Origin of the sequence: Orenia metallireducens, assembly GCF_003001995.1 — a bacterium.
Taxonomy (GTDB): Bacteria; Bacillota; Halanaerobiia; order Halobacteroidales; family Halobacteroidaceae; genus Orenia; species Orenia metallireducens_B.
Window position 1 is genome coordinate 115,343 of sequence record NZ_PVNB01000004.1, and the last position, 98,560, is coordinate 213,902.

Here is a 98,560-nt window from a genome sequence, read left to right on the forward strand (position 1 = left end):
TAATCATAAACTTATAATAAATTTAAAGTTGAAAATGAATTGTTGATTCAAATATGTTATAATGAAAAGAAGTTATTTAAGGAATATTTTGTGATTGAACTTTATAATGCTGTAGTTGGTATATCTTATTAACTAGTGATTAAGTGGGTAACATCAATATAGAGGTGTTAGCTATAAAGCTAGAATAATTGAGGAAATGGTGGGATAATATGAAGCCGATTCCAATTGATAAATTAGAAGAAGGAATGAAACTAGCAAAAACAATATATAATGAATCAGGACAATTATTACTTGGTGCAGGCATGGCTTTAAAGTCTAATTATATTGAGAGATTAAAGAAGATGAATATACCTGAAATTTATATCATGGATGATAATTTTCCAGATATAAAGGCTCCAGAGCCTATCTCTGATAAGACAAGATTAGAAGCGATCAAAGTAGTAAAAAATACTATGGAGTCTATTAAGTTAGGCTCAGAAATTGATCTTGCTAAGGTCAATCAAGCAGTAGATAGTATTTTAGATGAGATTCTTCTACAAAATCATGTAGTTATACACTTAAATGATATTAGAACTTATGATAGTTATACTTTCCAGCACTCTGTAGGTGTAACAATACTATCAATCTTAATGTCATTGCATTTTAACTATACTAGAGAAGAGGTTAAGAAGATAGCAATAGGAGCCTTTTTACATGATGTAGGTAAAACTAAAGTAGATAAAGATATAATTATGAAACCAGGTAAGTTAACAGAAGAAGAATATGAAGAGGTTAAACAACATTCAACCTATGGCTATCATATTATTAGAGAAGTAGCAGGAATAAGTATCCTCTCCGCTCACATTGCTTATCAGCATCATGAATATATCGATGGCTCTGGTTACCCAAGAGGGCTTAAAGGTGAAGAGATTAGCAACTGGGCTCAGATAGTTACAGTAGCTGATATTTATGATGCTTTAACTAGTGATAGAGTTTATAAACGTAAACTAATGCCCCACGAGGCTTTAAAGATTATTAATGAATTAAAAGGTATCAAATTAAGCCCTGAATGTGTAGATGCTTTACTTAAGCATGTAGCTGTCTTTCCAGTAGGAGCTATGGTAGAGCTGGATAATAATCAAGTTGGTATAGTAGTAGATGTTAATAAAGAGGATTTATCTCGACCTATTGTCAGAATCATTGAAGATGAGCATGGTAATAAGATACAAGATATCAAAGAGATAGATTTGATACATAATGATAACTTTAAGATAAATAGGGTAATCTATAACTAAGGAGGGCTAATAGTGAAAACAAAAAATATAATAATCATGCCATTGCTGATATTCTGCTTTTTAGCTAGCTTTAATAGCAGTACTGTAAATGCTATGTCACAAGCTGAGGTAGATAAAGGAGATTCTTCTTTAGCCTATGGAATGCAGGTCTTAGATGGAGAGATTAGAGCTTTAAACTTAGAAACAGAGTTTGGAATCTCTACAAACTTTGGTATTGAGGGAATATATACTTATATTGGTGATGATGATGATGAAAATGAAAATGATATACTAGATGTTAATACTAAATTTAACCTTATAGACAATTCTGATTATGATGTAAGTGCTGTTTTAGGCTACCATACTGATTTTGAAGATGGTTATCCTAGAATTGGTATCTTATATTCTAAAAGTGAGAATAAACTTTTAGATTTGAATTTGGGAATAGATGTTTTATTAAAAAAGGACAAGAGTTATTTGGGCTATATGTTAGGCTTTGATTATAGGCTAACTGATAATATTTACTTAGAGGTTGGACACAGAAAATTTTCAGGACAAGAAGATACTGAAGGTTTAAATATTGGAACTAGATATTATTTTTAAGGAAGAGGGGTTTAGCTTAAATGGATTTAAGTAATGTAGCAGTATTTATGGATAGAGATGGAACAGTAAGTAAAGAGATTGGTTATGTAAATCATCCTCATAGATATGAATTACTTCCAAGAACTGGTTTAGCAATTAAGAAATTAAATCAGTCTGGAATTAAAGCAATCTTGGCAACAAATCAAGCAGGTGTTGCTAGAGGCTATTTCAAAGAAGAGATGATTGGACAAGTTCATAATAAATTAGAAGATTTATTGGAAGCAGAAGGTGCTTATTTAGATGCAATCTATTATTGCCACCATCATCCTCGGGTAGGAGAAGGTAAGTTTAAAAAAGAATGTAACTGTCGCAAACCAGAGCCTGGAATGTTATTGCAGGGAAAAGAAGAGTTTGGCATTGATTTAGAGAGATCTTACATGATTGGTGATAAGATCAGTGATGTTGAGGTGGCTCATCGAGTAGGAGCTAAAGGTATTTTAGTTTTGACTGGTTATGGAATTGGAGATTATCAGAATGCACAGGATGATTGGAAGGTAGAGCCTGATTATGTAGCTGAAGACTTATTTGATGCTGTTGAGTGGATACTAATGGATCTTGAAGCGAGGGAAGATTAATGGCTAAATTAACTGATTATTTACCTTCCTTTGAAGAACAGAATATTTTGGTATTAGGAGACATGATTGCTGATGAATTTATTATTGGGCAACCAGAGCGTTTGTCTCGTGAAGCTCCTGTTCTGATATTAAGGCATACTGGTCACAAAATATTACCTGGTGGAGGTACTAATGCTGCCAATAATGTGGCTGCTTTAGATGGACAAGTCTATTTAGCAGGGGTAATTGGCGATGATATAGTAGGGGAAAAGTTGGTCAATAATTTAAAAGCAGATGGAATGATAACTGATGGTCTGATTGTTGATAATTCTAGACCAACCTCGGTTAAGACTCGAATCTTAGCTGGTGGAGGTCAGACTGTAAAACAACAGATGGTAAGAGTAGACAAGCTAGAGACCCATGATATCTCTAAAGAGATTGAAGATAAATTGATTAGTTATGTAGAAGAGGTTATCACTGAGATTGATGCGCTAATCTTATCAGATTATGGTAATGGTGTTTTTACTGATAGGATCAAAGCAGAGGTAGTTGCTATTGCTAATAAGCATAATAAAATTATAGCTGTTGACTCTAGGTATGAATTGATGAGTTTTAAAGGAATTACCATTGCTACACCAAACAAAGAGGAGACAGAAAAGGCAGTAGGCTTTAAATTGAAATCAGCTAATGATATTGAAAAGGCTGGCTGGAAGTTAAAGAAAGCTTTAGGATCTAAAGCAATGCTGGTAACTTTAGGTGGAGAAGGGATGCAAGTCTTTACTGATAATGGAACAACCCATATTCCAGCTTCAAACTATACCGAAGTTTTTGATGTTACTGGTGCTGGTGATACAGTAATAGCTACTCTAACCTTAGCTTTAGCAAGTGGTGCAGGAATGGTAGAAGCTATGAAGATATCAAATTATGCTGCTGGAATTGTAGTCAAGAAATCTGGTGTTGCTACCACCAATCGGGAAGAATTAGCTGAGATTATCGGTGATGCCCAATGAAGATTACAGAGAAGATCTATCCACGAGATGAATTAAAGAATATTTTAGAAGAGAAGAGGGTAGAAGGAAAGAATATTGTCTTTACTAATGGTTGTTTTGATATCCTTCATGTAGGACATACCCGTTATTTAGCAGAAGCTAAAGCTAGAGGAAATTTATTAGTAGTTGCTCTAAATAGTGATTCATCAGTTCGACTGTTAAAGGGGGAGAAAAGACCGATTATTCCTGAAATGGAGAGAGCAGAAATGTTAGCAAATCTTGCAATAGTTGATTATGTAACTATCTTTTCAGAAAAGACGGCTAATCAGACGATCTCTATCTTAAAGCCTGATATTTATATTAAAGGTGGGGATTATCAGATAGAAGAGTTGCCAGAAGCTAAAGTAGTAGCAAGCTATGGAGGGAAGATCGAATTGGTATCGGAGATAAAAGGTGCATCTACAACCAATATTATAGAAGAGATATTAAAAAGGTACTAAGGGAGATTTAATCTCTCTTTTTTTCTTTTTTGGATTAATTACGCATATAATGGAAGTATAGATCATATGATTGTTAATTAAATATCAACCAGCTATCTTCATTTGCAAAAAATAATGAAAATCATTATCAATTAAAGTAAAATAAACCTTGTTAACCTCAGTGATTACTTAACTTAGCTCAGTTTGTTAAAGCAATATCAATTTTGACATTATATTGAGGGACACGGTATAATTAAATTCGTAAGTTAGAAATGTGATATAATTCACATTTCTGGTTTTGATTATTATTATCATTAAGTTTTAAAATGATTATAACTCATATGAGTTATAATTACTGTAATATATATCACATTATTAAGTTGTAAATTATACTAAAGGAGGTAGCGAAATACAATGGGTCAATGCCAATGTGGAAATTCTGCAGAGAGTAAAGAGAAGTATTTAGCTCCATTAAAAACTATCTTAGAAGGATATGAAGGAAAGCAAAAGGATTTAATTCCTGTATTACAAAAAGCTCAAGATGAGTATGGTTACTTACCAGAAGAGGTTATTAAGGAGATTGCTAATGCATTAAATCTTTCCTTAAGTCAAGTTTATGGTGTAGTAACTTTCTATTCGCAATTCCATCTAGAGCCACGCGGAGAGAATATTATCCGTGTATGTCTGGGAACTGCTTGCCATGTACGTGGTGGTGGTCAAGTATTAAACAAGATAAAAGAGGAATTGGGTGTAGATGATGGAGAGACTACTGAAGATCTTAAATTCACTTTAGAATCAGTAGCTTGTATTGGTGCTTGTGGTTTAGCTCCAGTTATTATGATTAATGATGATACTCATGGTCGTTTAACACCTGATAAGATTCCAGCTATTTTAGATAAATATAAAGCTTAAGACTATGAGAGAGTTGTCTTTGCATATTTTGGATATCATCCAAAATTCTATTAGAGCAGAAGCAAAGTTGGTTCAGCTATTAATCAATGAAGATGTCAAAAATGATAGATTATTAATTGAGATTACTGATGATGGCTGTGGGATGAGTCAAGAGTTACAAAAGAGAGTCTTAAATCCCTTTGTAACTTCTCGGACCACAAGAAAGGTTGGATTGGGTTTATCCTTATTCCAACAAGCTGCTAGGCAGTGTGAAGGTGATTTGAAGCTTGAGTCAACCTTAAAAGAAGGGACGGTAATTACTGTTGATTTTAAATATAGTCATATTGATAGAGCTCCTTTGGGTGATATCGTAGGTACTATAATTACTATTTTATCGGTGAATCCAGACCTTGATCTACTGTATAGGCATCTAATTAATGATAATGAGTTTATTTTTGATACAAGGATAATTAAAGATGAACTTGAAGATGTTCAGATTAATCTTCCTGAAATATTGTCTTGGCTAGAAGGTTACCTAACTGAAGGTTTAGAAGACTTGCGGAGGTGAATAATTGATGAAATCATTAGAAGAATTAAGAAAGTTAAGAGAGAAGGCTCAAAAGGATATACAGGCTAGAAAGACTAGTAATAAGCCAAAAGTAATTATAGGTATGGGTACTTGTGGAATTGCTGCAGGTGCAAGAGAGATTTTAAAGGCTGTTATGGCAGAGATAAACAAGCGTAATTTAGATGTAATTGTAACACAAACTGGCTGTATTGGAATGTGTGAAAAGGAACCATTATTAGATGTTCAAATGCCAGGTAAAGATAGAATAACTTATGGCAATTTAACTACAGATGATGTAAGTAAAATTGTTGTTGAGCATATAGTTAACGGTAAGGTTGTAGAGGATTTAGCTGTTGCTAAATTAGAAGACTAATCAATTCCAAGTTATCAAGGAGGTAAAAGGATAATGGAACAATCAATTTATAGATCGCATATTCTGGTCTGTGGAGGAACAGGTTGTGTTTCTTCTGGTTGTAAACAGGCTCAAGATGCTTTAAAAGATGAGTTAGCTAAACATGATTTGACTAGTGAAATTAAAATAGTAGAGACTGGTTGTCATGGTTTCTGTGAAAAGGGACCTATTATGATTATGTATCCTGAAGGAGTATTCTATTGTGAACTGACTCCAGAGGATATGCCTGAATTGGTAGAGGAGCATATCTTAAAGGGAAGAACTGTAGAGCGATTATTATATACTGAACCAAATAGTAAAAAGAGTATTCCTTCTTATGAGGAAATTGATTTTTATAAAAAACAACAGAGATTAGTTTTAGGAAATTGTGGTCATATGGATCCAGAAAGTATTGAAGAATATATTGCTACTGGTGGATATGAAGCTATCGGTAAAGCTTTAACTGAAATGACTCCAGAAGGGGTTATCGAAGAGGTTAAAGACGCAGGTTTAAGAGGTCGTGGTGGTGGAGGATTCCCTACAGGACTAAAATGGCAATTTGCTGCTGGAGCTAAAAGTGACAAGAAATATGTTATCTGTAATGCCGATGAGGGTGACCCAGGTGCATTTATGGATAGAAGTTTATTAGAGGGAGATCCTCATAGAATTATTGAAGGTATGATGATTGGTGCTTATGCTACTGGTGCTGACGAAGGATATGTTTATGTGCGTGCAGAGTATCCATTGGCTATTGAACGTTTACAAAAAGCTCTTGATGATGCTAGAGAGTACGGATTATTAGGAGAAAATATCTTTGGTACAGACTTTAATTTTGATTTACACATTAAAGCAGGTGCAGGTGCTTTCGTATGTGGTGAAGAGACTGCATTAATGAATTCAATTGAAGGTAAGCGTGGTATGCCTCGTCCAAGACCACCATTCCCAGCGGAACAAGGTTTATGGGGTAAACCATCTAACATCAATAATGTAGAGAGTTATGCAAATGTGCCAAACATTATTAGAGATGGTGCAGAGGCTTATAAAGCAATTGGTACTGAAGGAAGTAAAGGTACTAAGGTATTTGCTTTAACTGGTAAGATTAATAACACTGGTCTTGCTGAAGTGCCAATGGGTATTACTATGAAAGAGATTATCTATGATATTGGTGGAGGAATCTCTGATGGTAACAAATTCAAGGCTGTTCAAATCGGTGGACCTTCTGGTGGATGTTTGCCAGAGGAATTATTAGATTTACCAGTTGATTATGACTCATTAATTGAAGTTGGAGCAATGATGGGATCTGGTGGACTAGTAGTAATGGATGATAGTACTTGTATGGTTGATGTGGCTAGATTCTTCCTAAACTTTACTCAAAGTGAGTCTTGTGGTAAGTGTACTCCATGTCGTGAAGGTACAAAACGTATGTTAGAAATTCTTAATAGAATTACTTCTGGTGAAGGTAAAGATGGAGATATTGAAATGTTAGAAAGATTAGCAGAGAATATCAAATCTACTTCTTTATGTGGACTAGGTCAAACTGCTCCTAATCCAGTATTAAGTACGTTGAAATATTTCCGTCATGAGTATGAAGCTCACATTTATGATGAAATTTGTCCTGCTGGAGCTTGTGAGGATATGCTAAAGGGCTATGTAATAGATGAAGATGCTTGTATTGGGTGTACAGCTTGTGCTAGAGTCTGTCCAGTTGATGCAATTGAAGGTAATGTTAAAGAAGCTCATGTAATCGATTTAGATAAATGTATCTCTTGTGGAGCTTGTGTAAGCAAGTGTAAGTTTGATGCAATTTCTCAAGCATAATTGAATAAGAAATCAAGAAATTAAGAAGGAGTGACTAAAGAATGGATACCATTACTTTGACAATAGATGGTCAGCAAGTCGAAGTTCAACAAGGAGCTACTTTGCTAGAAGCTGCTCGTGAGTTAGGAATCGAAATTCCAACTCTTTGTTACCATCCTGATTTATCTTTACATGGTTCTTGTCGTGTTTGTGTTGTAGAAGATGTAAAGAGTGGAAGGCTATTAGCATCTTGTGTAGCTCCAGTTAATAACGGAATGGAGATCAGTACTAATAGTTCTAAAGCAAGAGTTGCGAGAAAAACAAATGTAGAGCTATTATTGGCTAACCACCCTAACGATTGTTTAGGATGTGACAGAAACGGAAGCTGTGAATTACAAGATATTACTCATGATTTAGGAATTACTAGAGTTGACTTTGAAGGTGAAAAGAGAGACTTACCTGTAGATGCTAGTGGACCATCTTTAAAGCGTGAACCAAATAAATGTATTCTTTGTGGGCGTTGTGTAAGAGTATGTGAAGAGGTACAAGGAGTATCTGCTTTAGAATTTACAGAGCGTGGCTTTAATTCTATTGTAAGTACAGGATTTGATTTACCACAAAGTGAAGTAAACTGTGCTAACTGTGGACAATGTGCTACTGTTTGTCCTACTGCTGCAATTACTGAAATCAGTGAAGTTGATAAGGTATGGGCTGCTTTAGAAGATGATACTAAGCATGTTGTAGTACAAACTGCTCCATCTATCCAATCTAGTCTTGGTGAAGAGTTTGGTATGGAGCCTGGTACAGTAGTAACTGGTCAGATGGCTGCAGCTTTAAGAAGGTTAGGTTTTGATAAAGTATTTACTACAGATTTTGCAGCTGATTTAACAATTATGGAAGAAGGAAATGAGTTTATTCAGAGGTTTAAAGGTGAGAAGAATTTACCGCATATTACTTCTTGTTGTCCTGGTTGGGTTAAGTTCTGTGAGCATAACTACCCAGATTTAATCAGTCATTTATCAAGTGCTAAGTCTCCAATGTCTATGTTCTCTGCTATTTCTAAAAGTTATTATGCAGAAGAATCTGAAATTGATGCTAAAGATATCTATACAGTTGCAATCATGCCTTGTACAGCTAAGAAGTTTGAAAAAGATCGTGAGGAGTTAGTTGGAGATACAGATGCTGTATTGACTACTCGTGAATTAGCTCGCATGATTAAAGAGATGGGTATTAAATTTGAGACTTTAGCAGATGAAAAGTATGATGAAATGTTAGGTGCTCATACTGGTGCAGGTACTATCTTTGGAACTACTGGTGGAGTAACTGAAGCAGCATTAAGAACTGTTAAAGAAGAGTTAGATGGAGAACCTTTAGGAAGACTTGGTTTAGGATTTGAAGGAATTCAAGAAGCTTCATTAGAGGTTGCTGGTCAAACAGTTAATGTAGCTATCGCTAATGGTTTAGCTAATGCATCTAAATTATTAGATGAAGTACGTGCAGGAAATAGTAAGTATCACTTTATTGAAGTTATGGCTTGCCCTAATGGATGTGTTGGAGGTGGAGGTCAACCTCTTCCAACAAGTAAAGAGATTAAACAAAAACGTGCTTTAGGATTAAGAAGTATTGATGAATCTGATAGTATCAGAAAGTCTCATGAAAATCCAATGATTAAAAAACTATATGATGATTATTTAGGAGAGCCTTTAGGTGGACACTCCCATCATCTACTTCATACAAAATATCAGAAGAGAGATAGGAATTAATATTAATTCTTATCTTAGGCAGATAGGTCAGTCTATCTGCCTTTTTTTAATCTTAGTATGGGTGAATAGTATTGTGCTTTTACTCGCATTTACACTGATATCCTAGTATTTATGGAGGAAGATAGTTATGGAAAATAATAATTTCAATTTAATGGAGTATGGCGTACTTGTACTTATGGTGGTAATTCTGGTCTTTGTTATTTACCTTGCTAGTGGTGGTAACCTCAATACCTTATTATCAAAGCTAGTCTAAGTTTAAGTATGAGCATAAGTCTGAGTCTGTTATATACTTAATCTTAAACTTAGTCTTAATCTCATATCATCCAACTACACTTTGACTAGCTAACTATAATATGGTATAATTATTTGTGTTTATTATGGACCAACGTTAAAACATCCAAATAAGGTGGGGATAGGATGAGTAAAGCCTGTAATAAATATAATCAGATGTCTGAGCATGAACTAATTATTTTAGCACAGAATGGAGACAAGCTTGCTGAAAAGTATCTAATCAATAATAATATTGATATTGTTTATGCTAAGTCAAAATTATTTTATATTAAAGGGCTAGATAATGATGATGTTATTCAAGAAGGATTGGTAGGATTATATAAAGCAATCAGAGATTATAAGGTAAAAAGAGAAGCATCTTTTCGTGGTTTTGCTCACTTATGTGTTAATCGACAGCTTATTTCAGCGATTAAAACAGCTAATCGTCAGAAGCATATGCCGCTTAATAATTCCACCTCTATTGATAAGAAAATAAGTTATTCTAAGGATGATGGAGGAAGAGGACGGACTCTATTAGATATCTTACCAGACCATCATAATGACCCAGAGAAAAATTATGTAAATCGGGAATTAGTCAAAGAAGTAAGCTATCAACTAAAGCAGATGTTAACCCAATTAGAATGGGATGTATTTAATAAATACATAGAAGGCAAATCCTATAAGGAGATATCTGATGAAATTGATGGTAGTGTCAAGACGGTAGACAATGCATTGCAGCGTGCCCGACGTAAGATTGATGAGTTGAAAGAAAAATTAAAGAGTGAGTTATATGATACGTACTAATTCTAACTTATAAAAGTTACCTAATAGGTAGCTTTTATTTTTTTGCAAATATAAAAATATGATAGTCATTCTCCTTAAACTTTCCTATATTCAGCCAAATTTATATCCATTTGGATTGATCTCTTGACTAAATTATTATCATTAAAAACTAATTATCGATCTCCTTAATGGCTATAATAGTTACCCCTTGATTTCAAATAAATAGTATATAAAATTCCAATTAGGTTATTATAATAAATTGTCGACTAAGATATAACCATAATTTGACAGAGAAAACAAACGAGGATATAATGACCTATATGTAAATATATGGAAAAGAGGTGGAGCATGGCTGGTAAAGGAGCGATAATTTATTTATTGGCTGATAATAGAAAGTATATAATAGGGCTCTCTCAATATCCAGAAGTAGATATTAAGTTCTATTTAGATAGAGGTGTTATATCTACAGATAATAGTAGAGTCTTTTACCTAAATAAACCTTTAAATTTGGGATTAGCTGATTATATCTTCCAAGAGATTAGTAATCCCAATGAACGGAAGGGAGAAGCACTAGATAATGACCTTATTCTAACAAGATTCCTATTATTTTTTTGGGAGTTTGATACTTTAGGAAAGATTATTGAAGAGAAACTAATCAAGTTAAAGAAGATATTTCATAACTTAGATATAAAGAATAAATTGGATGGAAAGGAGATGAAGCTAAGTCAAATTCGTAAAATCTTCCTCCCTAAAGAGACAGAATGGAAGCAAGTATATCAATTTATTCAAGGTAGAAGGCTCTATTATAGTGAAATTAGACAAGTAATGCGCCAAAATAGGTTAACTATTAATGATTTAGATAAAGTATTGGAATACCTTAGATTATTAGGTAAATTAGAAGTAAAACCCTCGCTTAAGTATATTGATGATAAGTTAATCTGCCAACGCTGTGGAAATAGAGAAAATTTAGTAGAGATAGAATGTAACTATTGTCAAGAGCATGATTATTATTGCCAAGAATGTATTCTAATGGGGGAATCTCGATTATGTAGAGCTTTGTATTTGATTCCTGCTGTTAACTCTTCTCAAAATTTTAATATCGTTGAACCTAGCTATCGCTTTAATTTGACCAATTTACAACAGGATGTTTCTGATAGATTGATAGATTTCTTATATGAGGATTATTGCCAAGCATTGGTTTGGGCAGTCTGTGGAGCAGGAAAGACTGAAGTTAGCTTCGAAGTGATTGCTGATATACTCAGTCGAGGTGGGAAGGTCCTCTTTGCTATTCCTAGAAAGGATGTTGTCATAGAGCTAGCTGAACGTTTAAGAGAAGCCTTTCCAGAGATTGAAGTGAAAGCGCTTTATGGTGGTAGTGAATTTAAGTATCGATCTGCTAGCTTGATAGTAGCTACTACCCACCAGGTTTTGAGGTATTATCAGGCTTTTGATTTGATTATCTTAGATGAAATGGATGCTTTCCCTTATAAAGGCAGTGATACTCTTAAAAGGGCTTTAGATGAAGCTAAAAAATCAAAAGGAAAGCTCGTCTATATGACAGCTACTCCTAGTGAAGATGAGCTTAGAGAGTTAGAAGTTAATAATACTAAGTTGATTAAATTATCAGCTAGATATCATGGTCATCCTCTGCCAGAACCAGAGTTTATTCAAGCCAAAATAGAGTACAACAAAGAATCTAAAGAGCTAAAGTTGCCCCAGATAGTAATTGAGAAACTTAAACTATCAGTAGAACAAGAGTTGTATCAGGTTTTTATCTTTCTTCCTAGTAGGGAGTTGGTAGAGATCGTTACTCAAGAGTTATCAAAGCATTTTCCTGATATTAATGGTCAAAGTTGGGTGCAGGGAAGCCATTCTCAAGATAGACAACGAGAAGAAAAAAGAGAAGCCTTTCTAGCCGGGGATTACCCGATTTTGGTCTCAACTACTATTATGGAGAGAGGGGTAACAGTTGAGAAGGCAAATGTAATGGTACTTTTTGCTGACTGGGAATATGTCTTCAGTGAAGAGACCTTAATTCAGATGGCTGGTCGTTCTGGGAGATCATTAAAGTATCCCCAAGGTAAAGTCTGGTTTGTGGGAGAGAGTATTAGTAATCAGATGGAAAAGGCGAGAGAGAAGATACAGCTATTAAATGAAGAGTCAGCAGAGAAAGGATACCTTAAGAGCAGTGAACAGTTGATATTTTAATGTTGTAATATAGAGATAGTGCGACGCTTTGTGTCGAGTGTGAGTGTGGGTAAACCACCCTCTCCTAAATCCTCTCCCTGATAAGGAGAGGACTTTAACTTCTTTTTATTCCTCCCTTTTTAAGGGGGAGGTTAGGTGGGGGATATTACTAAAGTACCCCAATACCCCCCATAAACTATCACTTGAAAAATCAATCAATATATTTGTAAAAAGAAGGTGAAAACTATCTTTGCTAAATTATATCAAGGATTAATAGATTTAATCTTCCCTGAACTACCACACTGCCCTGTCTGTGGCAGAGAGTTTAGCCATGGTGAAATTAATCTTTGCGAAAAGTGTATTACTAAGATAGAATTTATTAAAGAGGATTATTGTTTAAAGTGTGGAAAGTTGATCTTGTCAAGTCAAGATTTATGCTATGATTGTCAGCATGCTAATCATTATTTTGATCAGTCTAGGTCAGTAGGACTTTATGATAGTGGTTTAAAAGAGTATATTAAGCTATTTAAATACAGCAAGTATAGAACTTTAGCAGGACCTCTAGGGGATTTAATGAGTAACTATACCAATAGGTTCTATAATATAAAAGATTTTGATATTATAACCTATGTACCAGTTCATCCAAACCGCTTAGCTGAAAGAGGTTTTAATCAAGCTTTTCTATTAGCCAAAAGAATAGGTGAGAATCTAAAGATTGGTGTAGAGTGTTTATTTATAAGAGGTGAAGATACTGTTAAGCAGAGTAAGTTATCGAGAAAGGAAAGATTAAAGAACTTAAAGAATAAGTTTATAATTAAAGAGGATGTAAATATTGGTGGCAAAAGGATATTGTTAGTTGATGATATCTACACAACTGGAGCAACAGTTGATGAGTTAGCTCGTATTTTGTTAGATAATGGAGCTGATTCTATCAAGATAATTACTTTAGTTTCAGGCAGAGATTTGAGTTTAAAAAGGGATTTTAACTCCTAAGGCGAAATTTAATAACTAGGTTGCCTTAGATTGGTTTAAGGGAGTGGGAGTATGGAATTAAAAAATTGTAAAAATTGTGGTAAAGTTTTTATTAAAAAGAATAGTGGATTATGTGATAAATGCCATCAAGAACAAGAACAGAAATATATTAGAGTTAAGGATTATCTTTGGGATAATTCTAAAGCAACAATAGATGAGATACATCAAGCAACTGGAATCTCTAAAAATATAATTAGAAAGTTTGTTAGGGAAGGTCGTTTTAGAAGTTTGTAATTATTATAAATTTATTATGAAAGTAAATCTCATAAGAGGATTTTGACGAAATTTAAAGAAGTTATAGATATATATAAAGAATTTCGTTCAAGGAGGTCAGATTATGGGAATAAAAAAGTGTAAGCGGTGTAAAAAGATCTTTGCTCCCGTGGCTGGTGCAAAGATATGTCCTAAATGTCTACAAGAAGAAGAAGATCAATTTGTAATTGTAAAAGATTATTTATGGGATTATCCTGGCTCTACTATAGCTCAACTCCATGAGGAGACAGGGGTAGATGAGAAGATAATCAGGAAATTTGCAAAAGAGGGAAGATTTTTACAAATAAATGGTGTTGAAATAACTATAGATTGTGAACGTTGTGGAGCACCTATCAAGAGTGGGCGTTTTTGCCAATCATGTAGTGATAAATTGAGATCTGGAATAGAGAAGGTTAAAAATGCTGATAAGGCTCAAGCTTCAAGAGATAGGGATAATGATAAAATGTTCTTAGGAGATAGAATCAAAAAAAGAAGATAGGCTGAATTTAGAGGGTTAAGGTAGAAAAACTGACCTATAGTCGGTTAATTTACCTTAACCCTTTTTTATTATCAAAAAGAAGGGTTAATTTTATAGTTTGATTTAGCGATAACTAAAGTAAATAAGTACTAATTGTGTAAAGTTTAAGTTTAAGTCTAAATTTAATCTTAATATTACAGTAGTTTTAAGTTTAGGGTTAAGTTTAAAATTCTGATTGGTATCTCAGTTTATAGGAAAGTAGGTGATTGAATGAAGATTAATCAAAATAGGATATCTCAAATTATGAAAAATTACAATAATAATCAAGTTAAAAATGAAAAGAAAACAGACAAGACCCGAAAAAGAGATCAAATTTCTTTATCAAAAGAGGCTTTAGAATTACAGAATTTTAAAGGAAAATTGCAAGCTACCTCTAAGGAGAGAGAGGAAAGAATTACTAGGCTAAAAAGGGATGTTAAACAAGGAGATTATAATGTCTCTGGCGAAGATATAGCTAAGAAGATGTTGGACCAAGTTATCAATAAGTTTGTTTAGAAAGGGTGTTCTTTATGAAGGATATCAATGTTGAAAAACTAATAGACATTTTAGATAAAGAGTATCAGCTATATCAGAAGATGTATGAATTGAGTAAAAAAAAACAAAAGGTTATTATAAATGAAGAGATAGAAAGTTTAGAAAAGATTGTTGGCCATGAAAATAAGATTTTAGAAGGGATTATTAAATTAGAGAAAGTTCGTCAAAACTTGGTTGGGGATAGAAACATTTCTGATTTAATTGAATCTATAAATGGAAAGTATAATCATAAATTAAAAGAATTACAAAGTAAGATTAGTGACTTAGTTGAAGAACTAAGAATTATCAATCAGCTTAATGGGAGTTTAATTAATAATTCATTACAGCTGACCAATATGACTCTTAATCTTTTAACCAATAATACCCGACAAGGTAATTATGGTAAAAAAGGCAATTCTTATGACCGACAAAAACAACGATCTTTTATCAATCATAAAGCGTAGGAAAGTAATTTAGTGTTAAGTGCGAGTGTAGGTGGGACTCGCTTCCACACATAACACACACTCACACACAAGGGAGGTATAAAAATGGGTTCAACCTTTAGTGGAATAGAGATAGGAAAACGAGCGGTCCAAGTACAGAAAAAGTCTTTAGAAGTAGTTGGTCATAATATTGCTAATGCTAATACTGAGGGGTATAGTCGCCAAGAGGTCATACTTTCTGCGACTTCCCCTCTTAATGTTGATGGGGTTGGTGCTGGACAAGTTGGTACTGGAGTTAAAATTTCTAAGATTCAAAGAATGAGAGATGATTTTACTGATATGAGATTGAGAGAAGAGTCAACTACTCAAGGGATGTGGGAGGTGACTAGGGATTCATTAAGTGAGTTAGAGTTAATCTTTAATGAACCTTCTGAAGATGGGCTACGTAATATGTTAGATGGTTATTGGAATTCTTTGCAGGATTTAAATAATAATCCTGAAAGTGAGGCCGTTAGAGCAACAGTTAGACAAAGAGCTTTGGCTGTAACTGATACCTTTAATCACCTTCACAGCCAGCTAAGTGAATATCAAAACTCTCTTAATAGTAGAGTAGAGATTAAAGTAAATGATATTAATTCTTATGCCACTCAAATTGCTGATTTAAATACACAGATAGTTGAAGCTAGAGCTGTTGGACAAGAGGCTAATGATTTAGAGGATAAAAGGAATCTATTATTACAGAAATTATCTAAAATTACTAATATAAGAGCAAAAGAGGATGAGATAGGAGCAGTCAGAGTCAGTATTAGTAGTCAACAATTGGTTGCAGGAAGCCGAGTTACTGAGTTAGAAACTGTAGAAGATAGCAGTAATAATGACTTTTTGAAGGTGCAATGGGAGAATGGGAATAATGCTATCTTTAGTGGTGGAGAGATAAAAGGTTTATTAGATGCTCGTGATGATTCTGAGTCAGGAATCCCTCATTATATTGATGAATTAAATCAAGTAGCAGTTAATTTTATGGATGAATTTAATCAGCAACATCGTGAAGGCTATGGTTTAAGTGATGTTGAGATGAATACTATGGTATCTAGTTCTCAAGGTAATCCTGCTAATCCTTTAGAGAATGGTAGTGGCTCCTTTGAGGTTATTTTAAATGGAAATACAATTGGTCCAATTGATGTCGCTAGTGGTGCTAGTCTTAATGATATTGCAGCTAGTATAGATTCCCAGACAGGCTTGAATGCAGCGGTAGTTTCGAAGTCCAGTTCTATTAACTATAAAAAAGCAGTAATATCTAAATCTAATGCTGTTGATGATAAAACTGCTTCCTTAGGCTCTGAAGGTGATTTTGATATCACAATTGGTGATAATACGGAGACTATTAGTGTTCTTGCTACTGATAGTCTTGAAGATATTAGAGATAAGATAAATGCTTCTGACATTTCTGCTGATATAACAGCAAGTATAAATGCAGATAATATGTTAGTTATGACTCCTAGTGATATTACTAATAAAGCAGATATCACTTATAATAATGGTGATGATATTGTTCAAGCTCTTGGAATTGCCGATAGTGAATCAGAGGTTATAGGATATGAAGGAAAATTCGATATTTCAATTGGTGGTGATGAAGATACTATTAGTGTTCTTGCTACTGATAGTCTTGAAGATATTAGAGATAAGATAAACTCTTCATTACTTTCAGGGGATGTAACAGCAAGCATTAATGATAATAATATGCTTGTTATAACTCCTAGTGATGTTAATAATAGAGCAGAGATTAGTCATAATAGTGGCGATAATATTCTACAAGGGTTAGGAATAGAGAATAATATCTTAGAAATTAAAGGTACTAATGCTGATGATAAGATAGACTTAGTTAATACTAGTGATGATGGAGAAAGAGATATAGTTAATTTATTAGGTATGAAAGGAATTGGTGTAGGGCGTGACTTCTTTACAGGGACTAGTGCTAAGGATATCACAATTAGTACAGCTATTAAAAATGACTTGAGAAATATTGCTGCTGCCTCTAAGACCTATGATCGTGATAATGACAGTAAAAATGATTATCCTAGAAATAGTGATGTTGCTTTAAAGCTAGCTAAGATAGGTAGTACAGATTTATTACCAGAAAAGAATTCTACCTCTACTTTTTCAGAGTATTATAGCTCTGTTATAGCCAAATTAGGAGTAGATAGTCAGCGAGCAGAGAGAATGGTTCAAAATCAGGAGACATTAACTAAGCAGATGAATGAAGATCAAGCTTCATACTCAGGGGTTTCCTTAGATGAAGAGATGGGTAAAATGATACAGTATCAACATGCCTATAATGCAGCTGCTAAGATTGTATCTACTATGGATGAACTTTTAGAAACTTTAGTTAATGGATTAAAAAGATAGTTAGGATATACAGTTAGTAGTTAGAATTAAAATAAGGAGGCTAAAAATGAGAGTAACCAATGGAATGATGGTCAGTAACTTAATGAATAATTTACAAAATAATATGGAACGTTTGGACGAACATAATCGCCAATTATCAACAGGAAAGAAGTTTGATGTGCCTTCTGATGATCCTACTGGAGCGGTTAGGAGTATGAGCTTAAACACTACTATTTCTAATAATGAACAGTATGTAAAGAATTCTGACGAAGGGCTATTATGGTTGCAAACAACTGATGAAGCATTAAGTCAAGCAAGTAAGGTTCTTGAACGTACTAGAGAATTAGTTGTTTATGGTGCTAATGATACATTAAGTGCAATTGATAGGAAGGGTATTAAGGATGAAATCGTTGAATTGAAGGAAAACTTAACTGAGATAGCTAATTCTAATATAAATGGACGTTATTTATTTTCTGGGAATAAAACTTTAAATGAACCTTATCCTACATCAGATAGTGATTATAAAGGAGATTATGGAGAAATCTCGCTAGAGGTTTCATATGGTACAGAGTTGACTATTAATCAAAATGGATCTTTTTTTAAAGATTTATTAGATGAACTTTCTAATATAGCAGATAACTTAGATAATAATCCAAGTAAGTTATCTGATGAAAATCTAGAGAATTTAGACATTAGTACAGATAAAATGTTATCTATCAGAGCAGAAAATGGTGCTAAACAAAAGAGATTAGAACTTACTAAAGATAGATTAGAAAAAGATTATATTAAATTTAAAAATTTGTTATCTAAAAATGAAGATGTAGATATAGCAGAAACAATAATGAATTTAAAGATGAGTGAGAATGTTTACCGAGCTGCTTTATCATCTGGTTCAAGAATAATTCAACCTAGTTTAGTTGATTTTGTCAAATAATATAATTTAGAATATCTTAAATTAACTTAGGAGGTGGAATGATGGTTAATATGAGTAAGAGATTAGAAATAGCTCAGACTTGGGCCAAGATAGGATTGAAGCAGACCCCTCCTAAATTAAGGGTTAATCAAAGGCCTAACACCTTTAAATTAGAACAAATTGATGGGAAATTAACAATTGAAGATAAAGCTGCTGAAATTAAGATTGATATGAGTAAAGTAAGAGCACAATTAGATTGTAAAAACAACAAGATTTATAGTAAAGATATAGCTAGAAAGGGCTATCAGGAATCACTTAAAGGGATAGCTGAGTATGCAGCAGAAGGTGATGCCCTTGCTGCTATAGAAAGAAAAGGGAATCCATTAATAGCACAAGCAAGAAAGAGGTCTTTTGATAAGGACAGGGATATAGGGCTTAAATGGAAGGTAGGACCTGAATTCAAGGTTACTCCCAATAAGTTAGATATTACTTTTAAGAATGATGATATAGATGGAATAGCTATTAATACTGAGCCTGGTAATGTAGGAGTAGACCTTGATTGGGGTAAGATTGATATTTATCAAAAACAATTACCTAAGCTAGAGATTAGAGCAGTAGATACTAAGGTATAATAAAGTAGTGATAAAAGATCTAACCATTACTTAATACCTGACATCGATATTAAATATGGAGGTTGAATATAATGGAATTAGAGACAACCCGTTTTGGTAAAATAGAAATAAAAGAAGATGAAATGATTCTTTTTAACCAAGGGTTATATGGTTTTAAAAATGAAAAAAAGTTTGTCATATTAAAAGAAGAAGAAAGCGACTTTTTTTGGCTACAGTCTTCAACTAATTCTGATTTAGCTTTTATTGTAACAGAGCCTTGGAATTATATTAAGTATTATGAATTTGATTTAAATGATGAATTGCAAAAAGAGTTGAATATCAGTTCAAAAGAAGATGTAATGGTAATAAATATAATAACTGTTCCAGAAAACCCAAAAGAGATGACAATTAACCTTAAAGCTCCAATAGTAATTAATTATAAGGAGAGATTAGCTAAACAGATTATTTTAGATGATGAGAGATATCAGATAAAGCATCGGCTATTTTATGATGAGAATAATAAGCAAGTGGCAGATAATGCTTAGAGAATAGTTGTTAAAGAATTAAGAATTATACCTATAATTGTACTTAGTTAAATTGATAAAGTCTATTAGTTAATCAGTATTATTTAGACTATATATTACTTAGAATTGGATACTCAATAAGTTTAATGTCGATTATCATAGAGGAGGTTTTATCTAGATGCTGGTATTAACACGAAAGATAAATGAAAGCATTATAATAGGTGATGATATAGAACTAACTATAGTAGAGATATCTGGTGGGCAAGTGAGGGTAGGAATTAATGCTCCTCGCCAAATTGAGATACATCGCAAAGAAATTTATGAACAGATAGAAGTAGCCAATAAAGAAGCAGCGACGCCGAATATTACTAAACTCAGTGATTTATTTAAGGTTTTGGCTGATGAATAATCTGATTAATTTCTATAAAATGATATATAAGGTTGAAATCAAGACTAATTAGAGGGATAGGCAGAGAAAAAAGAAGCCATTTCATCTTAATTGCTTTAAATCACCTGAAATATAGCTGAATTATAATTAAGATATTTGAAGTCAACACGATAATAGTAATAGGTAAAGAAAAAATATAAATTTTATAAAGTAGATAAAGGATTAAAATTATAGCTAGTAACAATTGGTACTCTGAAGCTAATTCAGGGTAACAGTGGTTACTAACTATCATCAGCTATAACTAGGACGGCCGACTAGATAGAATTGATAAGTACAGTAGCCAATCCTTTCTTCTGGCACGGAGGCTAGAGGAATTAAAAACAAAACTCAAGGAGGATGATATTAATGAGAATTAATACTAATGTTTCTGCGTTAAACTCTTATAATCAATTAAAAAGCACACAAAATGCAATGACTAAATCTTTAGAAAGATTATCTTCAGGTAGTAGAATTAATAGAGCAGCTGATGATGCTGCTGGATTAGCAATCAGTGAGAAGATGAAGGGACAAATCAATGGTTTAGCTCAAGCACAAAGAAATTCACAAGATGGGATTTCACTGATCCAGACTGCTGAGGGTGCATTGAATGAAACTCACTCTATGCTACAGAGAATGCGTGAACTTTCTGTTCAGGCTGCCAATGATTCTAATACTAATGAGGATAGAAATCAACTTCAAAGTGAAGTTAATGAATTAGTTGCTCAGATTAATGATATCTCAAGTCAAACTCAGTTCAACACTAAGACTTTATTAAGCGGTGCAGCCACTGGATTAACATTCCAGGTTGGTGCTAATAAGACTGATACAATGAGCTTAAGTATTGGTAATATGAGTGCTAATAGCTTAGGAGTAAGTGGATTAAGTATTGCTGCTCAGACTTCTGCTAATAATGCTATTACTACAATTGATGCTGCTATTAAAAAGGTTTCTGAAGAGAGATCTAAACTTGGTGCTAAGCAGAATCGCCTAGAGCACACTATCAATAACTTAAGTACAACTGAAGAGAACTTAACTGCTGCTAACTCTCGAATCAGAGACGTTGACATGGCTAAAGAGATGATGAATATGAGTAAAACAAGAATCTTGTCTCAAGCTGGTACAGCGATGTTAGCACAAGCTAATCAAAAACCACAGGGGGTTCTTCAACTTCTTGGATAATTTACAATAATCAATGAACAATTTACAATTAAATAATTATAAATTGTTCATTAAGGCCGGCCGGTTATTCCGGCTGGTCTTTTTTATTAGTGTGGGTGTCAGTGGTTAGTGTAGTTAACTATAGTGAAGTAATTAATTATTAATTCAATTGCACTCACAACTAATACTCATAACTTAATGGAGGTGTTAATTATGGCAGGAATTAGTTTAGATGGTTTAGTCAGTGGAATGGATACCCAATCTGTTATTGACAAGCTAATGTATGTTGAACAAAGGCCTTTGATACAGATGCAAGATAAGAAAGAGGATTTAAGAGTTGCTAAGGATGCTTGGAGGGATGTTAATTCAAGGTTAGACAGTTTGAGTAATAAAATTACCGATTTGAAGTTTTCTTCAACTTTTAATTCTAATAAGACAACTAGTAGTGATGAGGAGATTGCCACAGCTACAGCAAATACAAGTGCCTCAGCAGGAAGTTATGCTCTTAATATAAGTAATTTAGCCAAGGCTAATAGGGTAGCTTCAAGACAAGATAGTGCTTTTACAACTGCTGCTGCTGAAACCTTTACGATTGATATAAAGGATGGAACGGGAACTTCTATGGTCAGTAATACTGCTACTATAAGTGTTGGGGCAGGGGCTTCATTGAGTGAGATCAGTGAGGCTATCAATAACACCACTGTTGACCATGATGGAGATAGCTCTACAGAAGAGATTAATATAGCTAAGGCATCAGTAGTGGATGGTAGATTGGTAATTGAGAGTTATCATACAGGAAGTGACTATGAACTAGCCCTTACAGATGATACAGGACTCTTAGCAGATTTAGGCTTTAATCTAGATGCTGATGGAAAAGTAACTGGACCTGCTGATGGAGCCATTGATTCAGCTAGTGAATCAGGGGTGTTACAAGCAGGAGAAAATGCTGAGTTTACTATTGATGGGTTGGGTGTTAGTCGTTCTACTAATGAAGATATTGATGATGTTGTAGATAATGTTAAATTTGATTTAAAAGCTATAGGTGAAGCCACTATTGATGTTGGTCCTGATGTAGAAAAGACAGTTACTGCTGTTCAAGATTTTATTGATCAATATAATAGTGTACAAGGTTTTATTAGTGATAAAATGGATTATGATTCTGATAGTGGTGAATCAGGAGCACTACAAGGGGATTCTACTCTGATGAGACTATCTTCTAGATTGCGTCAGGGTGTAACAGATAGAGTTAATGAAACAGATAAGTATAATCAATTGGCAATGGTGGGAATCGAAATAGATAAAGATGGGAAAATGAGCTTAGATGAGGATGAATTCAAAGCAGCTTTAGATGAAGACCCTGCTGCTGTAGAGAAGTTATTTAATGCAGATAGTGAGGATAGTGATAGTTTTGATGGTGTAGCTACTAGATTAGATAATTATCTTGATATGCTACTTAAGACTAATACTGGAGTGATACCGAAAAGAATAGACTCTTATGAAAGTATGATGAAGGATGTTGATGACAATATGGACTCTTTAGAAAGAAGGCTAGAGATGAAAAGAGAGAGTCTAAAAGAGCAGTTTACTGCTATGGAGAAGGGCCTTTCTGAAATAAACAGTCAGTCTAGTTGGTTACAAAGCCAATTGGGGAGTCTAGGAAGTATATAAGTATTTTATTATAATTTCTGATATTTAACCAACAAATAATAAAAACTTTTATTATTTGTTGGTTAAATTTAAATTAATTAAATTACTAGTTCTTTATGGAGGTATCTATCTTGGTATATAATCCAGAGTTAAATAAGTTACTTAAAAGTCTTATTGGCTATTATCATGAAGAGAAGAGCTTGTACAAACTGATGTTAAAGATAAGCAAAGATTTAGGATTAACCATAGAAAATAATAATATCGAAAAAATGAATAAGTTATTAACTGAAAGAGGAAAGCTAATAAATAAGATTGATAAGCTAAAAGACAGAATAACTAATACTAGTCAACAGATTGGAGATATATTAAATTTAGAAGATAATCAGAACTTTATTTCTAATTTATTAAATTTAGATTTTCCTTATAGAGCTCAACTTAAAGAAGATATAAGGGATATCTATCAAATAACTCAAGAGATAAATAATTTAGATATTGGAAATAAAAAAAAATTAAGAACTAAAAAAGATCAAGTTAAATCTGAATTATTTAAAATCAAACGTGGTAATATTTTAAATAGATCATACCACTCTAGAGTGGATTCTTATGAAGGCAGATTTATTGATAAGAAGAAATGATATAATTTGTATATCACAGGAGGGTAATAAATGAATAAAAATGCATATAATCAATATAAACAAGTCCAAGCTCAGACAGCAAATCCAGGTAAATTATTAATTATGCTTTATCAAGGATGTATTAAATTCTTAAATTTAGCTAAAAAGGGTATAGAGGATAAAGATATAGAGGTAACCAATAAATATTTGCAGAAGTCTCAAGATATTATAACTGAGTTAAAGGTAACTCTAGATTTTGAAAAAGGTGGAGAGATAGCAGATGATTTAGACAAGTTATATGATTTCATGAATCGCCAATTAATTGCTGCTAATATACAGAAGAATCCTGAGTTAATTGATCAGGTTATTGATTTAATGAAAGATCTCCTTGAGACTTGGCAGGAAGTAGTTAAAAAGAATAATTAGATTATAATTAGTAATTGAAATATAACAGGTAGTTGTACTTTCATGAGGGGGCAATTAATATGAAACTAAGCATAGGAATGATGGTAAAGAATGAAGCTAAGCATTTAAGAGAATGCTTGGAAAGCTTAGAACCTGTAAGAGATGCTATTGATGCTGAATTGGTTATTATAGATACGGGTTCTGATGATGGTACAGTAGAAATTGCTAAAGAATTTACCAATAAAGTTTATTTCCACAAGTGGAATGATAATTTTTCTGAGATGAGAAATAAGGTAATAGAATATTGTAAAGGTGAATGGCTTTTTGTAATTGATGGCGATGAAGTTATAGAAGATTCCTATAATCTTATTAGATTTTTATTAGCAGAGGAGCAAAAGAGTTATAATACTGGATTAGTTACTCAAGAAAGCTTTACATCTGATGATAAAATTCATTCTTCTTCTTTGTTACAACCTAGGTTATTTAGAAATGATGGTGAATTTCATTATAAAGGAGCCGTCCATAATCAACCAATCTTTAAGCATCCTATTATAGACCTAGAATTAACCTTATTGCATTATGGATATAACAGTAATGATCCAGAGCTAATGGAAAGAAAATTTAAAAGAACTGCTGGAATATTAAAACAGGAGCTAGAGAAAAATCCTGAAAATGTTTACTATTGGTATCAATTAGCTAAAAGTTATTCGATGCATAAGGATATGGATGAATCCCTTGAGACAATCCAAATAGCTTATGATTTGATGAGAGAGCAGAAAAGAGAAGAAAGTTTCTTCTATGTTTATAGTCATTATGCAGATATGCTATTAAAAAAGGGACAATTCAAAAAAATGCTGAAGATTTGTGAGGAAGCTTTGGGTGTTAAAGATGGTTATTTAGATTTTTATTATTTTAAATCTTTGGGTTTATCTGCTCTTGGGAGAGATAAGGAGGCTATAGATAATTTTAATATTTATTTGAGCTTAAAGGATAATTATAGATATACTCCAAGTAGAAAAGACATGTCTTTTATAGATTCCTCATTATCTTTGGAAGAAGTAGCCTATAGTGAATTGGCTAAATTACATTATCGAGAAGAGAATTATCATGAAGCAATAAAGTATAGCCTTTTAGTTAAAGAAGAGAAATACATTAAAAGTATTTTTCAATATTTGATCAAATCTTATTTTGAATTAAATAAATATGATAAGATAAAAGAATATTATTTAAATAGTGTTTTAGATAAAAAAGATTTGGAAAAGGAATTTCTTAATGCTTTAGAAGATAGTAAAATTCAATTAAAAGAGTCAAATAATAAAGAAATAATACAATTATTTGCTAATATGAATTCAGAGTATGGTTTATTAAATCAAGTTAAATTATTATTAATTAATAATAATTTAGATTATAATAAAGAAATAATAAATAAGATTAAGAAAATGGATTTTAATGAATTACCTTATTATTATGGAGATTTAGTTTATTATCTAATTAAAATAGATTGTAAATCATCAGATATATTATCAAATATTAAGATATCTATTTTCAGTAATTGGCTTGCTTATTTAGCAGAAGTTTATGATGATGTTAGTGATGATTTGTTATTATATCTAACAAGTAATAGTGATGTGGAAAATGATGGGGTAAATAAATCTATAGCTAAGTTTTTATTAATTAAAGATAAGATTAGTCTAGATGATTACAGAAAAGTATTTAGTAAATATATAGAAATAGGAATTAGATATTTAAAAGAAGTTTATAATCAAAAAATAATTAATAATAAAGAACTTTATAAGATTGATAATTTAGAAGATGAGTTTCTACTTATTATGAAAGGTGCTTTAGAGATTAAGGGTAAAGATGATATATTATATATTCGTTACTTAAAACAAGCTCTTAATAAATATAGTATTATGAAAAAAGGAATACAGTTATTACTTAATGATTTCCAACAGAAAACAGAGGAAGAGAATGATGAGTTAGAAGAGTATAAAATAAAATCAAAACATAACATTCAAACTCTTATTAATAACGGAAATTTAGAAGAAGCAAAATTGTTATTGGATGAGTATAGTAATATTATTGAAAATGATATAGATGTATATTCTATGGAAGCTGTAATTGCTATTATGAAAGGACGGTTAAATGAGGCTAATAGAGTTTTAGAAAAGGGATTATCTTTAGATAGTAATAATTTTGATTTGCTTTATAATTTAGGATATATTTATGAGCAATTAGAAGAATATCAGAAAGCATTCAATATTTATATTGAAGCTAAATCTATAGCTATTTCAGATGAAGAAAAGCAAGATGTTAATCAAGCTGTTGAAAGGTTAAAAAGCTTTACTCACGAAATTGATATAGAAAATAAAAAGAGATTAGTTTTTTTTATCAAGAAAGGATTAGATAATTTTATAGATGATATTATTGAAGGGTTATCTAAAGAATATATAACAAAGAAGGTCATCGTAGAGAATACCAATCAAATTGATGAAGGGATGGAATGGGCAGATATATGTTGGTTTGAATGGTGTGATGAGCTTGTTATATATGGTAGTAAAACAGAATTAGCTAAGAAAAAGAGAATTATTTGTAGACTTCATAGTTATGAGGCTTTTACAAACTATCCTCAGCAGGTTAAATGGAGTAATGTAGATAAAATTATTTTTGTAGCGGAACATATACAGAGGTATGTATTAGATACGGTTAAAATTTTGAAAAGAGAAAAGACTGTGGTTATTCCTAATGGTATTAATCTTAATAAGCATAAGTTCAAAGGTAGAAAAAAAGGCTATAATATTGCTTCTGTTGGATTAATTAATTTTAAAAAGGGTCCAATGTTATTATTACATGCTTTTAAAGCTATTTTTGATAAGGATAAAAGATATAAACTTTATATCGCTGGCAGGTTTGAACAACCTAGATATCTATTATATTTCAAACAGATGATAAAAGAAATGGGATTACAGGATAATGTTGTTTTTGAAGGATGGCAAGATGATATAGATGAATGGTTAGAAGATAAGAATTATATAATTTCAACAAGTGTATTGGAAAGTCAGCATTTATCTATTATGGAAGCTATGGCGAAAGGAATAAAGCCACTTATTCATAATTTTGTTGGTGCTAAAAATATATATCCCAGAGAGTATATTTGGAATACTGTAGAAGAACTATCTGACATGGTTACTTCTAATAACTATAATACAAAAAAATATCGAAATTTTATAGAAAATAATTATTCATTAGATGAAAAATTACAAAAAATTAAAAATTTAATAAAAATCATTATAGAAGATGAAGAATCTAAGAATCAATTTGATTATAATTCATATTGGAATAATCGTTTAAATCAAAAATTCGATATAGAGGGTGTAGGTTATATAGGGTTAGGTAAAATTTATAATCAATATATGTATAAAATAAGAACTGAAATATTAGATTATTCAATTTCAAAATTATTTGATTTATTAAAGGGTAAAGATATTCTAGAATTAGGACCTGGGATAGGGTTTTATACAAATTATTTCTATCAAAAAAATATAAGTGAATATAGAGGTATTGATATTGCTAAGAAATCAGTGGTTGAATTAACAAAAAAATATAGTGAATTTGATTTTGTTGAAGGAGATATATCGGACTTTAGTTTATATGATAAGAAATATGATTTAGTTTTTGCAGCAGATGTATTATTACATTTAACTGATGAGCATAAGTATATTTCTACAATTTCAAATATTTCTAATAGTCTAAAAGATAATGGTTTAGCCATATTATTTGACCCAATTTCTATGATTGGCACGAGGAGTAAATCTGAACATGTTATAATAAGAGATATTAATTATTTGAAAGAAATCTTAAATGAACAAGGTTTAGAGTTAGTAAGTATATTACCTACAGCATTTTTTATGAATAATCCCTTTGATGCACAATTATTAGAAGATAAAGAGAGTTTAGTTAGAAACCTTTTTTCTTATATTCAAAAAGTATTTAGTAGTAATGAAATATCTAAGAATTGTAAAGAACAATTAGCAAGTTGGTTGTCTAATTTGGAAAAACAATGCTTAATAAATAATGGGTTTGGTTTATCTCAAAAAGCATTAGTAATAGCAAATAAAGATAACAATATAAACTCATCAAATCTTTCTATTGAAGAAGTATGGAATATTAAAGATATAAAAGTTAAAAAAGAAAGATTAAAAGAAGTACTTCTTAATAATAAGGAAGTAAAAAAGTATGGATTGCTATCTAATTTTGAAGAACTAATTAATCCTATTATAAAAATTAATGAATAATGGGGGGATTGAATGTCTAAATTAAGATTTGCTTTAGTAGGATGTGGAAGAATAGCAAAAAAACATATAGAATCTTTAAATGACCTACCTGATGCTGAACTTGTATCTGTTTGTGATATAAAAGAAGAAAGAGCAAAATCTTACGGAGAAAAGTTAGGAATTGCTTATTATAAAAATTATGATGACATGTTAAAGAATGAAGATATAGACGTAGTAAATATATTAACTCCTAGTGGATTACATGCTAAGCATACAATTGATATAGTAAAAAAATATAAAAAAACATATAGTTTGTGAGAAGCCAATGGCACTTAAATTAGAAGATGCCGATGAAATGATTAGAGTTTGTGATGAAAATGGAGTTAGGTTATTTGTAGTAAAACAAAATAGATATAATTTACCTGTACAGAAACTAAGACAAGCCTTGGAAAAGGGTCGATTTGGTAAATTGGTGATGGGGACAGTAAGAGTTAGGTGGACTAGACACCAACATTATTATGATATGGATGACTGGCGTGGAACTTGGGCTATGGATGGTGGGGTTTTAACTAATCAAGCTTCACATCATATAGATTTATTAGAATGGATGATGGGACAACCTGTTGAGGTATCTGCTCAGACTGCTACTAGATTAGTAGATATTGAAGTAGAGGATACAGGAGCTGTAGTTATTAAATTTGCTAATGGTGCCCTAGGTATTATAGAAGCTACCACAGCAACTAGACCTAAAGATTTAGAGGGTTCTTTATCTATATTAGGGGCTAAAGGGACTGTTGAAATTGGTGGGTTTGCTGTGAATGAAATGAAAATATGGGGATTTGAAGATGAGCAAGAAGAAGACCAAGAAGTTATGAAAGAGTTTAAAGAAAATCCTCCTAATGTTTATGGATTTGGACATAAAAGATATTTAGACCATGTAGTAGATTGTATTAAAAATAATAAAAAGGCATTAGTAGATGGATTAGAAGGAAGAAAATCATTAGAGTTAATTAATGCTATTTATGAAGCTGCCGAAACAGGTAAAACAATTAAATTGAGATTTGAACCTAAGGAGTGTAAATTAGGTATGGAGCGTGATTAGCAATGGATAAGAGAAAGGTTATATTTATGGGTAATAAACCTGTAGGATATAAATGTCTAAAAATATTAATAAATAGGTTTAATGTGGATCTTGTAGGTGTTTTAACTAAAGATAAAAAAACAGATGTTTGGTGGTCAGAAAATTGTAGAGTGTATAAATTAGCTTTTGAGCATAATATCCCTATTTTGAATTTTGAGGATGTTTTAGAGTTAGAGGTAGATTTTATATTTTCTGTTCAATACCATAAAATACTTAAAGAAAAGATATTAGAACACCCAAAGTATGGATCCATAAACTTACATATGGCTCCCTTACCTGAATATAGAGGGTGTAATCAATTCTCATTTGCAATAATAAATAAAGAAAATGAATTTGGAACTACTCTTCATTATATGGATTCAGGGATTGATTCTGGAGATATAATTGCAGAAAAAAGGTTTCAAATTGCTGATAATATTAGGGTAAATGAACTTTATAGTATAACTGAAGAACAATCAGTTGATTTGTTTGCAGAATCTTTAGATGAAATATTAGGTTTGAATAATAAGAGAATTCCTCAAGATGACTTAATAAAAAATAAAAATTGTCATTTATATAAAAGAAGCGATATAAATAAAGTTAAAGAAATTAATCTTAATTGGAATAAAGAAAAGATTTATAGATATATCCGTGCTTTAGATTTTCCACCATTTGAACCTCCGTATTTTAAAGTAAATAATAAAAAAGTATATTTAACCTTAGATTATTAGGGAGGGGAAGTATAAAGATGAAAATCCCTTTAATGAATTTATCAGATTGCTATGAAGAAATATATGATGAAATTATGGTTAAAATTAAGTCAATAATAGATAAGACTCAGTTTATTGGAGGAGAAGAAGTAGATAAATTTGAACAGGAATTTGCTGATTATTGTAATGTAAAACATGCAGTTGGATGTGCTAATGGAACTGATGCTTTAATACTTGCATTAAAGGCTTTGGACATAGGTTCAGGGGACATAGTATTAACTGTTCCTAATACTTTTATAGCTACAGCAGAAGCTATAACTCTTGTAGGAGCCAAAGTAGATTTTATAGATATTGAAGAAGATAACTATACTATGAATCCTAATAAATTAAGAGAATATTTAGTCAATCAAAAATCTCCTGAGAATATTAAAGCAATAATACCTGTTCATCTATATGGGCAGATGTGTGATATGGAAGAGATTATGAAGATAGCTAAAGAATATAATCTGAAGGTTATTGAGGATTCAGCTCAAGCCCATGGAGCTAAATTGAACGGGAAGGGACCTGGAGAATATGGAGATATTGCTACTTTCTCTTTCTATCCTGGGAAAAATTTAGGTGCTTTTGGGGATGCAGGAGCTATAGTTACTAATAATTTAGAATTGGCTAAAAGGATAAAGATGTTATCTAATCACGGGCGTGTAGATAAGTATAAGCATAAAATAGAAGGATACAATAGTAGGTTAGATTCCATTCAAGCTGCTGTATTAAGAATCAAATTAAAGCATTTGGATAAATGGACAAAGCAAAGAATAGAAAAAGCTGAGTATTACAATAGTCTGCTAAATGATAAGGAAGTTATTTTGCCCAAGGTAAGAAGCCTAGGAAAACATGTTTATCACTTATACGCTGTTAGAGTAAAGGATAGGGATAAATTAAGAGATAAGTTGAGTAGTTTGGGAATTGCTACTGGTATTCATTATCCCATTCCATTACACTTACAGCCTGCTTATAAATATTTGGGTTATAAAGAAGGAAAATTCCCTATTAGTGAACAAGTTAGTAAGGAAATAATTAGTCTACCTTTATGGCCTGAAATAAGTCATAAACAGATAGAAGAAGTTTGTGAACATATTTAAACTTAATAGCTGAGAGGTGAAGAGATGAAAATTTTATTGGATAATCAAGAGTTGAATATAGATAAAGTTAATAGTTTAACAGAGATATTAGAAGAAATAAGAGAGGATATTAATGATAAAATAATCTCTGAAATATATATAAATGGTAATATAGTTACTGAAGAAGAATTGATTAATTTTGATTTAAATGAAGTTAAAAGTATTGAGTTTCTAACTAAGAAGAGTATTAGACTTGTTGAAGAAACTCTAACAGAAGCAAATAATTATTTACCAAAATTGAAAAAAGGATTTATCGATATAGCCAATCTCTTTAGGGATCAAGAAATAATAGATGCCAATGAAAAATTACAACTTTGTTTAGATGGAGTTAAATGGTATACTGGAGTATTAATGAAAATATTATCACTAGTATATGGAGAAAATCAAGAGATAAGTGAGATTAAGAAATTAGAAGAATTTAATACTTTAATTAACAAATCCTTAGATGCGATGGAAGAGGATGACTGGAATTTAGTAGCCAATATTCTTGAAGATGATATATCTATATATATAGATGAGTTTATTAAATTAAATAATAACTTATTAGAACATATAAAATAAACTTATTTATAGGTTAAAAAGAAATCAAAATTATTATGTTCAAAATCTTTAATATTGTTAGGTATTGATGATGTAGCTAAAAGTAAAGATTATTTAAAATTATTAATTTTGCAATATATCAACAAAAAGGAGGTGTGAAGATGAGTGTATCTGAAGTTAATAATGGTAATAATGTAAATACGATTATTTCTAAACCAAGTAATATAGAAAATACGGCTGTAAAGGAAACTAATAAAGATGATAATTTATTAGAAAGAAAACAAAATCAACTAACTAAAGATAAATTACAAGAGGATATAGAGAGCTTAAATGAAGCAGTTAAGCCTTTTCAACAGGATTTAAAATTTGAAATCCACGAAAAAAGTAAGCGAATGATGGTAAAGGTAATGGATTTGAAGAAGCATAAGGTAATTAAAGAACTACCACCTAAAGAAGTGTTGGATATGTTGGGTAAAATAAGGGAGATGGTAGGGTTAATTATTGATGAGAAGATTTAGGTGATGGGGATACCTATCACCTAAATCTTAAATCCAGTACTAATAAATCTCTTGCTTTTTTCCTTAAAAGAATATATAATTAATTCTGTGTTTGCTTAGGTCTGTGGTTGAAAGTCGATGCCAGTCGCAGGCGAAACGATCCACGTAAGGTAGCATAAAAAAATAATAGCTACTGATCATGGTGCGGCTTAGAGGTAACTAAACCTCCTATGTTTGTAAAGAGCATAGAGTGATAAGTACTGAACTTATCCAAAATCCTTTGAATTGCTGGGAACTCTTAAAGCTAGTTAAACCACAACATAACCATGAAATAAAGGCAGATGTGATGGTGACGAAAGTAGAAAAAATTAACTAGATAGCATAAGGTTAAATCCTAAGTGCTGTAATAATAGACAATCAGCAGGTAAGCTCCGAAGAGGAGAAACTTCAACGACTATCCCAGAAGGGAGTACACTACAGGCGATTGGTAGTGGAAGTGGAGGACGCCTATTAACAGGTGATGATATAGTCTACGCTTATGTGAGAGCATAAGAAGTTTCTTAGAAAACTGCATATATCTAGCGAATATATGTGAATGAGCATAAAATCTATAATCGAACCTTGAAAACTTAATAGAATCTATAAATAAATTAGTCTTTTATCAATAAAAATCACCTCAAAGTGACATAATAAGTATAGAAAGTGAGGTGATAAGAATGATAAAATCGATTAAAATAAGGTTAAAACCAACTAAAGAACAAGAAATATTAATGTTTAAATCAGTTGGCTGTGCAAGATTTGCGTATAATTGGGGTCTTGCTAGATGGCGAGATATGAATAAACAAGGAATTAAACCATCAAAACTCAAGATAAGTAAAGAGTTTACTAAAATGAAAAAGAAAGAAGAATATAAATGGTTATATGAGGTTAGTGCGCAAGTAACAGCACAAGCTTTTGAAGATTTAAATGTTGCTTATCAAAATTTCTTTAAAGGTAAAGCTAACAAACCTAAATTTAAGACTAAACGTAAATCTAAAAAATCCTTTTATGTTAGATATGATGCTGTGTACTTTAAAAATAGTAAAGTTAACATGGAAAAGATCGGTAAAGTAGAGTATTCAACTAATTATGATATACCGGATTTAGATAAATATATTAATCCAAGATGCTATTTCGATGGAAAGTATTGGTATCTGACTCTAGGGTTTGAACATGGCGAAAACCAAGTCAAGTTGAGCAAAGATTTAAGTGTAGGAATTGATTTAGGTATAAAAGAGTTAGCAGTAGTTAGTTGCCTGAAAAAGCCTATTAAAAATATCAATAAGAGTTCAAAAATTAGAAAATTAAAAAAGAAACTTAAAAGATTGCAAAAGCAAGTATCTAGAAAATATGAGATGAATAAGCAAGGCAATGAATTCGTTAAAACTAAAAATATTATCAAATTAGAAAAACAAATTAAACTTGTTTATAGAAAGCTAGCAAATATCCGACTTAATTATATTCATCAAGCTACCAATAAGATAGTTAAATTAAAGCCATATAGAGTAGTGATGGAGGATATAAATATAACCGGTATGATGAAAAATAAACATTTATCCAAAGCTATTCAAGAACAGAAACTCTATGAATTTATTCGGCAAATGAAATATAAATGTGAGTTTAATGGTATAGAGTTTATTCAAGTCGATAGATTTTATCCTTCCAGTAAGACTTGTTCTGAATGTGGCTCAGTTAAGAAAGATTTAAAACTATCAGATAGAGTTTATAAGTGTAGTAAGTGTGGTTTAGAGATAGATAGAGATAAGAATGCTAGTATCAATCTTGCTAATTATGAAGAATTAGCATAATTCCACCTAAAAGGAAATGCTAATATGTAGGATGCGTTGTATCCGAATTTAAGCCCTCGGAGAGTTATATCAAACTAAAGTAGAATAATTTTAGTTATTTGAAATAGGGCTCGTCGAACAGGGAATTAAAGTAAGACTTATAGATTCTATTAAGTTTTTAGTGGTTTTATAGGTTTTATGCAACGGTGAGACCTACCTGGATTATTACATATAGTAATTTTACTAGAGAGAAGGGGTAGTGAATTTGATCTTAATTTGCGAGACTTCCAGTGGGCGAGTGTGGGGTCAAAAACCAGGTCAGCTAAGCAAATACCTATGATAGAGTACTCACGGGAGTGCTCTTTTTTATTATTATAGAGGTGATTATTATACTATAGATATCTAATTTCAAAGTAGAATTCAATGGGAGAGTGCGACACTTTCGTGTTAGGAATCAGGAATCGGTATAATTTACAGATTCCTAAAGTGTCCCATTATCCTCCTATAGTATTATTTTTTTAAAACAGTGTAAAAATAGGTAAACGGGGTGTTTAAATAATGAAAAGAATAGATTTACATATACATACTACAGCTTCTGATGGTTCGTTTACTCCAAGTGAGGTGGTTGAAGAGGCAAAGAAAAGGGATTTAGTAACAATTGCTATTACAGACCATGATACCGTGGCTGGAGTAGCAAATGCTATTGAGAGAGGAAAGGAGCTAGGAGTAGAAGTTATTGCTGGAATTGAATTGACTACTTATTATAAGGATAAAAGAGTCGATATTTTAGGCTATCAGATTGATTGTAATAATCAACAATTATTAGAAATAATAGATAATCTACAGAATTCAAGAGAGTTTCGGGCTAGGCAGATATTAAATAAGCTATCAGATTTAGGGATAGATTTAGATTTTAATAAATTGAAAGAAATCTCAGGAGATACAGGGGTAGGACGACCTCATATTGCTCGATTGATGATAGAAGAGGGATATGTTCAAGGTATGCAAGAAGCCTTTGATAATTATCTAGAGGATGGTGGACCAGCTTATGTTCCTAAATATCAGTTAAAGCCTGAAGATGCTATTAAGCTGATTAAAGGTGCAGGAGGAATAGTAGTGTTGCCCCATCCAGGGGTAATTGCTGATAATGAGATAGTTAAAGAGTTAATTACTTGTAATGGAATAGATGGAATAGAAGTTTATTATCCTAAACATACTGACCAAGAGACTAACTATTATCTATCATTGGCTCAAAAGAATAATTTAATCATTACTGGTGGTTCTGATTGTCATGGTCCAGCTAATGAAGATAAATACTTATTAGGAACAGTAGAGGTTCCATATGAATTACTAGAGAAGCTTAGATAAGTATAATTTTAAATAGAATATATAAGTTAGAATGTTTAATGACCTCCTATCTTTTTGGAATTTAAGCATAAAATAATAATGCTAAACAAATAATAAGCTAAGTAAGGAATATTATATACAACAAGCTATCATAATGCTAGGAGGTTTAATTATGATGTACTTAGCAGTTTTATTGGGGGCTGCTTTAATAGCGGTCTTATTTATAATTTTTAAAAGTTAAATTTTCAAACTATAAAGGAGATTACTTATTAAAGTTAGAATTAATACAAAAAAGGGTGAGTAATATGTTTACAGAGTTTGACTTAAAGACCAATAATCACTCGGAATTAATTGATATGACTGATAGTATTCAAGATATTATCAATGAATCTCAAGTAGAAAATGGGATATGTTTAATTTTTATTCCCCACACTACAGCAGGGGTTACTATTAATGAGAATGCTGACTCAACAGTCAAAGATGACATTTTATATAAATTAGATGATCTAATTCCATGGCAGGATAATTATCGTCATTTAGAAGGAAATTCAGCAGCCCACCTTAAAGCTAGTCTCTTTGGTAATTCAGAACAGATAATTATTAATGATAGCAGACTATTGTTAGGTACTTGGCAGGGGATTTATTTTGCTGAGTTTGATGGCCCAAGAAGAAGGAATGTACAGGTTAAGATAATAAATTGACAATGTACAATTGACAATTTAGAATTAAAGGTAACCATTATACATTGTACATTTTAAATTGTAAATTAATCTTTTATTGAGGAGGAGAGAAGAATGTTAGTAGATTACCATACTCATTTATTAGGTCATGAGGATAGAGAAGGAACTGTGGAGGATATTAGAGAGTTTTTAGAAGCAGCAGTTGCTAAGGATGTCAAAGAGATTGGTTTTACAGACCATAACCGCTATTATGAGCAGTTTGATTTTGATTTAATTGAAGAGGTAGCTCAAGAGTTTCCCCAATTAAAGGTTAGAAAAGGGATTGAGATGGATTATACCCCTGGTAAAGAGAAGGAGATCAAAGAATTTTTAGAGCAATTTGATCTAGATTATGCAATAGGCTCAATTCATTTTTTGGGTAATTGGATGTTTGACCATCCTGATTATACCGATGAATATGATAATTGGGATATAGATGAGTTATATAAGAGATACTTTGAGAGGGTAGCAGGTGCTGCTAAATCTGGCTTATTCCAGCTGTTAGGTCATTTAGATTTAATCAAGGTCTTTAATTTTAGACCTAAAACTGATGTAGTAGAATTAGTAACCCCTACTTTAGAAGTAATAGCCCAAGAGGATATTACAATTGAGATAAATACCAATGGGATGAATAAGCCTGCTAAGGAGTTTTATCCAAGTAGAGAGATATTAGAGAAGGCTTATGAATTGGGAATTAAAGTTACTACAAGTTCTGATGCTCATAGAGCTGATAGAGTGGGAGAGAATTTAGCTGAGGTCAGAGAGATGTTATTAGATATTGGTTATACTGAGATTGCTACCTTTGAAGATAAGAAGAGAATAATGGTTGAACTATAAATAGTGATTAAATAACACTCCAAAATTTGGAGTGTTATTTTTTTGATTATTATTGACAAAATTCAGATTATAGAGTACAATCATATTATGTTGTTCTGTACAGAACAACATAATATGATTGGTGGTGTTATAATGGATAAAATAATTGAAAAACTACAAGAGCTAGATTTTACGGAGTTAGAAGCAAAGGTATACATAGCTTTATTACAAAATCCGCAATCTAATGGCTCTCAAATATCGAAAATAATTAAAGCCTCCCGTTCTGCTGTCTATTCTACCTTAGATATCTTGTATAAAAAAGGTGCTATCTCTCTTCTACCAGGAAAGACAAAGCTTTATCAAGCACAGAAGCCAGAAGTTTTAATTGATAATATAACAGAACAATATATAAAGACTGCTAATACAGTTAAAGAAGAATTAGCAGAATTAGAGCAGCCTATTGTAGGAAAAGAGTATTGGAATATTAAAGGTCATGAGAACTTTATTTTAAAGACTAAGGAGCTATTACTAACGGCTGAAAAGGAAGTATATATCAATAGCAATTATGATTTAAATTTATTTGCAGATGAGTTGAAGGTTTTAACGGATAGAGGGGTTAGGATTCTTCATTTTTCTTTTGAAAAATCCCAACTCAATGATGATATTCCTATAGAGTATTATCGCAATAATAAATTAGGAGATTTTGAGCCCTCTATCTTTAAAAGAATGATGCTGGTTGTAGATTATCAAAAGGTTATAATAGCAAGTGGTAAGCTTGGTGGAAGCTTTATAGGCACCTTTACAGAGAACCCATTACTGGTGGCTATAGTTGCAGAGCATATTCACCATGATATCTATTTCCTGAAGTTAGAAGAGAAGTATAAAGAGGTTTTAGTCCAATCTGATATCTTACTTGACACTATTGCTGAAAAGACCTTTGAAGAGAAGGTAGCTTATTACAAGAGTAAGAAGAAATAGCTAGAATGAAATCTATGGTTATAGATAGAAAGTTCGATAGTTTCGGAGTTAGGTTGGTAGATGGTTGGCTGATTAGTAAAGCTAAATCACCTGACAACTAATAAAAAAGTATCCCAATATACACATTCAGCTTCATTTTAAAATTTATAAATTAATATTAGTTAATTTAAAGGAGGATGGTAATAATGTCAAAGTATGATGATAGTTTTTTAGCTTTAGTAGATGACTTTTCGAAGTATGAGTTGGTAGAAGGGATTATGTTAGCCGGGTCGAGGACAACTGCTAACTTTGATAAAGATTCAGATTATGATTTATATATCTACTCTAAGCAAGAGATCCCCCTAGAGTTTAGGAAAAAGTTAGCGGAAAAGTACTTTAATTATGCTGAGTTGGATAATAAAACTTGGGAGCAAGAAGACCAAGGATTCTTTAAATATAGCAATATTCAGATTGATATTGTATATAGAGATGTCAATTGCTTAGAAGGAATGTTAGAAAATGTTGTAATTAAACATCAAGCCTCAACAGGTTATACTACCTGCTTTTGGTCTAATCTTATTAATTCAGATATTCTTTATGATGAAGATGGAGAGTTACAAGTTTTAAAAGAGAGCTTTGATATCGAGTATCCAGAAGAGCTAAGAAGAAATATAATTGCTAAGAACTATCCTATCTTAAATCAGATAATTCCTGCTTACACTAAGCAGATTGAAAAGGCTTTGAAAAGGGATGATGTTATCAGTATCAACCATAGAACCAGTGCCTTTTTTGAAAGTTATTTCGATATAATCTTTGCTTTAAATAAGACCCTTCATCCTGGAGAGAAGAAACTTCTCAAGATTGTAAGTGGCTTAGAGCATACTCCTGAAAATATGGAAAGAGATATTAGAAAATTATTCGGTAATTTATACAAGAAAGACTTTGATATTGTAAATAAATTGAATGAGATTTCAGATAACTTAGCTTTCCTATTGAGAGAATTAAAAATGTTAGATTAAAATCAAAGGTTTGTAATAGCATCAAGTATATACTTGATGCTATTATTAGATTATTTCTGAAAACGTTTACAAAAAATCTTGACATAATGGTAGAACAGGGATATTATTATAATATAAGATTATAATATAGGACTATGGGGAAGTGGAATTTTAATGAAGATTAAAGATATAGCTAAGTTAGCTGGAGTTTCTATAGCTACAGTGTCTAGAGTAGTAAATGATAAACCGGGAGTAAGGGATGAAGTTAGAGAGAAGGTTAAAGAGGTTATTAAAGAACATGAATATAAACCTAACTTAATTGCCCGAGGATTATCAAGCAAGAAATCTAATATTATAGGTTTATTACTTCCTAAATTTACTGCATATTATACAGAACAAGTAGACGCTATTATTAATTATTGTAACCAAAAGGGATATAGAGTCATGATTACAAGCTCTGTAGGCAGATTTGAAGGAGAGCTAGAGAATCTAAATATGCTCTATAAGAGTCAAGTAGAAGGTATACTTTACTTTGTAGGAAAGATGACAAAAGAGAAGAAAGAGAGTATTGAGAAGATAAATAAAGAGATTCCTATAGTATTATTAGACCAAGCTATTGAAGAGTTGAGTATTCCTGCTGTGTTGCCTGATAACTATGGTGGTGCAGTAAAAGCAATGAACTACCTTGTGAATTTGGGACATGAGAAGATAGCTTTTATAAAAGCTCCTTATTATGATTTAGAAGGTGAGAAGAGATATCGGGCTTATCAGGATATAATGAAAAGAAATGACTTTGAGATAAAAGAGTGCTATATACAAGGAAGTGATTATTCAATTGAATCAGGGTATAAGGCTATGGAGAATATTTTAAGCAAATCTGATCAGCTTCCAACTGCTGTGTTAGCCTCTAATGATGGAACTGCTATTGGGGCGATAAATTACTTGAAAGAAAAGGGGATAGAAGTACCTGAAGATATTTCTGTAATGGGGATTGATGATATAGAGATAGCAAAGCATTTTATACCTAAGCTGACTACAGTAAAACAGGACTTATACTATGTAGGTGATGAAGCCATTAAGTTATTATTTGAATATATTGATAATAAAGATTTAAAGGCTAAGAAGCTCATAGTTGAGCAGGAGTTAGTAATTAGAGATAGTGTAAAGGAGATTAGGTAATTATATTTTAGAATAATAGAAGATAGGGGTTAAATTTTCTACTTTAGATTGCTTATTACTTTTTAATTAAAGGAAAGGGGGAAATATATATAGTTTTTTTAATCTTTTTTGTAAACGTTTACAGGATTGCTTTAAGATGAAATGTTAATAAATTTATAGGAAATAGATGTAGAATGTTATCGATTAATTAATATCAAATTAGAATTTGAGGTGAAATTATGAATTTAGAAGGGATTTATCATAGAGTAAACTCCAATTATGCTTATCTTGTAGAAGAAGATAGGGTTTTGCTTAAATTAAGAACTAAAAGGGATGATTTAAATAGTGTAAAAGTCTTTCATTGTGATAAGTATAGAAAGATAAATAGTTGTGAGGATTTAAAAATTGTAGAGATGACCAAGAAATATAGTGATCAGTTATTTGATTATCATGAAGTCATTATAGAGTTTAAAGGAATAAGCTTAGCCTATTATTTTGAACTAGTGAGTAAAGAAGAAAGTTTATTCTATGGAAGAAATGGCTTTTATAAAGATTCAATACAAGAGGAAGCAGATATGTTTATTATGGCTAACTTCTCTAAGGATAATCTCTTTACAATTCCAGCTTGGCACCAAAAAGCAATTGTCTATCAAATCTTTCCCGATAGGTTTAATAGAGGTAGTAATTTTGTGTTAGAAGATAAATATACAGAAGACTGGAATGGAGAGGTGAATTATAGAACATTTTTAGGAGGAAACCTCAAGGGAATAACTGAAAAGTTGGGTTACTTAGAAGACCTAGGCATAAATACAATCTATTTAACTCCTATATTTAAATCCGATAGTACTCATAGATATGATACCGATGATTATTATCAGATAGATCCTGGCTTAGGAACAAAGCAAGAGTTTAAAGAGTTGGTAGATAAGGCTCATCAAAGGGAGATTAAGATTATCTTAGATGCAGTATTTAACCACTGTGGATTAAACTTCTTTGCCTTTGATGATTTGGTGAAGAAGGGTGAAGAATCAAAATATAAGGATTGGTTTGAGGTAGACTCCTATCCAGTTACTAAAGAAAGAAAAAGAAAGCCTAATTATAAGACCTTTGGCTATTACTATCACATGCCTAAATTAATCTTATCAAATCAAGAAACGGCTGAATATTTTCTAGAGGTAGCTCGATATTGGACTAAAGAGTTTAACATAGATGGCTGGCGATTAGATGTTGCCGATGAAATCTCACCTGAATTTTGGAGAGAGTTTAGAAGAACTTTAAAGAGGATCAATCCTGATATATTGATTTCAGGAGAGGTTTGGTATGACTCTGATTTTTGGCTAAAGGGAGATCAGTTTGATACTGTAATGAACTATCCTTTCTTAGAGGTTGTTGAAGATTTCTTTGCTAAAGAAGTTATAAATGTTGATGAATTTAGTGATAGGTTAGCAAAGATTAGGAGTTTATATAAGAAGCAGGCTCATGAAAATCTGTGGAATTTAATAGATAGCCATGATGTGTCAAGGTTCTTATATAAATGTGAGAATAACCTAGCAAACTTTAAATTAGCTATCTTATTTCAATTTACCTATTTGGGGATCCCAGTTATTTATTATGGTGATGAATATGGAATGGCTGGTGGAGTTGATGGTTTAGAGAAGAGAGAGGCAATGGTTTGGGAGGAAGGTAAGCAGAACCAAGAGCTGTTCCAATATTACAAAAGATTAATAAGAATAAGAAGAGAGAATCAAGAGCTTATAGCTGGAGAGTATAGTGAAGTATTAAAGGATAGAGAGATTAATCTATATGGATATAAAAGAAGTTATTATGGTCAAGAGATGCTTATCTATCTAAATAATTCTAATCAAAATACTATCTTAGAGCTAGCAGGTAGCTATAGAGAGTTATTAACAGACCGGATTTTAGAAGGGGAAATTACAATAAAAGCTAAAGAAGGAGTTGTCTTAAAGCCACTCTTTTAAATAAACATTAAGGAGATGATAGTGATGAGCAAGAAAGATTTATTACTTCAAAGGTTAGACCAGATTGGAGAATCTCTTAAAAATACAGGTGAAGCCTTAGCGTTATTAGGTCTTGGTTCTGTAGGAAAAGAGTTAGGTAGGTTAGATGAGTATTCAGATTTAGATTTTTTTGTGATAGCTAAAGAGGGTTTTAAGACGAGATTTATTGAGAAGCTAGATTGGCTTACTTCTATCTCACCAGTAATATATTATTTTCAGAATACTGATGACGGTTATAAGTTACTCTATGAGGATGGAGTTTATTGTGAATTTGCCATATTTGAAGAGCAAGAGTTAGCTGAGGCTGATTTTGCTGAAGGGAGAATAGTCTGGAAAGAAGATGGATTTGATGAAAGTATCTGCTCTCCTAAGGATAAATCTATAAGATGGAAGCCAAAATCTAAGCAATGGGCTATTGGGGAGGCTTTGACCTGTCTTTATGTAGGATTAACTAGATTTGCTAGAGGAGAAAAATTATCAGGAACTAGATTTATACAGAATTATGCATTGGATAATCTGTTGTCTCTTTCTAATCTGATTGAAGATGAAGTAGATTACTACAAGGACAAATATCAGAATGAACGTAGATATGAAAAGCGTTATCCTAAGACTGCTAGGCAATTGTCTGAGATGATACAAGGCTATGACAAATCTCCTCAGTCAGCTATAAAGATTGTTGAGTTTATAGATCAGAACTTTGAAATCAATCAAGCTATGAAGAAAGTAATTATTGATTTAGCAAATGAATTGAAAGATGATAAGTAAAATTACAATTTATCTAGAAGGAGGAATTATCTTGCTTAAGCCAAAGTTCTATTTTCTTTGTCTGTTAGTTATTCTATTTACCTTATTACTAAGCCCCTATGGTCTGATTAGTAAAAATATTGAGGTAGAAGCCAAAGATTTAGGTGATGTAAATAAAGAGCAAAGGTTATTGGTTTTTTATAATGCTACTATTATCGATGGTACTGGTGCAAAGCCAATAGAAAATGGTGTTATTTTAGTTGAAGGAGAAAGAATAAAAAGGGTTGGACAGAGCAACCAAGTTGAAGTCCCTAAAGGGGTTATAGAGATTAACTTAAAGGGTAAAACTATTTTGCCAGGTTTTATAAATAGCCATGTTCATCATGCTTATACTGAAAAAAATTTAAAAAATTGGCTAAATGCAGGGGTTACTACAGTTAGGGATTTATCACCACAAATAGAGGTTACAGAAGCTATTGCTAAAAGAGATAAATTTAATCAAAGAGCAGACTTATCTAGAGTGGTATCTGCATCACCTATATTAGGGGTGCCAGATGGCTATGGAAATTCTACTTTTAATTCTATGCAAGAGGCTAAAGAGATGGTTAATGGTTATATAGATGATAATGTTGAGATTATAAAATTTGCAATTACAGATTTTGACCAGAACCGTAGCTGGGAAATGCCTACCTTTGAACAGGTAAAGACTATTGTAGATACTGCCCATGCTAGAGGAATAAGAACATCAGTCCATATTACTAATTCTCAACATCTACAATGGGCTATTGATTTAGGGGTTGATGATATTGCACATATGATTGTTAATCTCTTAGATGATAAGACCTGTAATAAAATTATTGCTAAAGACATTTATTGGGTGCCTACCTTAGAACTGTGGAAACGTATAAGTAAAATGTATAATATAAATTATGATTTTATAGCTAGAATAAATCTTGTTAAGTTTTATAAGGCAGGAGGAAAGGTTGCTCTAGGAACTGACTTTGCAGGGTACAAAGCTGATTTTGATAGTGGTTTTCCAATTACTGAAGTGAAATTAATGAAAAAAGCAGGAATGTCTAATATGGATATTATTATTGCTGGAACCAAAAATGCAGCCTTTGTATGTGATAGAGAAGAAGACCTTGGAACTTTGGAAGAGGGTAAAATTGCTGATATGTTAATTGTTTCTGGTAATCCTTTAGAAGATATTGAGGATTTAGAAAACAGACAGATGGTTGTACACAATGGAGAAATTGTAGTAGATAAAGAAGATTAGTATTTATCTGAGTCAAGGGTGTTAATTATTTGAAGATGGAGGGAAAAAATAATGCTAAAAAAGGTCAGTTTATTAGTAGTATTTCTTAGTATAATATTAATTCTAGGTACAGGATGTAATCAGGATAATTTAATGGCTGTTAATTCTAATCTGACTGATAATAGAGTTATCTTATCTTCTTTAAGTGAAATTGAGATTGAATTTAATCATGATATTGAGCAGGTTAAGGCTGTAATTAAAGAGGATACAGTTGAACTAAAAGAGTTTGAATTAGCTAATGAAGGAAATATCATTACTATTTCTAATTTAAATTTAAAGCCAGGTTCAATATATCAAATAGTTTTAGAGGTAATAGATGAGCAGGGTGAGGGCTTACAGTTGAAAAAAGAATTATTAGCTAGCAATCCAACTTTAATGCAGGCTTTTTATTGGGAGTTAGATAAAGGTGAATATGCTAAAAAGTATTCTGAAGAGCATAACTTTTGGCAGTTACTAGCTCAGCGATCTGAAGATTTAGCTAGTGTGGGAATTAGTGAGTTATGGTTTCCACCAGCTAATAAAGCCCATGAGCAGAAAGATGAAGGCTATGGAACTTATGATTTATGGGATTTAGGAGAGTTTGATCAAGCGGGGACTGTTAGAACCAAATATGGTACTAAAGAAGAATTAGAAGGTGCTATAGATAGTCTCCATAAATTTGGAATCAAAGCTTATTATGATGTGGTATTTAATCATAGGATAGCAGCAGGTAATCAGAATTTAGAAGTTGTTACTTTAGCAACAGGAGAAAAAGCAAAGGCTTATACTAAGCTATCTCCTTTAAAAGGAAGGCAGCAATACTATAGTAGAGCTCAAGAATGGCAGTGGGATTGGCAAGCCTTTGATGGTGTTGACCATCTTGTTGGAAAGAAATCTTTGAAGGGGAATTTATTTTTGGGTAAGTCTTGGGATGACAGTTATGCTAAAGATTATTTAATGGCTTTAGATGTTGATTATCAGAATAAAAATGTTCGACATGAACTTAAAGAATGGGGAGCATGGATTATTAATGATATAGGTTTTGATGGTTTTAGAATCGATACAGTCCAACATACAGAATCTAACTATGTTAATGAGTGGCTTTCTTATGTACAAGGGAATACAGAAAAAGATGTTTTCTTTGTAGGGGAAGCTTGGATTAGAGATATTATGGGATTGAGTTTCTTCTTATATGATGTTAATCATCCTGATTTAACAGTCTTTGATTTTCCTTTAAGAAAACAATACTTTGAAAAGATGCGAGATGGTCACTTGAATATGGCAGCTTTATCTAAAGCTGGTTTAGTTAATAATAAAAGATTTTCTGATAAAGCTGTTACTTTTGTAGATAATCATGATACAGGTCGTGATCATAAAGAGTACACCTACCCTATAACTAGAAGAAAATATCAAGCTTATACATATATTTTACTTAGGGAAATAGGATTACCTATGGTTTATTGGAAGGATTATTATCAGGACAATATGAAAACTGGTCTTGATAAATTACTTAAAGCTAGAAGCCATTATGCCTATGGTGCAGGGCGAGAAGTTAATAATAATGATGCTGATACCTACTCTTATGTTAGAGAAGGGTTAAAGGATATGCCAGAAACTGGTCTGGTTATGATTATATCTCAGGGTACTTCTGGTGACTTAACCACTAAGAGAATTGACTCAGGTAAGTCTAATACAGAGTTCTATGATATTACTGGTAATATTGAGGAAAGAGTAGTTACTGATGAAGAGGGATATGGAGAGTTTAAGGTTAGAAATGATGAGAATACTGGATGGAGTGTTTGGGTACCAGCTATTTAAATTTGATGTAATAGAAGGATAAAGCGACACTAATTAATTTACAATGTACAGTGTATAATTTACAATTAAGGCCATTAACACATGAATTTATAGTATGATGCTAGTATAAAATTTGAGCTAATTCATTATTGGATTGATTGTTTTTAAGAACTTAATCTTTTAATTGTGCATTGTAAATTGCCAATTGTCAACTGAAACAAAGTGTCGCAATATATCTAGTATATTTAATTTTAAACTAATACACCGCCAAAATTAATCAGATAAATAGGGAGATGAGATTTATGAAGAAGTTATTAGTAGTTGGAGGAGCATCTTATGATTCAGTGATTTATATGGATAAGTTTCCTAAAGTAGGGACTCATTATAGTAAAGGTTTTCATGAAACTGCTGGGTCTACGGGTGTCGGTAAGGCTATGAACTTTGGAAAGCTAGGATTTGATACAACTTTCCATGCCATGATAGGTGATGACCTTTATGGTGAGAAGATAAAGGAATGTTTTAAAGGTGAGAATATAGACTTTATCTATGATATAGACCCTAAAGGTACTGAACGGCATACGAATATTATAGATGATAATGGTAACAGAATCAGTATCTATGTGGCATATGCAACCTTTGAACCAGAGGTAGATTATACACGATTAGAAGAGAAGGTCAAAGATAGTGATTATCTTGTCTTAAATATTATCAATTATACTAGAGAATTAATAGCTGTAGCTAACAAATACAATAAAGCTATCTGGTGTGATATCCATGATTATGATGGGGAGAATGAATATCATCAAGGTTTTATTGAAGCTGCTAATTACTTATTTATGAGTTCTGAAAGCTTGCCAAATTATAAAGAGTTTATGGAAAGGATGATAGGTGAAGGTAAGAAGTTAGTAATCTGTACCCATGGTAAAGATGGAGCAACTGCATTGACTGAAGATGGTGAATGGATAGAGGTTCCAATCATTGATGACTATGAGATGGTTGATAGTAATGGAGCAGGAGATAGTTTCTTTGCTGGATTTTTATATGGATTTTCAAAGGGATATTCTATAGAAAAATCTCTAAGAATAGGAACGATTGTAGCTGGCTTATGTATCACCTCTTATGAATTGGCTTATGAACAATTAAATGAAGTATTAATAGAAGAGGAGTATAGCAAGTATTATAGGGGATAAAATATATTACTATTTTATGGAGGGATAAAATGATAGGGGAACAAATCAAAATAGAAGGTCAAGAATTTATGATTGATAAGCTATTAGGAAAGGGGAAATCAGGATATTCATATTTAATTACAAATGGGCAAAAGAATTTAGTATTAAAAAAGATACATCATGAGCCTTGTTCTTACTATAATTTTGAAGGAAGTAAACTTAAATGCGAATTAAATGCTTATCATGTGTTAAAAGAGTTTATTAGAGTTCCAAGATTGATAGATTATAATCATGAAGAAGAATACTTAATTAAGGAGTATATTGATGGACCAACAGCTGCAGAGCTAATTGCTAATAGTTCATTAGAGGAATACCATGTTATGGAGATTTTTAATATCTCTAAACTACTAAAGGAAGAAGGAATTAATATAGATTATTTTCCTACTAATTTTGTGATTAAAGATGATAAGTTGATTTATGTTGATTATGAATTTAATGATTATATGGAAGAATGGGATCTTATTAATTGGGGAGCTTATTATTGGGCTAATTCAGAAGGTATGAAAGAATATTTAGATACTGGAAACATAGCTAAATTAAATCAAGATGTTAATTTAGGAATTCCAAAGAAAAAAGAGTTTGAAGAACAAGTAGCTAAATGGATAAAAGGATACAATATATAATTTATACAATTTGGTTTTCACCAAACCCATAAAAGCCCTAATGTTTTATTAGAACAGTAGATTAACTTAAATTAATTAATGGAGGTAGACGCCTATGATTAAGATGATAAATAATAAAAAAATTATTTTATTATCTATACTTATATTAAGCTTAGGTTTATTTGTAGGATGTAATGGTAAAGATGATAGCAAGGATATGGTAGCAGAGGTAATAGAGAATATGATGGTAAATGTTAAGGTTCCCAACGATAATTCTATAGAAAAGATTACGGTATCTCTTAAAAATATAAATATAGACGAATATATACCTTCCAAAACTGAAATAGTGGCTGATATTGATGAGAATGGAGTTCTATCCTTTCCATTTTCAGATTTAAATGGAACTGAGTATAATGTAATTGCTAAGGCAGAAGACTTAAATGGAAAAGATCTTTATATTGCCTCAGCTACTATTACAGATGCAGAAGTAAATAATGTAGAAATAAATGCAGATAAGTTTTCGAAGATAGAGAAGAGAACTGATATAAATAATCTAAGGATTTATGAAATAATGGTAGAAGCCTTTCAAGATGGAGAACCAGGGGGTTATGGGACTGGCTATGGACCAAGCCATCATAATGGTGATTTGAGAGGTATAATCAATTCTTTAGAGTATATCAAAGGACTTGGCGTTAATGCTATTTGGATGACTCCAATATTTGAGTCAAAGACTGGACTAGTTAAAGGACAAGCAACAGGTTATTTTCCTGATGATTATTATAATGTAGATCCTAAATTTGGTACAAATGAGGACTTAAGAGAGCTAGTAGAGAAAGCTCATAAGTTAGGCTTATATGTATTCTTAGATGGAGTATTTGGACATCATGGAGCAGACCCTATAGATGGTGTAGTTGATTATGATACACAATGGTATGGAAATAAGGTCAAATATTCAGATAGTTTAGAATACTTTAAAGATGTAGCTACTTATTGGATTGAGGAGTATGAAATTGATGGTTGGAGGTTAGATCAAGCCTTCCAAATGAACCAAGATGGAACTAATTACTTATATGATATCAGAAAAGCAGTAGAAAAAGTTTGTGCAGAAAGAAAAGACCGTGGAGAAGAATGGGGAACACTAGGTTATTTAGTAGGTGAGATATGGGATGGATCTGGAAGAGAGATAAATAGTATCGGTTATAGTCAAAATGGATTAAAATCACTCTTTGATTTCCCACTAAGATATGCTTTAGTACAAGTATTAGCTTCACAAGAGCATACAGAACAGGGTGGTGCTTATAGTCAGCCAACTTCAGTATTTAACAGAGGGTATGCAACTCACGAGATATATCCTTATGATGCCCAACCAAATCTGATGTTAACTACCCATGACGTAGTTCGTTTTGGTGATTTGATTCAAAGAGCACCTCATTTAGGTTATGGTAAGGAGCATCCTGATTATTGGAAACGTCATAAAGCAGCTTTTAGTTTTATGGCATCATATACAGGACCAATCACTATTTACTATGGTGATGAGATTGGTAGAGAGGTAGAAGGGTTTATCAATGAACAGGATATGGTTGATGGAGTAAAAATTTATGATGACCATGCTGCTAGAGATGCAGGTAAGGCCTCTGGTTTCACTGATCAAGAAGAGGATTTAAAAGATTATGTAAGTAGTTTGATGAAGATTAGAAATGATAATCCAGCATTATGGAATGGAGAGAGAAGAAATTTGGTAGCATCTGGGACTAAATATGCTGATCTTAAAATTGATCCAGATACAGGTGATAAGATACTCTATGTATTAAATACTGGAACAGATGCAACTACAATCTCAATATCTAATGTTGGTGGAACTAAGTTAATAGATTTATTTACAGGTGAAGAGATAGCTGGTTTAGCTAGCTATGATATTTCTGTAGATGGACTAACAGGACGTTTTTTTAGTATTAGATAATTAATTTTCTTAAGCATAACAGTTAGATTAATCTAACTGTTATGCTTTTTTATTTGATTACATTATTAGATAAAATATGTTAATTATTTATCCCCTTAGTCATAAATCACTTTTGCTATTTTCCTAAATATCTTTAAATTAACCCAAGTAAAAAAAGGAAAAATAATACAAAAAGAGTATTATTATATAATAGAAACCCTTATTTTATATAAATAGAATAATTAATTTCAAGCTAAAAAATAATTCTATAGATGTCCAACTTTAAAGTGAAATAAAAGAATTCTTAGCCACGAATTAACACAGATTCACACGAATTAAAATCAAATACAAATAATAATTATATTTTTACTTGATTTTTTATTCGTGTTCATTCGTGCAGATTCGTGGCAAAAATAATATTTTAAATTTCTTTTTAGGATTGGACATCTATACTTAAGGATGTGGTTAAATTATGGAGGAGTTAGCTAAATTATTTACTGATATCAATATAAATCAAAGAGAGAAGTTAGGTCTTGAATATAAGGTTGTAATGAAGTTAAAGGAGAATATTGATAATAAGGAGTATATTAATCGAGTCTTTATAATCAGTGTTGTTCTTTTAGTTCTTAAAGAAAATAGAGTGAAAGATAGTATATTAGAAGAGCTAACTAAACTGCTAGATCTATATTCAGATATTACAAAGGATGTATATAAAATTAAATATGTTGCTTTTCTTTTAATAAAGGAAGTAGTATTTTATAAGAAGATGAGTTTTCAGTTGTTATTATTAGTTATTAATAGATTAGAAGGGATTCCAACAGATGATAAGAACTTAAAGATATACAAGCTCTTAAGAGGATTATTTCTAAGAATAAAAAAGAGATGGGAATTAAGCTATCTCTATATAGGGGATTATCCAAGTGATCTATCGGACTTTGAAAAGATAATATTAGTAGTTATAAACTTCTTCCAGAAAAAGAAGAGGGTAAAGAGAATAGAAGATTTTATATGGCTAAAATTAGCTTTGGGGAAGATAGACTTAAATTTAAAAAAGAGAATAACTTTTAAACAATTTTATGAATATTTATTAGATAACCTTGAAATTTTAAATTTATTATTTAGATATATCTCTAAAGAGAAGTTAGCAAATATATCATCCTTTGAATCTTCACTAATTGTAGGAATATCTATAGTTACTTTTGCTAAAAGCAAGAATAAAAAGATTATACTAAATCAAATTAGCAGATACTTTAGAGAGAATTATTTTTCTGCAATAGATCAAGAAATTAACTTATTAGATTTTGGAGTTAGCCTAATAATCAATTTATCTTTGGTATGGAACTTTAATATAGAAGATAAAGATAATTCAGCAGAAATAGATGAGAAGATAGGAATAAGTCAGAACCTAGAAGATAATTTTTTTAATGAAAGCTGGAACTTAAATAAAGATAAGGAGAATAGAGGGAGATTACTTATTGAAGCTATAGAGAATAATAATCTTAGATTGATAAAAGAGTTACTTGATATGAGAATTGATCTTAATTATAGAGATAATAATAATAGAACTCCCTTAATCTATGCAGTTAAATTTGATAATCTAGAGCTAGTTGACAGGTTAATAGAGTTAGGGGCTGACTTAAATCTAAGGGATAATAAAGGAAGAACAGCCTTGATAGAAGCTGTTATAGCTGATAATGCTAAGGTGGCTTTTCGTTTAATTAAAGCTCATTGCGATACTAATGTCAGGTATTTGGGCAAAACTCCTTTGGAGTTAGCGATAGATTGGAATAGAAGAAATATTATCCCATTATTAGATGATTAAGTATAGTATAAGGCCTTATAGGTGTGTGAATTGAAAATGAAACAATAGAAAGATAGTGTGACACTTTCGTTATTAGGTGGAAAGGTGGGTAGATGGTTAGGTGGTTAGGAACTGACTAACTACCTAAATTTCTAACTCCTAACCATCAAAGAAAAAGTACCCCAATATCTCCATATAGACTCATGGTTAAATTTCATCTAAAATATAGCAAGGAAACTCCATCTAAATCTTAATTTTGATTTAGGTGGAGAGGAATTGCTACGGTCTTCACCTCCTTAAAATAATTTTAAACCATTCTTGAAAAAACAACCTATATGATGTATAATAGAATGTAAGAGGTGATGTAATGATGAAAAGAACACAAATATCTTTACCACAACAAATGATTGATAAGTTAGATAAAACCGCTGATGAAAAAGGTATTTCTAGAGCAGAATTAATTAGATATATTATCAATTCTTATTATGATAGAAAGTAGGTGATTGATTTGAATGAGAAACACCACATTACTATACACCATATCAAACTATATAAACTCAGCAAAATCAAACAAAAACAACTAGAATATTTTCTTAAAAACTGGAATAAAGCTATTCGTTCAGCACTTAAAATAGTTAAGCATTGGGGTTTTACTTCTTATACTAAATCCCACAAACATACTTACAGGGTATCAAGAAACAACTTTAATTTACCTTCTCAAGTGGCTGTTGAAGCTAATCGTAAAGCAATTGAAACCTATAAGAGTGCTGAAAATGCTGAATTCCACCGACAAGTTGAAGTGTCTTTAGTTAACAATAAAGGTTTTGAGTTAGTCAATAAAGATGGTCGCTATATTGCTAAAATTCCCATTGAAGGCAGAAAATCAATCTATTGTCCTTTAGCCTTTGGAGAATATCAACTTAACAAGATAGAGAACCCTAACTATAAACTCAAAACTGCTAAATTATATAAATATAATGATGAATGGTATCTAGATTTAATTATGGAGTATAATCAACCTAAAAGAGAAACTGATACTATCTTAGGTATAGATTTGGGTATTGTTAAATTAGCTACATTTAGCATAATTGATAGTAAAGAGAACATCCTTCACCAAGAGTGTATGTCAGGTCAAGAATTAAGATTTAAGCGAATGAGATATAAGCATAAGCGAAAAGCTAAAGCTCGTTCCTCTGGTAGTAAAGCAACCTCTTTGATTGCTGAAAACAGACTTTGTAAAGAGTTAAACTTTAAAATTGCTAATAGAATAGTTGAGTTGGCTGATAAACACAACTCTCTAATTGTCTTTGAAGATTTAAAGAATATCAGAAAAAATGTAACTAATGACAACAATCTTAACAATTATGAAAAGAACTCTTGGGCTTTCTATCAATTAAAGCAACTAATTAAACATAAAGCTGACTTGTTAGGTATTCCATATCAAGATATTAATCCTAAAGATACTTCTCAAATCTGTTCTGTCTGTGGTAAAAAAGGCTTTAGGTTAAGCCAAAATAGATTTTTGTGTGACAACTTACATTTACAAAATGCTGATTTCAATGCAAGTATCAATATTGCAAAAAGAGCTATTTAAAAATAGCATACGAGGTAACTCGTAGCCCTTTAGGTCTTTACTTAGAGGATAGGGTAACTTTAGTCAACCGCCCTTCAACTTTCTTAGTCCCGAATCACCCACGTGTAGGTTTAAGAAGGTGTAAATCTTGTTGTTCTCTCTACACGAAAGGTCTTTTTAAGACCTGTAGGGAAGACTATACTGAGTATGGTTTTGAATTTAACAAGCTCCTTCCTAATCTTGTTTTTGATTAGGTGGGAGAAGTTGACGCATTGTCCAATGACTTTGAAAAGTCATTTTATCAATTAACAGGGGATTATAAGTGTTCTTCTGATTTTGATAGAATTTTATTACTTATAATAGAATTTTTAGATCAGCAAAAAGGTAATTGGGCTACTTCAGATTTGATGCTATTAAAGATTAAGTTAGATGGTATGGGGGTAAGTGTAGATGATGAGATTACAATTGAAGAGTTCTACAAGTATTTAATTAGAAATAGCTCTATATGTACTAAATTGTATCAGAATTTATCTGAGGATGGCCTTAAGGAGCTAGATTTATTTGAAGCTCCTATAATTAAAGGGATAGAAAAGATAATCAAATTAAATAATGAAGAGAGGATTATCTATGATACTTTGGTACAGGAATTAGATAATGCTGGGATAACATACAAAGAAGATGGGATTAAAGCTAAGTTGATTGGGACTTATTTAATGTCTGATGCTTTTGTTGATATTAAGCAAGAGATTACAACCTTTAATTTTACAATTGAGCTACTTACCAATTTAGATTTGATCTGGGATTATCAAAAAGAGGTATTATCTAAAGAGTTTAAAGATTTATCCTTATCAGTTGCTGAAGATATTGAGTATGAAGAGAAAGAAGGGATTGAGCTAGAATTAAACAGGGAGGATAATAAGCAAGAAACTCTAGAGGATATCCTTAAGGAAGAGGTAATGGATGAAGATATGCAAGCCTTCTTTAATAGAATTAAGGGTTTTGTCTAACCAATCTTGTTCGGTATCATCAAGAAAAAGTTGTAGTTTCATAGTTCTAATTAATTGCATAAGCTCACCTCCTATATTCACGTTGCATTTATAGTGTATCTTATTTACTGAAAAATATAAACTATTTTTAAACTTTGTATTGAACAAATTTAAAAATCAGCAATTCCTCCCCCACCAAATCAAAAATAAGATTTGAAAGGGGCATCCTTGCTGGAAGAAGGTGAATCTAAATTTAAATGTATTCTTATATAGAGATATTGCGACACTTCTAGAAATCAGTAGTCAGGAATCAGGAATCAGTTAAAAACGCTGGTTCCTGATTCCTGATTTCCGACACGAAAGTGTCGCAATATACCAATCTTTATTTTAAAGTGATATATCCATGAGCTGAAATAGTAAAATAGTTGTTCGCTAAAGGGGAGATGAAAATGGATAATGAAGTAAAGGGGGCTATAAGAAAAGGATTTTTGACTAATCTAGATAGTAGGTCTAAACTATTGAATATTATCTTACAATCTACAATGGATGCCTTCTGGATAATGAATATAGATGGAGAAATTTTAGAAAGTAATAAAGTCAGTGTAGATGTGTTCGGCTATTCCTTAGATGAATTAATGGAGATGAATATTAGTGATTTAGATATAATTAAAGATAGAGAAGAATTAAAAGAACAATTAAAAGCTATTCAGAGAACAGGTAGAGATAGATTTGAGACAAAGTGTCGATTAAAAGATGGAAGAATTAAAGATTTTGAGATAAGTATTACCTTTGTGGATTGTTTAGAAGAGCCGATATTCAATGTTTTTGCAAGAGATATTACTGGTAGAAAAGAGAAACAAAGAGAATTAGAGAATGCTTACCGGGGTAATCAAGAAGTTATTGATGAGTTACGAAAACATCATAGTAGAACCAATGTAATCTTGCAGACTTCAATGGATGCCTTCTGGATAATGAATATAAAAGGTGATATTCTAGATATGAATGAAGCCTTTATAGATCTTTTTGGATACTCATTACTAGAGGTAGTAGATATGAACCTTAATATTAAGGATTTAGACTTTAGTAAAAGTCAAGCAGAGGTCAAAGAACAGTTAGATTATATTAGGTCAAAAGGTAGAGATCGATTTGAGACCAAATATCGGTTGAAGAATGGAGAGTTAAGAGATGTAGAGGTTAGTATTACCTTTATTGACTGTATTGATGGTAGTATCTGTTTAGAAGAACCGATATTTAATGTCTTTGCCCGTGATATCACTGAAAGAAAGAGAAAGCAACAGGAGTTAGAGAAGGCTTATCGTGATAATAAAGAGTTTGTTGATGAGCTACGTAAACAGAATAATAGGATAAATACAATTTTACAGACTTCAATGGATGCTTTTTGGGTAATGAATCTAGAAGGAGATATTTTAGAGACCAATGAAGCTTATAAGAGTCTATTTGGATATTCTTTATTGGAGACTATCAATATGAATATTAGTGATTTAGATATTAGCAGAGATAAAAAGGAGTTAAAGGAATTATTAGAGGAGATAAGAAACAAGGGAAAGGATAGATTCGAGACCAAGTATCGTCTAAAAAATGGAGAAATTAAGTATTTAGAGATAAGTGTAACCTTTGTAGATAGCTTAGATGAACCTATTTTTGAGGTCTTTGGGAGAGATATAACAGAGCGTAGGCTTAGGGATAAAGAGCTAAGAAGAGCTCAAAAGCAGTTGATACAGTCAGAAAAGATGGCTGCGTTAGGAAGGTTGGTGGCTGGGGTAGCTCATGAGATAAATACTCCTGTTGGGATAGGGGTGACAGCTGTATCCCATCTTGCTGAAAAGACTAAGGAATTAGTTGAACTTTATAAAGAAGGAAATATGAAGAGGGGAGATTTAGAGAGATTTTTAAAATTGGCTTGGGAGTCTGCTGAGATGACGTTGAAGAATTTAAATAATGCATCAGAGTTGATTAATAATTTTAAATTAGTTGCAGCTGACCAAACAAATAATAAGAAGAGAAAGTTTAATGTAAAAGAGTACCTTGATGATATTATTATCAGCTTAAAACCTAAATTATCAAAGACAGACCATACAGTCATGATTAATTGTGATGAGGACCTTGAAATAGATAATTATCCTGGGGCAATCTCTCAAATCATTACCAATTTTGTGATGAACTCCTTAATTCATGGTTTTGAAGATAAAGATGATGGGCAGATAAAGATTCAAGTCTTAGAAGAAGATGAATTCATCAAGCTTAGATACAGTGATGATGGAGCAGGTCTTCCTGAAGAGCATATCAATAAAATTTTTGAGCCTTTTTTTACAACTAAGCGAGGACAAGGTGGAACTGGATTAGGTTTAAATTTAATCTATAATATAGTAAATAATATATTAAAAGGTGATATTGAATGTAAAAGTACAATAGGTGAAGGGGTTAGCTTTATAATTAAGATTCCCAAAGAGATAGATTAATTACTATGATTAATCATAGTAATTAAAGCAATTATTTTATTTGTTGTGGAAACGCTTTCATAATTATTCTTTAGTATATCTTAAGTAGTGGTATAATAAATATATATAGTCATCTAACTTTAGAATCAAATTAAAATTAGAGTAAAATAAAAGTAACGAGTGATTAGTAATGAGTAAAAAATTAAAAACAACAAGGTTATTATAAACTTCAATTATACTTGCATATAAGGATTTATTTGTAAAGATAAGTTAAAATTATAAGTATAATATCAAATTTAACTTATTTTTAACATGTTGTTAATTTATATTGATAGGAGATTTATGATAATATATAGTTAATCATATATATTTAAGTGAACCTCTCCACCTAAATTAAAAATTTAGGTGGAGCTTCGCTATACTTCGCAAATACCATATAGATATAGGTTACTAGTAGCTTTTTAGTGAAGTTTGTATATTAAGTTTCCTCTACAAAGTAGATTACCTTATTCACTAGGGGCTGTCCACAAACCCATTATCCCTCATAGCTATATAGCTATTCTGGGAATACATTAATCCTACAACCTTGAATATTTTACACAAACAAGGATTAGTGTTTGTAACTCCATATATTCACTTGTACGACAAGGGGCTGAACTCAGGTTGTGAGTTAGCATTACTCTTTTTTTATAACCTTGTTATTAGTATTATACCATACTAGATAGAATATTTGAAGGTATCGAACCTTACAAATATTATCCAATTCATCTCCACCTAATACATAGTTTAGATGGAGTTTTCTTTGGATGTTTTAGATAAAAAAATTCTATGAGCCAAAATTAGAAAAAAAGGAATTCCGACAGGAAAACTAGAATTATTATATTAAGGTTTAGTTATTTACAATCTAGAAGTTAGGCTAAAGGGATTTTATAAAGAAAGTTTATAACTTGTTTTGATATAAATTAATTTTGGGGGTATGATCCAATACCGGATTGAACTTTAGAAGTAACAGTTTAAACAGTTAAGATACAGTATCATTTAAAATTTAAAGAGGTGATTATAAATGGAAATAAAGGTTAATAATCAAGATGATATAAAGGTTATTAAGCTTATAGGTGATTTTGATGGAAGCTCTGCTAATAAAGTTGAGGATAATATTATGCCTTATATTGAAAATCATAGCAGATTAATTTTTGATATGGGTGAATGTGAATATGTATCCAGTGCTGGATTAAGAGTTCTTTTAATAATTGCTAAAAAATTAAAGTCAGTAGAGGGCTTTGGTGTGCTTTCTAATTTATCAGAAGAAGTACAGGATGTTATGGAGATAACAGGGTTTAGCCATATACTAAATAGTTATGATACAGTTAATGAAGCAATAAATTATATGAAAAAAGGGGAGTAAAGATATGTTACGTGTAGATACTTATCCTACCCATGAACATAATGGAATTAAGATTCGGCGTGGTAAAGCATTACCCTTTGGAGCAACCATAGTTCCAGGAGGAGTAAATTTTTCAGTATTTTCAAAGCATGCTACTTCATGTGAATTGGTTCTTTTTAAGAAGCATGAAAAGAATCCTTTTGCCATTATCCCATTTCCTGATGAATTTAGAATAGGAAATGTCTTTACTATGATGGTCTTTGATATAGATTATGAAAATATAGAGTATGGTTATAGAATGGATGGACCTTATAACCCTCGTGAAGGATTTTGGTTTGATAAAGAAGAGATATTACTTGATCCTTATGCTAAAGCAATAGGTGGTAGAGAAGTTTGGGGAAAAGATCCTGATTGGGATGATAAATTCCAACATCGTTCTAGAATAATCTTTGATGATTTCGATTGGCAAGGAGATAGACCTTTAGAGATAGATATGAAGGATTTAGTAATTTATGAAGCCCATGTAAGGGGCTTGACCAAACATCCTTCTTCAGAGGTTAAATACCCTGGTACTTTTACAGCAATTAGGGATAAAATTCCTTATTTAAAAGAGTTGGGGATAAACTGTATAGAGTTATTACCTGTATTTGAATTCGATGAATTTGAACATTCTAAAATTTCAAAGGTAACAGGAGAACGGTTAATGAATTACTGGGGGTATAGTGCTGTCGGGTTTTTTGCTCCAAAAGCAGGCTATGCTGCAACAGGAAAGTATGGTATGGAGGTTGATGAGTTAAAAAATTTAATTAAAGAGCTACATAAAAATGGTATTGAGGTCATTTTAGATGTAGTCTTTAACCATACAGCAGAAGGAAATGAGAAGGGTCCTTATATCTCTTATCGAGGAATAGATAATAAGACATATTATTTATTGACACCTCAAGGTTATTATTATAACTTTAGTGGTTGTGGAAATACCCTAAATTGTAATAACCCTATTGTTAGAAATATGATACTTGATTGTTTAAGATATTGGGCTGCTGAATACCATATAGATGGATTTAGATTTGATTTAGCTTCTATTCTATCTAGAGATCAAAAGGGAGCACCAATGGTCAATCCACCTTTATTGGAAGCGCTAGCCCATGACCCTGTATTAGGAAAATGTAAGTTGATAGCAGAAGCCTGGGATGCAGGTGGCTTATATCAGGTAGGATCATTCCCAGCCTGGGGGCGTTGGGCAGAGTGGAATGGTCAATATAGAGATGATATCAGAAGGTTTTTAAAAGGAAATGGTGATATGGTCGGTAGAATAATACAAAGAGTTCAAGGATCACCTGATCTTTATAGTGACAGGGGACCTACAGCATCAATCAATTTTATTACCTGCCATGATGGATTTACTCTAATGGATTTATTCTCTTATAATAGAAAGCACAATGATGCCAATGGAGAGAATAATCGAGATGGTGCTGATGAGAATTATAGCTGGAACTTCGGATATGAGGGTCCAACTGATGATTATGGTATCAATAGAGAGCGGATAAAGCAGGTTAAGAATGCTATTACAATTCTGTTATTGAGTCGTGGAATTCCCATGATTTTAGCAGGAGATGAGTTTGGAAATACTCAATTTGGAAATAATAATGCCTATTGTCAAGATAACGAAATTTCTTGGTTGAATTGGGAGCTATTAGAAAGCAATCAGGAAATCTTTGATTACTTCAAAAAGATGATAGAGTTTAGAAAAAAACATCCTGTGTTAAGAGCAGAGCAGTTTAAAACTGCTTATAATTCTAGTGGATATCCTGAGGTTTCTTGGCATGGACAAGAGGCTTGGAACTTTGATTTTGGAGCATCTACTCTTACTGTAGCTGTTATGTTTGCAGGTGGGGCTGAAGACTATGGAACAGAAGATGATCAATTTATTTATGCTGCTATAAATATGCACTGGGAGTTACATGGATTTGAGCTACCAGAGCTACCAGAAGGTAAAGACTGGCATGTAGTTGCTAATACGGGAATGATTCCTCCAGAAGATATGTGGGATGAAAATAATCATAAGAAGCTAGCAGACCAAAACGAGGTATTGGTAACAGCTAGATCAATTATATTGTTGACTGCTAAATAAGGTGTTAATATCTCAGCCAAAAGTGGTTAGATATGAGTTTTAAGTTAGAATTCAACTTAAAGGAATATAATGGTGTACTTGAGGTTTCTTTAGTAGGATATTTGGATTCCTTTAGTTCACCTAAATTATTAAAAAATTGAATCAGTAGGTTGAAGAATCGATCGATAAGATAATCTTTTTAATGGAAGAGTTAGAATATATGTCTATTAGGGGTATTAGAACAATATTTTTTGCTAAAGAAAAAGTAGCAGTTAGCTCAGATGTGGTCTTAGTAGGGGCACAAAATAAGATGTTAGATCCTCTAAAGTTGAGTGAGTTAGACAACTTTTTTGTCATTAAAGAGAGTGAAGAACAATATAATTAATTAAGCTAATATAATTCTTCTTTGGCTCTAATATTTAAAAGGGATGATTAATGTGACAAGCCTAAAATTACCTGCAACTATGAAAAATCTCGATTCAATGATTAGTTATGTCTTAGATAAAGCAAAGAAATTCAATTTATGTGATAAGAAATTATTATATAAGTTAAGACTTGTTTGTGAAGAGGTCTTAGTTAATATTATCAATTATGCTTATCAGGATCTTAATGAGGTAGGTTATGTGGAGATAGCCTGTGATATTGATACTAAAGATAAAAAGATAACCTTGAAATTTATTGATGAGGGTATTGCTTTTAATATGCTTGATTATGAAGACCCTGATTTGACCCTTCCTTTATCGGAGAGAAAAGCTGGAGGTTTAGGAATCTATATAATAAAAACTATAATGGATAAAATAGAGTATCATCGAGAAGATGGAAAGAATACTCTTATCTTGATAAAGTCAATTGCTAATTTTATTGAGTAGCTTTATAAGGGTTAGTTAGCTGTTTTAGTTAAGACCTTCAAATTTGGAGTTATAGGTAAATGTGAGTTTATAATTTCTATTCATAAACTCACTAGGAGGTGTAGATATTGGTGAGAAATAATAATGATATATTATTTGATTTTGAAGATGATAAAAGCACTTCCGAGGATGATCTCTTATTTGAATCGGAAGAGAGTGATGGTATAATATATACTTTCCAAGATGGAGAGGAGTATTTAGAAAATGAATTACCTCCTTGGAAGATATTGATTGTAGATGATGAGGAAGAAGTCCATAAGATAACTCGCATTGTACTAGATGATTTCACTTTTGAAGGAAGAGATATGAGATTTATCAATGCTTATTCAGCAGCAGAGGCAAAGAAGTTGCTAAATGAGCATTCTGATATAGCCATTGTTTTATTAGATGTTGTGATGGAGAATGAGGACTCTGGTTTAGAGGTAGTTAAGTATATTCGAGAAGAGTTAGGAAATAAGCTGGTTCAGATTATATTAAGAACAGGACAACCTGGACAGGCTCCAGAGAGAAGTGTAATTAAGGAGTATGATATTAATGACTATAAGGAGAAGACTGAGCTGACTTCTAAGAAGCTATATACTACTGTAATGACATCATTACGCTCTTATAAGAACTTAAAGAAGCTAGAGGAGACATCAGCGGCTAAAGAGAAAATCGAGAGTGAATTACAGGTGGCAAGTAAGATTCAAGCCAGTATGCTTCCAAGAATCTTTCCTCCTTTTCCTGACAGAAATGAATTTGAAATATTTGCAAGTATGGAACCTGCCCGTAATGTAGGAGGAGATTTTTATGATTTCTTCTTTATTAATGATAATAAGTTCTGCTTTGTTATCGGTGATGTTGCAGGAAATGGGGTGCCTGCTGCATTATTTATGGTAATAACTAAGACTTTAATCAAGAATGAGGCTTTGAGAAATATTTCAGCTGAAGAGATATTATATAATGTCAATAATGCTCTTTGTAAAGATAATGATGAATATATCTTTGTAACTGCGTTTATAGGTATCTTGGATTTAGATACAGGAGAGCTTGAATTTGCTAATGCTGGGCATAATTCCCCTTTAATCTGTCGGGCAGAAGATAGAGAGTGTAGTTATATCAAATCTAATAATACCTTTATCCTTGGAATAACAGAGGAATTTGAATATCAGAGAGGGAGTTTAAGTCTTGACTCCGGTGATGTTATCTTCTTATATACCGATGGAGTGACTGAATCAAGAGATGAGAATAAAGAACAGTATGGAAATGTTAGATTGCAGAAGGTTATTTCTAAAATAGAGAATAAAGATGTGTATAATATTGAACAGGTGGTTAAAGATGACCTTAGTAAATTTACTAAAGGGGCATATCTTTTTGATGATGTAACCATGTTAGTATTAAAATTTAATAGAACTAGGTAATATAAAAGCCTAGCAATTCTATAATTATAGAATTGCTAGGCTTTTATATTTGAGAAAATAGAGCTAGTTAACTTTTAATTTGGTGGTTGCTAGTTTTAAAGTAGATAGAAAGTAGATAGTTATAGTATTATAAATATCTAAGTAAGGTACTTATCTAATAATCAAAATATCGCAATATTTCATTACTGTTTATTTTAAAAGTAGATACCTATAATTTAAACAGATGAATAAAAGGTAATTAGTAACAAATAATAAGTGTTAATAACATAAAAATCACCCTTAGGAGTCGTTAAATCTATGAAATCTATAGTTTCTTTCTTTAAAAAAATTAGAGATGTCAATAATAAATCAACAGATAGAAGGAATAAAAAAGAACTAATCTCAAGTAAATTAGCTGTTAATCTTAATAGAATTAAAGAGATCTTTGTTTATCCTAAGAATCAAGATTTTAAAATTAGAAAGATTAGCATAAAATCGATTAGTAGAGTAGGGGTTATTCTTTATTTGAATGGAATGGTTGATAGTAAAAAGGTTGAAGAGCATATTATCAATCCTTTACAAGAAGAGCCCTGTAATGATGAAAAATTGACTAATATTGATCTTATTAATAAGGTAATCAATGTTAGTATTGCAGATGAGATAGATACCTTTCAAGAGATCAAAAAGAAGATTCTTGATGGAAGAACTGTTTTATTAGTCGATGGTTCTAGAAAAGCCATATATATGGATACTGTTGGTTTTAGTTATCGCAATGTAGAGAAGCCAACTGCTGAAACTGTAGTCAAAGGTCCCAAGGAGTCCTTTAGTGAATCAACCCAAGTTAATAGATCCTTAATTAGAAAACAGCTAAGAAATGAGAAATTGATTACTGAGATTATGTCAGTAGGAGAGAGTTCTCCTTTAGATATATCAATTATGTATATTGATGATATTGCTAGTCCTGATTTAGTAAAGAAGATAAAGAAAAGAGTTCAAGATATCAAGGCTGATGTAGTTCAAAATATTGCTATCTTAGAGCAACATTTAGAGGAGAGACCATATTCCTTAGTGCCAACAGTATTATATACAGAAAGACCAGATCGTGTTGCAGCATTTCTTCAGGAGGGTCATGTAGTACTAGTGGATAACTCACCAGCAGCTTTAGTTCTTCCTGTGACATTTTGGTCTTTCTTTCAAACTGCTGAGGATATGTATCAGAGATGGGCTTATGGTAATTTTATTAGATTGATTAGATTGCTTGCTTTGCTGACCACTTTGTTGGCACCGGCAGCTTATATTGCAATGACCAATTTTCATGAGAATCTTTTGCCAACAGACCTTCTTTTAGCTATTACTGCTACTAGAGAGAATGTTCCCTTTCCTGTTATAATAGAGGTTTTATTGATGGAGATATCCTTTGAATTAATTAGAGAGGCTGGGATTAGAATTCCCAACACAATAGGACCTACCATTGGAATCGTTGGAGCATTATTGATTGGACAAGCAGCAGTTGATGCAAATGTTATTAGCCCAATTATAGTTATAATCATTGCCTTAAATGGTCTATCATCCTTTGCTATTCCCAATACCAGCTTAAATTATATGATTAGGATAATGAAATTTATATTCTCCTTCTCAGCATATCTATTTGGATATCTGGGAATATCCATCTCTTTAACTGTAACACTATCTTATTTAGCTTCTATTAAATCCTTTGATGTACCTTTCTTGTCACCATTATCCCCTTATTATCCATCATCAGGTGATACTATTATCCGTCCTCCGGTCTGGAAGCAGTGGCTAAGACCTTTAAATATCTATCCACAGGATAAACAGAGAAAAGAGAAGGTGGAGGGGGACGATAGTAATGATTAAAGAGTCAGATGGAAAGATAGGTATTAGAGAGTTTGTCTCAATTATAGTCTTTTCAATTATTTTAAAGGTTGCTGATATGACTCCTAATTTATTATTTAAAGAGGGAATGACTGCTACTTGGATGATGCCTTTAATTATGGGAGGATATATCCTTTTGCCTCTATTGATCTTATTATCTTTGCTAAATAGGTATAAAAGCAAAGGATTAATAGAGCTAATATATAGTATTACTGGTAAGTATGTTGGATTTATCATCAGTTTTGTTCTAACAATAATTTCTCTTTTAGGAACTGCTGTCAACCTTCGAGATCAAGTGGATATTCTTAATACTCTTTTCTTCCCTAAAACACCTATAATAGTTCTATTGATAATTATTACAATTAGTTGTTATCTGATTGCTAAAAGGGGATTAGAGGCTTTAGGAAGAACTTGTTGGCTATTATTACCGATAATTATCGCTTCTTTTATTTTATTAGTGGCACTCGCTTTAGGCGAAGTTAATTTAGAGTATATATATCCTATTTGGGGTCCTGGTCTCTCTCAATTATTTAAAAGTTCCTTATTGCACATATCTATTTTTGGAGAATTATTTTTGATGACAACTTTCTATCCTTTTGTTAGAGATGATAAAAAATATTATAGAGGTACTTTTTACTCTCTATTTATTATTATTACAGGGATGGTTCTATCTTTTTTGTTATACATAACTGTTTTTGATTATCCTACTATACAGAAGGTAGCTTTTCCCTTTCAATCACTAAGCCTATATGTATCTATTGGTTACTTTATAGCTAATGTAGAGAATCTATTTCTTCTCTTCTGGTTTATTGGAGCTATTATGCGTTTTAGTATTTATTTATATGTGACAGCAGCAATCTTTGCTTATACTATCAAGATTGAAGAGTTTGAGTTGTTACTTTTCCCAATATCATTAGTTATAATTTCTTTAGCTCTAATTCCAGAGAATTCTATTGTTGCTATGAGAATATTCAGAGAAGACTATATTCTAAAGTTTACTTGGTCGATATTTATATTTTTACCAGTATTCTTATGGGTTGTTGATCGTTTAAAAGGGAGAGCTGATGATGAAATTTATTAAATTAATTATATTTTTAATAATAGTTTTATTTATAAGTGGCTGTTGGGATAGATCGGAATTGGAACGGCAGGCTTATATTGTTGCTATTGGACTGGATCAAGGAAGAGATAAGAATGTTGAGGTGACTTACTTGATTGCTAATCCTCAAGGGGGTGGTGGACCAGAGGTAGGAACTGCTCAAGGTGAGCCACCCAGTGAAGTAATTACTCTGGAAGTACCAGATATTGTAGCTGGCTTAGATCTACTAAATGCTACTGTACCTCGCGAGATTAACTTTGGACATATATCTACATTGATTATTTCAGAGAAGTTTGCTAGAGGTGAGCAGTTGATATATAATCTCGATGCTGCAATTAGAGAGCGGCAGACTGGGAGAAAGACCTTTGTAATCGTATCTAAGGAGAAAGCTAGTGATTTTATCAGAGGTAATAAACCCTTACTTGAGACAAGAGCAAATAAGTTTTATGATTTTATGAGAATTCGATTGAAGAAGATAGGAATAGTTGGACCAGCTAAGCTTCATTATCTTTTAAAGAGAACGGAGTCTAAGGATGAATTATTCCTTGCGGCCTATGCTACAGTAGCCAAAAAAGAGGGAAAAGGAAAAAAGCAGGGTTATGAGGATGACTATCTTCCAGGAGAGATACCTAAAAAGGGAGGAAATCCAACTCAGATAATTGGATCTGCAGTCTTTAAAGAGGGGAAGATGGTTGGCAGATTGACTGGAGAAGAGACCAGATTAGCTTTATTATTAAGACCCCATTATAAGACAGCTTCAATGATATTTACTTTTCCTGATCCTATTAGTAAAGGTTATAGAGTGACTATGAGACTGAAAAAACACAGGGATTCAGAGCTTAAGCTAGATTTATCTGAGGATGATCCTAATATTAAGACTACTATTTCAATTGTTGCCCATATCTTAGCTATTGTCAGTGGTAATAATTATACTGATAATCTCCAAAAACAGGAGTTATTAAAGAAGTCTATTGAGGATAGTTTAGAGAATAAAATAAAAGATTTGATTGATAAGACCCAAAAAGATTTTAGAGGCGAACCCTTTCTATGGGTATTAGAAGCTAGAAAGAAGTTCACTACTTTTTCTGAATATCGTAACTATAACTGGATAGGAAGATACCCTTATGCAAAGGTTGAAGTAAAGGTGGAAGTAGATTTAAAAGGCTTTGGGAAACAGGTTACTCCAACAGGGCATAGAATTGATTAGGGATAGTTTAAGTGCTGGTGTATGGATATATTACGATACTTTAGTAATCAGTGGCGAGTGACGGGTAACGAGTAAGAATCTCTTTTCATCACTTGTCACTCATTACTCGTTACTGTCGTAATATCTTTATATAGAATCATATCTCAATTTAATTCTAGAATTGGATATAGATATTGGCTTAAGGGGGTTAAGAGATTGAGAAGGTTTAATTGGCAGCAGAAGGTGAAGGATTTAAAAGCAAAGCTATATATCCCTATTATGCTTACAAAGATCCAAGGGTCTCTTGGTATTCAAAGTTATTTATTCTTCTGATATTAGGGTATGCTTTAAGTCCTATTGATTTAATCCCAGATTTTATTCCTATTTTAGGCTATTTTAGATGATTTGTTATTATTGCCTGTTGGGATTATCTTAGCTCTTACAGTGCTTCCTGATAACCTCTATCAAGAGTTTGAAAAAGATGTAGAGTTAAGTATGGATAATATAGATAATCAGGTTAGTAGAATCGGAGGAATCTCTGTTATTGCAATTTGGATAATTGGAATCTTATCGATTATCATTATAATGTTAAGATGAGCTAGTTGACAACAGATGGATAATCAACTTTTAACTTCTAATTTCTGGTTTTATAGTGCCAATTTATTATTGATATATGATTTAATCTGCTCATAGACTTCTCTCGCTTTGTCTGAAGGGGGCAAGGTCATAAACAGCTTGTCTATATATTCTCTTTCTTCGATGATTTTGAGACTCTTTTGAAAGTTTATGTCATAAACCCAGCCCATTTGTGTCAATTTTAAATCATTTAATGTCTTTAAATCTTTATAATCAACAGGTTTTTCTGCTATTATCTGTTGGCAGATAGAGTTAGAAATATCATCTTTAGAAGTTAATCCTAAGCCCACAACTTTATTATTATCCTCTTGATTATAATCATTAATTACAACTCTCCAGATATCCAATTTATCGGCATCACGAATTAATTTGCTATAAAGTAATACCTTGTCAGTTTCATCTTCAGGTAAATTCATCTTATTATGATAAGATATAGCCTTTAAAATTAGCTGGGAAGATTCTTGAGAAATTTCTGCTAATAGATCATTCTCTAAGATAATTTTAATTGCTAGTGCTGCATGATCCTCTGATTTAGCATCTGAAAAGGTCTTATAGCGCTTATACTGTTCAAACCTTCCTAAATCATGGAATAGTGCTGTTATTTTAGCAAGATACAGCTCTTCTGCTGATAGTATCTCCTCTCCTATAGTAGTTATTAATTCAACAACTTTATAGGTATGCTCAAATTTTAAATCTATATTTCTTTGGTCTGTAGGATTTGGGAAGGAGTAAGTACTTACATATTTATTAAACCATCCTTTTAAAGTTAAAAATATCTCTTCATTCATTATAGGATTCCTCCTCTTATATTAGTAGCTACTTTTAATTGTATAGTTTATCCTCTATTTAGGCAAGAGGAGATAGAGAAATATTAATCTTTTTGTAAGGTATGGTCGCGACCAGACCCTACTTTAAAACCTTTTAATTCTTCGTTATTCATTTGAAAAACTGTCGCAATATCCCCATTAAGAGTTACTATTATGTTTAAAAAGAATTAATATTTTAATTTCTTATAAATAAAATAGATGGTCTGGTTTATTTTTGATATAATGGTTATAATTATGGTGATAGAAATTAGAGAGATCTTCTCTAATATTAAATATTATCTTATAGTTAAAGGTTAAATTAATTTATATTTAGAAAGGATGATAACAGTGAAAGGACCATTAATTATGACACCTGGACCAACCTATGTCGATGAAGAGGTAAGGGCTGCTTTGGCTAAACCGATAACCAATCCAGATATAGATTCAGATTTTTATGAGTATTATCAGAATACCTGTTCAAAGCTACAGAAGCTGATGAATACTGAAAATCAAGTACTTATCTTGAGTGGAGAGGGGATATTAGGTCTTGAAGCTGCCTGTGCTTCTTTAATTGAGCCTGGAGATAAGGTATTGTGCATTGATAATGGAATCTTTGGAAATGGATTTGGGGACTTTGCTAAGATATATGGTGCTGAAGTAAGCTATTTTAAAGCCGACTATCGTAAGGCTATCAACCTTCAGGAATTAGAAGAGTTTTTAGAAAATAATCATGACTTCAAAGTGGCTACTTTAGTCCATTGTGAGACTCCTTCAGGAATAACAAATCCAGTGGATAAACTCTGTCTTTTATTGAAAAAACATAGGATTATTACAGTAGTTGATTCTGTTTCAGCTATTGGTGGTGAGAGATTAGAGACAGATAAATGGGGAATGGATATTGTTTTGGGTGGCTCTCAGAAATGCTTATCAGCTCCTCCAGGATTAACTTTTTTAAGTATAAGCCAAGCTGCTTGGGAAGTAATCTTAAATAGAAAAGCACCAATTGCTAGCTTCTATTGTAACTTAGCAAACTGGAAGGATTGGTATGAGAAACAGTGGTTTCCCTATACCCAACCGATCAGTGATATCTATGGCTTAAGGGTAGCAGTAGAGAGGTGGCTAGAGGAGAATAATCCAATTGATAGGCATGCTAAACTAGCCAATGCTGTCAGAGAGAGCTTAGTCAGTGGAGGGTTGGAGTTATATCCTCTAGATGGTTTCTCAAATACCGTTACAACTATTAATATACCTAAAGGAGTTAGCTATCAGGATATTTATGATCAGATGTTAAAGGACCATAATATTATGATAACTGGAGCTTTTGGTTTCTTAAAGGATAAGGTAATTAGAATCGGGCATATGGGTGAAAACTGCCATGAAGAGAAGCTTTATCTAACCTTAAAAGCCCTTGATCTGACTTTGCGTAGTTTAGGTGTGGAGTTAAAGGGAGAGTTAGATAAATTATTTATTTCAGCTATAAAGGGATAGTAGTTAAAATAATTTAGAAAACAGATAAGAAATGATGGTGATTAAAAAATATATTGAAATTCTCACACCTCCCAAGTAGGAGGTGTTTTTTTATCTTTAACATAAGCCTAAGCTTGATTTTAAGATTTAGAGCTTTGAGTACTTCCACGAGAAAAATCACCCTCAGGACTCGTGAGTATCCATGGTAAAAAATTGTTTCTGTTTTATCTTTATATTCTAAGCTATCTAATAAATTAAGACCTTAATTATGTATGCTCATACCTAAGAGCTCTTCTAATATTAAAGCTGAGGTCAATCCAAGGTTCTTATAAATATTATAAAGGTTTTAAAACGATAAAAATAACTTGTTAGAATTTGTTTGAAGTGATATATTGATAGCTATATTGCTTAAAATAAATGAATTATTTTAGAGAATTAGGTGAAAATAAAGTTGAATCAAAATTAGATAAAAGGAGGTCAAAAGAATGACTGTGGCATCACAGGTAAAGCAAACGATTGCAACTCTTAAGGGAATTGAAAGTACTTTGGAACTTTACTCAATAAAATCTCATAATGAAGATGAAAAATCTACTTATAGAAACTCTTTAGAAAGAACAAATGACATAATAGACGACTTGGAGAAAAGATTAAAAGATCTTGAATACGAAGAACCACAATATAAAGGATTTTAAGTGAGGTAATAGATATGGCAGATTGGATTGAAGTTTTGATTAGAACCATAAGTCTATTCTTTATAGTATTAGCAGTAACTAGAATAATGGGAAAAAGGCAGTTGACTAGATTAACCCCCTTTCATTTTGTTAGTTATTTTGTTGTTGGAATATTAGCAGTTTTAATCGCAGTTAATTTAATAGACAACTTAATCTTAGGCTTCTTAGCTTTAGCAACCTGGGTTACCTTTTATCTTGTTTTAGATTATTTAGCCTTAAAGAGTAAGATGATACATGATTGGATTAATGGAAGGGAAACTGTTTTAATAAAAGATGGTAAAGTGATGGAAGATAGCCTTAAGCAATTAAGATTGACAGGTGAAGAGCTGTTAAGGGATCTTCGTACTAAAAATGCATTCAATTTAGCTGATGTTGAATTTGCAGTAATGGAAACCACTGGGGAACTCAATGTTCTACTCAAATCTGACAAAAAACCAGTCACCCCTTCTGATTTAGGAAAAAGGGTAGCCCCAAAAAGTGCACCCCAAACGGTTATTTTAGATGGAAATATTTTAGATGAACCATTAAGTAACATAGGATTGAACAGAGGGTGGCTAGATGTTGAAATAAAGAAGCTTGGTCTCTCCTTAGATAATATCTTTATTGGTCAAGTCGATTCTTCTGGAGATTTATATGTAGATCTTTTTGATGATGCCATACAAATACCTCAGCCAAAGGTCAAGGAAGCTCTTTATGCAAGTCTACAAAAATGTCAATCAGATCTAGTCAAATATGGTCTAGAAACCCAAGATAGTAGTGCAAAAGATATGTATCAATCAAATGCAAATAAACTAAAGGATTTAATGGAAATACTTAAACCCTATTTATTACGTTAGAAAGGGATGAAAAAATGTCTAATAAAAAGAATAAAAAACTCACTCCTACACAACAACAATATCAAGCCTTTGCCAAAGCAAGGGAGCCAGAACCCTCCGTAGTGAGAAATTGTTTAAGAGCCTTCTTAGTTGGAGGACTTATCTGTACATTTGGACAAGCTCTACAAATGATGTTCATCAATTATTTTAATTTCACTGAGGAGACTGCAGGTGATCCAACTGTGGCAGTATTAATTATTATAAGTACTTTATTAACTGGCTTTGGTATGTATGATCACATCGCTCAATGGGCTGGAGCTGGTACAATCATACCTGTTACTGGTTTTGCCAATACCGTTGCTTCTGCTTCCATAGAACATAGAAGTGAAGGTTTTGTTCTAGGTGTTGGTGGCAATATGTTCAAACTGGCAGGTTCAGTCATCGCCTATGGAGTTTTTTCTGCTTTTGTTGTTGCAATTATAAAGATCACTATCCAGGCGTTAGGTGGGATGTAAATGCAAAAAGGGCATCAATCATGGACTTTTAATTCTAAACCTGTCATCATATCTTCCGCAGCCGTTGGAGGTCCCTTTGAAGCTGAGGGGGCTGTAGCAGATGATTTTGATATGCTACATCAGGATTTATGGTTGGGTCAAGATAGCTATGAAAAAGCTGAGAAGAAACTATTAGAACAGGCATGTGAAATCGCTATACAAAAGGCAGATATGAAAAAAGAAGATATTCAGTTCTTTATAAGTGGTGATTTAATGAACCAAATCATATCTAGTAGTTTTGCTGCTAGAACTCTTGGAGCTCCCTACCTGGGTATCTTTGGTGCTTGTTCAAGCTCTATGGAAGGTTTAGCAATAGGTAGTTTGCTTATTGATAGTAAGTCAGCTAACTATGTTCTAGCTGGTGCTTCTAGTCATAATGCTGCTGTAGAGAAACAGTTTAGATATCCCACAGAATATGGCTCTCAAAAACCTCCTACAGCTCAATGGACTGTAACAGGGGCAGGCACAGCATTACTCTCTCAACAAGGTAATGGTCCAAGGGTTACTTCAGCTACGATTGGAAGAGTTATTGATATGGGATTATCAGACCCTTTTAATATGGGTGGTGCTATGGCTCCGGCGGCGGTGGATACTATAGAAGCTCACTTTAGAGATCTAAATATTGAACCTTCCTATTATGATTTAATAGCAACAGGAGACCTTGGAAAGATTGGTCATCAAATTGCAGGAGATTTATTAACTGAACATGGGATTGAGATTCCTAAGGATATACTTACCGATTGTGGACTTTTAATCTATAAAGAGGAGCAGCCTGTAATAGCTGGAGGAAGTGGATGTGGTTGTTCTGCAACAGTAACTTATGGCCATCTACTTAATCGTATGAAAAAGGGAGAACTAAAAAGAATATTAGTAGTGGCTACTGGTGCATTGCTATCACCTCTCTCATATCAGCAAAAAGAGAGTATTCCCTGTATAGCTCATGCAGTGTCAATAGAGATGTCATAAATGATCTGTTATATTCAAAAAGTGAGGTGTTAAAAGTATATGGAGAAGTTCTTATGGGCTTTTGTTGTTGGTGGCAGCATATGTGTTGTGGCTCAAATTATGATGGATGTATTTAAGCTCACTCCCGCCCACACTACAAGCACCCTTGTTGTAGTGGGAGCTATTCTAGGGGGTCTTGGTTGGTATGAACCGATTATAAAGTTTGCAGGTGCAGGGGCTTCGGTTCCAATAAGTAGTTTTGGTAACTCTCTAGTAAAGGGTGCATTGGAAGAGGCTAAGAGAAGTGGAATTATTGGTGTTCTTGCAGGAATATTTGAGGTTACCAGTGCAGGTATTTCAGCAGCAATTATATTTGGATTTATGAGTGCTTTAATATTTAAGCCTAAAGGGTGATACAGATGTGATTTGAAGGGAGGTGAAATAAATGACAGTAGGTACTCAAATGCAGCAAGCAGTTGCAGGTCTTCAAAGTGCAGCAGCTACTATGAAGACATTTGCCCTTGAAACTGAAGACCAAAATGCAAAACAAGAATTTCAGCAATTAGCTCAGACTCTTGATGATGCTCTTCAAAAAATACAGAACAGACAAGAGTATATAGAAGGTCAAGAGCCTCAATATAAACAACAATAATATTAAATATAATATAGTTGCTCTAGGGTGGGATTAATTTCCTGCCTTTTTATAGAATAAAACATTATATATATTTAATTAAATTTCTTCATATTAAAATCAATATCAAAAGAATATTTGGACACAGATTTACGCAGATAAAAGCAGATTAAAAGATAAAGATTATTAAGAATTTAAATCAGATTTTTATCAGTGAGAATCAGTGTCAAGAAAAGTTTTGATTTTTATCTTTGATATGAAAATTATTAATTCGACATGTATAGTCTGTAAGTTCCATATAATTATGTTAGAGTTTAGATTTTAACTGGTCATCTAGAAAAAAACTAAAAAAATACCCACAATCTTCTTGACAAACAATTATTTATATGACATAATTATCAGTAACGATAACTATTATCAACAAAGATGTTGCTATCTTTTGAACATCTTAAATAAAATTAGGAGGGATTTATATGTCATTAGTAGGAAAAGAAGTATTACCATTTAAAGCACAAGCTTATCAAAAGGGTGAATTTTTAGAGGTTACAGAAGAAAACTTTAAAGGAAATTGGAGTGTAGTTGTATTCTATCCAGCTGACTTTACCTTTGTATGCCCTACAGAATTAGAAGATTTGCAAAATGAATATCAAAATTTAAAAGATCTTGGAGTTGAAGTATATTCTGTTTCAACAGATACTCACTTTACACATAAAGCATGGCATGATAATTCAGAAACTATCGGAAAGATTGAGTACATAATGATTGGGGATCCATCCCATACTCTTTCTCGAAACTTTGACGTTCTTATTGAAGAAGATGGTCTTGCTGATCGTGGTACTTTTATTATTGATCCAGATGGCGTGGTTCAAGGAGTAGAAATTAATGCAGGTAATATGGGACGCGATGCAAGTGCCCTTGTAAGCAAAATCAAAGCAGCTCAATATGTAAGAAATAATCCAGGAGAGGTTTGCCCTGCTAAATGGAAAGAAGGTAGTAAAACTCTTAAACCAAGCCTTGATCTTGTAGGAAAAATTTAAGGAGCTGGTTAAATGGTGTTAGATGCAGAGATAAAAGCACAATTAAATGAATACCTTCGACTGATGGAAGGTGATGTGCTACTTAAAGTGAGTGTTGGAGCTGATCAGGTATCCAAGGATATGCTCGCTTTGGTGGAGGAGTTATCCGACCTTTCTTCAAAGATCAAGGTAGAGAAGAGTCCTTTACCAAGAACTCCTAGTTTTAGTGTAAATCGTGTTGGGGAAGATACCGGAGTCACCTTCGCTGGCATTCCTCTAGGTCATGAATTTACTTCATTGGTATTAGCTTTACTACAGGTAAGTGGTAGAGCACCAAAGGTTGCACAGAGGGTTATTGACCAGATTAAGAATATTAAAGGTGAATATCACTTTGAAACATATATTAGCTTAAGTTGTCACAACTGTCCTGACGTGGTGCAGGCATTAAACTTGATGAGTATCCTTAATCCTGGGATCACCCATACTATGATTGATGGAGGAGCTTTCAAAGATGAGGTAGAAGCTAAAGATATCTTAGCTGTACCTGCTGTCTACTTGAATGGAGAATTCTTTGAAAGTGGTCGTATGTCTCTTGAAGAGATTCTAAACAAGCTGGGTAGTGGCATGGATGAATCAGAGTTTAGTGATAAAGACCCTTATGATGTATTGATTATTGGTGGTGGTCCAGCAGGTGTAAGTGCAGCCATTTATGCAGCTCGTAAAGGTATTCGCACAGGTATTGTTGCTGAGCGTTTTGGTGGTCAGGTCATGGATACCTTGGGTATTGAGAATTTTATTAGTGTAAAGCATACCGAAGGTCCTAAACTGGTAGCAAGTCTTGAAGAGCATGTAAGAGATTATGATATTGATGTAATGAAGTCACAAAATGCCAAGGGGCTACAGAAGAATCAGTTCATCGAGGTTGAACTTGAAAATGGTGCTATTTTAAAGAGTAAAGCTGCAATCATTTCAACTGGAGCTCGGTGGCGTAAGCTAGGTATACCTGGGGAGGATAAGTTTAAGAACAAAGGTGTGGCTTACTGCCCCCATTGTGATGGACCTATGTTCCAAGGAAAGGATGTAGCTGTCATTGGTGGAGGTAATTCTGGTGTTGAGGCAGCAATCGACTTAGCAGGTATTGTCAAGCATGTAACAGTCCTTGAGTTTATGCCAGAACTAAAAGCTGATGAAGTGCTCCAAAAGCGTCTTTATAGTCTTCCCAATGTTACTGTCCTCAAAAATGTGGAAAGCAAAGAGATTACAGGTGCTGATAAGGTAGAGGGTATTACATATACTGATCGTGAGAGAAAAGAAACCCATCATCTTGAGTTAGCGGGTGTATTTGTTCAGATTGGTCTTATCCCTAATACCGATTGGTTAGCAGATACAGTGGAACGTAACTCTTTTGGTGAGATTGTTGTTGATAGACATGGAGCTACCAGTTTAGCTGGTGTATTTGCCGCAGGGGATTGTACCCATAGTCCATATAAACAAATCATTATCTCTATGGGGACAGGTGCTACTGCAGCCTTAGGTGCCTTTGACTACTTGATCAGAAATGAATAAAATATTCTAGTATATAAAAAGTTGCTTACTACCACATGGTAGTAAGCAACTTTTGCATTTTTATTTTTGCTTAAAATATCCAATATATCTTACAGCCCTTTCTATTCTTGATGTGATCTACAATGACATGAAGTAACAAAACAAATCACACTAAGCAAAAGACTTATGATACCAAGTGAGATAAAGATAATTCCTATAATGGTTGCTCCTATAAGGGACAAAATTCCTGAAATGATTAAAAATAGGGTAATTACCACAAGAAGCAGACATAAGAGTATGCTATGACATCTTCTAAAGCAGCAATCAACTAATAAAAATACACCTGATAAGATGGTTCCAATAGCTATAACTGGTGCATTTGGAGATAGTTGTGTTGCTAGAAAGACACCAAAGCCTAAAAGTATAAATCCTAAAACAATAAGGGCCAAACGGAATAATGATAGGTCACGATTAGCAAACAAAGTACTCACCTCCTCAATGGAACATGTTTTAATATATGGTACATTTTACTATCATTATATGAATAATTTGAGAAAGCGTTACATAGATTTTGAGATAGCTTAGCAAATGAAGTAGAATAGATACAAATAATCTAATAAATCATCTTATAGTTTGGGGATTTAAGAATAGACTAGAGGTCAAATAATCACACTAGGGGGATTTTAGCTTTTGCTATGTTCATATGTATCGATTAGTTCCTCAGCAAAATATCGGTGCACTTCTTTTTTAATTAAAACACCAAAAAATAAAAAATCTCTGAAATCATATTAAATCGATTCAGAGTTCTTATGTTTGAGTTATTAAATTAAGTGGTACCAAAGGTGGGACTCGAACCTACAAGATACTAGGACCATTAGATTTTGAATCCTCCAAATTAAAAAATCCTGGATGTTAAAAGATCAGATCAATAATGACAAGAGGATTATTAAAGTGGTAGTTGCCCATAACAGATATTTACTTAACTTTCCGTTATGATAAATACTTAACTTATAGCCTATCTTTACAAATATTTTAGCCATTTCACGATAAATGTCATAATATATAAATCTCCTATATTCCTTCACTAAATATTTCTTTAATAAAATAAATACAATAACTGACCAGAGAAAGGGTTGAATTCCACTTAACATAAGTTTTATATCGAAATAATTAATATCTACATCTATATTAGTTAGATTTTCTAATAAAAAAGGATTAATACCAATCAATAACATAATAATAGTTAAAAATCCCAAGCCTAACTGCATGCTGATGGTCGGTTTTCTATTTAAGTTAATATTACTATTTTGGAAGAATGCATAATATATGAATTTTAAAAACATTAGAGAGGTTCCAAAACTCATCAGGTTCAGACCCCAGATTAATACCGGTTCTTGTAAAGCTTCTTTAATAATGGTTTTACTCATATATCCATTAAAAAAAGGGACTCCAGATATAGCCATAAAAGCTACCAGAGTTGCTAACGAAGTTATGGGAAGTTTACTCCCCAAGATCCCTAAATCTTCAAGATTTTCCTTTCCTGTAGTATAAATTACAACTCCCGCTACCATGAATAATACAGTTTTATATAATATGTGATTAATCAGGTGAAAAAAAGCTCCTGTTATTCCCGCTGCGGAACCAATACTAATACCAATAATCATATAGCCAACTTGGGTTATTATGGAATAGCTCAATAATTTACGAACCTGATTTTGCCTTAAAGCCATTACAATTCCAAATAAAGCCGAAATAAGACCGGCATAAGCCAGAATATTTATCCCAGATAGCAGGCGGTACATTACATATACGCCTACTTTTGTCGTATATATTGACAAAACTACTGTAACATAAAAGGGAACTTTGCTGTAAGTCTGTGGCATCCAGGTATGTAAACCTATAAAAGCCAGCTTGATTCCAACCGCAATCATAAAAAAAGGGATTCCGGCCTCTATAGCATTCAAAGATAGACTACCTGTAGCCGAATGATTTAGAAATACCCCCCATAATAAACTTAAACCTCCTACCGCCTGCATAAGAAAAAAATAATACCCTGTTTTTTTTGTTAAATCACTTACTGTTATAATAAGAAAAGATGAACTAATCTCCATCAATTCCCAGAAAATATAGAGAATAAACAAATCACCGGTAAAAACCACAGTCAAAGAGCTACCAATAAACAAAAATATTAACTGTAAATTACTTCGGGAACTTATATTAATTGAATAAAAAACAGCAGCTAGACCACTGAGAGTAAAAATTAATCCCGTCAATTTACTGATATCATCTACCCTGAAAGGAATTAAAGTATAATTAAGAAAATTAATTTCTAAGCTATAACCAGGTGTTAAATAAAAAGTAATAATAAGGGCACCTGTAGTAATAAGAAAAGATATTATGTATTTTATTTTATTATTAATGGCCAAAAATAAAAATAAAGCACCTGCTAAATATAAAAACCCTGGTGTAATCATCTTCAACCTCCCAATAATATTCTTATATATTCACTATTATTCAGCAAAAACTTCGGAATATTATTTATTAAACTTAAAGGTAATGATGGTACTATACCAAATAGAATACACAAACTGCCCAGAAAAAAAGTCGGCAATTTTAAAGATAAATCAGGCTTTTCTATTAATGTTTTCTTTTCCGTTTTTGTATATAATTTAATAATTACTTTTAAGTAATAAGTTAAAGATAAAAAAGTTCCTACCAGAATAAAAAAGGCAGCATAAAAAAAACCTGCTTCTATAGCTGCTTCAATAATAAGCCATTTACTAATAAATCCATTGAAGGGGGGCAGACCCACTATTGCAAGCGCAGCAACCACAAAAGTAAATGAAAGTACGGGAAATTTATAACCCAGCCCTTGAATATCTTCTATTTCATCGGCTTTTAAACTATAATAAAAAATCCCTAAAACTAAAAATAAAGTTCCTTTCATTATCCCATGATTTAAAATATGAAAACTTCCACCAATTAATCCTTTTTCATTGCCTAAAAATAAACCAATAGTTATATATCCTATTTGGGCAATACTAGAATAACCAAGAAGTCGGTTTAAATTTGATTGCTGATAGGCTAAAGTATGAGCAATAATAAAAGTAAGTACTCCCCAGAAAACACCAATATTTAAAATTCCGCTTTCAGTCAGAAATTCAACTCCAAAGATAACATATAATAATCTGATTAATGCATATATAGCAGATTTCATCACCAATCCCGAAGATAAAACATTATAAGGAATAGGTGAAGCTTCATAAGAATCTGGCATCCAGGCATGCAGGGGAACTAACCCTATCTTTATTCCATAGCCAAATATAAAAAAGAACATAATTGTACTTTTTATCATAAAGGGAACACTTTTAAATTCCAGAGAAATTTCTGCCATATTTAAAGTTCCAGTTAAATAATAAGTTAAGATTGTAGCCAGTAAAATAAAAAAGCTCCCGAATGTAGACATTATCAAATATTTAAAAGAACTTTCTATCGATTTATCAGTCTTTTTTATCGCCGTTAGGGCGTAAGAACTCATGGAACTTACTTCCAGAAATACATAAAGATTAAATAAATCAGCAGTAAGAACCATTCCTGCAATACCAGCTATCATCACATATGTAAGAATAATAAATTTGTGCTTATTAACTTTAATATAGTTTAGGGAAAAAATAATAACGGTTATAAATAATATAGCTATAATTAACAAGAACATGGCGGAAAAAGAATCCACCATTAAATTTATACCCAAAAGCCCCCAATTACCAATACTGTAAACTTTGGGAGGATAACTATCATTTATAACTAAAATTAATAAATACAGATAAATTACCATACTAACGATTACCAGAGAATAAAAAAGTTTATCAGAATATAACTTAAAAATTCCCAGAAAAAATGCGGTTAGTAGAGGTAAAAGGATTATCCAGACAGCTGACTCCATTTTTTTATCCTCCCAAAACAAAATTTATCCGATATCCTAGTGTCTCTAAAACTCCCCTGAAACTAAGAACTCACTTTATCCTCTCAATTTTCTAATCTCATCAACATTTAAAGTCCCATATCTTTTATATATTTTAATCACTAAAGCTAGCATTACCGCTATAAGACTTCCCCCAATAACAATCGCTGTTAAGGCCAGTGCCTGAGGTATGGGATCAACTACTAGCTCATATTTTCTATCTAAAATAGGTGCAGTTCCACCTAGTTTGAAACTTATCAGTATTAATAATAAAATTAAAGAAGATTCCACAATATTAACTCCAACAACAATTTTTATCAAATTTTTGTTCATAATTATAGTATAAATTCCCAGATAGAATAGAATTATAACCACAACATAGGGTAGTTCCACTATTAGCCCTCCTTAATTAGACTATTAAAAATTGCAGCCAGGCCGGCTCCTACTTTTATACCAATCATTAAATTTAAGTAAGGTATCAAGCCTGCGCTAATTAATTCACCGGGATTTCCCAGACCAAAATTAGCCTGTCCGCTGGCTAGAAAATTGCTTCCAGCAAATATGCCAAGCAATCCCAGTAGAATAAAACCTATAGCCCCTATACCTTCCAATAAGGATTTATGGTTTGGTTTAAGTTTATTTTCAGAAAAAGTAATACCATAGTTTATGGTCACTAGAATGGGAATCATAGCCAGAATAACTCCTCCAACAAAACCTCCACCAGGACTAATATGGCCAAAAAATATTAAATTCATTCCTAAAACCACCAAAAACGGAATGATAATTATTATAGTTTGATAAATAATAATTGTAAACTCAGTACCCAGCATTTTTACTTTTTTAATGGGAGTCATAAAAGATAAAGTAGCTGCAGCCGTTAAAATTACAGTTGCTTCACCTAAAGTATCAAAACCCCGATAATCATATAGGACTGAAGTAACTAAATTTATTGCCCCAGTTTCCTGAACCCCTTCAGAGATATAATGTTCCGATAAATACCTTTTTATATCAAGATTCTGAATTTCATCAAATATAAATAATAAGAAAATAGCCAAAAATAGAACAAGACCTATCTTGTAGAACTTTCTAAATATTTTATGTACTCTACTCATTTTGCCAATCCTTTGTTTTATTTATAGTAATTACAAAAAAGGTGAGAGTTAAGCCAGCGCCAATTACGGCTTCAGCCAGAGCAGCATCTGGAGCCTGGAGAATAACGAAAATAACTATCAAAATAGCACTGAAAATAGCTAGAGTAATAATTGAGTTTAACAGATTTTTAGTAAATACCGCAAAAAATGCAGTAAATAATAAAAATATCATTAACATATTTAATATTACATAAATCACAACTTTACCTCCAGTCATTGTTTGATATCATTTTTAACAATTTTTTGAGGTTTTATACTATAATTATAAGCAAAATGGGCTATGGCATGAATTGCTACCGGGTTGGTGATTAATAAAAAAATAATTATGATAATAAGTTTTAAAGAAATATAACTAATTCCCTCCAAAACTATACATCCCATTAAAACCGAAATACTTCCTGCTATAAGGCATTTAGAGCTAGCGTGTAAGCGGAGATAAAAATCAGGAAAGCGAATCATTCCAATGGCATTACTTATCAAAAAATAGGTACCTGTTATTAAAAATACATAGGCAATTATTTCTCTTAAAATACTAATTGAATTAATCACTACTCCCTCCTTTTTCTGGCTTTTGAAGATATTTAACCATAATTAAAACATTCATAAATATTGAAACTCCATAAACTAAAGCCACATTAATATAAATTTTTCTTTCAAAATAATAACTTAATAAAACTAAAATCATTAAAAACATTACACCTATAGAATTCATAGCAGCTAGTCTATCAGGTACACTGGGACCTTTAATTAATCTATAAAAAGTTATAATAATGGATAGAATAATTGCCAGTATTAAATAAAGCATTTAAAATCACACTCCAGATTGAAATAATGAAAAATTTAAAATAAATTATTCAAAAATTTTAGCTATCCATTTCTCATGTTTACCGATAAGTGCTTTCTTTAGTGCTGCTTCATCTTCACTGCGAACATCTATCCAGTGAATAAAATAGTTTTTATTTAAAATATTGAAATCCATAATCAGGGTCCCTGGAGTTAATGCAATTAAATTGGATAAAATCATAATACTTGGTAGATTTTGAAGAGATGTTTTTATTTGAACTGTTTTTGGAGAAAATGAGGGGTTAATTTCAAAGACATGTTTAGAAACTCTAACTGCAGATAAAAATGCATCATAAATAAAAGCACCAACCACCAGAAATATGTAATATATTTTTACAAATGATACTTTCACCTCATAATTCATTAGTAATAATCTAAACACTTCAGCTGCAAACATACGCGATATAATAGAACAAATAATAGTAACCAGAGTACCCAGCAAAAATACTGAGAAATTAATGTGACCTGCAAAAACAAGCCATAATGCCAGAGTTAGAATAAATGTTAATAATTTTTTCTTCAAATTAGATCCCTCGCTTTAAATTTAATAAAATTAGCTGCCAGAGTTGTAAGTAATGGATAACAATTTTAATTATTTTTATTATTCCCATATGATTTATTATTATTAGAATATATTTTATCCTCGATATAATCTTTTATCACAGATAATGGGATATGGATAGGGATTAGAATTGCCAGAGAAGAACCTTGTTAAGTTAGTTCCATTGATCTCTGATTTGCAGACAGAAGCAGCAGAGAAATTAGATAGCTTAATTAGTAACAATGGATAGCAGAAGGTCTTTTCAATAGATTTTTGTCATTGGACGGTGAAAGAGCGACATATATATGTCGCCCTTAAACTATGTAAAAATAAAAAACCTCTGAAATCCTAGTAATTACAAGGGATTCAGAGTTCTTATGTTCATGTTATTAAATTAAGTGGTACCGAAGGTGGGACTCGAACCCACAAGGCCACTAGGACCATTGGATTTTGAATCCAACGCGTCTGCCAATTCCGCCACTTCGGCACAAATTAAATTGTTAATTTCCTTAACGACAATTAATATAATAACATATTAATTAATTTAATGCAAGAGTTATTTAAAAATAAAATCTACCAATATTTTGGGGTTTAAGTGATTATATAATATAAAATTGGCCACAGATTAACACAGATGAAACACGGATACAAGAATTATTCAAGATTAGTTATTATCTGTCTTTAATCCGTGAAAATCAGTGTTTATCCGTGGCAAAAATTTTTATTAATCTTTTAAAATAATTTATACCAACAATACTCATTACTAGTTACTTATTAAGATAGTAAAGAACTATTACTCATAATTGCTTTTAACCCAGCTGTAAGTGCAGTGTTTTTACCTATCTCTTTTGCTTTCTCCCAATTTTTATTATAAGCTGCTTCGATTAATTCGATTGGAAGGTTAGTGTTAATAGAGATAGCTTCCATTAACCTAGCTTGAGCTGCTACTTCTAAGTTGTCCCAATCTTGAGTAAAGATAGCTTGTACCTCTCCAATAGTCAATCCTTGCTCTAATAAGGTCATAGTAACCTCTTGCTTTAATCTAGGAGTTACAGCCGCCCAATCACCTTCAGCAATTGAAACTAACTCTTCACCACTTAGGATATTACCTGTTAAGCTACTTACTTTAGTAGCTACATCATCTTTAGTAATTAATCCATAAGCCTTTAGATAGTTTACATTCTTATACTTATCTAAGATAACAAAGGCTTCATCAGAGATAAGCATCTTATCTAAGTTAACTATCTGATTGTTTCTACCGATTAAAGGAGTTGATCCTAAAGTTAAGTTTCTAATTTGATTACCAGCCTTGATCTTAACTTGTCTAGAGATAGGATAAGTTTCAATAATCTGTCCTTTAACTACCTCTAAGTTACCTAAATTAGCAATTAACTTGGCACTTTCTGCTCTAGTAACATTATTATTTGGTTTGAAGTTACCATCTGGGTAACCGTTAATAATGTTTAATCTAGTAGCAAGTGCAATGAAGTTACTTGCCCAGTGGCTATTATTCACATCAAAATAGAAGTTGCTATCTAATTCAATAGCATTTTGCTCATCATTTAATTCTAAGCTACGAGCTAACATAGTAATAATCTCTGCTCTAGTAATTGGATTATATGGTCTAAAGGTCTTGTCAGGATATCCTGTAATAATTCCTTTTTGAACCAATGCTGAGATATAACCTCGTGCAGAGTGATTGCTAATATCAGTCAGCTCTGTATTCATAGCTGTGTTTAAATTTAGAGCCTTAGCTAGAGAGTAAGCAAATTCACCTCTAGTAATAGCTTGATTAGGTTTGAAGTTTCCATCATTGTAGACATACATAACACCTCTATCTAATAGAGGACTGATATATTCTAAGGCCCAGTGATTTTGCGAAACGTCTTGTGGTCGATAAGCCATAGCTGGGACTGCTAATGTCATTAATACAGTTAAAACTAAAATACTTGTTACGATTCTTTTATTCATCGTAAGCACTCCTTTCTAGTTTGTTTGATTGTATATCAAAATATTAACATATATTTACGAAAATATCCATAGAATCCTCTTTGTAATTTATGGAAAACTTAATATGGTTATTAAAAATAATAGATGTTTTAATAACTTGAGTTTAGATAAAGTTGAGATACATTTACTTTTTAAAAGTAAGTAAAGTTAATAGTTTTCGTCCTAAATGGACGAGTGACTTTTAGCATTGCCCTAAAAGTAACCAAAAGGTCTAGAAAAAAATTAAAACTCACTACGCAATCAATAGTAAGTGAGTTTTAGCAATATAAGTACTTTTAATTCAAAGAATAAATTTAGCTTGTTATTCTTTGAAAATACTTGCTTCGTTCAAACAATAATTTTTTCCGGTTTTAAATCTTTTGAGTATTGATGACAATATAACTCTTATATTTAATTTTAAATTATACAATCTAAGCTATAGGGTATAATAACTCTAGCTAAATCTAGACTAAACTTCTATTCTTAAAGGTTTTTAAGAGCTTTTAATGAAATATATAAAGAGGTATATCTAGTGTTGGTGTGAAGAATGAGTCTGAGTAGAGTTAAAAGCAGATAAAATAATGTTTTAAAGCTATTACTCATACTCTCGCTAATCACACACACTTTAAATAAAGGAGGAAGTAATTGTGTCACAGAAAGAATTATACTTATTAGATGGAAATAGTTTGACCTATCGTGCTTTTTATGCATTACCAACGACTTTGACCAAATCTGATGGAACTATTACCAATGCAGTATTTGGTTTTACTAAGATGCTATTGACTTTAATTGATAATGAAGCTCCTGATTCTATTGGGGTGGCCTTTGATGTGGGAAAGAAGACTTTTAGACATCAGGCTTATGAAGATTATAAAGGAACTAGGGAGAAGACTCCTGATGAGTTAAGACCCCAGTTTAAGCTAGTAAAGGATGTCTTGGAAGCATTACAGATACCTTTCTTTGGGATGGAGGAGTATGAAGCTGATGATTTAATCGGTACTTTAGCTAAAAGGGCAGAAGCAGAAGGTTATCAGGTTACTATTGTAACTGGAGATAGAGATGCTTTACAGCTAATTAGTGATAATATTAGAGTGATGTACACTCGCCGAGGGATTACCGATATCGTTGATTATACTCTAGAGAAGTTTAGAGAGGATTATGAGTTGGAGCCAATCCAGTTAATTGACAAGAAAGGATTAATGGGTGATAGCTCTGATAATATTCCTGGTGTTGATGGAATCGGTGATAAGACCTCAACCAAATTATTAAAGGAGTTCGGTACTTTAGAGAAGCTTCTAGAGAATATAGATAAGGTAGGTGGTAAGAAGAGAAAAGCTACCTTAGAAGAGCAAGCAGATAGAGCAAGAATGAGTAAGGAATTGGCTACTATTAAATTAGATGTACCAATAGATATAGATTTTGAAAGCTTAAAGATTTCTGATTTTAATAATGAAGAGGCTTATCAATTATTTAATGACTTAGAATTTACTAGCTTAATTTCTTATATCGGTGGGCATAAAGAGGTCAAGGACTTCAGTTATGAAGAGATAGATTCCATAGAAGACTTTAAGAGGTTAGAAGTGGGAGAAAAGTTAGCTATTAATTTAGAGCTAAGTGGAGAGAAGTTGACTAGAGAGCTAGAGCATATAGCAATCTCCTTTGACGATCAGAATTATTACATAGATTTAGATGAGAATGAATTATTAGAAGGGTTAAGAGAAATTATAGCAGGTAAAGAGCTATTGATGCTAGAGGGAAAAGAGCAGATTAGATATTTATTACAACATGGTATTGCGGTAGATACTTTAGCCTTTGAGCCATTACTGGCAGATTATCTTTTAAAGCCCAGTGAGCAAGAGAAGAGTTTTGCAGAACTGGTACAGGGACATCTGCAGCGTGCTTTACCAGAGTCTGATGATAAAGAACTATTGATATTAAAGACCAAATTATTATTTGATCTAGAAGAGGAACTCATTACTAAATTAGAAGAAAATGATCTCTTAAGACTATACCAAGAGGTAGAGTTACCATTACTGAATGTCTTAGCTGAATTAGAGCTAAATGGTATCAAAGTAAGTAAAGAGGGATTAGAAGAGTTAAATGTTAAATTTAAAGAGAAGATAGCTAATATAGAAGAGCAGATTTATGAGCTAGCAGGTGAAACCTTTAATATCAACTCTCCTAAGCAATTGGGGGTAATCTTATTTGAGAACTTAGGCTTACCAGTGATTAAGAAGACAAAAACGGGATACTCTACTAGTGCTAGTGTCTTAGAGAAGCTAGAGGGTAAGCATGAGATTATACCACTAATCTCTCAATATCGTACATATACTAAATTACAGTCTACTTATGTTGAGCCGTTAGAGGAGTATATTAATGAGGAGACTGGAAGAATCCATACTACCTTTAATCAACGAGTAACTGCTACAGGTAGATTAAGTAGTGCTGATCCTAACCTACAGAACATTCCAATTAGAAGTGAAGAGGGGCGAGAGATTAGAGATGTATTTGTAGCAGAAGAGGGTAAGAAGTTGGTAGCTGCTGATTATTCACAGATCGAATTGAGAGTCTTGGCACATATCTCTGATGATGAAGGTTTGAAAGAAGCCTATCAGCATGGCTTAGATATACATACCAAAACTGCTAGTGAAATCTTTGATATTCCTTTAGAGGAAGTAACTAGTAATGAGCGACGTAAAGCAAAAGCTGTTAACTTCGGGATTGCCTATGGAATCAGTGACTGGGGATTAGCTAAAAGATTAAATATCGGTAATAAGGAAGCTCAAGAGTTCATTGAACTCTACTTTAGTCGTTATCCTAAGGTTAAAGAGTATATGGATAATACAATCAAACAGGCAAAAGAGGAAGGTTATGTAACTACTGTCTTTAATCGAAAGAGATATCTCTCAGATATTAATAGTAAGAATTATCATAAGCGAGAGTTTGCTAAACGGATGGCAATTAATACTCCAATTCAAGGTAGCGCTGCTGATATTATGAAGATTGCAACTATCGATGTAGCCAATGCTTTGAAAGAAGAGAAGTTGAATGCGAAAGTACTATTACAGGTACATGATGAGCTGGTATTAGAAGTTCCTGAAGATGAATTAGAGATGGTACAAAAGCTAGTCAAAGAGAAGATGGAAGAGGCTGTTCAACTAGATGTCAAATTAGAGGTTGATGTCAAGGTTGGAGATAGCTGGAATAATATGGAGTAAAGCAGTGGACAGTTGACAGTGTACAGTTAAGTTCAAAACCGTTGAAAATTATTAGACCATGAATAAGGTTTTAGCCTTGTAACTGTCAACCGTCAACAGTAAACTGTCAACTAAAAAAGAAGTGAGGTGTAATTTATGTTATCAGATAAATTAATCAAACAGATTTTACAGGTTGCTTTAGAGGGTGGAGGAGACTTTGCTGAGATCTATTTTGAAGATTCAATTAGTAATGCAATGACCTTAGAAAATTCTAGAATTGAGCGGGTAAAGACAGGTTATGATTTGGGAGTAGGTGTGAGAGTTTTAACAGGAGATAAGGTTTCTTATGCTTATACCGATGATTTGACAAAGGAATCATTATTGCAGGTAGCCAAGGTTGCTGGTGCTGCTAGTCGAGGTAGTAGTAAGGCATCGGTAATGGATTTGACTAAAGGTACAGTCAATCTAATCCATCCAATTAAGGTTAGACCAGAGGAGATTGAGAAGGCTAAGAAGGCTGCAATCATGGAGAGAGCAAATAAGGCAGCTTTAGATTATGATGATAGTATTAGACAGGTTATGGTTAGCTACTTTGATACAACTCAAAAGGTGATGATAGCTAACTCGGAAGGATTATATGTAGAGGATGAGAGAATACATACTAGGATGATGGTTAGAGCTGTTGCTAGTGATGGCAAGAGTATGCAGACTGGAAGTGAAGGTCCTGGATTACATATGGGTTTTGAACTATTTGATAAGTATCCTCCAGAGGAAATTGGTAGGGAAGCAGCTCGACAAGCAGTTACTATGTTAAAGGCTGACCCTGCTCCCTCTGGAAAGATTCCTGTTGTCATTAATAATGGCTTTGGTGGAGTCTTATTCCATGAGGCCTGTGGACATGGGATGGAAGCAGATGCCATTCAGAAGAACTCTTCAGTCTTTGCAGGTAAGGTAGGAGAGCAGGTTGCTTCCAAGTTGGTGACAGCTGTTGATGATGGAACGGTACTGAATGCTTGGGGTTCTTATGGGGTCGATGATGAAGGACATCAGGTTCAAAGAAATGTATTGATTAAGGATGGAATCTTACAGGATTATATGTATGACTTGAAAGCTGCTCGCAAGGAAGGCAGAGTTTCAACAGGAAGTGGACGCAGAGAGTCCTATCAATCTATCCCTATTCCACGGATGACAAATACCTTTATAGAAAAGGGTGAGTCTAAGCCAGAGGAGATTATAGCTGCTGTAGATAATGGGCTATATGCTAAGAAGTTAAGTGGTGGTCAAGTAGAGACTGCTACAGGAGAGTTTATCTTTACCGTAGCAGAGGGTTATTTGATTAAGAATGGTAAGCTTGCTGAACCAGTCAAGGGAGCAAGCCTGATTGGTAGAGGAATAGATGTACTCAACAAAATTGTGATGATAGGTGATGATTTAGAGTTGGCTCCAGGAATGTGTGGGAAAGCTGGTCAGAGTATTCCAGCTGCTGTTGGGCAACCGACATTATTAGTTGAAGAGATTACCGTTGGTGGTACAGAGAGGGGTGAGAGCTAATCATGTCTAAATTAAATTTAACTGATTTAATCGATAAAGCCCAAGAGTTTGGTGCAGAGGATGTAGAGTTTTATTATGAAATATCTGAAGATAATAGTATTGAGGTCTACGAGGGTGAGGTAGAGAGTCTAGAATCGGCCCATTCTAAAGGATTAGGAATTAGAGTCTTTGTTGAGGGTAAGATGGGATTTGCCTACACTACTAACTTCAATGATGGAGTGATAGAGAAGGTGATTAAAGAAGCAATTGCCAATGCCAAGATAGCAGTAGAGGATGAACACCGTACCTTAGCTAATGGTGATTATGATTATAAAGAACTTGATATCTATAATCCTCAATTCTCAGAAAGCAGTGTTGAGGATAAGATAGATTTAATCTTAAAGATGGAGAAAGCTGCTTTAGAGTATAGTGATAAGATAGAGAGTGTGATTAGTGCTGGCTATGGAGATAATATTTCAGAGATTACTATTGCCAACTCTAAAGGACTGAATCAAAGCTACAAGAGTAATACCTGCTATGCCTATCTTTATGTAATGGCAAGTGAAGGTGAAGAGAAGCAGACCGCTTCAGCTTTAAGCTATGGGCGTAGCTTAGATGATGTAGCACCAGTTCAGACAGGAGAAGAGGCTGCTGAAAATGCTATTAAGCTATTAGGTGGTAAGCAGGTCAACTCTCAAGAAGCACCTGTTATCTTTACCCCTGAAGTTGGTAGTATGTTTTTGTATCTCTTAGCCAGTGCCTTAACAGCAGAAGCAGTACAGAAAGGTCGTTCTCTCTTTGTAGATAAGTTAAACGAAGTTGTCGCTGCTAACAAGGTAAACATTATTGATGATGGAACCTTAGAGGCAGGATTGGCAACTGCCCCCTTTGATGATGAAGGTGTGCCATGTGCCCCCACTAATATCATTGAAGATGGTGTCTTAAAGAATTACCTATATGATATTTATACAGCCAATAAAGATAAGGTAGAGTCTACTGGTAATGCCCAACGTTCTTATCGAGGAATTCCTAATGTAGCACCAAGTAACTTCTATTTGGCAGCAGGGGAAGAAAAGCCAGTAGATATTATCGGTGGAGTAGAGAATGGATTCTATGTACATAAGGTTATCGGTCTCTTTAGTGGATCTAATACTATCTCTGGTGACTTCTCTGTAGGGGCTACAGGGCAATGGATAGAGAATGGTGAGATCAAGCAAGCAGTCAGCGAGGTTACTATTGCTGGAAATCTAATTGATTTCCTCAAAGATATTGAAGAGTTAGGTGATGACTTGAAGTTCAATCCAATGGTCGGTTCCTTTGGCTCACCGACCTTTAAGGTTAAAAAGTTAGCGATAAGTGGGTCGTAAGAAGTGATGAGTGTGAGGAGTTAGTGTGAGTTAAGGTCAAAGTATAGAAATTAATGGTCCTGAGTTACTCACACCCACACTGACACTCACACTATATTTGGAAAATAATTATTCTCATAATCCTTTGTAATTTTAGTTAAACTAGAGTTAGAAAGGGGTAGATTCTATGGAAGAAAGCTTATATTATTGTCCAATCTGTGATAAAGATACTTTGCATGATTTATTGGGTGAGAACAATGATAATGTAAGTATTCAATGTACTATTTGTCATACTAAGACTGTGGCTGAGCCAGAGAACTATCATAATTATGAAGAGGTTTCTATGGAGTGGGATTCGGAGATAAAGAGTATTTTAGATAGCTGGGAAGAATAACATAAGGTCTTTAATCAGAGCTCTGATTAAAGACCTTTGTAAATAAAGGGGTGATATAGATGAAGGAATATAGCCATGAGATTAGAGTTACTTATGAGGAGACCGATAAGATGGGAGTAGTCTATTATGCCAATTACTTACGTTGGTTTGAGGTAGCTAGAACAGAATTTTTACGAGCAGAGGGGCTTAGCTATAGAGATTTAGAGGAGAAAGGAGTCTTATTACCAGTTTTAGAATCCCATTGTAATTATCATTATCCAGCTCGCTATGATGACTTAGTCAAACTGGTTACTAAGATTAAGGATTTACGTCGAGCTAAGATTACCTTTGAATATGAAATATTCCGTTCAGAGGATGATAAGTTATTGGCTACTGGAAGTACTATTCATCCTTTTGTCAATAGTGACTTCAAACCAATCTCTTTGAAGAAGAAATCCCCTCAGTTATGGGAGATAATAGAGCAAAGTTTTGATAATAAAAATTAAAGTGTGATATAATTAATTATAATTTACAATGAACAATTGATAATTTACAATTAAAGTTAATTTCAAATAATAAAGAGCCTAAAGTGTAATAATATAACTTAAGATTGTTAATCCATTATTTAAAATTATTCTTTTAATTGTACGCTATATATTGAAAACTGTAAATTTATTATTAGGAGGTTTAAATATGCCTGAACTACCAGAAGTACAGACAGTAGTAGATACCTTATATCCAAGGGTGATAGATAAAGAGATTATAGCTGTAGAAGTCAAGCGTGATGAGTTAATTGCTAATGTTGATGCAAAGGAGTTTGAGAACAAGTTAATTGGAGCTAAGATTGAGAATGTAAGAAGAAGAGGAAAGTATATCATTATTGAGTTAGATAATAGTTATTATCTTGTGGGACACTTAAGGATGACAGGTTATTTCTTCTATACTCAAAAGGATAGTAAAGTAAGTAAATATGATTGTATCTTTTTTAAATTCAAGGGGGAAGATGAGCTGAGGTTGGGTAGTAAACGGAAGTTTACTCGTATCTATTTAGTTGATGATTTAAAGGATGCAGGAAGCTTAACCAAGCTAGGTCCTGAGCCGTTAAGTGATGAATTTACCTTAGAGAGATTAAAAGAGATGATAGCTAAACGGAAGGGAAAGATGAAGCCTCTACTTCTAAATCAGAGATTCTTAGCAGGTCTAGGTAATATCTATGTAGATGAAGCATTATTTCTCTCCAAGATACATCCTTTACGAACTGCTGATACCTTACAGGATGATGAGATTGAAAGGCTCTATCATGCTATTGTGAAGGTGTTAAGTGATGGAGTTGAACATCGAGGGACTACTAAGTGGGATTATGTAGATGCCAGTGGGGAATCAGGTAGTCATCAGAACTATCTGATGATTTATGATAAAGAAGGGGAAGAATGCAGTGAATGTGGTACCAAGATAGAAAAAATAAAGGTAGGAGGACGGGGAACATATTTCTGTCCAGCTTGTCAGAAGCAGGAGGAGTAATTTAAGATGGGTTTATTGCAATTAAAAGAAGGAAGTAAGTATTATCCTGAAAAGGTTATCTTTGAGGATATATCAATACAGATTGAAAAGAATGATAGAATTGGTCTAATTGGAGTCAACGGTACTGGAAAATCTACTCTAATTAAGATTTTGGCAGGTTTAGAGCATCTAGATGAAGGAGAAATCCTAACTAGTAATGATTTAGAGATTGGCTATTTGGCCCAAAACTTTGGATTAGATTTATCTCAAGAGCTTTACTCTGAGATGTTAACAGTCTTTGAGGATATCTTTGCTTTAGAAGATAGATTACGGGCTTTGGAAGTTGAGATGAGCCAGAGTAGTGGTGATGATTTAGAGAAGATAATGAACCGCTATAGTCACCTTCGTGAAGAGTATGAGCAGAGTGGTGGCTATCAGATTGAGAGTCGAATAAAGGGTGTATTAAAAGGCTTAGGCTTTAGAGATGATCAGTTTGATAATAGTATGAGTGATTTTAGTGGTGGGCAGAAGACTAGAGCAGCCTTGGCGAAGCTATTATTACAAGAACCAGAGCTATTGTTGTTGGACGAGCCTACCAACCATTTAGATTTGGAGTCTAAAGAGTGGTTAGAAGACTATCTAAATAGTTATCCTGGGGCTATAGTAATTATTTCCCATGACCGTTACTTTTTAGATAAGGTAGTCAATCGGATTTGGGAGTTAGAGAAGGGACGATTAGAGAAATATAAAGGTAATTACTCCTTCTATCAAAAAGAGAAGCCACAACGCTTGTTGACTTGGCAGAGAGAATATGAGAAGCAGCAAGAGAAGATAGAGAAGACTGAAGCCTTTATCAGAAAGTATAAGGCTGGAGTTAAGTCTAAACAGGCTAGAGGAAGGCAGAAACAGCTTGATAGATTGGAGATGATTCCTAAACCACCTACCTTTGATAGAGCCAAGATTGAATTTAAATCAGAGACTGTCAGTGGACAAGAGGTGTTAGCAGGGGAAGATATAAGTAAATCTTATGAAGATACATTAATCTTTAAAGATGTTAACTTTAAAATCTATCGTGGTGAAAAGATAGCATTGGTGGGAGCTAATGGTAGTGGGAAATCGACATTATTTAAAATTCTCTTAAATAAGATAAGTAAAGACTCAGGTCAGATTAAATTTGGCACTAAGGTTAAGGTAGGTTATTTCTCCCAGGAGCATGAGGAGTTAAGCCAGGAATATAATCTAATTGAAGAGATGATGAAGGTTAAAGATATGACTACAAGTAAAGCTCGAGATGTTTTGGCAAGGTTCTTATTTAAAGGTGATGATGTCTTTAAGAAGGTAGGGACTTTAAGTGGTGGAGAGAAGGGAAGGTTAGCCTTAGCTAAACTATCGGTCCAAGACTTTAATCTATTATTATTAGATGAGCCTACAAATCATCTTGATATAGAGTCTAAAGAGATATTAGAGGATGCTTTAAAGGATTATCCAGCCACAATTCTTCTTATCTCCCATGATAGATACTTCTTAGATAAGTTAGTTGATAAGGTCTTTGCTCTACAAGGTCAGAGCTTAATAGATTACTTAGGTAATTATTCCTATTATCGCAGAGAATATTTAAAGTATCTAGAAGAAAAAGAAGCTCAAAAGAAAATAATTCAAGAGAGAAAAAGACACAATAATAAGAGGAAGCAAGAAAAGTCCATTGATTTAGATAAACTTGAAGCTGAGATTATGGAGATGGAGAATAGATTAGAGGAATTAGAAGAGCAATTTAATTTAGAAGAAATCTGTACAGATACTGAGAAATTAACTGAGCTACATGAAGAGTATGAGATGATTAAAAGTCAATTAGAAGAATATTATCTACTGTGGGAAGATGCAATTTAATCACAGTAGTGCTCCTTTCATCATATTTTGGTTATAGGTATTAAATATGATGGAAGGAGGGGTATTATGGACTTACTTGCTATATTTATCTTGGCCTTGGCAGTTAGTCTTGATGGGTTTATTGTAGGGATTACCTATGGGTTGAAGAAGATAAAGATTGGTCTTTTACCGATACTTATTATCAGTCTTGCTTCAGGAATGACAGTTTTAGCATCTATGACCTTGGGAAGATTATTAGCCAGCTTTCTTTCTTCAAGTGGTGCTGAGAAGATAGGTGGTATTTTACTAATTTTTATTGGAATCTGGTTATTATACCAATCGATCGTAGAATTTTTACATACAAATGACAATAAAGATAATAATGAAGATAATCCAAAGGAGATATTTACCTTTAAGATTGATTCTCTTGGCTTAATTATTAATATTTTAAAGGAGCCTGTTAAGGCTGACTTTGACTATTCTGGGGCTATTAATAATAGAGAAGCCTTATTTCTTGGGATAGCTTTAGCTTTAGATGCTTTTGGTGCTGGATTTGCAGCAGCAATGACAGGATATGATTCCTTTGTAACTGCTATTTCAGTCAGTTCATTTAATTTCATATTATTAACTGCTGGAATTTATTTAGGAAAGCAGATTCAATCTACAGTATTAGGTGATAAGATAAGGCTGTTGCCAGGAATTATTTTAATCTTATTGGGGTTATCTAAACTATTTTGATTTTTTTAATGATAATTATTTAGTATCAGTATCAGTATTTAGGGTTACCTTTAATTGATACTGATTACTGGTACTTTTAATTAAAGAGGGGTGATAAAATTGAAGGTAGGTTTAACTGGAGGAATAGCAAGCGGTAAAAGCACTGTCTCTAAGTATTTAAAAGAGTTAGGTGCTCTAATAATAGATGCTGATAAGATTGCCCATTCTTTGATGAAACCTGAAAAGAAGTTATGGCAGAGGGTAGTTGAAGAGTTTGGTGAAAAGATACTACTTGATAATAATACTATAGATAGAAAGAAGCTAGGAGAGATTATCTTCAATAATTCTAAGGCCAAAGCAAGGCTAGATGAGATTACCCACCCTATTATTATTGCTAAGATAGAAGAAGAGATGGAGCAACTTAGCCAAGAGAATGATATACTAATAGTAGATGTACCATTATTGATAGAAGCAGATATGATAGATCTTTTTGATGAGATTTGGTTAGTATATGTGGACCAAAATGTACAGGTTCAGAGATTAATGGATAGAGATAAGATAGATTATCAAAAAGCAATTTCCAAAATCAACTCTCAAATGCCTTTAGAGGAGAAGAAAAGATATGCTGATAGGATTATCAGTAATAATGGTACAGAAGAAGAGTTGAAGGCTGAAGTAATGAGAGTATGGCAAAAGATAAGTTAGAGCCTGTCTGAGTTTAAATAAAGCTCTTAAGCTCAAGCTAATACTTAATTTTTAGGAGTGTTAATTTTGATAATCAGATTAAAGCGAGTCTTTTTAGTTCTTTTAATTATATGTATTTTCAGTTTATTTTTTATCAATCACAAAGCTATTTTAAAGATTGTATATCCCCTTAAACATGAAGAGATAATTTTAAATGAGGCCAGTAAATATTATTTAGACCCTTATATTATAATGGCAATTATCTATGTTGAGAGTAAATTTAAGCCTGAGGCCACCTCTAATAAAGGGGCTAGAGGGTTGATGCAGATTATGCCTGCTACGGGCACTTGGATTGCCACTATGATAAATGATAGTAGCTTCTGTGAAGATGACTTATATAATCCTGAAATAAATATTAGATATGGAGCTTGGTATTTGGCTCAATTAAAGAAGAAGTTTGATGATAATATGTTGGTGGTATTGGCTGCTTATAATGGGGGAGAAGGAAATGTAGATAGATGGCTAAAGGAGAATAAATGGGATGGTAGCTGGCAGGGTAGTGATAAGATTCCCTTTGCAGAGACGAGAAGTTATATAGCTAAAGTTACTAAGGTGTATTCTAAATATAAGTATCTATATTAAGATTAAGTAAATTTAAGATATAAATTTACTTAATCTTAATTTTGTTCTTCAGCTAATTTTGATGATTTGACAAAGAATTAAAAAAAATATATAATTATATTGTTGTAGTTATATAATGATACATGTGTCCTTATTGTGAGGGGGGTGGAGTCTTTTTTTGTTTTATGGGGTTACTTAATTAAGTATGTAATGACTCGAGTATATACTTATCCTGCTAAGGTAATTGTTATGGTAGATAAAGAATCTATGGTGATTAATCTTTTATTTAAGTGATTCTAGCTATAATTTCATAATTTATCTATATTCAAATCAAAAATTTAAATACAATCAATTAATAAAATGTAGATGGAGTTAAAGAGAGATTTTTAAAAACTCCAATATTACATTTTTTTCATTGTAAGGTAAGAATCTGATTTTATTCTATATTGTAATTAATTTATTAAAGACATGTTATTTAGTAGAGAGGTGGTAAAAAAAGATGCTAACCTATATTTTACGGAAGAGTTTGATGTCCATTCCGATTTTAATTGGACTTGCAACAATAGTCTTCCTACTTAACTTTGTTTTTGTTCCAGGAGATCCTGTAAGAATAGCGATGGGACAGCATGCTGATCCAGATACTATTGAAATGATTAGAGAAGAGATGGGGCTAAATGATCCCTTGTATATGCAGTATATTAGTTTTATTGGAAGGCTTTTCAAAGGTGACTTAGGCAAATCATTTACAGCCAAAAGACCAGTAGCAGAGATGATAGCAGAACGTTTTCCAGCTACAGCCCAGTTAGCTTTAGGGGCTATGGTTATTTCAATTATCTTAGGAGTGAGTGCGGGAATTATATCGGCTGTTAAGCCATATTCTATTTGGGATTATTTATTTATGACCTTAGCTATGGTTGGAGTCTCAATGCCCGTTTATTGGTTAGGGCTGATCTTAATTTGGGTAGTAGCACTGAATATGGACTTACTACCAGTAGGGGGTTATGGAAGCTGGCAACATCTAATCTTACCGGCTTTTGCCTTAGGAAGTAGACAAGCTGCTCGGATTGCCAGAATGACCCGTTCTAGTATGTTAGAGGTTATCGGTAAAGATTACATCAAGACAGCTAGAGCAAAAGGTCTAACTGAAAAGGTAGTAGTTATCAAGCATGGCTTGAGAAATGCCTTGATTCCTGTTATTACCGTTATTGGGACTCAACTAGGATATTTATTAGGTGGTACTGTTATTACTGAAAGGGTATTCTCATGGCCAGGTGTAGGTAGAATGGCTGTAGATGCTGTTATGAAGAGGGATTTTCCTTTAATTCAAGGTACAGTATTATTCTTAGCAGCTATCTTTATCGTGGTTAATTTGTTGGTTGACTTAAGCTATGGTGTATTAGATCCTAGAATTAGATTCGATTAATATATTGCAAATTTTAAGGGGTTAGAATTAGATGAGATAGTCAGTTGTTTTTAAGTTATCAAATAACTTATATAAGTTATGTACAGTCCCAATATCAAGCAGGGACTGTATTGGTATGAAGTAGAAAAAGGAGGTTGAACTCATGGAAGCGCAAGTAGAGATTAAGGATAATATAAAGGCTTCTAGTGAAGAAGTTCATAGTCCATGGCGTGATGCATGGAGAAGATTGAAAAAGAATAAAATAGCTATGGTCGGTTTATATGTGACAATAGCTTTGATATTAGTAGCGGTATTTGCTCGTTGGATTGCTCCCTATGACCCTTACTTCTCTCCAGTAATGGAGGAAGGAAAGATAGAATTATCGATGCAAGGTCCAAGCTTAGAGCATCCTTTTGGAACAGATAAATTAGGTCGTGATATTTTTAGTAGAATTATTTATGGTGCCCAGATTTCCTTGACTGTTGGATTTATTACTCAAGCAATTGCTATAGTAATTGGAATTGTCTTAGGAGCATTGGCTGGCTATTATAGTGGATTGGTAGATGATATTATTTCTTATTTAATTAATGTGTTCTTAGCTTTTCCCTTTATGTTATTTGCTATTGCCATTATGGCAGTCTTTCAAGATCCAGGTATCGAAAAGATATTCGTGGCTTTAGGATTAATCAGTTGGCCAGGTCTGGCTCGTATCGTTAGAGGACAAGTTATGGCTTTAAAGGAAGAAGAGTATGTCGAGGCAGCTAAGTCTTTAGGTGCTAATGACTTTAGAATAATCTTTAAGCATGTTATTCCAAATACCTTAGCACCAATTATTGTTACAGTAACTTTGGGTGTAGCTAGTGCGATTTTAGCTGAGGCAGGATTGAGCTTCTTAGGTTTAGGTGCTCAGCCACCGACTCCAAGTTGGGGATTAATGTTAAGTACTGGTAAAGAATATTTAAGAAGCTATCCAAGGATGATGATGTTTCCAGGAGCTGCAATTATGATTACAGTATTGGCATTTAATATATTTGGTGATGGATTAAGAGATGCTTTAGATCCGAAAATGAAGGATAAATAAATTAGTCGCTAGCTATTGGCTATTAGCTACTAGCTTAAAGAT

Annotated in this window: 93 protein-coding genes, 1 tRNA gene and 1 pseudogene; 83 read left to right on the forward strand and 12 right to left on the reverse strand. The window is 32.6% G+C overall.

The window, feature by feature from the left end; all coding sequences use genetic code 11:
- The first annotated feature begins 188 nt into the window (after positions 1–188).
- The 61 genes and pseudogenes from BX659_RS04175 to BX659_RS04465 all read left to right on the forward strand — a co-directional run bounded on the left by BX659_RS04175 (position 189) and on the right by BX659_RS04465 (position 67,167).
- Positions 189–1,274 (forward strand): HD-GYP domain-containing protein, encoded by a 1,086-nt coding sequence (locus BX659_RS04175; protein ID WP_258176101.1) that lies wholly within the window; start codon positions 189–191, stop codon positions 1,272–1,274.
- Positions 1,275–1,286: 12 nt separating this feature from the next.
- Positions 1,287–1,856 (forward strand): outer membrane beta-barrel protein, encoded by a 570-nt coding sequence (locus BX659_RS04180; RefSeq protein ID WP_097017073.1) that lies wholly within the window; start codon positions 1,287–1,289, stop codon positions 1,854–1,856.
- A gap of 20 nt (positions 1,857–1,876) precedes the next feature.
- Entirely contained in the window at positions 1,877–2,470 is a 594-nt protein-coding gene (locus tag BX659_RS04185) for a D-glycero-alpha-D-manno-heptose-1,7-bisphosphate 7-phosphatase (RefSeq protein ID WP_097017072.1), read from the forward strand.
- Positions 2,470–3,459, forward strand: a complete 990-nt coding sequence (locus BX659_RS04190) for a bifunctional heptose 7-phosphate kinase/heptose 1-phosphate adenyltransferase (protein ID WP_097017071.1) — start codon at positions 2,470–2,472, stop codon at positions 3,457–3,459. The genes BX659_RS04185 and BX659_RS04190 overlap by 1 nt, the downstream gene beginning before the upstream one ends.
- Positions 3,456–3,938, forward strand: coding sequence for a D-glycero-beta-D-manno-heptose 1-phosphate adenylyltransferase (gene rfaE2 / locus BX659_RS04195; RefSeq protein ID WP_097017070.1), 483 nt, complete (start codon positions 3,456–3,458; stop codon positions 3,936–3,938). The genes BX659_RS04190 and rfaE2 overlap by 4 nt, the downstream gene beginning before the upstream one ends.
- A 393-nt stretch (positions 3,939–4,331) precedes the next feature.
- Entirely contained in the window at positions 4,332–4,829 is a 498-nt protein-coding gene (gene nuoE / locus BX659_RS04200) for an NADH-quinone oxidoreductase subunit NuoE (RefSeq protein ID WP_106231629.1), read from the forward strand.
- Between the two features lie 4 nt (positions 4,830–4,833).
- Positions 4,834–5,376, forward strand: coding sequence for an ATP-binding protein (locus tag BX659_RS04205; RefSeq protein ID WP_106231630.1), 543 nt, complete (start codon positions 4,834–4,836; stop codon positions 5,374–5,376).
- Between the two features lie 7 nt (positions 5,377–5,383).
- Positions 5,384–5,749 (forward strand): (2Fe-2S) ferredoxin domain-containing protein, encoded by a 366-nt coding sequence (locus BX659_RS04210; protein WP_106231632.1) that lies wholly within the window; start codon positions 5,384–5,386, stop codon positions 5,747–5,749.
- Between the two features lie 33 nt (positions 5,750–5,782).
- Complete coding sequence (gene nuoF, locus BX659_RS04215) at positions 5,783–7,585, forward strand: NADH-quinone oxidoreductase subunit NuoF (RefSeq protein ID WP_106231634.1); 1,803 nt, start codon at positions 5,783–5,785, stop codon at positions 7,583–7,585.
- Between the two features lie 41 nt (positions 7,586–7,626).
- Positions 7,627–9,327, forward strand: coding sequence for an NADH-dependent [FeFe] hydrogenase, group A6 (locus BX659_RS04220; protein WP_106231636.1), 1,701 nt, complete (start codon positions 7,627–7,629; stop codon positions 9,325–9,327).
- A gap of 417 nt (positions 9,328–9,744) precedes the next feature.
- Entirely contained in the window at positions 9,745–10,401 is a 657-nt protein-coding gene (gene sigH, locus BX659_RS04225; protein ID WP_106231638.1) for an RNA polymerase sporulation sigma factor SigH, read from the forward strand.
- Positions 10,402–10,728: 327 nt separating this feature from the next.
- Positions 10,729–12,588 carry a DEAD/DEAH box helicase gene (locus tag BX659_RS04230; RefSeq protein ID WP_106231640.1) on the forward strand — a complete coding sequence of 620 codons (1,860 nt, stop codon included), beginning with the start codon at positions 10,729–10,731 and terminating at the stop codon, positions 12,586–12,588.
- A 216-nt stretch (positions 12,589–12,804) separates the two neighbouring features.
- Positions 12,805–13,560 (forward strand): ComF family protein, encoded by a 756-nt coding sequence (locus BX659_RS04235; protein ID WP_097017062.1) that lies wholly within the window; start codon positions 12,805–12,807, stop codon positions 13,558–13,560.
- A gap of 51 nt (positions 13,561–13,611) precedes the next feature.
- On the forward strand, positions 13,612–13,833 hold the full coding sequence (locus BX659_RS04240) for a hypothetical protein (RefSeq protein WP_097017061.1): 222 nt from the start codon (positions 13,612–13,614) through the stop codon (positions 13,831–13,833).
- A 103-nt stretch (positions 13,834–13,936) separates the two neighbouring features.
- Entirely contained in the window at positions 13,937–14,350 is a 414-nt protein-coding gene (locus BX659_RS04245; protein ID WP_097017060.1) for a flagellar protein, read from the forward strand.
- A 249-nt stretch (positions 14,351–14,599) separates the two neighbouring features.
- The gene (gene flgM, locus BX659_RS04250) at positions 14,600–14,884 is read left to right on the forward strand and encodes a flagellar biosynthesis anti-sigma factor FlgM (protein WP_097017059.1); all 285 of its coding nucleotides are present in this window, start codon (positions 14,600–14,602) and stop codon (positions 14,882–14,884) included.
- Between the two features lie 14 nt (positions 14,885–14,898).
- Positions 14,899–15,366, forward strand: coding sequence for a flagellar protein FlgN (locus BX659_RS04255; protein ID WP_097017058.1), 468 nt, complete (start codon positions 14,899–14,901; stop codon positions 15,364–15,366).
- 84 nt (positions 15,367–15,450) lie between these two features.
- Entirely contained in the window at positions 15,451–17,751 is a 2,301-nt protein-coding gene (flgK, locus tag BX659_RS04260; RefSeq protein WP_097017057.1) for a flagellar hook-associated protein FlgK, read from the forward strand.
- 46 nt (positions 17,752–17,797) lie between these two features.
- A complete protein-coding gene (flgL, locus tag BX659_RS04265) occupies positions 17,798–18,664 on the forward strand; it encodes a flagellar hook-associated protein FlgL (RefSeq protein ID WP_097017056.1) in 867 nt (288 codons plus the stop codon).
- Positions 18,665–18,705: 41 nt separating this feature from the next.
- Positions 18,706–19,275 (forward strand): DUF6470 family protein, encoded by a 570-nt coding sequence (locus BX659_RS04270; protein ID WP_253250685.1) that lies wholly within the window; start codon positions 18,706–18,708, stop codon positions 19,273–19,275.
- Positions 19,276–19,346: 71 nt separating this feature from the next.
- Complete coding sequence (fliW, locus tag BX659_RS04275; protein ID WP_097017055.1) at positions 19,347–19,799, forward strand: flagellar assembly protein FliW; 453 nt, start codon at positions 19,347–19,349, stop codon at positions 19,797–19,799.
- Between the two features lie 157 nt (positions 19,800–19,956).
- Positions 19,957–20,187 carry a carbon storage regulator CsrA gene (csrA, locus tag BX659_RS04280; RefSeq protein ID WP_097017054.1) on the forward strand — a complete coding sequence of 77 codons (231 nt, stop codon included), beginning with the start codon at positions 19,957–19,959 and terminating at the stop codon, positions 20,185–20,187.
- 384 nt (positions 20,188–20,571) lie between these two features.
- Entirely contained in the window at positions 20,572–21,384 is an 813-nt protein-coding gene (locus BX659_RS04285; protein ID WP_097017053.1) for a flagellin N-terminal helical domain-containing protein, read from the forward strand.
- A 192-nt stretch (positions 21,385–21,576) separates the two neighbouring features.
- Positions 21,577–23,031 carry a flagellar filament capping protein FliD gene (fliD, locus tag BX659_RS04290; protein ID WP_172431841.1) on the forward strand — a complete coding sequence of 485 codons (1,455 nt, stop codon included), beginning with the start codon at positions 21,577–21,579 and terminating at the stop codon, positions 23,029–23,031.
- Positions 23,032–23,141: 110 nt separating this feature from the next.
- Positions 23,142–23,645: a flagellar export chaperone FlgN gene (flgN, locus tag BX659_RS04295; RefSeq protein WP_097017051.1), complete on the forward strand. Its 504-nt coding sequence runs from the start codon at positions 23,142–23,144 to the stop codon at positions 23,643–23,645.
- Between the two features lie 30 nt (positions 23,646–23,675).
- Positions 23,676–24,050 carry a flagellar export chaperone FliS gene (gene fliS, locus BX659_RS04300; RefSeq protein ID WP_097017050.1) on the forward strand — a complete coding sequence of 125 codons (375 nt, stop codon included), beginning with the start codon at positions 23,676–23,678 and terminating at the stop codon, positions 24,048–24,050.
- Positions 24,051–24,109: 59 nt separating this feature from the next.
- Positions 24,110–28,324, forward strand: coding sequence for a glycosyltransferase (locus BX659_RS04305; RefSeq protein WP_097017049.1), 4,215 nt, complete (start codon positions 24,110–24,112; stop codon positions 28,322–28,324).
- A 12-nt stretch (positions 28,325–28,336) separates the two neighbouring features.
- A pseudogene (locus BX659_RS04310) lies at positions 28,337–29,405 on the forward strand (Gfo/Idh/MocA family protein).
- Between the two features lie 2 nt (positions 29,406–29,407).
- Positions 29,408–30,154, forward strand: a complete 747-nt coding sequence (locus tag BX659_RS04315) for a formyltransferase family protein (RefSeq protein ID WP_097017047.1) — start codon at positions 29,408–29,410, stop codon at positions 30,152–30,154.
- Between the two features lie 32 nt (positions 30,155–30,186).
- Entirely contained in the window at positions 30,187–31,272 is a 1,086-nt protein-coding gene (locus BX659_RS04320) for a DegT/DnrJ/EryC1/StrS family aminotransferase (RefSeq protein ID WP_219884423.1), read from the forward strand.
- Positions 31,273–31,296: 24 nt separating this feature from the next.
- Positions 31,297–31,872: a hypothetical protein gene (locus BX659_RS04325; RefSeq protein WP_097017045.1), complete on the forward strand. Its 576-nt coding sequence runs from the start codon at positions 31,297–31,299 to the stop codon at positions 31,870–31,872.
- 140 nt (positions 31,873–32,012) lie between these two features.
- Positions 32,013–32,369: a flagellar protein FlaG gene (locus BX659_RS04330; protein WP_097017044.1), complete on the forward strand. Its 357-nt coding sequence runs from the start codon at positions 32,013–32,015 to the stop codon at positions 32,367–32,369.
- Positions 32,370–33,064: 695 nt separating this feature from the next.
- The gene (locus BX659_RS04335) at positions 33,065–34,195 is read left to right on the forward strand and encodes an RNA-guided endonuclease InsQ/TnpB family protein (RefSeq protein ID WP_097017043.1); all 1,131 of its coding nucleotides are present in this window, start codon (positions 33,065–33,067) and stop codon (positions 34,193–34,195) included.
- A gap of 537 nt (positions 34,196–34,732) precedes the next feature.
- A complete protein-coding gene (locus tag BX659_RS04340; RefSeq protein ID WP_106231641.1) occupies positions 34,733–35,542 on the forward strand; it encodes a PHP domain-containing protein in 810 nt (269 codons plus the stop codon).
- A gap of 284 nt (positions 35,543–35,826) precedes the next feature.
- The gene (locus BX659_RS04345) at positions 35,827–36,222 is read left to right on the forward strand and encodes a secondary thiamine-phosphate synthase enzyme YjbQ (RefSeq protein ID WP_106231643.1); all 396 of its coding nucleotides are present in this window, start codon (positions 35,827–35,829) and stop codon (positions 36,220–36,222) included.
- Between the two features lie 93 nt (positions 36,223–36,315).
- Entirely contained in the window at positions 36,316–37,077 is a 762-nt protein-coding gene (locus BX659_RS04350; protein ID WP_106231645.1) for a histidinol-phosphatase HisJ family protein, read from the forward strand.
- 132 nt (positions 37,078–37,209) lie between these two features.
- Entirely contained in the window at positions 37,210–38,034 is an 825-nt protein-coding gene (locus BX659_RS04355; protein WP_181186409.1) for a TrmB family transcriptional regulator, read from the forward strand.
- A gap of 185 nt (positions 38,035–38,219) precedes the next feature.
- Positions 38,220–39,032, forward strand: a complete 813-nt coding sequence (locus tag BX659_RS04360) for a DUF4037 domain-containing protein (protein WP_219884424.1) — start codon at positions 38,220–38,222, stop codon at positions 39,030–39,032.
- Between the two features lie 153 nt (positions 39,033–39,185).
- The gene (locus BX659_RS04365; RefSeq protein WP_106231650.1) at positions 39,186–40,190 is read left to right on the forward strand and encodes a LacI family DNA-binding transcriptional regulator; all 1,005 of its coding nucleotides are present in this window, start codon (positions 39,186–39,188) and stop codon (positions 40,188–40,190) included.
- A gap of 218 nt (positions 40,191–40,408) precedes the next feature.
- Positions 40,409–42,148, forward strand: a complete 1,740-nt coding sequence (locus tag BX659_RS04370; RefSeq protein WP_106231651.1) for a glycoside hydrolase family 13 protein — start codon at positions 40,409–40,411, stop codon at positions 42,146–42,148.
- Positions 42,149–42,172: 24 nt separating this feature from the next.
- Positions 42,173–42,952 carry a hypothetical protein gene (locus BX659_RS04375; protein WP_106231653.1) on the forward strand — a complete coding sequence of 260 codons (780 nt, stop codon included), beginning with the start codon at positions 42,173–42,175 and terminating at the stop codon, positions 42,950–42,952.
- Positions 42,942–44,207: an amidohydrolase family protein gene (locus BX659_RS04380; protein ID WP_106231654.1), complete on the forward strand. Its 1,266-nt coding sequence runs from the start codon at positions 42,942–42,944 to the stop codon at positions 44,205–44,207. The genes BX659_RS04375 and BX659_RS04380 overlap by 11 nt, the downstream gene beginning before the upstream one ends.
- Before the next feature lie 51 nt (positions 44,208–44,258).
- Positions 44,259–46,043, forward strand: coding sequence for an alpha-amylase domain-containing protein (locus BX659_RS04385; RefSeq protein ID WP_106231656.1), 1,785 nt, complete (start codon positions 44,259–44,261; stop codon positions 46,041–46,043).
- 281 nt (positions 46,044–46,324) lie between these two features.
- The gene (locus tag BX659_RS04390; protein ID WP_106231658.1) at positions 46,325–47,212 is read left to right on the forward strand and encodes a carbohydrate kinase family protein; all 888 of its coding nucleotides are present in this window, start codon (positions 46,325–46,327) and stop codon (positions 47,210–47,212) included.
- Between the two features lie 29 nt (positions 47,213–47,241).
- Positions 47,242–47,874, forward strand: a complete 633-nt coding sequence (locus BX659_RS04395) for a serine/threonine protein kinase (RefSeq protein WP_106231659.1) — start codon at positions 47,242–47,244, stop codon at positions 47,872–47,874.
- 94 nt (positions 47,875–47,968) lie between these two features.
- Entirely contained in the window at positions 47,969–49,813 is a 1,845-nt protein-coding gene (locus tag BX659_RS04400; protein ID WP_106231661.1) for an alpha-amylase family glycosyl hydrolase, read from the forward strand.
- 451 nt (positions 49,814–50,264) lie between these two features.
- The gene (locus tag BX659_RS04405) at positions 50,265–51,614 is read left to right on the forward strand and encodes an ankyrin repeat domain-containing protein (RefSeq protein ID WP_106231663.1); all 1,350 of its coding nucleotides are present in this window, start codon (positions 50,265–50,267) and stop codon (positions 51,612–51,614) included.
- Between the two features lie 346 nt (positions 51,615–51,960).
- On the forward strand, positions 51,961–52,092 hold the full coding sequence (locus BX659_RS04410; protein ID WP_106231665.1) for a ribbon-helix-helix domain-containing protein: 132 nt from the start codon (positions 51,961–51,963) through the stop codon (positions 52,090–52,092).
- Entirely contained in the window at positions 52,093–53,187 is a 1,095-nt protein-coding gene (locus tag BX659_RS04415; RefSeq protein WP_258176104.1) for an RNA-guided endonuclease InsQ/TnpB family protein, read from the forward strand. It begins immediately after the preceding gene.
- Between the two features lie 233 nt (positions 53,188–53,420).
- Positions 53,421–54,173: a hypothetical protein gene (locus BX659_RS04420; protein WP_181186410.1), complete on the forward strand. Its 753-nt coding sequence runs from the start codon at positions 53,421–53,423 to the stop codon at positions 54,171–54,173.
- 428 nt (positions 54,174–54,601) lie between these two features.
- Positions 54,602–56,632 (forward strand): PAS domain-containing sensor histidine kinase, encoded by a 2,031-nt coding sequence (locus BX659_RS04425; protein ID WP_181186411.1) that lies wholly within the window; start codon positions 54,602–54,604, stop codon positions 56,630–56,632.
- 1,042 nt (positions 56,633–57,674) lie between these two features.
- On the forward strand, positions 57,675–58,016 hold the full coding sequence (locus BX659_RS04430) for an STAS domain-containing protein (protein ID WP_106231672.1): 342 nt from the start codon (positions 57,675–57,677) through the stop codon (positions 58,014–58,016).
- 4 nt (positions 58,017–58,020) lie between these two features.
- Positions 58,021–60,126 carry a glycogen debranching protein GlgX gene (gene glgX / locus BX659_RS04435; protein WP_106231674.1) on the forward strand — a complete coding sequence of 702 codons (2,106 nt, stop codon included), beginning with the start codon at positions 58,021–58,023 and terminating at the stop codon, positions 60,124–60,126.
- Between the two features lie 160 nt (positions 60,127–60,286).
- Positions 60,287–60,490 (forward strand): STAS domain-containing protein, encoded by a 204-nt coding sequence (locus BX659_RS18790; protein ID WP_367302829.1) that lies wholly within the window; start codon positions 60,287–60,289, stop codon positions 60,488–60,490.
- A 79-nt stretch (positions 60,491–60,569) separates the two neighbouring features.
- Entirely contained in the window at positions 60,570–60,974 is a 405-nt protein-coding gene (locus BX659_RS04440; protein WP_181186412.1) for an ATP-binding protein, read from the forward strand.
- Positions 60,975–61,084: 110 nt separating this feature from the next.
- Complete coding sequence (locus BX659_RS04445; RefSeq protein WP_143786662.1) at positions 61,085–62,413, forward strand: SpoIIE family protein phosphatase; 1,329 nt, start codon at positions 61,085–61,087, stop codon at positions 62,411–62,413.
- A gap of 297 nt (positions 62,414–62,710) precedes the next feature.
- Entirely contained in the window at positions 62,711–64,267 is a 1,557-nt protein-coding gene (locus tag BX659_RS04450) for a spore germination protein (protein WP_097017585.1), read from the forward strand.
- Complete coding sequence (locus BX659_RS04455) at positions 64,260–65,366, forward strand: GerAB/ArcD/ProY family transporter (RefSeq protein WP_097017586.1); 1,107 nt, start codon at positions 64,260–64,262, stop codon at positions 65,364–65,366. Before BX659_RS04450 ends, BX659_RS04455 begins: the two co-directional genes overlap by 8 nt.
- On the forward strand, positions 65,353–66,591 hold the full coding sequence (locus BX659_RS04460; protein WP_172431867.1) for a Ger(x)C family spore germination protein: 1,239 nt from the start codon (positions 65,353–65,355) through the stop codon (positions 66,589–66,591). Before BX659_RS04455 ends, BX659_RS04460 begins: the two co-directional genes overlap by 14 nt.
- A 311-nt stretch (positions 66,592–66,902) precedes the next feature.
- A complete protein-coding gene (locus BX659_RS19645) occupies positions 66,903–66,974 on the forward strand; it encodes a DUF1232 domain-containing protein (RefSeq protein WP_367302830.1) in 72 nt (23 codons plus the stop codon).
- Positions 66,975–66,984: 10 nt separating this feature from the next.
- Positions 66,985–67,167, forward strand: coding sequence for a hypothetical protein (locus tag BX659_RS04465; protein WP_216358768.1), 183 nt, complete (start codon positions 66,985–66,987; stop codon positions 67,165–67,167).
- A 50-nt stretch (positions 67,168–67,217) separates the two neighbouring features.
- Here BX659_RS04465 and BX659_RS04470 read toward each other — a convergent pair whose 3' ends face one another.
- On the reverse strand, positions 67,218–67,994 hold the full coding sequence (locus BX659_RS04470) for an HD domain-containing protein (protein WP_097017588.1): 777 nt from the start codon (positions 67,992–67,994) through the stop codon (positions 67,218–67,220).
- Between the two features lie 366 nt (positions 67,995–68,360).
- Between BX659_RS04470 and BX659_RS04475 the strand changes: the two genes are divergently transcribed.
- The 9 genes from BX659_RS04475 (at position 68,361) to ahpF (ending at position 75,737) form a co-directional block, all read left to right on the forward strand.
- Complete coding sequence (locus BX659_RS04475; protein ID WP_097017589.1) at positions 68,361–69,500, forward strand: pyridoxal-phosphate-dependent aminotransferase family protein; 1,140 nt, start codon at positions 68,361–68,363, stop codon at positions 69,498–69,500.
- Between the two features lie 464 nt (positions 69,501–69,964).
- Entirely contained in the window at positions 69,965–70,171 is a 207-nt protein-coding gene (locus tag BX659_RS04480) for a DUF1657 domain-containing protein (RefSeq protein WP_097017590.1), read from the forward strand.
- Between the two features lie 14 nt (positions 70,172–70,185).
- Positions 70,186–71,046: a DUF421 domain-containing protein gene (locus BX659_RS04485; RefSeq protein ID WP_097017591.1), complete on the forward strand. Its 861-nt coding sequence runs from the start codon at positions 70,186–70,188 to the stop codon at positions 71,044–71,046.
- Between the two features lie 14 nt (positions 71,047–71,060).
- Positions 71,061–71,540, forward strand: a complete 480-nt coding sequence (gene spoVAC / locus BX659_RS04490) for a stage V sporulation protein AC (RefSeq protein WP_097017592.1) — start codon at positions 71,061–71,063, stop codon at positions 71,538–71,540.
- On the forward strand, positions 71,541–72,545 hold the full coding sequence (gene spoVAD, locus BX659_RS04495; protein WP_097017593.1) for a stage V sporulation protein AD: 1,005 nt from the start codon (positions 71,541–71,543) through the stop codon (positions 72,543–72,545). It abuts the gene before it with no gap.
- A gap of 39 nt (positions 72,546–72,584) precedes the next feature.
- On the forward strand, positions 72,585–72,938 hold the full coding sequence (gene spoVAE, locus BX659_RS04500) for a stage V sporulation protein AE (RefSeq protein ID WP_097017594.1): 354 nt from the start codon (positions 72,585–72,587) through the stop codon (positions 72,936–72,938).
- Positions 72,939–72,969: 31 nt separating this feature from the next.
- Positions 72,970–73,176 (forward strand): DUF1657 domain-containing protein, encoded by a 207-nt coding sequence (locus BX659_RS04505; RefSeq protein WP_097017595.1) that lies wholly within the window; start codon positions 72,970–72,972, stop codon positions 73,174–73,176.
- A gap of 452 nt (positions 73,177–73,628) precedes the next feature.
- Positions 73,629–74,192, forward strand: coding sequence for an alkyl hydroperoxide reductase subunit C (gene ahpC / locus BX659_RS04510; protein WP_097017596.1), 564 nt, complete (start codon positions 73,629–73,631; stop codon positions 74,190–74,192).
- A 12-nt stretch (positions 74,193–74,204) separates the two neighbouring features.
- The gene (gene ahpF, locus BX659_RS04515; protein WP_097017597.1) at positions 74,205–75,737 is read left to right on the forward strand and encodes an alkyl hydroperoxide reductase subunit F; all 1,533 of its coding nucleotides are present in this window, start codon (positions 74,205–74,207) and stop codon (positions 75,735–75,737) included.
- A 101-nt stretch (positions 75,738–75,838) separates the two neighbouring features.
- Here ahpF and BX659_RS04520 read toward each other — a convergent pair whose 3' ends face one another.
- The 11 genes from BX659_RS04520 to BX659_RS04570 all read right to left on the reverse strand — a co-directional run bounded on the left by BX659_RS04520 (position 75,839) and on the right by BX659_RS04570 (position 84,183).
- Positions 75,839–76,198, reverse strand: coding sequence for a hypothetical protein (locus tag BX659_RS04520; protein ID WP_097017598.1), 360 nt, complete (start codon positions 76,196–76,198; stop codon positions 75,839–75,841).
- Positions 76,199–76,636: 438 nt separating this feature from the next.
- A complete protein-coding gene (locus BX659_RS04525; protein WP_097017599.1) occupies positions 76,637–78,190 on the reverse strand; it encodes a proton-conducting transporter transmembrane domain-containing protein in 1,554 nt (517 codons plus the stop codon).
- A gap of 2 nt (positions 78,191–78,192) precedes the next feature.
- Entirely contained in the window at positions 78,193–79,659 is a 1,467-nt protein-coding gene (locus BX659_RS04530; protein ID WP_097017600.1) for a complex I subunit 5 family protein, read from the reverse strand.
- Between the two features lie 75 nt (positions 79,660–79,734).
- Positions 79,735–80,070 carry a sodium:proton antiporter gene (locus BX659_RS04535; RefSeq protein ID WP_097017601.1) on the reverse strand — a complete coding sequence of 112 codons (336 nt, stop codon included), beginning with the start codon at positions 80,068–80,070 and terminating at the stop codon, positions 79,735–79,737.
- 2 nt (positions 80,071–80,072) lie between these two features.
- Positions 80,073–80,789, reverse strand: coding sequence for a hydrogen gas-evolving membrane-bound hydrogenase subunit E (gene mbhE / locus BX659_RS04540; protein ID WP_097017602.1), 717 nt, complete (start codon positions 80,787–80,789; stop codon positions 80,073–80,075).
- A complete protein-coding gene (locus tag BX659_RS04545) occupies positions 80,782–81,027 on the reverse strand; it encodes a Na(+)/H(+) antiporter subunit B (RefSeq protein WP_097017603.1) in 246 nt (81 codons plus the stop codon). The genes mbhE and BX659_RS04545 overlap by 8 nt, the downstream gene beginning before the upstream one ends.
- A gap of 14 nt (positions 81,028–81,041) precedes the next feature.
- A complete protein-coding gene (mnhG, locus tag BX659_RS04550; RefSeq protein ID WP_253250712.1) occupies positions 81,042–81,377 on the reverse strand; it encodes a monovalent cation/H(+) antiporter subunit G in 336 nt (111 codons plus the stop codon).
- Complete coding sequence (locus BX659_RS04555) at positions 81,370–81,633, reverse strand: monovalent cation/H+ antiporter complex subunit F (protein WP_097017604.1); 264 nt, start codon at positions 81,631–81,633, stop codon at positions 81,370–81,372. Before BX659_RS04555 ends, mnhG begins: the two co-directional genes overlap by 8 nt.
- A gap of 45 nt (positions 81,634–81,678) precedes the next feature.
- Positions 81,679–82,194, reverse strand: coding sequence for a Na+/H+ antiporter subunit E (locus tag BX659_RS04560; RefSeq protein ID WP_097017605.1), 516 nt, complete (start codon positions 82,192–82,194; stop codon positions 81,679–81,681).
- 417 nt (positions 82,195–82,611) lie between these two features.
- Positions 82,612–82,699, reverse strand: a tRNA-Leu gene (locus tag BX659_RS04565).
- A gap of 287 nt (positions 82,700–82,986) precedes the next feature.
- Positions 82,987–84,183, reverse strand: a complete 1,197-nt coding sequence (locus BX659_RS04570; protein WP_097017606.1) for an S-layer homology domain-containing protein — start codon at positions 84,181–84,183, stop codon at positions 82,987–82,989.
- 665 nt (positions 84,184–84,848) lie between these two features.
- On the opposite strand from BX659_RS04570, the gene polA reads away from it, so the two are divergent.
- From polA to BX659_RS04630, 13 genes are all read left to right on the forward strand, one after another.
- Positions 84,849–87,419 carry a DNA polymerase I gene (polA, locus tag BX659_RS04575; protein WP_097017607.1) on the forward strand — a complete coding sequence of 857 codons (2,571 nt, stop codon included), beginning with the start codon at positions 84,849–84,851 and terminating at the stop codon, positions 87,417–87,419.
- Positions 87,420–87,554: 135 nt separating this feature from the next.
- On the forward strand, positions 87,555–88,949 hold the full coding sequence (locus BX659_RS04580; protein WP_097017608.1) for a TldD/PmbA family protein: 1,395 nt from the start codon (positions 87,555–87,557) through the stop codon (positions 88,947–88,949).
- A 2-nt stretch (positions 88,950–88,951) separates the two neighbouring features.
- On the forward strand, positions 88,952–90,295 hold the full coding sequence (locus BX659_RS04585; protein ID WP_097017609.1) for a TldD/PmbA family protein: 1,344 nt from the start codon (positions 88,952–88,954) through the stop codon (positions 90,293–90,295).
- Positions 90,296–90,461: 166 nt separating this feature from the next.
- Complete coding sequence (locus BX659_RS04590) at positions 90,462–90,668, forward strand: hypothetical protein (protein WP_097017610.1); 207 nt, start codon at positions 90,462–90,464, stop codon at positions 90,666–90,668.
- A gap of 59 nt (positions 90,669–90,727) precedes the next feature.
- Entirely contained in the window at positions 90,728–91,153 is a 426-nt protein-coding gene (locus tag BX659_RS04595) for an acyl-CoA thioesterase (protein WP_097017611.1), read from the forward strand.
- Between the two features lie 187 nt (positions 91,154–91,340).
- Positions 91,341–92,168 carry a DNA-formamidopyrimidine glycosylase gene (mutM, locus tag BX659_RS04600; RefSeq protein ID WP_097017612.1) on the forward strand — a complete coding sequence of 276 codons (828 nt, stop codon included), beginning with the start codon at positions 91,341–91,343 and terminating at the stop codon, positions 92,166–92,168.
- 6 nt (positions 92,169–92,174) lie between these two features.
- A complete protein-coding gene (locus tag BX659_RS04605) occupies positions 92,175–94,034 on the forward strand; it encodes an ABC-F family ATP-binding cassette domain-containing protein (RefSeq protein ID WP_097017613.1) in 1,860 nt (619 codons plus the stop codon).
- A gap of 66 nt (positions 94,035–94,100) precedes the next feature.
- Complete coding sequence (gene ytaF / locus BX659_RS04610) at positions 94,101–94,751, forward strand: sporulation membrane protein YtaF (protein WP_097017614.1); 651 nt, start codon at positions 94,101–94,103, stop codon at positions 94,749–94,751.
- A gap of 99 nt (positions 94,752–94,850) precedes the next feature.
- The gene (coaE, locus tag BX659_RS04615; RefSeq protein WP_097017615.1) at positions 94,851–95,435 is read left to right on the forward strand and encodes a dephospho-CoA kinase; all 585 of its coding nucleotides are present in this window, start codon (positions 94,851–94,853) and stop codon (positions 95,433–95,435) included.
- A gap of 66 nt (positions 95,436–95,501) precedes the next feature.
- The gene (locus tag BX659_RS04620; protein ID WP_097017616.1) at positions 95,502–96,056 is read left to right on the forward strand and encodes a lytic transglycosylase domain-containing protein; all 555 of its coding nucleotides are present in this window, start codon (positions 95,502–95,504) and stop codon (positions 96,054–96,056) included.
- Between the two features lie 144 nt (positions 96,057–96,200).
- Positions 96,201–96,329 carry a hypothetical protein gene (locus tag BX659_RS19375; protein WP_258176105.1) on the forward strand — a complete coding sequence of 43 codons (129 nt, stop codon included), beginning with the start codon at positions 96,201–96,203 and terminating at the stop codon, positions 96,327–96,329.
- A 205-nt stretch (positions 96,330–96,534) separates the two neighbouring features.
- Entirely contained in the window at positions 96,535–97,458 is a 924-nt protein-coding gene (locus BX659_RS04625) for an ABC transporter permease (RefSeq protein ID WP_097017617.1), read from the forward strand.
- A 142-nt stretch (positions 97,459–97,600) separates the two neighbouring features.
- The gene (locus tag BX659_RS04630; RefSeq protein ID WP_097017618.1) at positions 97,601–98,518 is read left to right on the forward strand and encodes an ABC transporter permease; all 918 of its coding nucleotides are present in this window, start codon (positions 97,601–97,603) and stop codon (positions 98,516–98,518) included.
- The last annotated feature ends 42 nt before the right edge of the window (positions 98,519–98,560 follow it).

Coding starts and splice junctions, on each gene's coding strand:
- BX659_RS04325 (WP_097017045.1), top strand. CDS start 31,297: ATGAAAATTTTATTGGATAATCAAGAGTTGAATATAGATAAAGTTAAT.
- fliD (WP_172431841.1), top strand. CDS start 21,577: ATGGCAGGAATTAGTTTAGATGGTTTAGTCAGTGGAATGGATACCCAA.
- BX659_RS04585 (WP_097017609.1), top strand. CDS start 88,952: ATGTCTAAATTAAATTTAACTGATTTAATCGATAAAGCCCAAGAGTTT.
- BX659_RS04485 (WP_097017591.1), top strand. CDS start 70,186: ATGGCAGATTGGATTGAAGTTTTGATTAGAACCATAAGTCTATTCTTT.
- BX659_RS04285 (WP_097017053.1), top strand. CDS start 20,572: ATGAGAATTAATACTAATGTTTCTGCGTTAAACTCTTATAATCAATTA.
- BX659_RS04230 (WP_106231640.1), top strand. CDS start 10,729: ATGGCTGGTAAAGGAGCGATAATTTATTTATTGGCTGATAATAGAAAG.
- BX659_RS04350 (WP_106231645.1), top strand. CDS start 36,316: ATGTTAGTAGATTACCATACTCATTTATTAGGTCATGAGGATAGAGAA.
- BX659_RS04395 (WP_106231659.1), top strand. CDS start 47,242: ATGATAGGGGAACAAATCAAAATAGAAGGTCAAGAATTTATGATTGAT.
- BX659_RS04210 (WP_106231632.1), top strand. CDS start 5,384: ATGAAATCATTAGAAGAATTAAGAAAGTTAAGAGAGAAGGCTCAAAAG.
- BX659_RS04355 (WP_181186409.1), top strand. CDS start 37,210: ATGGATAAAATAATTGAAAAACTACAAGAGCTAGATTTTACGGAGTTA.
- BX659_RS04440 (WP_181186412.1), top strand. CDS start 60,570: ATGAAAAATCTCGATTCAATGATTAGTTATGTCTTAGATAAAGCAAAG.
- BX659_RS04305 (WP_097017049.1), top strand. CDS start 24,110: ATGAAACTAAGCATAGGAATGATGGTAAAGAATGAAGCTAAGCATTTA.
- BX659_RS04380 (WP_106231654.1), top strand. CDS start 42,942: ATGATAAGTAAAATTACAATTTATCTAGAAGGAGGAATTATCTTGCTT.
- BX659_RS04205 (WP_106231630.1), top strand. CDS start 4,834: ATGAGAGAGTTGTCTTTGCATATTTTGGATATCATCCAAAATTCTATT.
- rfaE2 (WP_097017070.1), top strand. CDS start 3,456: ATGAAGATTACAGAGAAGATCTATCCACGAGATGAATTAAAGAATATT.
- mutM (WP_097017612.1), top strand. CDS start 91,341: ATGCCTGAACTACCAGAAGTACAGACAGTAGTAGATACCTTATATCCA.
- glgX (WP_106231674.1), top strand. CDS start 58,021: ATGTTACGTGTAGATACTTATCCTACCCATGAACATAATGGAATTAAG.
- BX659_RS04590 (WP_097017610.1), top strand. CDS start 90,462: ATGGAAGAAAGCTTATATTATTGTCCAATCTGTGATAAAGATACTTTG.
- nuoE (WP_106231629.1), top strand. CDS start 4,332: ATGGGTCAATGCCAATGTGGAAATTCTGCAGAGAGTAAAGAGAAGTAT.
- BX659_RS04330 (WP_097017044.1), top strand. CDS start 32,013: ATGAGTGTATCTGAAGTTAATAATGGTAATAATGTAAATACGATTATT.
- BX659_RS04425 (WP_181186411.1), top strand. CDS start 54,602: ATGGATAATGAAGTAAAGGGGGCTATAAGAAAAGGATTTTTGACTAAT.
- BX659_RS04580 (WP_097017608.1), top strand. CDS start 87,555: ATGTTATCAGATAAATTAATCAAACAGATTTTACAGGTTGCTTTAGAG.
- BX659_RS04185 (WP_097017072.1), top strand. CDS start 1,877: ATGGATTTAAGTAATGTAGCAGTATTTATGGATAGAGATGGAACAGTA.
- BX659_RS04530 (WP_097017600.1), bottom strand. CDS start 79,659: ATGGAGTCAGCTGTCTGGATAATCCTTTTACCTCTACTAACCGCATTT.
- BX659_RS04255 (WP_097017058.1), top strand. CDS start 14,899: ATGAAGGATATCAATGTTGAAAAACTAATAGACATTTTAGATAAAGAG.
- BX659_RS04555 (WP_097017604.1), bottom strand. CDS start 81,633: ATGCTTTATTTAATACTGGCAATTATTCTATCCATTATTATAACTTTT.
- BX659_RS04595 (WP_097017611.1), top strand. CDS start 90,728: ATGAAGGAATATAGCCATGAGATTAGAGTTACTTATGAGGAGACCGAT.
- BX659_RS04405 (WP_106231663.1), top strand. CDS start 50,265: ATGGAGGAGTTAGCTAAATTATTTACTGATATCAATATAAATCAAAGA.
- BX659_RS04240 (WP_097017061.1), top strand. CDS start 13,612: ATGGAATTAAAAAATTGTAAAAATTGTGGTAAAGTTTTTATTAAAAAG.
- BX659_RS04345 (WP_106231643.1), top strand. CDS start 35,827: ATGTTTACAGAGTTTGACTTAAAGACCAATAATCACTCGGAATTAATT.
- spoVAD (WP_097017593.1), top strand. CDS start 71,541: ATGCAAAAAGGGCATCAATCATGGACTTTTAATTCTAAACCTGTCATC.
- BX659_RS04385 (WP_106231656.1), top strand. CDS start 44,259: ATGCTAAAAAAGGTCAGTTTATTAGTAGTATTTCTTAGTATAATATTA.
- BX659_RS04570 (WP_097017606.1), bottom strand. CDS start 84,183: ATGAATAAAAGAATCGTAACAAGTATTTTAGTTTTAACTGTATTAATG.
- BX659_RS04370 (WP_106231651.1), top strand. CDS start 40,409: ATGAATTTAGAAGGGATTTATCATAGAGTAAACTCCAATTATGCTTAT.
- BX659_RS04505 (WP_097017595.1), top strand. CDS start 72,970: ATGACAGTAGGTACTCAAATGCAGCAAGCAGTTGCAGGTCTTCAAAGT.
- BX659_RS04220 (WP_106231636.1), top strand. CDS start 7,627: ATGGATACCATTACTTTGACAATAGATGGTCAGCAAGTCGAAGTTCAA.
- BX659_RS04625 (WP_097017617.1), top strand. CDS start 96,535: ATGCTAACCTATATTTTACGGAAGAGTTTGATGTCCATTCCGATTTTA.
- BX659_RS04360 (WP_219884424.1), top strand. CDS start 38,220: ATGTCAAAGTATGATGATAGTTTTTTAGCTTTAGTAGATGACTTTTCG.
- fliW (WP_097017055.1), top strand. CDS start 19,347: ATGGAATTAGAGACAACCCGTTTTGGTAAAATAGAAATAAAAGAAGAT.
- BX659_RS04390 (WP_106231658.1), top strand. CDS start 46,325: ATGAAGAAGTTATTAGTAGTTGGAGGAGCATCTTATGATTCAGTGATT.
- BX659_RS04400 (WP_106231661.1), top strand. CDS start 47,969: ATGATTAAGATGATAAATAATAAAAAAATTATTTTATTATCTATACTT.
- BX659_RS04525 (WP_097017599.1), bottom strand. CDS start 78,190: ATGATTACACCAGGGTTTTTATATTTAGCAGGTGCTTTATTTTTATTT.
- BX659_RS04450 (WP_097017585.1), top strand. CDS start 62,711: ATGAAATCTATAGTTTCTTTCTTTAAAAAAATTAGAGATGTCAATAAT.
- spoVAC (WP_097017592.1), top strand. CDS start 71,061: ATGTCTAATAAAAAGAATAAAAAACTCACTCCTACACAACAACAATAT.
- flgM (WP_097017059.1), top strand. CDS start 14,600: ATGAAGATTAATCAAAATAGGATATCTCAAATTATGAAAAATTACAAT.
- BX659_RS04320 (WP_219884423.1), top strand. CDS start 30,187: ATGAATTTATCAGATTGCTATGAAGAAATATATGATGAAATTATGGTT.
- BX659_RS04480 (WP_097017590.1), top strand. CDS start 69,965: ATGACTGTGGCATCACAGGTAAAGCAAACGATTGCAACTCTTAAGGGA.
- BX659_RS04605 (WP_097017613.1), top strand. CDS start 92,175: ATGGGTTTATTGCAATTAAAAGAAGGAAGTAAGTATTATCCTGAAAAG.
- nuoF (WP_106231634.1), top strand. CDS start 5,783: ATGGAACAATCAATTTATAGATCGCATATTCTGGTCTGTGGAGGAACA.
- BX659_RS04270 (WP_253250685.1), top strand. CDS start 18,706: ATGGTTAATATGAGTAAGAGATTAGAAATAGCTCAGACTTGGGCCAAG.
- BX659_RS04375 (WP_106231653.1), top strand. CDS start 42,173: ATGAGCAAGAAAGATTTATTACTTCAAAGGTTAGACCAGATTGGAGAA.
- sigH (WP_106231638.1), top strand. CDS start 9,745: ATGAGTAAAGCCTGTAATAAATATAATCAGATGTCTGAGCATGAACTA.
- fliS (WP_097017050.1), top strand. CDS start 23,676: ATGAATAAAAATGCATATAATCAATATAAACAAGTCCAAGCTCAGACA.
- BX659_RS04335 (WP_097017043.1), top strand. CDS start 33,065: ATGATAAAATCGATTAAAATAAGGTTAAAACCAACTAAAGAACAAGAA.
- BX659_RS04455 (WP_097017586.1), top strand. CDS start 64,260: ATGATTAAAGAGTCAGATGGAAAGATAGGTATTAGAGAGTTTGTCTCA.
- spoVAE (WP_097017594.1), top strand. CDS start 72,585: ATGGAGAAGTTCTTATGGGCTTTTGTTGTTGGTGGCAGCATATGTGTT.
- BX659_RS04430 (WP_106231672.1), top strand. CDS start 57,675: ATGGAAATAAAGGTTAATAATCAAGATGATATAAAGGTTATTAAGCTT.
- flgL (WP_097017056.1), top strand. CDS start 17,798: ATGAGAGTAACCAATGGAATGATGGTCAGTAACTTAATGAATAATTTA.
- BX659_RS04410 (WP_106231665.1), top strand. CDS start 51,961: ATGATGAAAAGAACACAAATATCTTTACCACAACAAATGATTGATAAG.
- BX659_RS04190 (WP_097017071.1), top strand. CDS start 2,470: ATGGCTAAATTAACTGATTATTTACCTTCCTTTGAAGAACAGAATATT.
- BX659_RS04245 (WP_097017060.1), top strand. CDS start 13,937: ATGGGAATAAAAAAGTGTAAGCGGTGTAAAAAGATCTTTGCTCCCGTG.
- BX659_RS04470 (WP_097017588.1), bottom strand. CDS start 67,994: ATGAATGAAGAGATATTTTTAACTTTAAAAGGATGGTTTAATAAATAT.
- flgK (WP_097017057.1), top strand. CDS start 15,451: ATGGGTTCAACCTTTAGTGGAATAGAGATAGGAAAACGAGCGGTCCAA.
- BX659_RS04315 (WP_097017047.1), top strand. CDS start 29,408: ATGGATAAGAGAAAGGTTATATTTATGGGTAATAAACCTGTAGGATAT.
- mbhE (WP_097017602.1), bottom strand. CDS start 80,789: ATGAGTAGAGTACATAAAATATTTAGAAAGTTCTACAAGATAGGTCTT.
- ahpC (WP_097017596.1), top strand. CDS start 73,629: ATGTCATTAGTAGGAAAAGAAGTATTACCATTTAAAGCACAAGCTTAT.
- BX659_RS04340 (WP_106231641.1), top strand. CDS start 34,733: ATGAAAAGAATAGATTTACATATACATACTACAGCTTCTGATGGTTCG.
- ahpF (WP_097017597.1), top strand. CDS start 74,205: ATGGTGTTAGATGCAGAGATAAAAGCACAATTAAATGAATACCTTCGA.
- BX659_RS04365 (WP_106231650.1), top strand. CDS start 39,186: ATGAAGATTAAAGATATAGCTAAGTTAGCTGGAGTTTCTATAGCTACA.
- BX659_RS04630 (WP_097017618.1), top strand. CDS start 97,601: ATGGAAGCGCAAGTAGAGATTAAGGATAATATAAAGGCTTCTAGTGAA.
- BX659_RS04460 (WP_172431867.1), top strand. CDS start 65,353: ATGAAATTTATTAAATTAATTATATTTTTAATAATAGTTTTATTTATA.
- csrA (WP_097017054.1), top strand. CDS start 19,957: ATGCTGGTATTAACACGAAAGATAAATGAAAGCATTATAATAGGTGAT.
- ytaF (WP_097017614.1), top strand. CDS start 94,101: ATGGACTTACTTGCTATATTTATCTTGGCCTTGGCAGTTAGTCTTGAT.